Source organism: Escherichia sp. E2562, from assembly GCF_005781075.1.
Classification (GTDB): Bacteria; Pseudomonadota; Gammaproteobacteria; order Enterobacterales; family Enterobacteriaceae; genus Escherichia.
In genome coordinates, this window is sequence record NZ_VATM01000001.1 from 1 (window position 1) to 115,343 (window position 115,343).

General features: G+C 50.4%; 92 protein-coding genes, 1 tRNA gene and 1 other RNA gene (1 of these 94 running past the window's edge). 43 read left to right on the forward strand and 51 right to left on the reverse strand.

What is annotated here, in order from left to right; genetic code table 11:
• Positions 1 to 92: 92 nt before the first annotated feature.
• Positions 93 to 1,346, reverse strand: coding sequence for an N-acetylmuramoyl-L-alanine amidase AmiC (amiC, locus tag FEK43_RS00005; RefSeq protein ID WP_044189882.1), 1,254 nt, complete (start codon positions 1,344 to 1,346; stop codon positions 93 to 95).
• A 231-nt stretch (positions 1,347 to 1,577) separates the two neighbouring features.
• Between amiC and argA the strand changes: the two genes are divergently transcribed.
• The gene (argA, locus tag FEK43_RS00010) at positions 1,578 to 2,909 is read left to right on the forward strand and encodes an amino-acid N-acetyltransferase (RefSeq protein ID WP_130207716.1); all 1,332 of its coding nucleotides are present in this window, start codon (positions 1,578 to 1,580) and stop codon (positions 2,907 to 2,909) included.
• An 81-nt stretch (positions 2,910 to 2,990) separates the two neighbouring features.
• Here argA and recD read toward each other — a convergent pair whose 3' ends face one another.
• From recD to FEK43_RS23285, 13 genes are all read right to left on the reverse strand, one after another.
• Positions 2,991 to 4,817: an exodeoxyribonuclease V subunit alpha gene (gene recD / locus FEK43_RS00015; protein WP_135407715.1), complete on the reverse strand. Its 1,827-nt coding sequence runs from the start codon at positions 4,815 to 4,817 to the stop codon at positions 2,991 to 2,993.
• A complete protein-coding gene (gene recB / locus FEK43_RS00020) occupies positions 4,817 to 8,359 on the reverse strand; it encodes an exodeoxyribonuclease V subunit beta (protein WP_135407718.1) in 3,543 nt (1,180 codons plus the stop codon). Before recB ends, recD begins: the two co-directional genes overlap by 1 nt.
• Entirely contained in the window at positions 8,352 to 11,240 is a 2,889-nt protein-coding gene (gene ptrA / locus FEK43_RS00025) for a pitrilysin (RefSeq protein WP_138158377.1), read from the reverse strand. Before ptrA ends, recB begins: the two co-directional genes overlap by 8 nt.
• Positions 11,241 to 11,415: 175 nt before the next feature.
• Positions 11,416 to 14,784 carry an exodeoxyribonuclease V subunit gamma gene (recC, locus tag FEK43_RS00030; RefSeq protein WP_135407721.1) on the reverse strand — a complete coding sequence of 1,123 codons (3,369 nt, stop codon included), beginning with the start codon at positions 14,782 to 14,784 and terminating at the stop codon, positions 11,416 to 11,418.
• 12 nt (positions 14,785 to 14,796) lie between these two features.
• Positions 14,797 to 15,120: a prepilin-type N-terminal cleavage/methylation domain-containing protein gene (locus FEK43_RS00035; protein ID WP_130207726.1), complete on the reverse strand. Its 324-nt coding sequence runs from the start codon at positions 15,118 to 15,120 to the stop codon at positions 14,797 to 14,799.
• Positions 15,105 to 15,512, reverse strand: a complete 408-nt coding sequence (locus FEK43_RS00040) for a DUF2509 family protein (protein WP_130259369.1) — start codon at positions 15,510 to 15,512, stop codon at positions 15,105 to 15,107. Before FEK43_RS00040 ends, FEK43_RS00035 begins: the two co-directional genes overlap by 16 nt.
• Complete coding sequence (locus tag FEK43_RS00045) at positions 15,509 to 16,072, reverse strand: prepilin peptidase-dependent protein (protein ID WP_135407722.1); 564 nt, start codon at positions 16,070 to 16,072, stop codon at positions 15,509 to 15,511. Before FEK43_RS00045 ends, FEK43_RS00040 begins: the two co-directional genes overlap by 4 nt.
• On the reverse strand, positions 16,063 to 16,533 hold the full coding sequence (locus FEK43_RS00050) for a prepilin peptidase-dependent protein (RefSeq protein WP_138158379.1): 471 nt from the start codon (positions 16,531 to 16,533) through the stop codon (positions 16,063 to 16,065). Before FEK43_RS00050 ends, FEK43_RS00045 begins: the two co-directional genes overlap by 10 nt.
• A 184-nt stretch (positions 16,534 to 16,717) precedes the next feature.
• Positions 16,718 to 17,512 (reverse strand): thymidylate synthase, encoded by a 795-nt coding sequence (thyA, locus tag FEK43_RS00055; protein ID WP_000816232.1) that lies wholly within the window; start codon positions 17,510 to 17,512, stop codon positions 16,718 to 16,720.
• A gap of 6 nt (positions 17,513 to 17,518) precedes the next feature.
• Positions 17,519 to 18,394, reverse strand: coding sequence for a prolipoprotein diacylglyceryl transferase (gene lgt, locus FEK43_RS00060; protein WP_032239304.1), 876 nt, complete (start codon positions 18,392 to 18,394; stop codon positions 17,519 to 17,521).
• A gap of 150 nt (positions 18,395 to 18,544) precedes the next feature.
• A complete protein-coding gene (gene ptsP / locus FEK43_RS00065) occupies positions 18,545 to 20,791 on the reverse strand; it encodes a phosphoenolpyruvate--protein phosphotransferase (protein WP_135407727.1) in 2,247 nt (748 codons plus the stop codon).
• Positions 20,792 to 20,803: 12 nt separating this feature from the next.
• On the reverse strand, positions 20,804 to 21,334 hold the full coding sequence (gene rppH, locus FEK43_RS00070; RefSeq protein WP_130207736.1) for an RNA pyrophosphohydrolase: 531 nt from the start codon (positions 21,332 to 21,334) through the stop codon (positions 20,804 to 20,806).
• A 352-nt stretch (positions 21,335 to 21,686) separates the two neighbouring features.
• Positions 21,687 to 21,833, reverse strand: a complete 147-nt coding sequence (locus FEK43_RS23285; protein WP_276319965.1) for a hypothetical protein — start codon at positions 21,831 to 21,833, stop codon at positions 21,687 to 21,689.
• 185 nt (positions 21,834 to 22,018) lie between these two features.
• Here FEK43_RS23285 and mutH point away from each other — a divergent pair, with 185 nt between their 5' ends.
• The 5 genes from mutH to FEK43_RS00100 all read left to right on the forward strand — a co-directional run bounded on the left by mutH (position 22,019) and on the right by FEK43_RS00100 (position 26,804).
• Positions 22,019 to 22,720 carry a DNA mismatch repair endonuclease MutH gene (gene mutH / locus FEK43_RS00080; protein ID WP_130207740.1) on the forward strand — a complete coding sequence of 234 codons (702 nt, stop codon included), beginning with the start codon at positions 22,019 to 22,021 and terminating at the stop codon, positions 22,718 to 22,720.
• A gap of 57 nt (positions 22,721 to 22,777) precedes the next feature.
• Positions 22,778 to 23,491: a TerC family protein gene (locus FEK43_RS00085; RefSeq protein WP_064529833.1), complete on the forward strand. Its 714-nt coding sequence runs from the start codon at positions 22,778 to 22,780 to the stop codon at positions 23,489 to 23,491.
• A 141-nt stretch (positions 23,492 to 23,632) separates the two neighbouring features.
• Positions 23,633 to 23,851: a lipoprotein YgdR gene (gene ygdR / locus FEK43_RS00090; protein WP_000758660.1), complete on the forward strand. Its 219-nt coding sequence runs from the start codon at positions 23,633 to 23,635 to the stop codon at positions 23,849 to 23,851.
• Between the two features lie 107 nt (positions 23,852 to 23,958).
• On the forward strand, positions 23,959 to 24,999 hold the full coding sequence (locus tag FEK43_RS00095; protein WP_135407729.1) for an NADP(H)-dependent aldo-keto reductase: 1,041 nt from the start codon (positions 23,959 to 23,961) through the stop codon (positions 24,997 to 24,999).
• Between the two features lie 149 nt (positions 25,000 to 25,148).
• The gene (locus FEK43_RS00100; protein ID WP_135407731.1) at positions 25,149 to 26,804 is read left to right on the forward strand and encodes a DUF4139 domain-containing protein; all 1,656 of its coding nucleotides are present in this window, start codon (positions 25,149 to 25,151) and stop codon (positions 26,802 to 26,804) included.
• A gap of 38 nt (positions 26,805 to 26,842) precedes the next feature.
• Here the strand turns inward: FEK43_RS00100 and lplT are convergent, their stop codons facing one another.
• Complete coding sequence (gene lplT / locus FEK43_RS00105; RefSeq protein ID WP_130221486.1) at positions 26,843 to 28,036, reverse strand: lysophospholipid transporter LplT; 1,194 nt, start codon at positions 28,034 to 28,036, stop codon at positions 26,843 to 26,845.
• The gene (gene aas, locus FEK43_RS00110) at positions 28,029 to 30,188 is read right to left on the reverse strand and encodes a bifunctional acyl-ACP--phospholipid O-acyltransferase/long-chain-fatty-acid--ACP ligase (RefSeq protein ID WP_135407733.1); all 2,160 of its coding nucleotides are present in this window, start codon (positions 30,186 to 30,188) and stop codon (positions 28,029 to 28,031) included. The genes lplT and aas overlap by 8 nt, the downstream gene beginning before the upstream one ends.
• A gap of 585 nt (positions 30,189 to 30,773) precedes the next feature.
• On the opposite strand from aas, the gene galR reads away from it, so the two are divergent.
• Positions 30,774 to 31,805 carry an HTH-type transcriptional regulator GalR gene (galR, locus tag FEK43_RS00115; protein ID WP_130207752.1) on the forward strand — a complete coding sequence of 344 codons (1,032 nt, stop codon included), beginning with the start codon at positions 30,774 to 30,776 and terminating at the stop codon, positions 31,803 to 31,805.
• 6 nt (positions 31,806 to 31,811) lie between these two features.
• Here galR and lysA read toward each other — a convergent pair whose 3' ends face one another.
• Positions 31,812 to 33,074, reverse strand: a complete 1,263-nt coding sequence (gene lysA, locus FEK43_RS00120; RefSeq protein ID WP_135407737.1) for a diaminopimelate decarboxylase — start codon at positions 33,072 to 33,074, stop codon at positions 31,812 to 31,814.
• A gap of 121 nt (positions 33,075 to 33,195) precedes the next feature.
• Between lysA and lysR the strand changes: the two genes are divergently transcribed.
• A complete protein-coding gene (lysR, locus tag FEK43_RS00125; RefSeq protein WP_130217894.1) occupies positions 33,196 to 34,113 on the forward strand; it encodes a DNA-binding transcriptional regulator LysR in 918 nt (305 codons plus the stop codon).
• A 4-nt stretch (positions 34,114 to 34,117) separates the two neighbouring features.
• Here lysR and FEK43_RS00130 read toward each other — a convergent pair whose 3' ends face one another.
• From FEK43_RS00130 to FEK43_RS00155, 5 genes are all read right to left on the reverse strand, one after another.
• Positions 34,118 to 34,810 carry an aspartate/glutamate racemase gene (locus FEK43_RS00130; RefSeq protein WP_135407739.1) on the reverse strand — a complete coding sequence of 231 codons (693 nt, stop codon included), beginning with the start codon at positions 34,808 to 34,810 and terminating at the stop codon, positions 34,118 to 34,120.
• A gap of 118 nt (positions 34,811 to 34,928) precedes the next feature.
• Positions 34,929 to 36,347, reverse strand: coding sequence for an arabinose-proton symporter AraE (araE, locus tag FEK43_RS00135; protein WP_130207760.1), 1,419 nt, complete (start codon positions 36,345 to 36,347; stop codon positions 34,929 to 34,931).
• A gap of 314 nt (positions 36,348 to 36,661) precedes the next feature.
• Entirely contained in the window at positions 36,662 to 37,423 is a 762-nt protein-coding gene (gene kduD, locus FEK43_RS00140; RefSeq protein ID WP_130258075.1) for a 2-dehydro-3-deoxy-D-gluconate 5-dehydrogenase KduD, read from the reverse strand.
• Positions 37,424 to 37,451: 28 nt separating this feature from the next.
• Positions 37,452 to 38,288, reverse strand: a complete 837-nt coding sequence (gene kduI / locus FEK43_RS00145; RefSeq protein WP_130207764.1) for a 5-dehydro-4-deoxy-D-glucuronate isomerase — start codon at positions 38,286 to 38,288, stop codon at positions 37,452 to 37,454.
• A gap of 278 nt (positions 38,289 to 38,566) precedes the next feature.
• On the reverse strand, positions 38,567 to 39,754 hold the full coding sequence (locus tag FEK43_RS00155; protein WP_130207766.1) for an acetyl-CoA C-acetyltransferase: 1,188 nt from the start codon (positions 39,752 to 39,754) through the stop codon (positions 38,567 to 38,569).
• Between the two features lie 254 nt (positions 39,755 to 40,008).
• Here FEK43_RS00155 and FEK43_RS00160 point away from each other — a divergent pair, with 254 nt between their 5' ends.
• The 5 genes from FEK43_RS00160 (at position 40,009) to FEK43_RS00180 (ending at position 45,967) form a co-directional block, all read left to right on the forward strand.
• On the forward strand, positions 40,009 to 41,238 hold the full coding sequence (locus FEK43_RS00160) for an amino acid permease (protein WP_135490292.1): 1,230 nt from the start codon (positions 40,009 to 40,011) through the stop codon (positions 41,236 to 41,238).
• A gap of 460 nt (positions 41,239 to 41,698) precedes the next feature.
• The gene (locus FEK43_RS00165; RefSeq protein WP_130207770.1) at positions 41,699 to 42,331 is read left to right on the forward strand and encodes a helix-turn-helix transcriptional regulator; all 633 of its coding nucleotides are present in this window, start codon (positions 41,699 to 41,701) and stop codon (positions 42,329 to 42,331) included.
• A gap of 342 nt (positions 42,332 to 42,673) precedes the next feature.
• On the forward strand, positions 42,674 to 43,489 hold the full coding sequence (locus tag FEK43_RS00170; RefSeq protein WP_130207772.1) for a transcriptional regulator: 816 nt from the start codon (positions 42,674 to 42,676) through the stop codon (positions 43,487 to 43,489).
• Positions 43,476 to 43,958 carry a hypothetical protein gene (locus FEK43_RS00175; protein ID WP_130207774.1) on the forward strand — a complete coding sequence of 161 codons (483 nt, stop codon included), beginning with the start codon at positions 43,476 to 43,478 and terminating at the stop codon, positions 43,956 to 43,958. Before FEK43_RS00170 ends, FEK43_RS00175 begins: the two co-directional genes overlap by 14 nt.
• A 602-nt stretch (positions 43,959 to 44,560) precedes the next feature.
• Entirely contained in the window at positions 44,561 to 45,967 is a 1,407-nt protein-coding gene (locus FEK43_RS00180) for a winged helix-turn-helix domain-containing protein (RefSeq protein ID WP_138158381.1), read from the forward strand.
• A 164-nt stretch (positions 45,968 to 46,131) separates the two neighbouring features.
• On the opposite strand, the gene FEK43_RS00185 is transcribed toward FEK43_RS00180, so the two are convergent.
• Both FEK43_RS00185 and actS read right to left on the reverse strand, forming a co-directional pair.
• Positions 46,132 to 46,205: transfer RNA gene (locus FEK43_RS00185), tRNA-Gly, on the reverse strand.
• 78 nt (positions 46,206 to 46,283) lie between these two features.
• Complete coding sequence (actS, locus tag FEK43_RS00190; RefSeq protein WP_130217906.1) at positions 46,284 to 47,042, reverse strand: amidase activator ActS; 759 nt, start codon at positions 47,040 to 47,042, stop codon at positions 46,284 to 46,286.
• A 367-nt stretch (positions 47,043 to 47,409) separates the two neighbouring features.
• Here actS and xdhA point away from each other — a divergent pair, with 367 nt between their 5' ends.
• The 3 genes from xdhA to xdhC are packed head-to-tail and all read left to right on the forward strand — an operon-like array spanning position 47,410 to position 51,072.
• The gene (xdhA, locus tag FEK43_RS00195; RefSeq protein ID WP_131161996.1) at positions 47,410 to 49,707 is read left to right on the forward strand and encodes a xanthine dehydrogenase molybdenum-binding subunit XdhA; all 2,298 of its coding nucleotides are present in this window, start codon (positions 47,410 to 47,412) and stop codon (positions 49,705 to 49,707) included.
• Between the two features lie 10 nt (positions 49,708 to 49,717).
• Positions 49,718 to 50,596: a xanthine dehydrogenase FAD-binding subunit XdhB gene (xdhB, locus tag FEK43_RS00200; RefSeq protein WP_130207782.1), complete on the forward strand. Its 879-nt coding sequence runs from the start codon at positions 49,718 to 49,720 to the stop codon at positions 50,594 to 50,596.
• On the forward strand, positions 50,593 to 51,072 hold the full coding sequence (gene xdhC, locus FEK43_RS00205; RefSeq protein ID WP_130207784.1) for a xanthine dehydrogenase iron sulfur-binding subunit XdhC: 480 nt from the start codon (positions 50,593 to 50,595) through the stop codon (positions 51,070 to 51,072). The genes xdhB and xdhC overlap by 4 nt, the downstream gene beginning before the upstream one ends.
• Before the next feature lie 40 nt (positions 51,073 to 51,112).
• On the opposite strand, the gene FEK43_RS00210 is transcribed toward xdhC, so the two are convergent.
• The gene (locus FEK43_RS00210; protein ID WP_130258073.1) at positions 51,113 to 52,891 is read right to left on the reverse strand and encodes a sigma-54-dependent Fis family transcriptional regulator; all 1,779 of its coding nucleotides are present in this window, start codon (positions 52,889 to 52,891) and stop codon (positions 51,113 to 51,115) included.
• Between the two features lie 478 nt (positions 52,892 to 53,369).
• On the opposite strand from FEK43_RS00210, the gene ygeW reads away from it, so the two are divergent.
• Genes ygeW through arcC form a run of 5 tightly spaced genes read left to right on the forward strand, consistent with a single transcriptional unit; the run spans position 53,370 to position 59,501 of the window.
• Positions 53,370 to 54,557 carry a knotted carbamoyltransferase YgeW gene (gene ygeW, locus FEK43_RS00215; RefSeq protein ID WP_001360948.1) on the forward strand — a complete coding sequence of 396 codons (1,188 nt, stop codon included), beginning with the start codon at positions 53,370 to 53,372 and terminating at the stop codon, positions 54,555 to 54,557.
• 59 nt (positions 54,558 to 54,616) lie between these two features.
• Complete coding sequence (gene dpaL, locus FEK43_RS00220) at positions 54,617 to 55,813, forward strand: diaminopropionate ammonia-lyase (RefSeq protein WP_135407742.1); 1,197 nt, start codon at positions 54,617 to 54,619, stop codon at positions 55,811 to 55,813.
• 57 nt (positions 55,814 to 55,870) lie between these two features.
• Entirely contained in the window at positions 55,871 to 57,082 is a 1,212-nt protein-coding gene (locus tag FEK43_RS00225) for a YgeY family selenium metabolism-linked hydrolase (protein ID WP_135407744.1), read from the forward strand.
• Positions 57,083 to 57,135: 53 nt separating this feature from the next.
• Positions 57,136 to 58,521, forward strand: a complete 1,386-nt coding sequence (hyuA, locus tag FEK43_RS00230; RefSeq protein WP_135407745.1) for a D-phenylhydantoinase — start codon at positions 57,136 to 57,138, stop codon at positions 58,519 to 58,521.
• A gap of 47 nt (positions 58,522 to 58,568) precedes the next feature.
• Positions 58,569 to 59,501, forward strand: a complete 933-nt coding sequence (arcC, locus tag FEK43_RS00235; protein ID WP_130207792.1) for a carbamate kinase — start codon at positions 58,569 to 58,571, stop codon at positions 59,499 to 59,501.
• Between the two features lie 219 nt (positions 59,502 to 59,720).
• Here arcC and yqeB read toward each other — a convergent pair whose 3' ends face one another.
• A complete protein-coding gene (gene yqeB / locus FEK43_RS00240) occupies positions 59,721 to 61,346 on the reverse strand; it encodes a selenium-dependent molybdenum cofactor biosynthesis protein YqeB (protein ID WP_130207794.1) in 1,626 nt (541 codons plus the stop codon).
• 47 nt (positions 61,347 to 61,393) lie between these two features.
• Positions 61,394 to 62,164, reverse strand: a complete 771-nt coding sequence (yqeC, locus tag FEK43_RS00245) for a selenium cofactor biosynthesis protein YqeC (RefSeq protein WP_131161991.1) — start codon at positions 62,162 to 62,164, stop codon at positions 61,394 to 61,396.
• A 92-nt stretch (positions 62,165 to 62,256) separates the two neighbouring features.
• Here yqeC and mocA point away from each other — a divergent pair, with 92 nt between their 5' ends.
• The 8 genes from mocA (at position 62,257) to ghxQ (ending at position 75,588) form a co-directional block, all read left to right on the forward strand.
• A complete protein-coding gene (gene mocA / locus FEK43_RS00250; RefSeq protein WP_135407747.1) occupies positions 62,257 to 62,835 on the forward strand; it encodes a molybdenum cofactor cytidylyltransferase in 579 nt (192 codons plus the stop codon).
• A gap of 322 nt (positions 62,836 to 63,157) precedes the next feature.
• Positions 63,158 to 66,256 (forward strand): putative selenate reductase subunit YgfK, encoded by a 3,099-nt coding sequence (gene ygfK, locus FEK43_RS00255; protein ID WP_135407748.1) that lies wholly within the window; start codon positions 63,158 to 63,160, stop codon positions 66,254 to 66,256.
• A gap of 2 nt (positions 66,257 to 66,258) precedes the next feature.
• Entirely contained in the window at positions 66,259 to 67,587 is a 1,329-nt protein-coding gene (gene ssnA / locus FEK43_RS00260; RefSeq protein WP_135407750.1) for a putative aminohydrolase SsnA, read from the forward strand.
• A gap of 50 nt (positions 67,588 to 67,637) precedes the next feature.
• Positions 67,638 to 68,417, forward strand: a complete 780-nt coding sequence (gene ygfM, locus FEK43_RS00265) for a molybdopterin-dependent oxidoreductase FAD-binding subunit (protein WP_130259390.1) — start codon at positions 67,638 to 67,640, stop codon at positions 68,415 to 68,417.
• On the forward strand, positions 68,414 to 71,284 hold the full coding sequence (locus FEK43_RS00270) for a molybdopterin-dependent oxidoreductase Mo/Fe-S-binding subunit (protein WP_135407752.1): 2,871 nt from the start codon (positions 68,414 to 68,416) through the stop codon (positions 71,282 to 71,284). The genes ygfM and FEK43_RS00270 overlap by 4 nt, the downstream gene beginning before the upstream one ends.
• Positions 71,285 to 71,450: 166 nt before the next feature.
• A complete protein-coding gene (gene xanQ, locus FEK43_RS00275) occupies positions 71,451 to 72,851 on the forward strand; it encodes a xanthine/proton symporter XanQ (RefSeq protein ID WP_138158383.1) in 1,401 nt (466 codons plus the stop codon).
• Positions 72,852 to 72,868: 17 nt separating this feature from the next.
• Positions 72,869 to 74,185 carry a guanine deaminase gene (guaD, locus tag FEK43_RS00280; protein ID WP_130208049.1) on the forward strand — a complete coding sequence of 439 codons (1,317 nt, stop codon included), beginning with the start codon at positions 72,869 to 72,871 and terminating at the stop codon, positions 74,183 to 74,185.
• A 35-nt stretch (positions 74,186 to 74,220) separates the two neighbouring features.
• Entirely contained in the window at positions 74,221 to 75,588 is a 1,368-nt protein-coding gene (gene ghxQ / locus FEK43_RS00285; protein ID WP_130207810.1) for a guanine/hypoxanthine transporter GhxQ, read from the forward strand.
• A gap of 33 nt (positions 75,589 to 75,621) precedes the next feature.
• Here the strand turns inward: ghxQ and FEK43_RS00290 are convergent, their stop codons facing one another.
• Positions 75,622 to 76,110, reverse strand: coding sequence for a 4Fe-4S dicluster domain-containing protein (locus FEK43_RS00290; RefSeq protein ID WP_130259394.1), 489 nt, complete (start codon positions 76,108 to 76,110; stop codon positions 75,622 to 75,624).
• Complete coding sequence (gene ygfT / locus FEK43_RS00295) at positions 76,110 to 78,029, reverse strand: formate-dependent uric acid utilization protein YgfT (protein WP_131161983.1); 1,920 nt, start codon at positions 78,027 to 78,029, stop codon at positions 76,110 to 76,112. Before ygfT ends, FEK43_RS00290 begins: the two co-directional genes overlap by 1 nt.
• Positions 78,030 to 78,465: 436 nt before the next feature.
• On the opposite strand from ygfT, the gene uacT reads away from it, so the two are divergent.
• From uacT to idi, 3 genes are all read left to right on the forward strand, one after another.
• Positions 78,466 to 79,914 (forward strand): urate/proton symporter UacT, encoded by a 1,449-nt coding sequence (gene uacT / locus FEK43_RS00300; RefSeq protein ID WP_130207816.1) that lies wholly within the window; start codon positions 78,466 to 78,468, stop codon positions 79,912 to 79,914.
• Between the two features lies 1 nt (position 79,915).
• Entirely contained in the window at positions 79,916 to 80,041 is a 126-nt protein-coding gene (locus FEK43_RS00305; RefSeq protein WP_130207818.1) for a hypothetical protein, read from the forward strand.
• A 122-nt stretch (positions 80,042 to 80,163) separates the two neighbouring features.
• Positions 80,164 to 80,712 (forward strand): isopentenyl-diphosphate Delta-isomerase, encoded by a 549-nt coding sequence (idi, locus tag FEK43_RS00315; RefSeq protein ID WP_135405583.1) that lies wholly within the window; start codon positions 80,164 to 80,166, stop codon positions 80,710 to 80,712.
• 43 nt (positions 80,713 to 80,755) lie between these two features.
• Here the strand turns inward: idi and lysS are convergent, their stop codons facing one another.
• The 5 genes from lysS to xerD all read right to left on the reverse strand — a co-directional run bounded on the left by lysS (position 80,756) and on the right by xerD (position 86,843).
• Positions 80,756 to 82,273: a lysine--tRNA ligase gene (gene lysS / locus FEK43_RS00320; RefSeq protein WP_135407754.1), complete on the reverse strand. Its 1,518-nt coding sequence runs from the start codon at positions 82,271 to 82,273 to the stop codon at positions 80,756 to 80,758.
• A 9-nt stretch (positions 82,274 to 82,282) separates the two neighbouring features.
• A protein-coding gene (gene prfB / locus FEK43_RS00325) for a peptide chain release factor 2 (RefSeq protein WP_096179399.1) occupies positions 82,283 to 83,381 on the reverse strand; the annotation gives its coding sequence in 2 pieces (ribosomal slippage) (positions 82,283 to 83,305 and positions 83,307 to 83,381; 1,098 coding nt in all).
• A 91-nt stretch (positions 83,382 to 83,472) separates the two neighbouring features.
• Positions 83,473 to 85,206, reverse strand: a complete 1,734-nt coding sequence (recJ, locus tag FEK43_RS00330) for a single-stranded-DNA-specific exonuclease RecJ (protein ID WP_135407757.1) — start codon at positions 85,204 to 85,206, stop codon at positions 83,473 to 83,475.
• A gap of 5 nt (positions 85,207 to 85,211) precedes the next feature.
• A complete protein-coding gene (gene dsbC, locus FEK43_RS00335) occupies positions 85,212 to 85,922 on the reverse strand; it encodes a bifunctional protein-disulfide isomerase/oxidoreductase DsbC (RefSeq protein WP_130207826.1) in 711 nt (236 codons plus the stop codon).
• Between the two features lie 24 nt (positions 85,923 to 85,946).
• Positions 85,947 to 86,843: a site-specific tyrosine recombinase XerD gene (gene xerD / locus FEK43_RS00340; protein ID WP_064529792.1), complete on the reverse strand. Its 897-nt coding sequence runs from the start codon at positions 86,841 to 86,843 to the stop codon at positions 85,947 to 85,949.
• Positions 86,844 to 86,954: 111 nt separating this feature from the next.
• Here xerD and fldB point away from each other — a divergent pair, with 111 nt between their 5' ends.
• On the forward strand, positions 86,955 to 87,476 hold the full coding sequence (gene fldB / locus FEK43_RS00345; protein ID WP_130207828.1) for a flavodoxin FldB: 522 nt from the start codon (positions 86,955 to 86,957) through the stop codon (positions 87,474 to 87,476).
• A gap of 39 nt (positions 87,477 to 87,515) precedes the next feature.
• Here fldB and FEK43_RS00350 read toward each other — a convergent pair whose 3' ends face one another.
• Both FEK43_RS00350 and sdhE read right to left on the reverse strand, forming a co-directional pair.
• Positions 87,516 to 87,923 (reverse strand): protein YgfX, encoded by a 408-nt coding sequence (locus FEK43_RS00350; RefSeq protein ID WP_000244781.1) that lies wholly within the window; start codon positions 87,921 to 87,923, stop codon positions 87,516 to 87,518.
• Entirely contained in the window at positions 87,904 to 88,170 is a 267-nt protein-coding gene (gene sdhE, locus FEK43_RS00355) for an FAD assembly factor SdhE (protein WP_135407758.1), read from the reverse strand. The genes FEK43_RS00350 and sdhE overlap by 20 nt, the downstream gene beginning before the upstream one ends.
• Before the next feature lie 251 nt (positions 88,171 to 88,421).
• Between sdhE and ygfZ the strand changes: the two genes are divergently transcribed.
• Positions 88,422 to 89,402, forward strand: a complete 981-nt coding sequence (gene ygfZ, locus FEK43_RS00360; protein ID WP_130207830.1) for a tRNA-modifying protein YgfZ — start codon at positions 88,422 to 88,424, stop codon at positions 89,400 to 89,402.
• Positions 89,403 to 89,716: 314 nt separating this feature from the next.
• Here the strand turns inward: ygfZ and FEK43_RS00365 are convergent, their stop codons facing one another.
• Both FEK43_RS00365 and yqfB read right to left on the reverse strand, forming a co-directional pair.
• Complete coding sequence (locus tag FEK43_RS00365; RefSeq protein WP_135407760.1) at positions 89,717 to 90,376, reverse strand: hemolysin III family protein; 660 nt, start codon at positions 90,374 to 90,376, stop codon at positions 89,717 to 89,719.
• A gap of 163 nt (positions 90,377 to 90,539) precedes the next feature.
• On the reverse strand, positions 90,540 to 90,851 hold the full coding sequence (yqfB, locus tag FEK43_RS00370) for a N(4)-acetylcytidine aminohydrolase (RefSeq protein ID WP_130259399.1): 312 nt from the start codon (positions 90,849 to 90,851) through the stop codon (positions 90,540 to 90,542).
• A 44-nt stretch (positions 90,852 to 90,895) separates the two neighbouring features.
• Between yqfB and bglA the strand changes: the two genes are divergently transcribed.
• Complete coding sequence (gene bglA, locus FEK43_RS00375) at positions 90,896 to 92,329, forward strand: 6-phospho-beta-glucosidase BglA (protein WP_138158385.1); 1,434 nt, start codon at positions 90,896 to 90,898, stop codon at positions 92,327 to 92,329.
• 47 nt (positions 92,330 to 92,376) lie between these two features.
• On the opposite strand, the gene FEK43_RS00380 is transcribed toward bglA, so the two are convergent.
• The 8 genes from FEK43_RS00380 to ygfB all read right to left on the reverse strand — a co-directional run bounded on the left by FEK43_RS00380 (position 92,377) and on the right by ygfB (position 103,002).
• Complete coding sequence (locus tag FEK43_RS00380; protein WP_138158412.1) at positions 92,377 to 93,270, reverse strand: transporter; 894 nt, start codon at positions 93,268 to 93,270, stop codon at positions 92,377 to 92,379.
• A gap of 458 nt (positions 93,271 to 93,728) precedes the next feature.
• The gene (gene gcvP, locus FEK43_RS00390; protein WP_135407764.1) at positions 93,729 to 96,602 is read right to left on the reverse strand and encodes an aminomethyl-transferring glycine dehydrogenase; all 2,874 of its coding nucleotides are present in this window, start codon (positions 96,600 to 96,602) and stop codon (positions 93,729 to 93,731) included.
• Between the two features lie 118 nt (positions 96,603 to 96,720).
• Entirely contained in the window at positions 96,721 to 97,110 is a 390-nt protein-coding gene (gcvH, locus tag FEK43_RS00395; RefSeq protein WP_001295377.1) for a glycine cleavage system protein GcvH, read from the reverse strand.
• 23 nt (positions 97,111 to 97,133) lie between these two features.
• Complete coding sequence (gcvT, locus tag FEK43_RS00400) at positions 97,134 to 98,228, reverse strand: glycine cleavage system aminomethyltransferase GcvT (protein ID WP_130259402.1); 1,095 nt, start codon at positions 98,226 to 98,228, stop codon at positions 97,134 to 97,136.
• 444 nt (positions 98,229 to 98,672) lie between these two features.
• Complete coding sequence (gene ubiI, locus FEK43_RS00410; protein WP_135407766.1) at positions 98,673 to 99,875, reverse strand: FAD-dependent 2-octaprenylphenol hydroxylase; 1,203 nt, start codon at positions 99,873 to 99,875, stop codon at positions 98,673 to 98,675.
• Between the two features lie 22 nt (positions 99,876 to 99,897).
• On the reverse strand, positions 99,898 to 101,076 hold the full coding sequence (gene ubiH, locus FEK43_RS00415; protein ID WP_135407768.1) for a 2-octaprenyl-6-methoxyphenyl hydroxylase: 1,179 nt from the start codon (positions 101,074 to 101,076) through the stop codon (positions 99,898 to 99,900).
• Entirely contained in the window at positions 101,073 to 102,398 is a 1,326-nt protein-coding gene (gene pepP / locus FEK43_RS00420) for a Xaa-Pro aminopeptidase (protein WP_138158387.1), read from the reverse strand. Before pepP ends, ubiH begins: the two co-directional genes overlap by 4 nt.
• A 25-nt stretch (positions 102,399 to 102,423) precedes the next feature.
• Positions 102,424 to 103,002 carry a UPF0149 family protein YgfB gene (ygfB, locus tag FEK43_RS00425; RefSeq protein ID WP_135383206.1) on the reverse strand — a complete coding sequence of 193 codons (579 nt, stop codon included), beginning with the start codon at positions 103,000 to 103,002 and terminating at the stop codon, positions 102,424 to 102,426.
• A 167-nt stretch (positions 103,003 to 103,169) separates the two neighbouring features.
• On the opposite strand from ygfB, the gene zapA reads away from it, so the two are divergent.
• The 3 genes from zapA to FEK43_RS00440 all read left to right on the forward strand — a co-directional run bounded on the left by zapA (position 103,170) and on the right by FEK43_RS00440 (position 104,347).
• Positions 103,170 to 103,499, forward strand: coding sequence for a cell division protein ZapA (gene zapA / locus FEK43_RS00430; RefSeq protein WP_001276008.1), 330 nt, complete (start codon positions 103,170 to 103,172; stop codon positions 103,497 to 103,499).
• A gap of 41 nt (positions 103,500 to 103,540) precedes the next feature.
• A non-coding RNA gene (gene ssrS, locus FEK43_RS00435) (6S RNA) lies at positions 103,541 to 103,724 on the forward strand.
• 20 nt (positions 103,725 to 103,744) lie between these two features.
• Positions 103,745 to 104,347 (forward strand): 5-formyltetrahydrofolate cyclo-ligase, encoded by a 603-nt coding sequence (locus tag FEK43_RS00440; protein ID WP_135407770.1) that lies wholly within the window; start codon positions 103,745 to 103,747, stop codon positions 104,345 to 104,347.
• Positions 104,348 to 104,447: 100 nt separating this feature from the next.
• Here the strand turns inward: FEK43_RS00440 and ibsC are convergent, their stop codons facing one another.
• The 3 genes from ibsC to rpiA all read right to left on the reverse strand — a co-directional run bounded on the left by ibsC (position 104,448) and on the right by rpiA (position 106,893).
• Positions 104,448 to 104,507 (reverse strand): type I toxin-antitoxin system toxin IbsC, encoded by a 60-nt coding sequence (gene ibsC / locus FEK43_RS00445; RefSeq protein WP_071525914.1) that lies wholly within the window; start codon positions 104,505 to 104,507, stop codon positions 104,448 to 104,450.
• Positions 104,508 to 104,746: 239 nt separating this feature from the next.
• Positions 104,747 to 105,979: a phosphoglycerate dehydrogenase gene (serA, locus tag FEK43_RS00450; protein ID WP_064529774.1), complete on the reverse strand. Its 1,233-nt coding sequence runs from the start codon at positions 105,977 to 105,979 to the stop codon at positions 104,747 to 104,749.
• 254 nt (positions 105,980 to 106,233) lie between these two features.
• Positions 106,234 to 106,893 carry a ribose-5-phosphate isomerase RpiA gene (gene rpiA, locus FEK43_RS00455; protein WP_130207853.1) on the reverse strand — a complete coding sequence of 220 codons (660 nt, stop codon included), beginning with the start codon at positions 106,891 to 106,893 and terminating at the stop codon, positions 106,234 to 106,236.
• A gap of 329 nt (positions 106,894 to 107,222) precedes the next feature.
• Here rpiA and argP point away from each other — a divergent pair, with 329 nt between their 5' ends.
• From argP to scpC, 5 genes are all read left to right on the forward strand, one after another.
• Positions 107,223 to 108,116 carry a DNA-binding transcriptional regulator ArgP gene (argP, locus tag FEK43_RS00460; protein ID WP_000828349.1) on the forward strand — a complete coding sequence of 298 codons (894 nt, stop codon included), beginning with the start codon at positions 107,223 to 107,225 and terminating at the stop codon, positions 108,114 to 108,116.
• A 203-nt stretch (positions 108,117 to 108,319) separates the two neighbouring features.
• Entirely contained in the window at positions 108,320 to 110,464 is a 2,145-nt protein-coding gene (gene scpA, locus FEK43_RS00465) for a methylmalonyl-CoA mutase (RefSeq protein ID WP_135407772.1), read from the forward strand.
• The gene (meaB, locus tag FEK43_RS00470) at positions 110,457 to 111,452 is read left to right on the forward strand and encodes a methylmalonyl Co-A mutase-associated GTPase MeaB (RefSeq protein ID WP_138158389.1); all 996 of its coding nucleotides are present in this window, start codon (positions 110,457 to 110,459) and stop codon (positions 111,450 to 111,452) included. Before scpA ends, meaB begins: the two co-directional genes overlap by 8 nt.
• Positions 111,453 to 111,462: 10 nt before the next feature.
• Entirely contained in the window at positions 111,463 to 112,248 is a 786-nt protein-coding gene (gene scpB / locus FEK43_RS00475; RefSeq protein WP_130207859.1) for a methylmalonyl-CoA decarboxylase, read from the forward strand.
• A 25-nt stretch (positions 112,249 to 112,273) separates the two neighbouring features.
• Positions 112,274 to 113,752: a propionyl-CoA:succinate CoA transferase gene (scpC, locus tag FEK43_RS00480; RefSeq protein ID WP_135407775.1), complete on the forward strand. Its 1,479-nt coding sequence runs from the start codon at positions 112,274 to 112,276 to the stop codon at positions 113,750 to 113,752.
• Here the strand turns inward: scpC and FEK43_RS00485 are convergent.
• Together FEK43_RS00485 and FEK43_RS00490 are read right to left on the reverse strand one after the other, a co-directional pair.
• The gene (locus FEK43_RS00485; protein WP_130207863.1) at positions 113,749 to 114,645 is read right to left on the reverse strand and encodes a LysR family transcriptional regulator; all 897 of its coding nucleotides are present in this window, start codon (positions 114,643 to 114,645) and stop codon (positions 113,749 to 113,751) included. The two genes, scpC and FEK43_RS00485, sit on opposite strands and share 4 nt — an antisense overlap.
• A gap of 170 nt (positions 114,646 to 114,815) precedes the next feature.
• Positions 114,816 to 115,343: the 3' portion of an oxidative stress defense protein gene (locus tag FEK43_RS00490; protein WP_064529765.1), read on the reverse strand. It continues 213 nt past the right edge of the window; only the last 528 of its 741 coding nucleotides appear in the window; its start codon lies off the right edge, out of view; it ends in the stop codon at positions 114,816 to 114,818.

A 115,343-nucleotide genomic window follows, 5' to 3' on the forward strand; every position in this document is an offset into this window, starting at 1 on the left:
ATCCGGCCCCCGCAACCAATTATTGAACACCCTAACGGGTGTTTTTTTGTTTCTATTCTCCCATAAAAAAAGCGCCATTCAGCGCCTTTTTATCATCCTCTTCTCGCCAGCGTCGCCCCATCGGCAAAATACGCTTTAATTCCCGCAAGAATAGACTCCGCAACTTCCTGCTGGAAAGTCGCCGTTTTCAATTTGCGTTCTTCCTCAACGTTACTGATAAACGCCGTTTCGACCAGAATGGAAGGAATATCTGGCGCTTTCAGCACAGCAAACCCGGCCTGCTCAACCTGATTCTTATGCAGTTTGTTGATTTTCCCCAGCTTATTTAGCACGGCCTTACCAAACTTCAGGCTGTCGGCAATGGTCAACGACTGCACCATATCGAACATGGTGTGGTCGACATAGCGGTCGCCGCTTTTGCTCACACCACCAATCAAGTCCGAGGCGTTCTGGGTTTGTGCCAGATATTTTGCCGCAGTACTGGTTGCGCCTTTGGTAGAGAGCGCAAACACCGAGGAACCGCTCGGCTGGCGACTGGTAAAGGCGTCGGCATGAATAGAGACAAACAAATCAGCACGCTGTTTCTGTGCTTTTGCTACGCGCACTTGCAACGGAATGAAGATGTCTTCATTACGCGTCATGTAAACCTTCATATTGCCCTCTTTCTCGATCAGAGAGCGCAGACGGCGAGCTATTTGCAATACCACGTCTTTTTCGCGCGTTTTGTATTTCCCCACCGCGCCGGAGTCTTCGCCGCCGTGGCCAGGGTCGAGCATAATGACAATCGGACGATCGCGCCCGGCCTTGCCTGGCTGTGGGCCACTCTGCGCTGGCGGCACCTGCTTTTCGAGGTCGCCTTTGTTGTAATCTTCCAGCAGCGCCAGCAATGGGTCTTGCATGTCCTGAGCATTGGCCGGATAAAGGTCCATCACCAGACGTTCTTTAAACCCGGCGACCGGCGCGAGGGCAAACATCTGCGGTTTTACATTTTGCTTTAACTCAAAAACCATCCGCACGGTTTGCGGATCAAATTGGCCGACGCGTGCCGACTTGATGAACGGGTCGTCAGCGCGGATTTGCGCAGCCATCCCCTTGAGCACCGAGTTCAGGTTTACATCTTCGATATCCACCACCACGCGTTCAGGGTTACTCAACGCGAACTGCTTATATTTCAGCTGACGATTTGATTCTACCGTCACGCGGGTGTAGCTGGACGCAGGCCAGACGCGCACCGCCACGACCTGGCTGACCGCAGCCAGACTCACCTGGCTTACGCTCAATAGCCACATGGCGCCCGCGCCTTGCAGTAAACGACGACGGCTGATTGCAGTGTTGGATCCTGACATGCCTCTCCCGAGCAAAAGAAATCTAAGCTGTGTAACAAGTAAACGACCAATTTGACCGGAAACTTTAGCGAAAGACGCATAATCTGTCATCTATAAAACGGTAAACATTCTATTTATATTCACGGTATTACTGATAAAAAAGTCGCACTCGCATAAAATTTGCACTTGCGCACGGCGAAAAAACAGAATAAAAATACAATAATTTCGAATAATCATGCAAAGAGGTGTGCCGTGGTAAAGGAACGTAAAACCGAGCTGGTCGAGGGATTCCGCCATTCGGTTCCCTATATCAATACCCACCGGGGAAAAACGTTTGTCATCATGCTCGGCGGAGAAGCCATTGAGCATGAAAATTTCTCCAGTATTGTCAATGATATTGGGTTGTTGCACAGCCTCGGCATCCGTCTGGTGGTGGTTTATGGCGCACGTCCCCAGATCGACGCAAATCTTGCGGCACATCACCACGAGCCGCTATATCACAAGAATACGCGCGTGACCGACGCCAAAACGCTGGAGCTGGTGAAGCAGGCTGCGGGTACGTTACAACTGGATATTACCGCTCGCCTGTCAATGAGCCTCAACAACACGCCGTTGCAAGGCGCGCATATCAACGTCGTCAGTGGCAATTTTATTATTGCCCAGCCGCTGGGCGTGGATGATGGTGTGGATTACTGCCATAGCGGGCGCATCCGGCGGATTGATGAAGAAGCGATTCATCGCCAACTGGACAGCGGTGCGATTGTGCTGATGGGGCCGGTGGCGGTTTCGGTCACTGGCGAGAGCTTTAACCTGACCTCGGAAGAGATTGCCACTCAACTGGCCATCAAACTGAAAGCTGAGAAGATGATTGGTTTTTGCTCTTCACAGGGCGTCACTAATGACGACGGTGATATTGTCTCCGAACTTTTCCCTAACGAAGCGCAAGCGCGGGTAGAAGTCCAGGAAGAGAAAGGCGATTACAACTCCGGTACGGTGCGCTTTTTGCGTGGCGCAGTGAAAGCCTGCCGCAGCGGCGTGCGTCGCTGTCATTTAATCAGTTATCAGGAAGATGGCGCGCTGTTGCAAGAGTTGTTCTCACGCGACGGTATCGGTACGCAGATTGTGATGGAAAGCGCCGAGCAGATTCGTCGCGCAACAATCAACGATATTGGCGGTATTCTGGAGTTGATTCGCCCACTGGAGCAGCAAGGTATTCTGGTGCGTCGTTCTCGCGAGCAACTGGAGATGGAAATCGACAAATTCACTATTATTCAGCGCGATAACACGACTATTGCCTGCGCCGCGCTCTATCCATTCCCGGAAGAGAAGATAGGTGAAATGGCCTGTGTGGCAGTTCACCCGGATTACCGCAGTTCATCAAGGGGCGAGGTTTTGCTGGAACGCATTGCAGCCCAGGCGAAGCAGAGCGGCTTAAGCAAATTGTTTGTACTGACTACGCGCAGTATTCACTGGTTCCAGGAACGCGGATTTACCCCGGTGGATATTGATTTGCTGCCGGAGAGCAAAAAGCAGTTGTACAACTACCAGCGTAAATCAAAGGTGTTGATGGCGGATTTAGGGTAAGCGATGGAAATCGCCAGATGCGACATGCGTAACACTCGTAGGCATGATAAGACGCACATGCGTCGCATCAGGCAATCACATTTATCCCCGCGAACCAAACAACGCTGCCAGCCCGCTACGCCGCTCGGTGCGCGTAGCGATTGCCGCACTTAAAATGCGTTCATCGGCATACAATGACAAACGCCGACGCGCGCGGGTCACCGCGGTGTAAACCAGCTCTCGCGTTACTACCGGCGTGCGTTGGCTCGGTAAAATCAACGCCGCATGGTCGAACTCCGATCCCTGCGATTTATGTACTGTCATCGCCCACGTGGTTTCGTGCTCCGGCAGGCGACTCGGTTGCACCGACTTGATATTGCCATCCGGCATTGCAAACCAGACGCGCGTCCCCTGCCCGCGATCCAGAGCGACACCGATATCACCATTAAACAACCCAAGCGCACTGTCATTACGGGCAATCATCACCGGCCGGCCTTCGTACCAGCGCGAGTGCGGATGACGATGAATTTTGCGCTTCTGTTGCATAAACTGTTCAATTCGCTCATTCAGTCCTGCCACGCCAAACGGCCCTTCCCGCAGGGCGCACAAAAGCTGATACTCATTGAACGCCTGAATGATTAAATCCGGCTCGGCACGTGCCTGAAGCAGATCCAGGTAGCGTCCGTAACCCGCAAGAGCTTCCTCAAGCATCGCAATATAATCTTCGCCGCTCTGTAAAAGTCGTTTTTCGATATCAGTAAAATCCTGCTGAAAAACGGTTTTCACTGCCGTTTTATCGCCGCGATTAATAGCCGCCGCAAGCTGACCAATGCCAGAGTTGCTGCCGAAACGGTAACTCTTTTGCAGCAGGCAGAGACTATCGCGCAGTGATGCCGCTTCTGTGCCGCTTCCCGCCGGAACATGGCTTCCCGTCAGGCGGCTCAACTGCCCGGCACGCTCTGCGGTAAAGCCCGCATTGGCATAAGCACAGATATCGCCCAGCACAGCTCCAGCCTCAACGGAGGCCAGTTGATCGCGATCGCCGAGGAAGATCACTCGCGCATGATCGGGCAAGGCATCGATCAGCCGAGACATCATAGGCAGATCGATCATTGACGCTTCATCCACCACCAGCACATCAAGATGCAGCGGGTTACCCGCATGATGGCGTAAACGCTGGCTACCTGGCTGCGCGCCCAGGAGGCGGTGCAAGGTGCTGGCGTCTTCTGGTATGCGTTTCTTTTGTTCATCGGTCAGCGGTAACTGGCGCAGAGCCTTGCCGAGAGATTCTGTTAAGCGTGCGGCAGCTTTCCCCGTTGGCGCAGCCAGGCGGATACGACAGCGTTCACCGTCGGCCATCTGAATTAACGCAGCCAACAACTTCGCCACGGTCGTCGTTTTACCTGTGCCGGGGCCGCCGGAAATTACCGAAATGCGCCGCGTCAGTGCCACTGCTGCCGCCACTTTTTGCCAGTTAACTTCATCACCAGGCGGAAAGAGTTTATCCAGCGTTTGCGCCAGCAACGCTTCATCCACCTCGATGGCATGATTCACCTCATTGAAGAAGCGCGCCACCGTACGCTCGTTACACCACATGCGATTCAGATAAAGGCGATCGCCACAGAGGATCATCGGCGTTGGTTCATCTCCCCGGCTGACCGCTTGTGAAGCCAGCAAGCATTCTTCCCAATTTTGTAGCTCACCGATTTCACTGACACAGGTCGCCAACAGCAGATGCGACACCTCGTTATTTTCCAGTCGTGAAAGCGGCAAACAGACGTGTCCCTCTCCGGCATCATGACTTAGCAGTGCCGCCGCAAGGGTGACGGCAGGATGTTCATTTCCCGCCACGGTCAGGGCAAATTGCACATCCAGCGGGCGTAGCTGTTTGTGCTCCACAGCTTCCAGTAATTGCTTTTGCAATTTCATTACGCCTCCTCCAGGGTCATACCGGCAAACATCTCATCCATCAGGTCAATCAACTCGGCGTTGGGTCGGGTCGCGTAGATCCCTTGTTGCGGATGTTCTTTATCAACGCCACGCAGGAACAGATAGATAACGCCGCCAAAGTGACGATCATAGTCGTAATCAGCAATGCGATGGCGCAGATAACGGTGCAGCGCCAGGGTATAAAGCTGATATTGCAGATCATAGCGGTGTGCCTGCATCGCCGCTGCCATAGCCTGTTGGGTGTAAGCCGAACTGTCTTCACCCAACCAGTTGGATTTATAGTCGAGCAGGTAATAACGCCCTTCGTGGCGAAACACCAGGTCAATAAAACCTTTTAACATGCCACGCACCTGCATGAACTCCAACGGCGGGCAGCCTGCGGATAGCGGGTCAAACTGGCGGATTAACGTATCAAGCTGACTGGCGACAAGCGGTTTACTAATCGGAAGATAAAACTCCATCTCCACCTGTTTATTGCGGGCGGAAAGCTGACTCAGGCTTACACCAGTTTCATTGAGCGGCGCCTGAAGAATAGCGGTGATCCACTCAGTTAACACAGGTTCCCAGTGCGCTTCAAAACCGCCAAGCTCCAGTTTTTCTCGCACCCAGTTCGGGTCAACCGGCTGGGTAAAATCCAGGTCTTCAAACAAACTGTGCAAGAACGTCCCCGGTGACGCACCGCGCGGAAACTGATGTGGTGTTAACGTCGGTTCTTCAACGACGCTGGCAACGCCTGCAGCATCGACATCCAGCCGAGGCATCAGATCCTGAGCGATACCGTGACCACGCTGCTGCAAACCAGAGTAGCTGGTGACGCGCCAGTTATCGCCGGGCAATCGTTGTAACGTTCTGGCATTCAGTTCTGCAGTTAAAGCATCATTAACCTGCCAGGGTTGGTTATCACCAGTTTGTGCCGTTTGCCAGGCTATATCATCATCGCACAATGCTTCAATACAGGCGCGAAGCCCTGCCGCATCTTGCGGTTCACCTTTTTGCAGCAAGCGCCCGAGCGCACTTTGATGAACGTCGGTGTCACCTTTTTTATCGCCACGACGGCGCACCAGCGGCGCAACACCGAGACTGCAATGCCAGACCGAACGCGTGAGCGCCACGTAAAGCAAACGCAGATCTTCAGCCAGACGTTCGGCTTCAGCAAGATCTACGCTTTCTGGCGCAGCGTTAAGATCCAGAACTGCTTCAAACGAGCCTCGATCGTGATAGAACGCCTGATCCTGTACACGGAAATTGGTGATAAACGGCAGCCAGACCAGCGGATATTCCAGCCCTTTCGATTTGTGGATCGTGACGATCTGCACCAAATGTTTGTCGCTTTCGAGGCGCATTTGTTGGCTGGAGGCATTACTGTCTGGCTCAAGGATATGTTGCGATAACCAACGTACCAAAGCATGTTCACTTTCCAGCTGCGTTCCCGCTTCTTGTAGCAGTTCGCTGATATGCAAGATGTCAGTAAGACGCCGCTCGCCACCGGCCGTTGCCAGCAGGTTTTCTGCAATGTTGCGCGCCGACATCAGCGCTCGCAGCATTGGCATGACGCCGCGTTTGCGCCAGATTTGCCGATAACCATCGAACTCTTCAACCACCGCGTCCCACGCATTTTCGTCATTGTTCAGCGTTTCGATATCCAGCGCATTCAGCCCCATCATTGACGTTGCCAGCGCACTGCGCAGGGTATTCTCACGTTCGGGCGTCATCACCGCCTGCAACAACCAAAGCATTTCCTGCGCTTCCAGAGTTTCAAAAACACTGTCGCGGTTCGAAAGGTAAACGGAAGGGATTTCCAGCAACGTTAAGGCATCGCGCACCTGGGCGGCCTCCTGGCGGCTGCGCACCAGCACACTGATGTCCGAGGCACGTACCGGACGTGCATCATCGCCGTTCATCAGCAACGCTTCCCCGCGCTGCCCGGCCTGTAACCAGTCGCGGATTTGCGCGGCACATACCTGCGCCATCGTACTTTGATAATCGCCAACGCCGCAGCTTTCGCCTTCCATCAACCACATTTTCATCGCTGGCTGCGTTTCACCTTTAAATACAAAACGCAGTGCCTGATTTTTCCCGGCAGATTTCACAGGAATAAACGGTATTTCGCGAAACATGAACGCGTCATCAGTCTGGCTGAAAAGCTTGTTTACGCTGTTCACCATTCCTGGTGCGGAACGCCAGTTGGTATCTAAGGTGTAGTGCGCGTGAACTTCGCTACGCGCCTTCATATAAGTGAAGATATCCGCACCACGGAACGCATAAATGGCCTGTTTCGGATCACCAATCAGCAGCAATGCGGTTTCCGGCTGATGGTGCCAGATACGGCGAAAAATCCGGTACTGCTGCGGGTCCGTGTCCTGAAATTCGTCGATCATTGCCACCGGGAATCGCGTACGGATCGCTGTCGCCAGAGCCTCACCGCTTTCGCTACGCAGCGCGGAATCGAGCCGACTTAACATATCGTCAAAACCCAGTTCGCCACGGCGACGTTTTTCACGCGCTACCGTTTCGCGGATCTCAGCCAATGCGCGGGTGATCACCAGATCGCGGATCGACAATGGTTCTGCAATCAGTTGATCGATCGCCTCAAACAGCGGATGTCGCGGGATTTCCCCCCCGGCTTTCGTGCGATCTTCTAAGAAACGCTGAGAGAATTTTTCCAGCGACTCTGGCAACTGATAACTGTTTGTCTCTTCTTCTGCCCAGGCACTGATCTTGTCTATCCATTTAGCCTGATTGCTACGGTTAAACTTGCGTCGATCAATGCCAGAAGATTCGATCAGCGTATCCAGTTCACCCACTGCGTCGCGCCACTGCTGTTTTACCGTATCAATACGCGCCACAATTTGCGCGTGGCGGGAAGCCAGCGTTTCATCATCGGGCGGCGGTGCTTTGATAACCGGCGCTTCGCCTTGCAAATAACGATTAATATCGCGCAGTAACGCCTGCGGCCCTTTCCAGGTTTCAAAGACGACCTGAGCAATTTCACGCGGTAACGGGTAGCAATGGCGACGCCAGAAATCGGCGCAGGCCTGGTAGCGCAGTAACGATTCATCTTCAATCAGTTGCTGCTCAAACAACATGCCGGATTCAAAGGCATTCAGGTTGAGCATACGCTGGCAAAAACCGTGAATGGTAAAGACTGCCGCTTCATCCATCTGCCGTTCGGCTAACAGCAACCACTGCGCGGCCTGTGCTTTATCGTCGATCTCTTCCAGAAGGCGTGCATAAAGAGGATTGTCGGTGGTTTCACGCAAACAGGCGATGCGCAACTCGTGGATATTGCTACGGATACGACCGCGCAATTCTGCAGTGGCAGCCTCGGTAAAGGTCACCACCAGCAGTTCTTCAACGGTCAGCGGGCGGGGAAAGGCGGCAGAACCGCCTAGTCCAAGTAACAGGCGCAAATAGAGCGCCGCAATCGTAAAGGTTTTGCCTGTGCCGGCAGAGGCTTCAATCAGGCGCTCGCCCTGTAAGGGCAAGCGCAAAGGATCTAGAGTCTCGGCGACATCACTCATTCTTTTCACTCATCAGTGGCATTGTTTGCTGCAACGCGCTGACGTTCTCCCACACTTTCCAGCCTTCAGGGTGTACATATTCTGCTTTCCCATTCTGGCTGCCGGAAATCTGCGACAGGATAGCCATGCCTTGCGGCTCGACTACCGCCTGATGGAAGAAATCGGCCAGTTTTTGCGGCGTCAGCAGTTTAATCTGGGCTACGATTTTATCACGCGAATCGAAGCGCATATTGCCGCGATCGAAATCTTTACTTAACTTCGATGCTTCTTCGCCGAGCGTTTGCGGTGCCTGCAGCATCTGGGTAATTACCGCCTGCTGGATTTGCGCAAACTCTTCTGGCTTCATCGCCCGCAATTTCGCTTCTGCTATCGGGAAAAACGCCTTGTAACGCTCCCACAGGTACGATGGCTGTTTTTCGTTGCTTTGAAGCAGGAAGCCCATGCCCCACTGACGCCCTACGCTCATTGGGAACGCGAACACGGCATAGCCCAACTGTTCTTCGGTACGCAACTGATTGTAGAACCACGGCTGTACAATCTGCCCCAGCAGAGAACTATATGCTGAACTGGTGTATTCATCGTAGCCAGTCGGTACAAATACCGCTGCCAGCGCAGAGTCGGTGCTGTTACCGGCTTTTTCAAAGATGACGGATTGTTTTTTATCAACCAGTACATCTTTGTTACGACACCACTCTGAGCCATCCGCGCCCAACTGTTTTTGCACATCGCGCGCCAGCGTTGTTGCCTGAGCTTCGGTCATGTTGCCAATAACCATAAACTCTGGTCGAGCCCCTGATTTTAAGGCGTCGCGATAGGCCAGCACCTCTTTCAAGGTAATGGAAGGCAAAATTTTGCGCCTTTCATCACGCGAGAAGTAAGGCACCTGGGAGAGCATCTGCGCAGGCATAATCGCCTGCTCAAACGCTTTGCCCTTTTCTGCGGAATCCATCATCTGGTTATACCAGGATTTTGCCTGCTCAAGCTGATCTTCCGTAGCGGTATAGCTAAAGTACCCCTCGAGCAATGCCTGGAACAGCTGCGGCAGACGCTGGGTGTAACCATTGGCATTAACCATAAGGCCGTTGTTAGCATTGGTGGAAAAACTAATGCCGCCAACCGACGCCTGGTTGCTTAACTGATCAAGCGCCAGCCCTGCGAGATAATCATTGAGCGCAAACATCACCTGATTGCGGGCGCTGTCCATGGCTTTCGGATTACGCAAAATCAGGCTGACATCGGCTTTTGGCTCGCTGGCAAAATAACGGCTCGGCGCATACACCACACGCAGGTTCGATTCATCCACGATCAACTCTGGATGGTCGTATTTCTTCTCTGACTTAATCAGCGAGAAATCGTGAGGAATATAGGGGTTAAGCTCCGGTAAGGAGAGCGCAATATTGGCGGCTTTTTGCTGCCAGTCAGCGAAAGTTTGTTCGCTGATTTTATCGACCTGATAAGGCGCATCGACAAAATAAGCCGTTTTATTGTGCGGCTCTTTCGGGCTGATATACCAGATACGCGCATTCTGTGGCGTCATCATCGCCAGACGTTCTTTTACTGCTTTAGCATCATACCGATCGGCAATATTGACCGCGTCCAACGTATGCGCCACAGGAACGCGAATCATGGTGTCCGCCAGCCATTCGACGTAATCCATATCACGGGTGATTGACGGATAACGGAAGTCGATATCCAGCACATTCGCCAGTTCATCGAAGTATTGTTTATCAATGCCTTTTTCACGTAACAGATTGAGATAGCTAAAAATTGCCGCCACAACCTGATCGCGATTCGCCAGGCCTTTATCGGTTAAAGACGCAGAGATCGCTAAAACGCCGCTGTTGCCGTTGACGATAGGATCGGAGTTGGCGCTAATGCCCTCAACTAATCCCTGTTTTTGCAGCCAGTCAGAAAGTGTACCTGGGCTGCGATTGCCAATCAGATAGGTAATCAATTCATCGGTTTTACTACGGAATTTCGCCGAGTTGTTATCAATACGAAACTCGACGCGCAGCACTTTACGCGGCAACGCCGGAACATAATGAATGATAATGCCCTTTTGCGCGTCGGTGACTACCGGTACGGTGATTTCCGGTTTTTTGCTCTCTTTGTCCGGCACGCGACCAAAAGTGTCCGCCGCCATTTTTGCCAACTCCGGCAACGGTTTATTACTGTAAATAACCGCCTTCATCAGATTGGCGGAATAGTACTTCTCGTGGAAATCTTTCAGCGCCTGCTGCACCGGATTACCGGGTTTGTCGCTTAAGGTTTCCAGGTTACCGCCAGAAAACTTTGAACCAGGGTGCGCCGGGTTGATCGTTTCTGCGCTGACCTGCGCCATGCGCATCCCGTCACGTGTGCGTGCCATAGTCAGTTCGGCGTTCACCGCATTACGCTCACGTTCGGCATATTTCTTGTCGAGCAAGGGTTCAGCGATAGCATCGGCCAGGCGGTCTACCGCACCAGGCAAGGCGTCGTTCTCAACTTCCAGATAGAAAGCCGTGCGATACGGCGCGGTGCTGGCATTGTGACTGCCGCCGTGCATTTTGAGGTATTCAGCCAGACTGTCAGCCTGCGGGTACTTTTTCGATCCCATCAGACTCATATGTTCAAGGTAATGCGCCAGCCCCTGATAAGCCTCAGGATCTTCCAGCGACCCAACGGGCACTACCAGCGCCGAAAGCGATTTAATCGCTTGCGGGTCAGAAACCAGCAATACCACCATACCGTTATCCAGACGTATAGCCTGATACTGGCGGTTATCTTTATCGCTTTTACGGATGGTTTCCTGAATCGGCTGCCATCCAGTTTCTGCCTGACTTAAGGGTGCCCAAAGGGCAACAAACAACAATAATGCTTTGAACCAGGTGCTGCGGGGCATTCACGGACCTCATTATCAACTTTATTTTCCACCCAGATTCAACACGTTAATGAAAATCATCTGGCAGGACTTAATCTTGTGCTGCACGAGTCAGCCTATGTCTATATAACCATCAGTCCGTGACTGATGCGCATCATAAAGTAAGCAAATGAATTGCGCAATTTTTATACAACACTCATGACTGATTAAAGCGAAACAGCGGTAACAGGAAACGTTGCGACTGTTCAATGATGGCTTCCATTGTCTCTGGCGTTAATTGCCGCCATAGCCGTTGATACCAGATATCATCACCTTCGCCACGCACCATCATGTTGCCTTCGTAAGCCTGAAGGAATTTCGAACGAGCTTTTTGCAACGTGGATTCGTCGTCCAGCATGGCATCGTTTTCTGCGTCATAACAGGTTTTTAGCCATGCACCGCCACTTTCAGGTAACACCAGCAATGGCGCGGACATACCTTCACGATACCCTTCAATCAGCTGTGAGAGGTAATGCAAAGCCTGTTCGGCAGCAAGCGGCGGAAAACGCCACTCGCCGTCTTTGCGTAGAAAAAGGCGACTTTCACCATTACCACCGCTGGCACAGTAGACAAGGTGTTCCAGCCAAAGTTGCATTCCCTGCGCCACACTTAATAAAGAGGGACGCCAGCGCAACAGGCCATCTGACTGGACCTGCGGCAACCAGCCCGTTATTTGCACGCCGTTACAGGCGAGATCGATTTCCATGCTCTGACCCGGCTGACGGCAGGCAATGACTCTGTCTGCAAGCTGCTGCATCTCCTGGCACTGTGTTTCCCAGAAAATTTCACCAAAGGCACCATACGGCAAATCACCTGCCGCCCGGAATCGGCGGAACAAGCGTTCGGCATCATCCTGCTCAACCAGTGCATTTAATAACTGCTGGTTGATTTGATAACGACTAAGCCCTTCAAGAATAAAAGGTTCGGTGTCGGGAATTTCGCTGTCTTCGGTACGGAAGTTCACCTGCAAACGCATCTGGAAAAACGCCCGCACCGGATGCGCCCAGAATCGTTGTAGCGTTTCCAACGGCACGGTTTCCGGCAAGGTAAACGGTAGCGGCTGAACAAATTCAGAATGTGCCTTACCTGCCTGGCTGGCCGCGGGTAGCCACTCGCGCGCATAGCTTTGTAAGTTACCGGGCTGGTAGTTTTGCGGGTCAAACGGCATCCGGGTATGGTGGCAAGTAAGATGCGCTTTTACCCTTGCCTCGCTTTCATCACAGTTAAGCGCTTCATCGCCCGGTAGATAATGGCTTTGCCCGATGTAGTCGATCAGTTCCTGCACCAGAACTGACGGGAATCGTTCACTGTTATCCTGAATAGAGCGGCCGATATAGCTGATATAGAGTTTTTGTTGCGCGGAAATTAACGCTTCCAGGAACAGATAGCGGTCATCATCGCGACGGCTACGGTCACCGCGCTTCGGTTTCTGACTCATCAGGTCAAAGCCTAATGGTGCAAGCTGGCGCGGGTAAACGCCGTCGTTCATTCCCAGCAGGCAAACCACTTTGAACGGAATTGAACGCATCGGCATCAGAGTACAAATGTTAACTGGCCCCGCGAGAAAACGCTGGCTGATACGTTCCTGATCCAGGCGTTGTGCCAGTTCATCACGCAATAAAGATAGCGGCACTGCGTCGCCATACTGCGCACCTAAACCTTCAGCGATAATCGCCTGCCATTGTTGCTCAATAAGCGTCATCGCCGCTTCGGTTTCCGCATCCGGCAGGAAGAAGGCATTGAGCATATCGCGGCAAACCGGCAGCCACTCCTCAAGCGGGCGCTCCTGCGCCAGCCCGCGACGCCAGATGTTTAGCTGCATTAGCAGTGACGCCAGGTGTCCTACCAGCTCTGCAATCAGGCCGCTCGATTCATCGTAAGGTAGAACCGATTGCCATTCCCCCTGAGCACTTTCCATCGCGTAGCCCAGCAACATGCGCGTCAGGCCAAATCGCCAGGTGTGTTGTCCGGTGGCGGGGAGTTCCAGCTCACGAACGTTATCGTCATCTATGCCCCAACGAATGCCGGATTCGTTGACCCACTGGCGCAAGTAACGCAGCCCTTCTTCGGTAATGTCAAACCGCGCCGCCAGCACCGGCACATCCAGTAATGCCAGCACATCCTCCGACACAAAGCGGCTGTCCGGCAACGATAACAGGCTGATAAACGCTTCCAGTACCGGATGCGACTGCCGCGCCCGACGGTCGGAAATGGCATATGGCAGATACCGATCCGCTGGCGCACTGCCAAACACGGCCTGAATAAACGGACTGTAGCTGTCGATGTCGGCCACCATCACGATGATATCTCGCGGAGTAAGTGTCGGATCTTCCTCCAGCATCGCCAGTAAGCGATCGTGCAAAACTTCAACTTCACGCTGCGGGCTATGGCAAACGTGGAAGGTGATACTGCTATCCTGCGGGTCAAGCGGGCGTTTGTTATCGCTACGGGAAAACTCTTCGATGTTCACACCAGCAACGGCGTGGTTTTCCAGTTCCAGAATGTCGGACTGTATGTTATGCAGCAGGTTATCTGGCGTAACATCGACAAAAGCGTCCAGCTCCTGGCTGCTCTCCAGGTCAGAAAGGAGATAGATGTAGTCGCGCCCCAACTTACCCCAGGAGGCCAGTAGCGGGTTGCCGACATCCTGTTCACCGTCGCTGTTAAAGAGCTGTCCGGCATTTTCGCTATCGCGAAATAGCGGCAATTCGCAATCTTCAAAACTGTGTCGACGCTGGCGGGTCAGCAGTTTCGCCAGATAAGCAGGATCTTTAATATCGCCCCAGTAATAACGGCAAGGGTTGGTAAACAGGAGATGGATTTCAATATGTTTACCCAGCGCCTGTAGCGCCTGGAGATAAACAGGCGGTAACGCGGAAATACCGCATATAAAGACGCGCGAAGGTAAGCCGGGTGGGCAGGTCGTCGCAGACTCCAGTGTTTCGATAAAGCGTTGATAGAGATTGGCACGGTGCCAGCGCGGTTGCCCGAGTTCATGGGTATATTCCACCAGCACCTTCCACAACGGCGCTTGCCAGGCCTGCGCTTCTCCCAGCCCTTCAACCAGATGCCCGGCTTCCCACTGCGCCAGCCAGTCCGGGCGATAGACCAGATATTGGTCAAACAGGTCCGCCGCTTTTGAGGAAAGCTGAAACAGTTTTCGCTTGTCGCTATCGTCAGTCAGGTAATGACGCAATAGTGTAAAATCTTCGCGATCCAGCAGTTGCGGCAGCAGAGTCATCAGTTTCCAGCTCATACTCCGCTTGTTAAAGGCGCTCTCTTTGGGGATCTCTGGTAATACCCGAACAAACATATCCCAGATAAAGCTCGCAGGCAGCGGAAAATCAATGTTTGCCGCAATGCCGAATTTCTGCGACAGGGTCATTTGCAGCCACTGCGCCATACCGGTACTTTGCACCAGAATCATTTCTGGCTCGAAAGGATCGTCCAGCCGTTCGCGTTCGACAATAAACTCCATCAACGCTTCCAGTACGTCCAGACGATTGGAATGGTAGACCCTTAACATAGCGGCTCCTGACTACTGACGATTCGGGCAATGCAGGCGGGTCATCTCGCCTTCTCTGCCCCCGGGTGAAAATAGCGTAACGCTGATGCTGACACATCCCGCCTGCGATGTCTGCATTCGGTTGACCTGCCAGTTTGCAGGTGGCGAAATCGCGCGCAGTTGTGCTTGCTGCCAGGCGTGCCGCCAGAGCTGCTGGTACTGGTTTCTGCTGGCAAGACTGGTGCTTAATGTTCGCTGGTAACCAGATAACGCAGTGACAATCATCACCATCAGTACCATCGCCAACATCACCTCCGGCAGGCTAAAACCTTGCTGATTCTTCAGGGAAGCTGACATAACGCCTCCTCTTTCAGCGGACAAAAATCACTCCAGCCATGTGGCGAAAATACGATATTCCCATCGATGGCTTCCCCCATTCGCCATAATGAAACGTCTTCATAACCGGCTATTAGCAAGGCTTTATTATCCGCAAGTCTTCGCAGGCAAGCTCGAGCACCCGTTGCGGCATATTGCGAACACTGAACAGCTTGCTGTACCTGCCAGGCATGCATTTTCCCCCACTCAAGCGCCGACTGCACAATGGCCTGACGGCGTAATGACTGGCTTTCCATAGTCACGCGAGAGGCAAAACTACGATCCTGCTGGCTCATTCCTTGTAGCAGCAAGCTGCCCAAAACCAGCAGCATCAGGACCAGTGCCAGCGATGAAACACCCTTTTCGCGGTTCACAGGTTGAATCCTGTCACGCTATAGCTGGCAAGTACCACGGTTTGTGGATCAGCCTTGCTGGCAGCGTGCATATTAACCGTCAGCACCGGCGGGAAACCGCTGTTATCCTGTCGGGTAACCTGAAAAGTGTCGATAACGACGGCATCTGGATTGGTCAATTTATCCCAGCCCTTACCTTCACAGGATGTCGTGCCGCGTAGCGTTTCCAGGACATTGTCTTTTAGCCGAAATCCAATCTGGTCGGATTCTTTTCCCGGCTCATGCTCCCAGATACCGTTACTGTTCGCATCCCACTGCACAATGATGCAGTCACCCTGCCCAACAATTTTCAGACCTTCACCGGGACAGGTTCCATGACAATAACCTGCTCTCTGGAGATGCTTCGCGACTGTAAATACCCGCAGCCAGATTTCATCTTCCAGCGCCAGCTTGCGAGTAGCAATCAAACTTTCACGCTGTAATGCGGGCAGAAATCGCGCAGCTCCCAGCAGCAGTACGCTGCTGATTGCCATAGCAATCAGCACTTCCAGCAGAGAAAAACCTTGCTCTTTTATAAGCATCCTTCTGTTTCTCCTTGCTGACAAAGCCGGAGCCTTCCCCACGGCGAAACCACCAACCACCACTCGCCCGCTGAATTTTTGAAGCGAATATGTCCGGCCCATGCTGTATTGCGTAGGCCAAAGAAAGTGAGCGAAGGTGTCAGGTCGCTCATTTCGACTTCGGGCCAGCGAGGCACAAAGACCAGCGGTGAACTGCCATGACAGGTATTCGCCCCAGCGGCGGCACTCGCAAGACACCATGACGTTCCCTCCCTGATGACACTGATACTGTGGTCGCGGTTATGCCAGTTGGCATCCTCACGTAAATAGAGCAAATAGTCTCGCGCCAGGCTGGCGGTTTGCCATAACCGTTGCGACTGCTGCCAGTACTGCCAGCCATAGAGTCCACTTGCACTTAGCATGACCAAAATCAGCATCGCGACCAGCGTTTCAATCAGCGTATAACCACGTTGTTTTTTCATGCCGGCAGTATGCGGCGCGGAGAAAAAAAGACGAGTGCCAGTTTCTATTTCTTCGGCCCGTCTTCCGGACTATTTACCCTGTTGCAGGGCGTTGCAAAATTTCGGGAAGGCGTCTCGAAGAATTTAACGGAGGGTAAAAAAAACCGACGCACACTGGCGTCGGCTCTGGCAGGATGTTTCGTAATTAGATAGCCACCGGCGCTTTAATGCCCGGATGCGGATCGTAGCCTTCAATCTCAAAGTCTTCGAAACGGTAGTCGAAGATGGATTCGGGTTTACGTTTGATAATCAACTTCGGCAGCGGACGCGGTTCGCGGCTTAATTGCAGATGGGTTTGATCCATATGGTTGCTGTACAGGTGCGTGTCGCCACCGGTCCAGACAAAATCACCCACTTCAAGATCGCACTGCTGCGCCATCATATGCACCAGTAACGCATAGCTGGCGATGTTAAACGGCAGCCCCAGGAAGACGTCACAGGAGCGTTGATAAAGCTGGCAAGAGAGTTTGCCGTCTGCGACATAGAACTGGAAGAACGCATGGCATGGAGCCAGTGCCATTTTATCCAGTTCCCCCACGTTCCACGCCGAAACAATAATGCGGCGGGAATCCGGGTCGTTTTTCAGCTGGTTCAGCACTGTGGTTATCTGGTCAATATGACGTCCATCCGGCGTTGGCCAGGCGCGCCACTGTTTGCCATATACCGGGCCGAGGTCACCGTTTTCATCAGCCCATTCGTCCCAGATGGTGACATTGTTTTCGTGCAGATAAGCAATGTTGGTGTCGCCCTGCAGGAACCACAGTAGTTCGTGGATGATGGAACGCAGGTGGCAACGTTTGGTTGTCACCAGCGGGAATCCATCCTGCAGGTTAAAACGCATCTGATGACCAAAAATGGAAAGCGTTCCGGTTCCGGTACGGTCGTTTTTCTGTGTGCCTTCGTCGAGCACTTTTTGCATCAGTTCTAAATACTGTTTCATGGTTCCTCAGGAAACGTGTTGCTGTGGGCTGCGACGATATGCCCAGACCATCATGATCACACCCGCGACGATCATCGGGATGGAAAGAATTTGCCCCATGCTGATGTACTGCACCCAGGCACCGGTAAACTGCGCGTCGGGCTGGCGGAAAAACTCAACAATGATGCGAAACGCGCCGTAGCCAATCAGAAACAAGCCAGACACGGCCCCCATCGGGCGCGGTTTACGAATATACAGGTTGAGGATAATAAACAGCACCACACCTTCCAGCAGCAGTTCGTACAACTGTGACGGGTGGCGAGGCAGCACGCCGTAAGTATCAAAAATGGACTGCCACTGCGGATTGTTTTGCAGCAACAGAATATCTTCGGTACGGGAACCCGGGAACAGCATGGCAAACGGGAAGTTCGGGTCAACGCGGCCCCACAATTCACCGTTAATAAAGTTGCCCAGACGCCCGGCGCCAAGACCAAACGGAATAAGCGGTGCGATAAAATCAGAGACCTGGAAGAAGGAACGTTTGGTGCGGCGGGCGAAGATAATCATCACCACAATCACGCCAATCAGGCCGCCGTGGAAGGACATGCCGCCGTCCCAGACACGGAACAGATACAGCGGATCGGCCATAAACTGCGGGAAATTGTAGAACAGAACATACCCAATACGTCCGCCAAGGAAAACGCCAAGGAAACCCGCATAGAGTAAGTTTTCAACTTCATTTTTGGTCCAGCCGCTCCCCGGACGGTTCGCCCGACGTGTTGCCAGCCACATCGCAAAAATGAAACCTACCAGATACATCAGGCCGTACCAGTGAAGCGCAACGGGTCCTATTGAGAAAATGACCGGATCGAATTCCGGAAAATGCAGATAGCTACTGGTCATCTGTCACCACAAGTTCTTGTTATTTCGCTGAAAGAAAACAGCGATTGAAATGCGCGCCGCAGGTTCCAGGCGCTCCAAAGGTGCGAATAATAGCACAAGGGGACCAGGCTGGTTGCCGGATACCGTTAAAAGATATGTATACGATCCGCGCTATAGCCCCCCGCGAATCAGCCCGCCCATGCCGCGACGCTCCATAAATGCCGCAACCTGATGACGAACTTCAGTCGCCAGTTGTGCTTCCAGGCTGCGCTGCGCAAGGTTTTCCGCTTCGGCAAAATCAATGCGCCGCAGCAAATATTTTACGCGCGCGACAGAACGCCCGTTCATAGACAGATGGCGATACCCAAGTCCAATGAGGATTGCTACGCACATAGGATCTCCCGCCATTTCGCCACACAAACGGAGATCTATCCCTTGCGTTTCCGCTTCCCGGGCGATCATTGCCAGCGCACGTAACATCGCAGGATGCAGGCTGTCATAAATGTTCGCAACTCGCGTGTTGTTACGATCAACAGCCAGAATGTATTGAGTCAGATCGTTGGTGCCAACAGAGATAAAATCGACCCGGTTTACCAGGTGAGGCAACATAAACACCATCGATGGCACTTCCAGCATGATACCGATGCGCGGTTTCGGGATCGCATAGCCGATCATCTCCTCGACTTCACGTCCGGCACGTTCAATCAGGCGGCGTGCTTCGTCAACTTCATCGAGGCTTGTGACCATCGGCAATAAGATGTTCAGGTTGCCCGTTGCTGCATTAGCACGCAGCATCGCCCGCACCTGGATCAAAAAGATCTCCGGCTGATCGAGCGTAATGCGGATCCCACGCCAACCCAGACATGGATTCTCTTCGCTGATAGGCATGTAAGGAAGTTGCTTATCAGCACCAACATCCAGCGTGCGCAGCGTGACAGGCTTATCATTGAACATTTGCAACATGCCCTGATATTGCGCCACCTGCTCTTCTTCCGACGGGAAACCGCTTTGCAACATGAAAGGAATTTCAGTGCGATAAAGGCCGATACCATCAATGCGACTGCCCAGTTTTTCTTCATGTTCCGGGCTTAAACCCGCATTAAGCATGACTTTAATGCGCTCACCGCTTTTTAACTGTGCGGGTAAATTGACGTCATCTTCCGCCAGCCGGCTTAGCTCATTTTCTTCGCTAATTAGCCGTTGGTATTCTTGTAGCAACACCGGTTCCGGGTCGACCAGTAATTCCCCGCGATAACCATCAACAATCAGCATCCGATGATGCAGCACTGAAGGTTGAATGTCCGCCCCCATCACGGTAGGAATACCCAGCGCGCGCACCATAATCGCCGCATGGGAGTTGGCCGCACCATCGCGTACGACGACGCCGACTAAGCGATCCTGGGGCAACTCCGCAAGGGTCGTCGCCGACAATTCATCTGCCACCAGAATGAAACGTTCCGGCCAGGCGTTCGGCCCCTGATTTGCATCATCAAGGTGAAACAGCAACCGCTGGCCCAGCGCGCGTAAATCGCCAGCGCGCTCTTTGAGATAGTTATCACTTAGCGCGGCAAACTGTTCAGCAAATTTTTCAATGACCGTTTTCACAGCCCACTCTGCGACCGAGCCTTTATCCACCTCGGCAAACAGTTCGCGACGCAAACGGGTGTCGGAAAGCAGGTGCGAGTAAAGATCGAAAATGGCCGCAGTTTCTTTCTGCGCCCCGGCAGCAAAGCGTTTGCTGTAACGACGAAATTCGTTAGCTGCCTCTTCCAGCGCTCCGGTCAGGCGCTCACGTTCCAGCGCTGGATCCAGCGTTGATGCCTGATACACCTGTTCCATTAAGGGTAAAGTGGCATCCTGCCAACCTTCGGCAATCGCCACGCCGGGTGCAGCCGGTAATGCGCGGATTCGCGTCTGGCGATATTGTCCGAATAAGGCAGTCAACTGCGACTGGGAAAGAATGGCCGCCATCTGGGTAGCGAGCGTCACCAGAAAGGATTCTTCGCTTTCATCGTACTGGCGTAGCTCTCGTTGCTGCACCACCAGCACGCCAAGCAATTGGCGACGCTGAATAATCGGAACGCCTAAGAAAGCACGGAAACGCTCTTCTTTTACGGAGGGGACATATTTGAAGCTGGGGTGTTTTTGCGCATCCGCAAGGTTTATCGGTTCCGCCAGCCTGCCAACCAGGCCGACGATCCCTTCATCAAACGCGAGCGTTACGGTGCGACCTCGCGGTTTTTTCAGCCCCCGAGTCGCCATCAGGTAGTAACAACGTCGGTCGTGATCGGCCAGGTAGACCGAACAGACTTCGGTATCCATCGCAAGACAGATGTCGGTAACCAGAATATTCAACGCCTCGTTAAGGCGGGGAGCACTGGCTACCTTTTCGACTATTTCGCGCAGGCGAGTGAGCATAATTGGCGTGACTTAACCTCTTTTACGTCGATAAGTAGATGCGTTTTGTGGTTTAGGCGTATTGTCCTGTAGCGCCATCACAACACTCGCAAACTCTTTCATTACCCTGCGGTAGACATCACGTTTAAATGACACCACCTGTCTGACCGGATACCAGTAACTTACCCAACGCCAGCCGTCAAACTCTGGTGTACTGCTGGTTTGCATATTGATTTCCGCATCGCCGCTCACCAGCTGCAAGAGAAACCATTTTTGTTTTTGGCCGATACACACCGGCTTCGTGTCCCAACGCACCAAACGTTTTGGTAATTTGTAGCGCAACCAGTTACGCGTTGAAGCAAGGATTCGAACGTCTTTGCGGCTTAATCCTACTTCTTCAAACAATTCACGGTACATCGCCTGTTCTGCGGATTCTCCGGGGTTAATTCCGCCTTGCGGAAATTGCCAGGAGTGCTGACCAAATCGACGGGCCCACATTACTTGCCCCTGACGATTACAAATCACGATACCTACGTTTGGGCGGTAGCCATCGTCATCAATCACCGGACTACCTCAAAATAAAACTTTATATGCGAATGATTGTTTCATACTCCTGGAAGGCGGTAAACCACTCTCTGCAAGGCATTACACACTAATAACAATTGAATAACTCACAGTTAAGTGCAGAGTTATAAACAGCAGAGGGGGAACATCACCGTTTTTATTCACCTTTTCTGTGGATAGAGTTGTGAAGAAGTACGGAATTACTGCGGGAAAACCCAGAGCATTCTGAACAACCCTGATTCAGGCATTACAAAATAATAGTTACTAATCAATGAACTAGGTGCTTAAATCGCTACCAAACAGGTAAAATCGTGACCTGTATCACACTCACTGTATACGAGGTGGTGAAAGATCAACCAATGTCGTATTTATCCACAGAATGTGCCAATAAGTTAAGCACCGCATCACTAAAAATTGGAGTTTCGTCGCACGTCAAGGCTGTAAATGGAAACAGTAGTGAGGGTTTTTCACAGTTATCCCAGCTTTCTGTGGATAACATGGTGTAAGATCCTGTTTATTTTCAGTGACCAGATTTGGAAAACCTCCCCATACGTTGCGCAACGTGGTTATCTGAAACCTAAAAAGCAATATAAATCATGTAATTGAATAACACGCGTGGAAAAAGTTACACTTGGTATATCCGGTATAAAATTACTGCTCAATTTTTAATCAAGGTATAACACCATGCTCCAGCCTCGCCCATTGCTCTCTCCACCAGAAACTGAAGCGCAGTTATTTGCGCAAGCACAGCAACTTTCCGGTTACACATTGGGTGAGCTGGCGGCACTTGCCGGGCTGGTTGCACCGGAGAATTTAAAGCGCGATAAAGGCTGGATAGGCGTGTTGCTGGAAATTTGGCTTGGCGCCAGCGCGGGCAGTAAACCTGAACAAGATTTTGCGGCCCTGGGCGTAGAGCTAAAAACGATTCCTGTGGATAGCCTTGGCCGTCCTCTGGAAACCACTTTCGTTTGCGTGGCGCCTTTAACCGGCAATAGCGGCGTCACCTGGGAAACCAGCCATGTACGTCACAAGTTAAAACGCGTGCTGTGGATACCTGTAGAAGGCGAGCGCAGTATTCCTCTGGCGCAGCGGCGCGTAGGGTCACCATTACTGTGGAGTCCAAATGACGAAGAGGAACGGCAGTTACGCGAAGACTGGGAAGAATTGATGGATATGATTGTTCTTGGTCAGGTTGAAAGAATTACCGCTCGTCACGGGGAATATTTACAGATAAGACCTAAAGCGGCGAATGCGAAAGCGCTCACCGAAGCCATTGGCGCCCAGGGTGAACCGATTCTGACACTGCCACGCGGCTTTTATTTAAAGAAGAATTTCACCAGTGCGCTATTGGCTCGTCATTTTTTGATCCAGCACCCATCGCTTTGACCTGCCGCATTCCGGGCATATAATTACCGCTTCATTTTTTTGGCAGGGCTTTGTTTGATGTTATTTGCATGGGTAACCGATCCTAACGCCTGGCTTGCGCTCGGTACGCTGACGCTGCTGGAGATCGTTCTTGGGATCGATAATATTATTTTCCTCTCGCTGGTGGTGGCAAAACTACCTACAGCACAACGTGGCCACGCGCGGCGTCTGGGTTTGGCAGCGGCGATGGTCATGCGTCTGGCGCTGCTGGCGTCTATTGCCTGGGTCACACGTCTGACGAATCCGCTTTTTACAATATTCAGTCAGGAAATTTCCGCTCGCGATTTAATTTTGTTACTCGGCGGTCTGTTCCTTATCTGGAAAGCCAGCAAGGAAATCCACGAATCCATTGAAGGCGAAGAAGAAGGGTTGAAAACTCGCGTTTCATCATTCCTCGGCGCTATCGTGCAGATTATGCTGCTGGATATTATTTTCAGCCTCGACTCGGTGATTACCGCTGTGGGCCTGTCAGATCACTTATTCATAATGATGGCAGCAGTGGTAATTGCCGTAGGCGTGATGATGTTCGCCGCGCGCTCGATTGGTGATTTTGTCGAACGCCACCCTTCGGTAAAAATGCTGGCGCTCTCTTTCCTGATTCTGGTGGGCTTTACCCTGATTCTGGAAAGTTTCGATATCCACGTACCGAAAGGTTACATCTACTTCGCGATGTTCTTCTCTATTGCGGTTGAAAGCCTCAACCTGATTCGCAACAAAAAGAATCCGCTCTGATATTCCGTTCGCTCTCCTGCGGGAGAGCGTTCGGCCAGCTCTCCTCCTCACAGTTTAAGATTTTCCTGCTTTCATGATGTATAACGTCAGATTATAAACAGTCTATTATCATTAATGGGCAAAATAGGTGAGGATGACCGGATGAAAAAATGGGCAGTATTAATTTCTGCAGTCGGACTGGCATTTGCCGTTTCCGGCTGTTCCAGTGATTACGTCATGGCGACCAAAGATGGCCGTATGATTTTGACAGATGGAAAACCGGAAATTGATGATGACACCGGGCTGGTGAGTTATCACGATCAGCAAGGTAACGCGATGCAAATAAACCGTGATGATGTTTCGCAAATTATTGAACGTTAAAAAATAAGGTCAGCATCCGGCTGGCCTTAAGATTTTTCTCTTTCCCTTTTCCCTTGCCTCTGCCATTTTTATATTCCTTATGTCGTGATTATAAAAAGGAAACGGCTATGCAATATCACCGTATACCCCACAGCTCGCTGGAAGTCAGCACGCTGGGGCTTGGCACGATGACGTTTGGTGAACAGAACAGCGAAGCCGACGCCCATGCACAACTCGACTATGCTGTTGCTCAGGGCATTAACCTTATCGACGTTGCCGAGATGTACCCGGTACCGCCACGCCCCGAAACTCAGGGGTTAACCGAGACCTATGTCGGTAACTGGCTGGCAAAACATGGCAACCGCGAAAAGTTAATTATCGCCTCCAAAGTGAGCGGACCGTCGCGTAATAATGACAAGGGGATCCGCCCGGATCAGGCGCTGGACAGGAAGAATATCCGCGAAGCTCTGCATGACAGCCTCAAGCGTCTGCAGACTGATTATCTCGATCTCTATCAGGTGCACTGGCCACAGCGCCCGACCAATTGCTTTGGCAAGCTCGGTTATAGCTGGACTGATTCCGCACCCGCGGTCTCTCTGCTGGATACGCTGGACGCACTGGCAGAGTACCAACGCGCGGGGAAAATTCGTTATATCGGCGTGTCGAATGAAACCGCATTTGGCGTAATGCGCTATTTACATCTCGCGGATAAACACGACCTGCCGCGTATCGTCACCATTCAAAACCCCTACAGCTTGTTAAATCGCAGCTTTGAAGTGGGTCTGGCGGAAGTCAGCCAATATGAAGGCGTCGAGTTACTGGCTTATTCGTGTCTTGGTTTTGGCACGTTGAGCGGGAAATATCTCAACGGCGCAAAACCGGCTGGCGCGCGCAATACACTCTTTAGCCGCTTCACTCGCTACAGCGGTGAGCAAACGCAAAAAGCCGTCGCGGCGTATGTTGATATCGCCAACCGTCATGGTCTGGATCCTGCTCAGATGGCGCTGGCCTTTGTGCGTCGTCAACCGTTTGTTGCCAGCACTCTGCTGGGCGCAACAACGATGGAACAGCTGAAAACTAACGTCGAAAGTTTGCATCTGGAGTTAAGCGAAGACGTGTTGTCAGAAATTGAAGCAGTGCATCAGGTTTATACTTATCCGGCACCTTAAATCTTCCGCCTGGCGTTCTGCGCCAGGCATCTCTTGTCACAACTTTTTCAGAATATATTCACTACTTTTCGCCGCCTCTCTCCTGACAAAGCGCAATAGACTCTTTCGGTCAACGCCAGCGCGCGTTTCAATGCTTGTTAAGGATAACCATGTTGATTCTAAGACCACTTCCTCTCGCTATGCTGTTTGTCGGTTGCGTTTCTTCCGTTTGGGGTGCGCAATTACCCCAACCGTTAACGCTGAAAGACGTCACGATTTATCTGCATGGTGCCAGCCTGCAAGGTGAAGAGACACTTAATTTACCAGCCGGAGAAAGCGAAATTATCTTCACTAATATCGCCAATTCGGTAACCGACGACAGCATCGCCATCTCTATCGATAACGGAGTGACTGTGCTTTCCTCACGTATTGAGTTACAGGGAACACAACCGAATACGCTGCCGTCAGATATTCAGCAACAGTTAAAAGCTGCCAGACAGGAACAGGCAAAACTGACCGCCGAGAAAGACAATATCGCGGCTCAAATTAAGGTATTAGAGGCAAATAGCACATTAACAAATAAAAGTGCCGCCGAAGTTGGCAAGTATCTGCAGATGGTGAAAGAGAAAAATGGTGAGCTATTACGTGTTGACAATGAACTGACGCAGAAACTTGCTGATAACCAGCTGGAAATTGAAAAGCTGGAGCAACGCGAGAGCATGAGTAACGGCGATTCAGAAGCTGCCAATGATCCGCAGGTTATCATCGCTAAGGTATATGTCCCAAAAGCCGTCACTGCGAAAGCGGTGGTGCGTTATATGACCCCTGATGCTACATGGACGCCGCTCTATGATATTCACGCCACGGCCATAAACCAGCCGCTGCGTCTGGTTTACAAGGCTAATATTCGCCAGTACACCGGGCTTACATGGAAAAACGTTAATCTCGTGCTCTCGACCAATGAACCTGATACTCACCTCACCTTGCCGCAACTGGAACCCCAGTATGTGGATGTTCCGGAGTATGGAGGTGTAAACGGCTCGCTTTCAGAATCACCTGTGATGAAACAGCGTTCGGAAAATTCGTCTGACCAGGATGCCTCAGAATTGCAGAAAGCCCTGGGGGCAGAGATGCAAAAAACAAGGGAGCAACGAGCCGGGCGCATGTATGCGGCATCGGCAGCGCCCGTTTCACCGCAACCAGAAAGTTTTACCGCGCAAAATGTTCGCTATGCACTTTCGCTACCGTGGCAAATCGACAGCGATAATACCGCGCGCACGGTGGTCATTAAGGAAGAGTCGGTCAACGGTAAATATCGCTTCTTTGCTATTCCAAAGATCAGTAATGACGCCTGGCTCCAGGTACAAATTAAAGAGTGGGAACAGTTAAATTTAATCCCCGGCGAAAGTCAGATCTTCTTTGGCAACAACCGTACCGGCGTGGGCTATTTGCAGCCGCCGGAAGATGGCAGGTCGCTGGATATTCAGCTTAACCGCGATCCTAAGTTGATTATTCAGCGTAAAGCCGCACTCAAAAAAGAGAATGCGTTATCTATCTTTAACGACAGCGCAATACGTAACTTCAGTTACACCCTCAATGTGAAGAATAGCTACGGCGAAGCGGTGGATATCACTCTGCTCGACCAGATCCCAGTCAGTGCTAATAGTGATATTACGGTAGAAAAAATGCAGTACGGGCAGGCGCAGTTTGATGCAAAAACGGGTGAACTGACCTGGACGCTGAAACTGTCAGGCAAAGAGAACGTGAGTCTGCCATTCTCTTACAGCGTGAAGTATCCGAAAGGTATGCACCCTTCGGGAATGTGACCTTCGCCAGATGGCTGAATGTGCCATCTGGCAAAAGATTAATGACGGCGTTGCCAGATCCACAGCGCCGTTATTGCCAGCGCAAACAGCGCACCAAAGCCAATGCCTATGGGCACGACTGGGATGCCTACCATTACTGCCAGCGAGTAAATTCCCAACATCAGCAGCATGGCGCTGTTTTCGCCGAGATTCTGTACTGCAATCGCATTCCCCGCCCCGACGCTTTTTTTGCCTCGCTCCTGTAATAATGCATTGAGCGGTACCACAAAAAAGCCTCCAAGTACGCCAATCAACATCAACAAGGCATAGGCTGGCAGAAGTTCGTGTTGCAGGGAGAAAATCAGCACCACCACGCCAATCAAAATGCCGGCTGGCATGCAGCGTGATACGGTTTCCAGGGTGACCAGTTTTGCTGCCGCCCCCGCACCAACCACGATGCCAATCGCTACCATCGCGTTGAGGTAGGTCGGGGTCGCGTTATCGGTAATGCCCAGCGCCACCGGCACCCACAGCACCAACAGAAAACGCAACGTGACACCCGCGCCCCAGAATAAACTGGTTCCCACCAGCGAAAATCGTGTTTCACCGTTGTGCCATAATACGGCGCAAGCAGAGATAAAGCTGCGGGCCATGTTGATAAGATTCCACGACTGTCCCGGACGCGCCGCCGCCAGTTTTGGAATGTAGAGATTTGCCGCTACCGCGCCAGCATAAGCCAGCGCACAGGCCGCCAGCGCGGCAAGAACATGCCAGTCCGCCAGCACGCCACCGGCTACGGAGCCGAGCAAAATCGCCGCAATAGTGGAGGCTTCCATCAAGCCGTTAGCCTTCACTAACTGATTACCGGTTGTTAACTCGCCAAGAATACCGTATTTCGCCGGAGAATAAGCCGCTGCACCGACGCCCACCAGCGTATAACCGAGAAACGGATTAATGCCAAAACAGATACTGGCAGCCCCCAGCAACTTAAGGCCGTTGGCAAACATCATTACCCGGCCTTTCGCAAAGCTATCCGCCACCTGACCGACAAATGGCGCAAAAAGAATGTAAGCGCCCACAAACACCATTTGCAGGATTGGCTGACTCCAATCCGGGTAGAACTGAGCTTTCAGTAGCGCCAGAGTGGCAAACAGCAGCGCGTTATCGCCAAACGCAGAGAGAAACTGCGCGGCAATAACTGCTTTCATTCCCTTCGACCATAGCGAAGTGTTAGTGTGCACTGACTCACTCATCGTGTTTTTCCGCTTCGTCTACCCAACTTTTCAACGTGACAAAGTCAGGCTTGCCGCTGCCCAGTAATGGCATCTGCTTCAGATAGCGAATGTCACGCGGTACGGCAAGTTCCGGTACGCCGTGCTCACGGGCGTATTGCTGTAGTTTATCGCGCGTCAGTTCGCTGTCTGTGGTGAACAATACCAGCGCCTCGCCTTTACTGGCGTCGCTCTTAATCGCGGTGGCATGGACTTTATCTGGAGAAACACCAAGTGCCAGTTGTTCCACCATTTCCAGTGAAACCATCTCTCCGGCAATTTTGGCGAAGCGTTTTGCCCGCCCCTGAATCTGCACAAATCCCTGTTCATCAAAACGCACGATATCGCCAGTGTCATACCAGCCGCGCTCCATCTCACCGAGTATGTTCTCAGCCGTTGGCACTTCCAGCACGCCTGGTTTATCCACCCGCAGGTAGCCGTTCATTATGTTCGGCCCTTTTAGTTGCAGGCGACCACCTTCTTCAATACCCGGAACCGCCAGCAGACGTGCATCCATACCCGGCAAAATACGCCCGACGGTGCCAGGTTTCGCTGCCATCGGTACGTTGATGGACACCACTGGCGCGCATTCAGTCACGCCGTAGCCTTCAAGAATACGCAGGCCAAATTTATCCTGCCAAAGTCGTTTGGTGCTTTCTTGTAGTTTCTCCGCGCCAGCCACCACATAGCGTAGACGATAGAAGTCATACGGGTTGGCGAAGCGCGCGTAATGACCAAGGAAGGTCGAAGTACCGAAAAGCACCGTACAACTGCGGTCGTACACCAGTTCAGGCACAATGCGGTAATGCAATGGACTGGGGTAAAGGAAGACTTCAGCGCCCGTCAGCAGGGGCGTAAACAAGCCAACAGTTAAACCAAAGGAGTGAAACAACGGTAACGCCGACATAAAGCGATCGTTGGTGGTGAAATCGGCAATCGTTTTAATCTGCTCGACGTTCGCCAGAATGCTTTTATGGCTATGGACGACGCCTTTCGGATGGCCTTCAGAACCGGAGGTAAAGAGGATCAGAGCCTCTTCTTCTGGTTGCTGTTTTACCTGTGCCAGACGCGGCATCAACAGATGGGCGAAGATCCACACTTTGTCGGCAGTGGTGACATCCGCTTTTAAATCTTCCAGATACACCCAGCGTACCTGAGTCAGCTGCTCCGGCAGATACCAGAGTTTGCCTTTATCGAGGAACTGACGAGAAGTGAAGATAGTTTTGATTTCAGCCGCCGTAATGGCGCTGGTCAGCCCTTTTACCCCGGCGGTGTAGTTCATCATTGCCGGAATACGGCGACGGGCGATGGCCCCAAAAATCACTGCCGCACTGATGCCTGCATTGGGCAGCATTAAGCCGATTCTTTCCCCTTCAACGCTATATTTTTCGAGGATGCGACCAACAAACAGTGTTTTAGTGAGCAACTTGCGATAGGTATCTGGGGTAAAGTTGACGTCTTCGACACACTTTTTCCTGGCCCCAAAACGGTACATTGCGCTCAGTAGTGATTCGTACAGCGTTTCACGTGGGCGTACCGCCATACGCGCTTCCATCATAATTTGGTGCAGCATTTCCCCCGCGATTTTACGGCGGTCACGGGCGCGCGGCGCATCTGGCATCGGCACCTGCGTGGGAGGCAAAATATGCAGATGAATTTGCGGGAACAAGCGCCGTTTAACCAGACCTTTCAGGCGACTGAAATGCGTAAGCTCCGCCCCTTCAATTCGCACCGGAATAACCGTCGCGCCTGACTTCGCCGCCACAAAACCGGCGCCATCGTAAATTTTCATCAGCGAACCGGTGGTCGTGATGCGCCCCTCCGGGAAAATCACGACCGGACGGCCTTGTTCCACCAAACGAACCAGATGTTTGATTGCCATCGGCTGTGTCGGATCGAGAGGAACGAAGTCGATAAATGATTTCAACCAACGCATATACCACTGCTGGCTGATAGAGGTGTAAACAGCAAACACCGGGCGAACGGGTAAAAATAGCGCCAGCAGAATGCCATCAATAAAAGAGACGTGATTGGGCGTGATAAGAACGCGCTCTCCCTTCAGCGCCTGGGTGTCACCTGTCACGCGAACGCGGTACAGAGCAAGGCACAAATTTCGAAAAAAGCTAAAAAGCATTTCAACTCCCTTTGCTCATTATTCATTAAATGCGAATGCGGTGAGATTACACGAGATGAAGAGCTCGAGCGACAGTAAAGTCGGTGCGAAAAAAAACCTGCGCATCCGCGCAGGTTGGTGCAAGAGACAGGGTACGAAGAGCGTACCGAATAATCTCACCAATCAATACCTCTGGGATCTTGATTGTGGTCCGCACGACGACGCTTCGCCAGCGAGAAAAAGCAAAGGAATGAAGGGAAATGCAACGAGGTGTGTAAATTGTCGGTTACTGTTACAGATTTGCGACAGGCAAAAAAAACCTGCGCATCTGCGCAGGCTGGTGTAATTCATGTGCTCAACCCGAAGTTGACTTCACCTATCAATACCTCTGGGATCACCACTTTATCAACCTGTAGACAAATGCCACCAGCAGTCAATCGCAACAGCGTTTCGCAAAGTGTAACCAAAGGTTTGCAATCTCTTTTTTTCCTTACGTATTCTCGCTTCGCGCACACTTCCCACGCTGAAATCACAACGCCCCTTGAACCAACGGGCGTTTTCCGTAACACTGGCAGAATGTAAGCGTTTACCCACAAAGGTATTTTCATGGCGACCATTAAGGATGTAGCCCGACTGGCAGGCGTTTCAGTCGCCACCGTTTCCCGCGTCATTAATAACTCTCCAAAAGCCAGCGAAGCTTCTCGTCTGGCTGTGCATAGCGCAATGGAATCTCTGAGTTATCACCCGAACGCTAACGCCCGCGCGTTGGCGCAACAGACCACTGAAACGGTTGGCCTGGTCGTTGGTGATGTTTCCGATCCGTTTTTCGGTGCAATGGTGAAAGCGGTCGAACAGGTGGCTTACCATACCGGTAATTTCTTATTAATTGGCAACGGTTACCACAACGAACAAAAAGAGCGCCAGGCCATTGAGCAGTTGATTCGCCATCGCTGCGCCGCGCTGGTCGTCCATGCCAAAATGATCCCGGATGCCGATTTGTCCTCATTGATGAAGCAAATACCCGGCATGGTGTTAATCAACCGGATCCTTCCGGGTTTTGAGAGTCGTTGTATCGCTCTGGACGATCGCTACGGTGCCTGGCTGGCGACGCGCCATTTAATTCAGCAGGGTCATACACGCATTGGTTATCTCTGCTCTAACCACTCTATTTCTGATGCCGAAGATCGTCTGCGAGGGTATTACGATGCCCTTGCCGAAAGCGGTATTCCGGCTAATGATCGGCTGGTGACTTTCGGCGAACCGGACGAAAGCGGTGGCGAACAGGCGATGACAGAACTGTTGGGAAGAGGCAGAAATTTCACCGCCGTGGCTTGTTATAACGACTCAATGGCGGCAGGCGCGATGGGCGTGCTCAATGACAATGGGATTGATGTACCAGGTGAAATTTCGCTGATTGGTTTTGATGATGTGCTGGTGTCACGTTATGTACGCCCACGGCTGACCACGGTCCGTTACCCAATAGTGACAATGGCGACCCAGGCTGCAGAACTGGCATTGGCGCTGGCGGATAATCGCCCACTGCCAGAAATCACCAACGTTTTTAGTCCTACGCTGGTACGTCGCCATTCAGTTTCAACACCGTCGCTGGATGCAAGTCATAACGCAGCCAGCGACTAGCCGCGATTAAAGCAACTCGAGCGCCAGTAATTCCTCAATGGTCTGGCGGCGGCGAATCAACCGCGCCTGACCATTATCAAACAGAACTTCTGGCAACAGTGGGCGACTATTGTAGTTAGATGACATTGACGCACCATATGCACCGGTATCATGCAGCACCAGATAATCGCCAGCCTTCACTTCCGGTAAGGCACGGGTTTCGACATTCCCCCCTTCCTGCTGGGTAAAGACATCGCCCGATTCACATAATGGCCCTGCGACAACGGTTTCCACCGTTGGCGCATGTTCAAGAGAGCGACCATCAGCCGCCAGCGCGCTAATATGGTGATAACTGCCATACATTGCCGGGCGCATCAGATCGTTAAATCCAGCGTCAACCAGCACAAAGTGGCGACTCCCCATTTGTTTGACGCTCCGCACCTGGGTAATTAACACACCAGACTGCGCTACCAGGAAGCGGCCCGGTTCGATTTCCAGTTTCACAGGGTGACCGAGATGGCGGGCGATTTGCTCACGCGCAGCATGCCACAGACCATAATAATGTTCAGTATCAACCGCCTCTTCTCCCTGCTGATACGGAACAGAAAGCCCGCCCCCCGCAGAAATAGCCTGTAAATCCTGACCGAATTCGATGACCTGATGCACCATCGCGCCACACACCTGCTCCAGATGCGCATAATCAACACCAGAACCGATGTGCATGTGAATGCCAACCAGTTGCAGATGATGACGTTGTATGACTTCCAGCGCAGCCGGAAGATCGGTATACCAGATGCCGTGCTTGCTGTTTTCACCACCGGTATTGGTTTTTTGGCTGTGTCCGTGACCAAACCCCGGGTTAACGCGCAGCCATACCCGATGTCCTGGCGAAACCTGACCCAGTTGATCGAGCATATCAACAGACCCCGCATTCACCGGAATTTGCAATTCACTGACGCGCTCAAGCGTTGCCTGATCGATAACATCCGCGGTAAAGACGATGTCATCGGGATGCGTTTGCGGATTATATCCCGCCGCCAGCGCACGCTCGATTTCACCCAATGAGACGGAATCTACTTTCACACCCTGCTCACGCATTAAGCGCAAAATATGAATATTGGAACAGGCTTTCTGCGCGAATCGCACCACATCAAACTGTTTCAGCGCTGCAATCTGCCGACGAATAATTTGCGCATCGTAAACCCACACCGGGCAGCCAAATTCTGAGGGCAAACGTAGTAGATTTTCGGCGGTGAGATCGGTATCGGTGCTGAACAGTGAATGTGGCATAACAAACTCCAGATAAGTGCTTTTTTATGATTACGCCACATCATAAAAAGAATAAAAAATATCGATTTATGTCGAGTCTATGCAAAAATGATATGGATTACCGGATTGCGAGAGAATGCTAATGGCCGCCGTTAACTTACGTCATATTGAAATTTTTCATGCGGTTATGACCGCCGGAAGCCTGACTGAGGCGGCACAACTGCTGCACACTTCACAGCCAACCGTCAGCCGCGAACTGGCGCGCTTTGAAAAGGTGATCGGGTTGAAACTGTTTGAACGCGTACGCGGTCGATTACACCCTACCGTTCAAGGGCTGCGTCTGTTTGAAGAGGTGCAGCGCTCCTGGTACGGGCTGGATCGCATCGTCAGTGCCGCCGAAAGTCTGCGCGAGTTTCGCCAGGGAGAACTGTCTATTGCCTGCCTGCCGGTCTTTTCGCAGTCTTTTTTGCCGCCGCTGCTACAACCGTTTCTGGCCCGTTATCCTGAAGTCAGCTTAAACATTGTCCCGCAGGAATCACCGCTACTTGAAGAGTGGCTTTCGGCACAGCGTCATGATCTAGGGCTCACCGAAACGCTGCATACGCCTGCGGGTACGGAACGCACCGAATTACTGTCTTTAGACGAAGTGTGTGTTTTACCGCCGGGCCATCCGCTGGCGGCAAAAAAGGTATTAACACCGGAAGATTTTCACGGTGAGAACTACATCAGCCTTTCCCGCACTGACAGCTATCGCCAGCTGTTGGATCAGTTGTTTAGTGAGAATCAGGTTAAACGACGCATGATAGTAGAAACCCATAGCGCCGCGTCAGTTTGCGCGATGGTACGGGCGGGAGCGGGAGTTTCGGTAGTTAACCCACTCACCGCTCTGGATTATGCGGCAAGTGGGTTAGTGGTGCGGCGATTTAGTATTGCGGTTCCCTTCACCGTCAGCCTGATTCGCCCTCTACATCGTCCGTCATCAGCACTGGTGCAGGCATTCAGCAAGCATTTACAAACCGGTTTACCAAAACTGGTTGCCGCTCTTGAGGCTATTTTGTAGTGAATTACGACAGCATAAAGGCTACTGCATCCTCGGCATGAATAGCCGCAGTATCAAACACAGGCAGAACACTGCGCTCTTCTGGCACCAGTAAACCAATTTCCGTACAGCCAAAAATGACGCCCTGCGCGCCCTGTTCTGCGAGGCGAGCAATCACTTGCGCATAATAAGTGCGTGATGTTTTGCTAAAATGCCCCAGACACAGTTCTTCAAAAATAATCTGGTTAATTTTCGCCCGTTCATCCGCTTCAGGGATCAGACAGTCGATGGAAAATTGCGCCGCCAGTCGCCCACGATAAAAATCCTGTTCCATGGTGTAGCGTGTCCCCAGCAGCGCCACACGAGTTATTCCGGCACGGGTAATTGCACGTCCAGTGGCATCCGCAATATGTAAGAAAGGCAGTGAACAACGGGATTCGATAGCATCCGCTACTTTGTGCATCGTATTGGTACATAACACAATGCCTTCAGCCCCCGCCCGCTGTAAGCCAAGTGCCGCTTCAGCCAGAATTTCTCCTGCTTTATCCCACTCCCCGCGACGTTGACACTCTTCTATTTCATGAAAATCAACGCTATGTAGCAGCACTTGCGCAGAGTGAAGCCCACCAAGTCGCTGTTTAATGACTTCATTTATCAGACGATAGTAAGGAATAGTGGATTCCCAGCTCATCCCCCCTAGCAGACCAATTGTTTTCATTCCTTTCTCCTGACTTGTGAGTTAATGCAGCAAGGCTGAATAAGGAACTCAACGGCCTGGCGCCCGATCTCTATTAGCGAAAAAAAGGCCGGATGTACAGCACATCCGGCCAGAGACATCAGATGCCGATATTTCTCAATTTCTCGCCTGCCATCAGTTTGCGTTCGATATGCTCCAGCGTGACATTTTTGGTTTCCGGAATGAGCCAGAAGGTAATACCCACAAACGCAATATTCAGCGCGGTGTAGAGCCAGAACGTACCGGCAGCACCAATGCTGTCGAGCAGCGTCAGGAAGGTCGCGCCGATAATCATGTTCGACACCCAGTTCGTGGTGGTCGAACAGGTAATACCAAAATCGCGGCATTTCAGCGGCTGAATTTCAGAGCACAGGATCCACACCACTGGCGCGGCGCTCATCGCATAACCGGCAATACACATCATCGTCATGCCAACAGAGAGCCAGGACAGGCCACTGGAAGCCGTACCGTTATCAAACTGCATCAGGCAATAGCCCAGCACCAGGGTGCCTAGCGCCATCACGCTGAAACCAATTTTCAGTGCCGGCTTACGCCCGGCTTTATCTACCGTAAACACCGCAATAAAAGTAGCAAACATAAAGGTTAGCCCTACGACCAGAGTCGCAATCATCTGCTGTTCGGTCGTCGTAAAGCCCGCCATTTTGAAGATACGCGGCGCGTAGTACATGATGATGTTCATACCGGTAAATTGCTGCATCGCCTGCAACAACATACCGAGGAACACCGCGCGACGGACGTTACGGTTGATCTTAAACAGCGCCCAACCGCCCTGTTTTAATTTCAGGCTTTCACGAATTTCGTTAAGTTCTTCTCGCGCTTTTTCTGATGTATCGCGCAGCATACGCAGCACTTCTTCCGCCTCGATATGACGCCCTTTCTCCGCCAGCCAGCGCGGGCTATTTGGCAGGAAAACAACCAGAATAATCAGCAGGACTGCCGGTAAGGCAAGAACACCTAACATTGCACGCCAGTTACCGCTATAGCTGAATGCCGTGTCGGATAAAAACGCCAGCACGATGCCCAGTGTTACCATCAACTGGTACATACTGATCATCTTGCCACGTACGTTTTCACTCGCCATTTCAGAGAGGTACAGTGGAGCTGTATAAGAGGCAATCCCCACGGCAATACCAAGCACCACACGAGCGGCGATTAACATTTCTACGCTGGTCGCAAAAGCCGACCCTATCGAACCGAGCACAAACAGGATGGCCCCTGCCATCAAACTGTATTTACGCCCCAGGCGGAACGACAGCCAACCATTGAACAGTGCACCAATTGCCGCGCCGAGCATCATGCTACTGACCACCCATTCCTGTAATCGACTGGTTAGCACAAAGTGATCGGTAATGAACGGCAACGCTCCGGCGATAACCCCGATATCAAGACCAAATAACAATCCTGCAACCGCAGCAGCTACCGAAACAAACATATTCATACGACGCGTATCTCGCAGAGGACGCGGCGTTAAAGCAGATTCCGTATTGATAGTCACCATTTTTTCCTGCCAGCAGAGAATAAGACATAGTGAAAAAATACGTGAACAACTCATACAGGTGTCAGGTCGGAATTAGCATAAATATGGATTAAATTGCTACGACATGCGGTTATGTGATGGATATTCCAATTTTCAAATTAAGTAAAATTATTGACGTTATTATTAACTACATAATTTTAAAGCAGATAAAACTCATAAAATTTATTAATTGATAATTGATATGGATTATTTCATAACCGAGATATGGATTATGATGATCTGCAGGTATAAAAAACCCTGCCATACGGCAGGGCCATAAAAGTGAATTGAATAACTTAACGCGCCAGCCAGCCGCCATCTACGGCGATGGTATAACCATTCACATAGTCTGAAGCACTCGAGGCAAGGAATACCACCGGCCCCATCAGATCGCTCGGCAATCCCCAACGCCCTGCCGGGATGCGGTCAAGAATTTCCGCACTACGCTGTTCATCAGCCCGCAGTTGTTGGGTATTGTTGGTCGCCATATAGCCCGGAGCAATCGCATTAACGTTGATGTTATGTTTTGCCCATTCGTTCGCCATCAGACGGGTTACGCCCATCACGCCGCTTTTTGATGCGGTATACGAAGGTACGCGGATCCCGCCCTGGAATGAGAGCATGGACGCGATATTGATAATCTTGCCACCGTTGCCCTGTGCGATGAAGTGTTTCGCCGCCGCCTGAGACATGAAGAATACACTTTTGATGTTCAGGTTCATCACATCGTCCCAGTCTTTTTCACTGAAATCGAGTGCATCTTCACGGCGAATCAATCCGGCGTTATTGACCAGGATATCAATATGACCGAACTCTGCTACTGCACGATCCAGCAGTGCAGGAATGCCATCAATCTGACGTAGATCGGCGGTCAGGCTTAAAAAACGACGCCCCAGCGCCGTGACCTGTTCAATGGTTTCTGTCGGTTCAACGATATTAATGCCGACGATATCACAGCCCGCTTGCGCCAGTCCCAGCGCCATCCCCTGCCCCAGTCCAGTGTCACAGCCAGTGACTACCGCGACTTTACCATCAAGAGAAAATTCTTTTAAAATCATGATAATACCTTATTCATTTTGCCCGCAACTAGCGCAGGTCTTTAACGGCAACGTGGTCCATATCATCGAAGACCTGGTTTTCACCGACCATGCCCCAGATAAAGGTATAAGCTTTGGTCCCTACGCCGGAGTGGATAGACCAACTCGGGGAAATGACTGCCTGCTCGTTATGCATCACAATGTGACGCGTTTCTTGCGGTTGCCCCATCATGTGGAAAACGCAGGCGTCATCATCCATGTTGAAATAGAAGTAAACTTCCATCCGACGCTCGTGGGTGTGGCATGGCATGGTATTCCACAGGTTTCCCGGAGCCAGCTCCGTTAGCCCCATGCTCAACTGGCAGGTTTCCAGCACATCTGGCACAAAATATTTATTAATTGTACGACGATTACTGGTGATGTTATCGCCCAGCGTAACCGGAGCGACTTCAGCCGGGGTCACTTTTTTAGTGGGATACGTCGTATGAGCAGGTGCGCAGTTGTAATAAAACTTCGCCGGAGTGGCACTATCAATGCTGGCAAAGACCACTTCTTTTGCACCTTTGCCAACATAGAGAGCGTCGCGGTGACCGATTTCGTAGCATTGACCATCGACGGTAATCGTACCAGCGCCGCCAATATTAATAACGCCCAACTCGCGACGCTCCAGGAAGTAGCTCACGCCCAGTTGTTTTCCAACTTCCCCGCCAACAGAAACCGTTTTTGCTACCGGCATAATGCCGCCAACAATAATGCGGTCAATGTGGCTGTAAACCATCGTGTACTCATCCGCGACGAATACCTTTTCAACCAAAAATTCATTGCGCAGCCCCTGTGTATCCAGCGTTTTTGCATGCGCACTGTGGATGCTCTGTCTTACGTCCACATCAACCTCCGATAATCATTGAACTGTAAAATTACAACGATTGTGAAACATCGTTTCGTTTTATTCTTTAAAGGATGATATGCCTGCACAGTGCGCTTTTCAATCAAAAATAAAACATTGTTTCATTTTTCGATAAGGGATTGAGAAAAGTGTCGCGTCGATCACGAATAAGTCAGGTGAAGGCAAAACTCAGCGTCTATGGGGTATGTGCGCAGACGTGCCAACCATCATCATGAAATGGCTTGATGGCGGCAGATGTTTAACGAATAGAAAGGAATTTAGATCGGGTCGTCACGTTCAATAGTTAACGCCACGCCCTGACCACCGCCAATACAAAGTGTAGCCAGCCCTTTACGCGCGTTGCGTTTTACCATTTCATGGACCAAAGAAACCAGAATACGGCAACCGGATGCGCCAATCGGGTGACCCAACGCAATTGCGCCACCGTTAACATTGACCCTACGTTCATCCCATTCGAGCATTTTGCCAACAGAAAGCGCCTGCGCGGCAAACGCTTCATTAGCCTCAATAAGATCGACATCAGAAAGCTGCCAGCCCACACGCTCAAGGCAACGGCGAGTCGCATATACCGGAGCAATCCCCATCAGCGCAGGATCGACACCAACACTGGCAAAGGCGCGAATACGTGCCAGCACGGGTAAATTCAATGCTCGCGCTTTGGCTTCGCTCATCATCATTACCGCAGCAGCACCATCATTAATAGATGAAGCATTACCCGCAGTAACAGAACCGTGGCTATCAAATGATGGGTTTAAGCTAGCCAGCCCTTCTGCACTGGCATCCGTACGCGGCTGTTCATCGGTATCAACAATCAGCAGCTGCCCATTGTTTTGCGTTCTTACCGGGACAATCTCATCGTTGAATCGTCCAGCGTCAATGGCCGCCCGCGCTTTTTGTTGTGAACTAAGTGCATAGGCATCTTGTAATTGACGGCTGATGCCATATTCACGCGCCAGATTTTCGGCAGTGACACCAATATGGTAATCATTGAACGCGTCCCATAAGCCATCATGCACCAGACTATCAACCAGTTGGCTATCGCCAAGCTGTGCTCCGGTGCGGCTATCAGTCAGGACATGTGGTGCGCGACTCATGTTTTCCTGACCACCGGCGATGACAATATCAGCCTCGCCACACTGGATCGCTTGTGTGGCAAGATGCAGTGCTTTTAACCCGGAACCACAAACATCATTAATCGTAATTGCCGAAACACTGTTGGGTAGACCACCTTTAATGGCCGATTGCCGTGCTGGATTCTGCCCAGCCCCTGCGGTCAGAACCTGCCCCAGAATCACTTCATCCACCGCATGTGCAGCAACGCCAGTGCGTTCTAATAACGCTTTCACGACCAGGCTACCAAGTTCTACGGCAGAATGGCCAGCCAACGCCCCACGAAAGCAGCCGATAGGTGTTCGTAACGCACCGACAATCACAACGTCTTTCATCACAACCTCGCACAGATTAACAGCGCAATAGTAAATGATTGTTAATAAAAATTATTTTAAATGTTTAAGAATAGTGATTTTTATCACAAAGGAAATTCACCGGAATGAGGGATGGATACCCAACTGGCACGCAATGTTTGCATCTACTAACCCATGAATCCATGAGCTGATATAGCGTTAATCTCCCATGTTTGTCCTGGTTTATGGTAAATTGCCCTCCATTTTTCTTAATTTGTAGATGATACGTTCAAATAATGTCTAAAATTTGGTCAAAAGAAGAAACTCTCTGGAGCTTCGCACTTTACGGCACAGCCGTTGGCGCAGGCACGCTCTTTCTCCCTATTCAGCTAGGTTCAGCGGGAGCGGTAGTCCTGTTTATTACAGCACTGGTCGCATGGCCTTTAACATATTGGCCACATAAGGCCCTGTGCCAGTTCATCCTTTCTTCAAAAACATCCGCAGGCGAAGGGATTACTGGCGCAGTAACTCATTACTATGGCAAGAAGATCGGCAATCTGATTACCACTCTTTACTTCATTGCTTTTTTTGTCGTCGTGTTGATATATGCAGTGGCGATCACCAATTCGCTGACAGAACAGCTGGCAAAGCATATGGTCATCGACCTGCGCATTCGTATGCTGGTGAGTCTGGGTGTTGTGTTAATTCTGAATCTCATTTTTCTGATGGGGCGCCATGCCACAATTCGGGTAATGGGATTTTTGGTGTTTCCACTAATTGCCTATTTCTTATTTCTTTCTTTCTACCTCGTCGGTAGCTGGCAACCAGCTCTATTAACTACCCAAGTAGAGTTCAATCAGAATACCCTTCACCAGATATGGATATCGATTCCCGTGATGGTTTTCGCCTTTAGCCATACGCCCATTATTTCTACGTTTGCTATTGATAGACGTGAAAAATATGGCGAACACGCTATGGATAAATGCAAAAAAATTATGAAAATCGCTTATCTCATCATTTGTGTGAGCGTGCTTTTCTTCGTCTTTAGCTGCCTGTTATCAATACCACCATCTTATATTGAAACAGCTAAAGAAGAGGGTGTTACCATTTTATCGGCACTTTCTATGCTGCCAAATGCCCCTACATGGTTGTCGATTTCGGGAATAATTGTCGCGGTTGTAGCAATGTCTAAATCATTTTTAGGTACCTACTTTGGTGTTATTGAAGGTGCAACGGAATTAGTCAAAACAACGCTACAGCAGGCAGGGGTTAAAAAAAGCCGTGCATTTAACCGCGCGCTGTCAATTATGTTAGTATCACTGATTACTTTCATCGTTTGCTGCATCAACCCTAATGCAATTTCGATGATTTATGCGATCAGTGGTCCACTTATTGCCATGATTCTTTTTATCATGCCAACGCTGTCAACATATCTCATCCCGGCACTTAAGCCCTGGCGTTCCATCGGAAATCTAATTACGTTGATCGTCGGTATCCTGTGCGTATCGGTAATGTTCTTTAGCTAATCACTGATGTGAATGGTTCAAAATAACCACTATTTTGAACCATTCCAATTCTTACAATGCACATCTTGCTTTGTTCACACTCCCCAAACGCTCCATAACTTAAACGAGCATTATCAAGCTGTTATCCTAAATAAAAATCTGAACATCTTAATTAAGACTATTTAAGATGCATCACTTAGATTTACAAGATATCTTCTGGTCATTCGAAAACAATTTGCAGTATAGATATTCTTAATACATTAGGCACTTGTCTGATTTGCAATAAGGGCAATATGATTAACTGAGTGAAATCCAATCACATTTAAAGCTTAATGATGCACGCTTAAATATACCATTAAGAATAATGACAAATACGGATTAAACACAATTTTTCATAAAAAGCTTACTAAATCAGAGTGTATTGACATCATCAATAACCAATGAAATTATGCAATTATCTATGAATAGGGAGGTTATTAACATGAGGCTTTGTAGTCGCTATAAAAGTCTTACATGCAATAGTTGCTCAATGCATTGCCAAATAATGCCAGAAAAATCACCACGTTTGCAGTATTGTGCAAATGCATGTTTTTGTATGTGGCCCGAAGAGAGTTCGTATTTTAATCGTGGCGTGGTTGAAGGTATATTAAGTAAAAACCACAACGCTCGATTAAGCGGATATATTTTTGTAGATTTTTCAGTAAGCTTTTTACGCCTTTTTTTAGAGAGTGACTGGATCGACTATCTTACGAGTACTGAGATGGGAATAGTGTTAGTAAGCGATCGAAATATGCAATCTCTTGCTAATTACTGGAGGAAACACAACTCCGCGATATCAGCCATTATATATAATGATGATGGCCTGGATATTGCCAACGAAAAGATCAGGCAACTATTCATTGGTCGTTATTTGTCATTTACCAGAGGCAATACGTTAACTCAAATGGAATTCACCATTATGGGACATATGGTTTCTGGTTATAATCCATATCAGATTGCAGAGGTTCTTGATATGGATATCCGTAGCATCTACGCCTACAAGCAAAGAATTGAAAAAAGGATGGGTGGTAAAATAAACGAATTATTTATCCGTTCACACTCCGTTCAGCACTGAAACATAACTGTCGATAATAATAAGCATTGTATATACGGGCACTTATAAAGATGCCCGTATTTTATCACATGAACTTTTAATTCAGTTTATTTGAGCGCTTATTTAATTATGTCACCTTACGCGCTACCGCAAAAATGAAAAGATATTGCGAGAAGAAGGCATAAAGACAACGGTTAAGAGTGTTAAATTTGTTAATTCACATGGAACTTTAAGTTACATTGATATGCTATAACTATAGTTTGCATGATAAATATAAAATTAATATATATTTATTCCATGAATACTAATATACTTATCAAACTATATAATTTCAATTTACTTAATTTTATGTTTCATTGACGTATGTACTGGATTATTAACGATAATATTGAGTTCTGGCCAGAGCACAGAAAATTAATTTCGGTACATGACGCCGAGCTTAACGCCGTTCTGACAACGCCAGCAAGCAGGTGCTTATCGCTGCTACTTGAAGCCTTTCCTGATGTGGTTGCACAACAGGATTTTTTCTCCAGAGTCTGGGAAGAAGAAGGCATGCGAGTACCGGTCAACACGTTATATCAAAATATATCGATTATCAGACGCGGGTTTCGCACGGTTGGTGAAACCAACCATTCGCTTATTGCAACCGTGCCGAGAAAAGGTTTTAAGCTCAGTAATGATATAAACATAGAAAACCATGTAATAATCCCTTCTGCAGATGCACAAAAGACCATATCTCCCCAATGCTTGAACGTTAAAGATGAGTTTAAAGAGACAAGTGCTCATCCAGATAATTATCTCAGAAATATAGTCAGGCTATCTAAAAATTATTTACCCATGCTAAGTGCATTTGCCGTAGGTTTGCTTACCGCATTTTTTCTCTGGCACAATAGTCAACCCAAATCATTCTTTAAAGATTACAAAACTGTTGCACAAATAAATGGTTGTCATTTCAATGTTACAGAAGATAGCATTGATGGGCTGAAAGATCTCGATAAATATAAGAACCGTATATTAGGATCTGGAATTGATTGTAAAAAATACCCCTGGCTATATTTCCCTCTCGATAAGTCATCTCCCGGATTGATTGTTATGGCATGCAAAAAGAACCATAGTAATAACACAGTTGCAGACTGTTTAACTCTATCGTATCGCGGAGTTAACCATGATTCGTTATAAAAAAATGCTGTTTATTATTTTATGCTTTCTCAGTGGCTTCATTTTTTTTATTGCCTATCATTATTCCAAAGAACAAATAGTATACAATGAGAAATGCACGGCCAATTGGATTATATTTAATGACCAAGGGAGGGCTAATCTCACTATTGACTTTATGTATAATAAAAATAAAAAGACAGGAACTGTTGCACTTAGCGGTACCTGGAAACAAAACACGAACACTTATAAATCATTTCGCCGAGATATTGAATATACGTGGATCGAAAATTATGACACTTTGCATCTTACCTCTACCAAAATAAATAAATTTGATATTATCGATCAAATTTCAGACGATAATCTTGCACAACTCCTGCCTGATTTTTATATATTTCCGGGAAAAATGATAAGCTATAATGTTCAAAAACAGAACAATCATGATTTTCTTTTAAGCATTGGCAATAGAGCAATTATGTATTGCGCAAGGTAACAAAACAACTTGATGATGCATCTGTAATTAAAAGTCCAAACAACAAATGTAACATTTCAGGCATTGGAATATAATCTTTATATATTCTTATATCCATCTTCATCCCTGACAGTTTATGCGGTAATCCCCTCCCCCATTCAAATTACATCCGTCATTAAAAAACCCTTCCGCACTCCACTATGACAATAATGGTGTAAAAATAAACGCTGGTTCGCACAGAGATATTTAATAGAGCACATAAACATAATAGTTGCTAATAAATAAAATTACTCTTGCAATAATTCTTTCACACCAGATTGTAAGTCGACGCATAGCTATTCCTCACAGCCTATCATTTTATCTTAAATGAACAATCACATTAAATTAAGAAATGTGATAATCATAACTTTATCGATTATTTTCAATTGGTTATATACTTACATGATTAACAAATCATTAATTAAGAATATTTCAGATTACAATCACATCAAGCTAATATAAATTAACTTAAACAATCATGATGAATTTAGTAAAAAGAAATATTAAATGAAATATATGAATATCAGTTATATCTGTTACTCATGCAGGATGCCAAAAACCACAAACTTAATAGAGGTGAGCTAATGGATTTAGAAAATAAGTTCTCATATCATTTCCCTGATGGAATCATACTTACAGAAGATGGCATTCTTACAAAAGGGAATGAGGAATTTTACATCCCGCCGAAAGAACTCGGTGTATTATTTGTATTGCTTGAATCGGCGGGAAATGTTGTATCCAAAGATGCGATCATCGAATCTGTATGGAAAAATGTAATTGTAAGTGACGAATCCCTTACACGATGCATCTATTCATTAAGATGTATTTTTGAAAGAATTGGCTACAACCGTTGCATTGAAACCATATATAGAAAAGGTTATCGATTCAGTGGGCAAGTATTCAAGATAAAAGAAAATCAAGATAATGTTCCAGGCAGCACTATTGCTTTATTTCCATTTACAATATCTCACAGCAGTCAGGATCCATTAGCACTTAATCAGGAACTTGTACAACTAATCTCAAATAAAAAAACCGATGATCTATATATATATCCAATGGCTGCAACCCAGTATTGCATAGATAATAAATCTCAGACAGCCTTCCTGGCCAGGTTCAAACCCGATTATTTTGTCACAGGAAGAATCAGCAAATATGATGCTTCAAATAGTTTATATATTGAAGTAATCGATGCAAAAAGTTTTTATCTTATTGCCAGCACACATCTTGAGGCAGATGACATACAAAAAATCTCACACTTTATAATTAGTAACTTATATCTGGCAATGAAGAAAACTAAAGTAGAACCAGGTTTTATGTCCCGACACGTACCTTCTGATGAAAATATTTTATCAGCCGAAATGTCTGCCGGGAAAAATGAACTGAATGAATTCACGCCTGAAAGCATTGCCAATGCAATAACTATATTTGAAAGTGTTAAAAATAAAACTAATGCTCAGTCAATAACCAATGAATGCTACTGCCTGTTGGCTGAGTGTCATATGTCTATGGCACTTCATGGTCTATACGAACTTAAACATGCAACTCAAAAAGCATTGGCCTTTATAGATAAGGTATCTGATAAAAATATTTTCGATGGAAATATTTTAGGAATTATGGGACTGATAACCGGTCTTTCCGGACAAACAACTGCATCACGCATTTTTTTTGACCATGCACAGACACAAGTATTAGATGTAGCCTCCTTGTATTACTATAAGACACTGGTAAATATATATAATGAAAGAATTGAAGATGCTATCGCTTGTATAGACCAGTCACTGCTACTTGAACCAAAAAGACATAAAGCCGCTATAATAAAAAAATGCATTGATGTATATGTTTCTACAACACACAATGAAAGAAATGCGTTCTCTTATCACGGAACAGAGAAAGAATATCATTTAGTTATTATCAATAACATTCAAAAATTGAAGCAATTGACAGAAGTTAACAGCATTATTGATTTTAATGCTCAATATGAGGTCGCTTGATCTGCAATAAATATCATAAGCAGAATAGCGCTCTATATTTTGAGCTATACACTCTATTTTTATAGGGGATATTGGATTTATCTACATCTGACGTGAACGTATCAACAATAACGGAAGAATTCGATGACTAAGGAAAAAACTGAAAAAGAGAAAAAGTAAGAAACTGGAGCGGGCGAAGGGAATCGAACCCTCGTATAGAGCTTGGGAAGCTCTCGTTCTACCATTGAACTACGCCCGCTTCGAGATGCGTAAGGCATTATAAACCTTACGCTCTCCTAAGCAAGTGCCTTGCTACTGACTGCTGATTAATTCGCCATCAGCACTTTGGCTTGCTACCCTGTGGCGGCAAGTAGCGCAAAGGATCTATTGCCGTAGCACGGTAGCGAATCTGGAAATGTAGCCGCACGGATTCCGCATCAGTACTTCCCATAGTTGCTATCTTTTGCCCAGCCTTAACACTTTGCCCATTGTTCACCAACATCGTGTCGTTATGGGCATAAGCAGTAATGTAATCTTCACTGTGTTTAATCATTATAAGATTACCGTAACCACGCAGCTGATTACCCACATATACCACTTTCCCGGCACCTGCAGCGTATATTGGCGTCCCGCGTGCCGCCGCAATATCAATCCCTTTATTGCCGCCATCTGCCATTGAGTAAGGCATAATAACCTTTCCGCTCGTTGGCCATAACCAGCAACGTTGCCCAACCGGCGGCCATGAAGATTTCGAAACGGCCGAAGACGGTGTCACTGACGCTGTTTTTGTCGTCGATTTGCCGGTGGATTTGCGCGTGCCGTTACTACTTTTTTTCGCCCCACCCAGTTTCAGCTTTTGGCCGATTTCTATGGTATAGGGGGGGGAGATGTCGTTGAGTCGGGCTAGCTCTTTTACGCTGGTTCCCGTGGTGCGTGAAATACGATAAAGCGTATCCCCCCGTTTCACGGTGTAAACGGAGCCGGAATACGTTCCTGTATCTGATGATTTGCTACCCGAGCAGCCAGCCAGAAGCAGCCCTACCGATAACAGCATCACGATACCCAGAGTTTTTTTATTCAGGCGTCCTGCGCTCAAAATCTTTCCTCGCTAAAAAACAAGACGCTATATCATAGCAGCCCCCCGTCAGATCCCCAATCCATTGCGTGGGAACAGGCATGTACGAATCAATAACTGTTAAAGAATCAATTAGCACCGTTGGCAAACATCGGAACCATCCTGATTGACCTCTAATACTCATTTATCACAATGATTTTTATCACGCTCATATTGATAAACTGCACTCACTTTCTTTGCTGATAAAGATGCATCATCCGTAGCGTTTTTTTAACGACATCACACTTCCCCTCTCCCCTCGTGTTTATAGTCGTTTCTGGCGTAATTCTTGCCTGCAAAGACTTAATCATTGCCATAAGAACCAAATGTTCAAATCAAGGGGATTTCTATGGAAGCGCGGGAAGCAACCGCTACAGGTGAATCATGCATGCGCGTCGATGCCATTGCGAAGGTCACCGGGCGGGCACGATATACTGACGATTATGTTATGGCGGGCATGTGTTACGCGAAATATGTACGTAGCCCAATAGCACATGGTTATGCGGTGAGCATTAACGATGAACAAGCCAGAAGTTTACCAGGCGTACTGGCTGTATTTACCTGGGAAGATGTTCCTGATATTTCCTTTGCCACGGCGGGCCATGCCTGGACTCTGGATGAGAATAAACGCGATACCGCCGATCGCGCCCTGTTAACACGCCACGTCCGCCATCATGGCGATGCGGTTGCTATTGTCGTGGCCCGTGATGAACTCACAGCGGAAAAAGCAGCGCAACTTGTTCACATCGAATGGCAAGAATTACCCGTCATTACCACGCCAGAAGCGGCACTGGCAGAAGACGCAGCGCCAATCCATAGCGGTGGCAATTTACTGAAACAAAGCACAATGTCGACAGGTAATGTCCAGCAAGCAATCGACGCTGCCGATTACCAGGTGCAGGGGCATTATCAGACGCCGGTCATTCAACATTGTCATATGGAAAGTGTGACCTCATTGGCGTGGATGGAAGACGATTCACGAATTACCATCGTTTCCAGCACCCAAATCCCGCACATTGTCCGCCGCGTTGTCGGTCAGGCTCTGGATATTCCCTGGTCGTGCGTGCGGGTTATCAAGCCCTTTGTCGGCGGTGGTTTTGGTAATAAACAAGATGTACTGGAAGAGCCGATGGCGGCATTTCTGACCAGTAAACTCGGCGGCATTCCGGTTAAAGTTTCCCTAAGCCGCGAAGAATGTTTTCTGGCGACCCGCACTCGCCACGCTTTTACCATTGACGGACAAATGGGCGTCAACCGCGATGGTACGCTAAAAGGCTATAGCCTGGATGTTCTGTCTAACACCGGCGCTTACGCTTCACACGGTCATTCCATCGCTTCTGCAGGCGGCAATAAAGTTGCTTATCTCTACCCGCGCTGTGCCTATTCTTATAGCTCAAAGACTTGCTATACCAATCTACCCTCAGCGGGTGCGATGCGTGGCTATGGCGCACCGCAGGTGGTTTTTGCTGTTGAATCTATGCTGGATGACGCTGCTGAAGCGCTGGGCATTGACCCGGTTGAAATTCGTTTACGCAATGCCGCCCGCGAAGGCGATACAAATCCACTCACAGGCAAACGCATCTACAGTGCCGGATTGCCAGAGTGCCTGGAAAAAGGGCGGGAAATCTTTGAATGGGAAAAACGCCGTGCAGAGTGCCAGAACCCGCAGGGCAATCTGCGCCGCGGCATTGGCGTCGCCTGTTTTAGCTACACCTCTAACACCTGGCCTGTCGGTGTAGAAATCGCTGGCGCGCGCCTGTTGATGAATCAGGATGGAACCATCAACGTGCAGAGCGGCGCGACGGAAATCGGTCAGGGTGCCGACACGGTGTTCTCGCAAATGGTAGCTGAAACCGTGGGCGTTCCGGTCAGTGATGTACGCGTAATTTCGACGCAAGATACCGATATTACGCCATTCGATCCAGGCGCATTTGCCTCACGTCAGAGCTATGTTGCCGCACCTGCGCTGCGCAGTGCGGCACTGTTATTAAAAGAGAAAATCATCGCTCACGCCGCAGTAATGCTGCATCTGTCGGCGATGAATCTAACCCTGATAAAAGGCCATATCGTACTGGTTGAAAGACCGGAAGAGGCGTTACTGTCGTTAAAAGACCTGGCAATGGATGCGTTTTATCATCCTGAACGTGGCGGGCAACTTTCTGCCGAAAGCTCGATCAAAACCACCACGAACCCACCTGCGTTTGGCTGTACCTTTGTTGATCTGACAGTCGATATCGCGCTGTGTAAGGTCACCATCAACCGCATCCTCAACGTTCATGATTCGGGCCATATTCTTAATCCGCTGCTGGCTGAAGGTCAGGTACACGGCGGGATGGGGATGGGCATCGGCTGGGCGCTTTTTGAAGAGATGATCATCGACGCGAAAAGTGGCGTGGTGCGTAACCCAAATTTACTGGATTACAAAATGCCGACCATGCCGGATCTGCCACAACTGGAAAGTGCGTTTGTCGAAATTAATGAACCACAATCTGCATACGGACATAAGTCACTGGGTGAGCCGCCAATTATTCCTGTTGCCGCTGCAATTCGTAATGCGGTGAAGATGGCTACCGGTGTCGCAATCAATACGCTGCCGCTGACACCAAAACGGTTATATGAAGAGTTCCATCTGGCAGGATTGATTTGAGGATAACATCATGTTTGATTTTGCTTCTTATCATCGCGCAACGACCGTTGCCGATGCAACCAACCTGCTGGCTCAAAATCCGCAGGCCAAACTGCTCGCCGGTGGCACTGACGTACTGATTCAACTCCACCACCACAATGATCGCTATCGCCATATTGTTGATATCCACAATCTGGCGGAGCTTCGGGGTATTACGTTGGCGGAAGATGGTGCACTACGCATCGGCTCTGCGACGACCTTTACTCAGTTAATAGAAAATCAGTTAACGCAACATCATCTCCCGGCATTATGCGCTGCGGCTTCGTCTATTGCCGGCCCGCAAATCCGTAACGTCGCGACCTACGGCGGAAATATTTGCAACGGCGCCACCAGCGCAGATTCAGCAACACCAACACTGATTTATGACGCGAAGCTGGAAATCCATTCACCGCGTGGGGTTCGTTTCGTCTCGATTAATGGTTTTCATACCGGACCAGGCAAAGTTTCCCTTGAGCATGATGAAATTCTGGTCGCGTTTCATTTTCCTCCGCAGCCAAAAGAACACGCAGGTAGCGCACATTATAAATATGCCATGCGCGATGCGATGGATATTTCAACAATCGGGTGTGCCGCTCACTGTCGATTGAACAACGGCTACTTCAGCGAGTTGCGTCTGGCATTTGGTGTTGCCGCACCAACGCCGATTCGCTGCCAACATGCCGAACAGGCTGCACAAAATGCGCCATTAAACCAGCAAACACTGGAGGCCATCTGCGAATCTGTCCTACAGGATGTCGCACCGCGTTCTTCATGGCGAGCAAGTAAAGAGTTCCGTCTGCATCTCATTCAGACGATGACCAAAAAAGTGATTAGCGAAGCCGTCGCTGCGGCGGGGGGAAAATTGCAATGAATCACAGCGAAAGTATTACTATTGAATGCATCATTAACGATATGCCTTTTCAGCTTCACGCCGCGCCAGGTATGCCGCTTTCGGAACTGCTCCGCGAACAAGGGCTGCTTAGTGTCAAACAAGGATGCTGCGTTGGTGAATGCGGTGCCTGTACGGTGCTGGTTGACGGAACCGCGATAGACAGCTGCTTATACCTGGCCGCATGGGCTGAAGGAAAACAGATCCGCACGCTGGAAGGCGAAGCGAAAGGCGGCAAACTTTCTCATGTACAACAGGCTTATGCGAAATCTGGCGCTGTACAGTGTGGTTTTTGTACGCCGGGGCTGATTATGGCCACTACGGCAATGCTGGCAAAACCTCGAGAGAAACCGTTAACCATTACGGAAATTCGCCGTGGCTTGGCCGGGAATCTGTGTCGCTGTACCGGATATCAAATGATTGTGAATACTGTTCTGGACTGTGAAGAAACGAAGTAAAACGCAATCCGGCCTGAATTCAGGCCGGATTTTTTGATGACTATGCGCTTAACAATTCATATTTCTTAATTTTACGATAAAGCGTGGCGATGCCAATACCAAGCTCATCAGCGACTTGCTTCTTACTGTTATGCCGTGAGAGCGCTTCGCGAATCATCTGCTTTTCCATCTCCTCCAGCGCTGTGCCGCCAGCATCATCAAGAGCCAAATGTGCCTCGCTGGCTTCTGGCATCTCACTTTGCTCCGCCGTACCGTTATTAACCAGATTTGGTGGTAGTAGCGTACTGTCGATGACTTCGCCCGAAGGAACGACGTTGACCAGATACTCCATCAAATTACTTAACTCTCGCAGGTTTCCTGGCCAACGATGCTTACGCAGTAACTCAACAACATCGGGAGCAATACCCGGGTAAACCGATCCCAGACGACGGGTATGGAGATGTAAAAAGTAATGCACCAGCAGTTCAATATCTTCCTGACGCTCACGTAGCGGTGGCAGAGTGATAGGAATAACGTTAAGTCGGTAGAAAAGATCTTCGCGGAATTTACCTTCGGCTATGAACTGAGCCAGATTCTGGTTTGTTGCAGAAATGATGCGGATGTCGACCTGTATTGGGCTACTGGCGCCAATAGGCAGGATCTCACGCGCTTCAATCGCCCGCAGCAGTTTTGCCTGAAGCATTAAAGGCATATCGCCAATTTCATCAAGAAACAGCGTTCCCGTGTTTGCTGCCTGAATCAGCCCTGTTTTACCGTTGGCAGAAGCGCCAGTAAATGCGCCTTTAACATAACCGAACAGCTCACTCTCCAGAAGCTGCTCCGGAATTGCCGCGCAGTTGATAGCGATAAAGGGTTTGTTCCGTCGCCCACTCAACTTATGAATAGCACGGGCCACCACTTCTTTTCCGGTCCCGCTTTCACCAACGACCATGACGCTGGAGGGGCTAGGTGCGATGCGGCTAATCAGCCGTTTTAATTGCCGCATAACACGGCACTCGCCAACCAATTGTTCAATATGCGGTTCATCAGATGCATTTGCCACGGAAAAACTGGTATGGGATTGGTGAAACGCCATTAAAAATAGCTGTCGTCCCTGAATGTTATGCAACTGACCAATTATCAATTCACTTTTATCATCCCACGAGACAATATGTTGCATATGTCCATGAGTAAAATTACTCTCAAATGTTAATGGCCTGAAACGGATAAGTTTCCCAACCATATTATTTTGCACAACGCCAAGTGTTTTTAATGCAGTCTGATTAACGAACTGAACACGATTTTCCTCATCAATAACTAATACACCTTGATCCATATTATCGATCATGGTAGCAAATATTTTACTGATGTTATCTCCCGGCCCCTGATCTTCCAGGAGTTTCGAGACAAAAATAGTCGATATATGGCGAACGTAATCTGAAAATTCGCGTAAATTATCACTGATATGTTCTTGTTGCTCATGAGTAACAGCAATCAAACTTATCACTCCGACACAACGATCCTGCAGAATAACGGGCGTCCCCAGGAACGCCTTCTCACGACAACTCTCTTTACTGTCGCAGCCTTCACAAAGGGGATCGAAGCGAGAATGTGTCACGACCTTTTCGGTTTTCGTTTCGAGGACATAGCGGAGCAAGCGTGAGTTGCCACTCAACTGGCGACCAAGAAATTTCCCATATGCGCCGGTTCCAGCGACGCGACACAAGTTTTCATCAACGATCTCAACCTCAAGCTGCAAAACGCTGGCTAGCATTCTGGCAAAACGCTGAATTGTTGGTTGAATTTGCATCAAAACTGACTGCGTATTAGCAAGCTCCATAGCTTTACCTTCCAGAATCACTTAAAAGTCGATCATTGAAGACGTTGATGGTTCACAGATCATAACGATATTAACTCAGGCAAAAATCGCTTTGCTAAAAACATAAGATTTTTATCACTTTCTAATGAAATTATGGAAGTGATATCACATTTCTATATCAATATGAGAATTACGGGAGTGAGTTTATCAAACTGACGAGCTTTCACCTGTCCCTTTATCTTATTTCTGATACTTAGCAGCAAATAAATAACTGCGTTAAAAAAGCCAAACGTTTCCGTATATTTTAAACTTCCGTAGTGTGGCGATAATTTGTGATCAATCCCACATATCCCCTGTCAGATTAGCGTTTCGTGACCGCGTAGATAATTCTGGCATGTTTATTGTTAGTCCCTGGTATAGCTGTGAAAACACCAATCACTTTGGCAAGTCACAGTGAAATAAACCACTTTGCCTGTCATTCCACTACCGGGACTTTATGATGAAAACTGTTAATGAGCTGATTAAGGATATCAATTCGCTGACCTCTCACCTGCACGAGAAAGATTTTTTGTTAACGTGGGAACAGACGCCAGATGAACTGAAACAAGTACTGGACGTTGCCGCAGCATTAAAAGCACTGCGTGCTGAAAACATCTCTACCAAAGTCTTTAATAGTGGATTAGGTATTTCCGTATTCCGCGACAACTCCACTCGTACCCGCTTCTCTTATGCTTCTGCGCTTAACCTGCTCGGCCTTGCACAGCAGGATCTTGATGAAGGTAAATCACAGATTGCGCACGGCGAAACTGTCCGTGAAACCGCTAATATGATCTCCTTCTGCGCTGACGCTATCGGTATTCGTGACGATATGTATCTGGGCGCGGGTAACGCCTATATGCGTGAAGTTGGCGCGGCACTCGACGATGGCTACAAGCAAGGCGTACTGCCGCAGCGCCCGGCTTTAGTTAACCTGCAATGCGATATTGACCATCCGACTCAATCAATGGCTGACCTGGCATGGTTACGTGAACACTTTGGTTCACTGGAAAACCTGAAAGGTAAAAAAATCGCCATGACCTGGGCCTACTCCCCAAGCTATGGCAAACCGCTGTCTGTACCACAAGGCATCATCGGTCTGATGACCCGCTTCGGTATGGATGTCACCCTTGCCCATCCAGAAGGTTATGACCTGATCCCGGATGTCGTTGAAGTCGCTAAAAACAATGCTAAAGCATCCGGCGGCAGCTTCCGTCAGGTAACAAGCATGGAAGAAGCATTCAAAGACGCTGACATCGTTTATCCGAAGTCCTGGGCACCTTACAAAGTGATGGAAGAGCGTACTGAACTGCTGCGCGCTAATGATCACGAAGGACTGAAAGCGCTGGAAAAACAGTGTCTGGCACAGAACGCACAGCACAAAGACTGGCATTGTACTGAAGAGATGATGGAGCTGACCCGCGACGGCGAAGCCCTGTATATGCACTGCCTGCCAGCCGATATCAGCGGCGTATCCTGCAAAGAAGGTGAAGTTACTGAAGGTGTATTCGAAAAATACCGTATCGCAACCTACAAAGAAGCCAGCTGGAAGCCATACATCATCGCAGCGATGATCCTGTCCCGTAAATATTCCAAACCAGGCGCACTGCTCGAACAACTGCTGAAAGAAGCACAAGAACGCGTGAAATAACCCCCCTCGGGCCGATCGACAGGTCGGCTCTCTATTTTCAGAGGCCAAAAGGATAGGATATGTCCGTTTTCTCATTGAAGATTGATATCGCCGATAACAAATTTTTCAACGGCGAAACATCACCGCTCTTTTCGCAAAGCCAGGCAAAACTGGCGCGCCAGTTCCACCAGAAAATTGCTGGCTATCGCCCAACACCGCTTTGTGCGCTGGACGATCTCGCAAACCTTTTTGGTGTGAAGAAAATTCTCGTTAAGGACGAATCAAAACGATTCGGTCTGAACGCCTTCAAAATGCTCGGCGGTGCGTACGCCATCGCTCAATTATTGTGCGAAAAATATCATCTTGATATCGAAATGCTGTCATTCGAGCATCTGAAAAATGCCATCGGCGAAAAAATGACATTTGCTACAACGACCGACGGCAACCACGGGCGCGGTGTTGCCTGGGCAGCACAGCAACTCGGTCAGAACGCGGTAATTTACATGCCGAAAGGTTCCGCTCAAGAACGCGTTGACGCCATTCTGAACCTCGGAGCCGAGTGCATCGTCACTGATATGAACTATGACGATACCGTTCGCCTGACCATGCAACACGCGCAGCAACACGGCTGGGAAGTGGTGCAAGATACCGCCTGGGAAGGTTACACCAAAATTCCAACCTGGATCATGCAGGGCTACGCCACTCTGGCAGATGAAGCCGTCGAGCAAATGCGTGAAATGGGCGTAACACCAACTCACGTTCTGCTGCAAGCCGGTGTCGGCGCTATGGCCGGCGGTGTACTAGGTTATTTGGTGGATGTTTACACCCCGCAAAATCTGCACAGCATCATTGTTGAACCTGACAAAGCTGACTGTATTTATCGCTCCGGCGTCAAAGGTGACATCGTCAACGTTGGCGGCGATATGGCCACGATTATGGCGGGCCTGGCTTGCGGCGAACCTAACCCTCTGGGCTGGGAAATCTTACGTAACTGTGCCACCCAATTTATCTCCTGTCAGGACAGCGTTGCCGCATTAGGTATGCGTGTGCTGGGTAATCCGTACGGCAACGATCCACGCATCATTTCTGGTGAATCTGGCGCTGTCGGTTTGGGCGTTCTCGCGGCTGTTCATTATCACCCGCAACGTCAAAGCCTGATGGAAAAACTGGCTCTGAACAAAGATGCCGTCGTCCTGGTTATCAGCACCGAAGGCGACACCGACGTGAAGCACTACCGCGAAGTTGTCTGGGAAGGCAAACACTCTGTAGCACCTTAATCACCCTATTGGAACAACTCCCCGCCAAATGGGGAGTAAAAAATCTGGAGAAAAATAATGGCTAAGAATATTCCATTCAAACTGATTCTTGAAAAAGCAAAAGATTACCAGGCAGACATGACTCGCTTCCTGCGCGATATGGTTGCTATTCCCAGTGAAAGCTGCGACGAAAAACGTGTAGTACATCGTATTAAAGAAGAGATGGAAAAAGTCGGCTTCGATAAAGTTGAAATCGATCCGATGGGTAACGTTCTCGGCTATATCGGCCAGGGTCCGCGTCTGGTTGCAATGGACGCTCACATCGACACCGTTGGCATTGGTAACATCAAAAACTGGGAATTCGACCCGTACGAAGGCATGGAAACCGACGAGCTGATCGGTGGCCGTGGTACTTCCGACCAGGAAGGCGGCATGGCATCAATGGTTTATGCCGGTAAGATCATTAAAGACCTCGGTCTGGAAGATGAATATACCCTGCTGGTCACCGGTACTGTGCAAGAAGAAGACTGCGACGGTCTGTGCTGGCAGTACATTATTGAACAATCCGGCATTCGCCCGGAATTTGTGGTCAGTACCGAACCAACCGACTGCCAGGTATATCGTGGTCAGCGCGGTCGTATGGAAATTCGCATTGATGTTCAGGGCGTTAGCTGCCATGGTTCAGCACCAGAACGCGGTGATAACGCCATTTTCAAAATGGGCCCGATTCTTGGCGAATTACAAGAACTGTCCCAACGTCTGGGCTATGACGAATTCCTCGGCAAAGGAACTCTGACTGTTTCCGAAATTTTCTTCACCTCACCAAGTCGTTGCGCAGTAGCAGACAGCTGTGCCGTTTCCATCGACCGTCGCCTGACCTGGGGCGAAACCTGGGAAGGCGCGCTGGATGAAATCCGCGCCCTGCCTGCGGTACAGAAAGCCAATGCTGTCGTTTCTATGTACAACTACGACCGTCCGTCCTGGACTGGCCTGGTTTACCCAACCGAATGCTACTTCCCGACCTGGAAAGTGGAAGAAGATCATTTCACCGTTAAAACGCTGGTGAATGCCTACGAAGGTCTGTTTGGCAAAGCACCGGTCGTTGATAAGTGGACGTTCTCAACTAACGGCGTATCCATTATGGGCCGTCACGGCATTCCGGTCATCGGCTTTGGACCGGGTAAAGAACCTGAAGCGCACGCGCCAAACGAAAAAACCTGGAAATCTCACCTGGTGACCTGTGCCGCTATGTACGCTGCAATCCCGTTAAGCTGGCTGGCAACAGAATAATTACTCTTCACCTATTTCCCTCCGGTTCGCCGGAGGGTTTTTTGGAGTTTGCTATGCGCGTATTGATCAAAAACGGCACTGTCGTTAACGCAGATGGACAAGCCAAACAGGACTTGCTGATTGAAAGCGGTATTGTCCGCCAGTTAGGCAAAGATATTTCGCCGCAACTCCCCTGTGAAGAAATTGATGCCACTGGCTGTCATGTTTTCCCTGGCGGCGTAGATGTCCATACACATTTCAATATTGATGTCGGCATCGCGCGCAGTTGTGATGATTTTTTTACCGGTACCCGCGCAGCCGCGTGTGGCGGTACAACAACCATTATTGATCATATGGGATTTGGCCCGAATGGCTGCCGATTACGCCATCAACTGGAAGTTTATCGTGGTTATGCCGCCCATAAAGCGGTCATCGACTACAGCTTTCACGGTGTTATCCAGCATATTAATCACGCCATACTCGACGAAATTCCGATGATGGTAGAAGAAGGGCTGAGCAGTTTTAAACTCTATTTAACCTATCAATACAAACTCAACGATGATGAAGTCCTACAGGCATTACGCCGCCTGCATGAATCCGGCGCGCTGACCACTGTACACCCAGAAAATGACGCCGCAATCGCCAGTAAGCGAGCGGAGTTTATCGCCGCTGGGTTAACCGCGCCGTGCTACCACGCCTTGAGCCGACCTCTGGAATGCGAAGCCGAAGCCATCGCCAGAATGATTAACCTGGCACAAATTGCCGGTAACGCCCCGCTCTATATCGTGCACCTGTCTAACGGCTTAGGTCTGGATTATCTGCGCCTTGCTCGCGCGAATCACCAGCCAGTCTGGGTTGAAACCTGCCCGCAATATCTCCTGCTGGACGAACGCAGTTACGATACAGAAGATGGCATGAAGTTCATTCTTAGCCCACCGCTGCGCAACGTTCGCGAGCAGGACAAGCTGTGGTGTGGCATCAGCGATGGTGCGATTGACGTGGTGGCGACCGATCACTGCACCTTCTCGATGGCCCAGCGCCAACAAATTTCTAAAGGCGATTTCAGCCGCTGTCCAAATGGCTTGCCCGGTGTGGAAAATCGCATGCAGTTGCTGTTCTCCAGTGGCGTAATGACGGGACGTATCACACCGGAGCGTTTTGTTGAATTAACCAGTGCGATGCCCGCAAGGCTGTTTGGCCTGTGGCCACAAAAAGGATTATTAGCACCCGGTTCCGATGGCGACGTGGTGATTATCGACCCACGCCAGAGCCAACAAATTCAGCATCGCCATCTCCACGACAACGCCGACTACTCTCCCTGGGAGGGCTTTACCTGTCAGGGTGCGATTGTCAGAACCTTATCCCGTGGTGAAACGATTTTCTGTGACGGCACCTTTACAGGCAAAGCCGGACGAGGACGTTTCCTGCGACGCAAACCGTTTGTCCCTCCCGTGCTCTAACCACTGCCAGGGATCTATACACAATCAAGAATGATGAGTGAGGAAAAATGAGTAAGAAAATTGTTCTCGCCCTCGGCGGGAATGCGCTGGGCGACGATCTGGCTGGACAAATGAAAGCGGTAAAAATTACGTCTCAGGCAATTGTTGATTTAATTGCCCAGGGACATGAAGTTATCGTCACTCATGGTAATGGACCACAGGTAGGCATGATTAACCAGGCATTCGAAGCCGCTGCAAAAACTGAAGCGCATTCACCGATGCTGCCAATGTCTGTCTGTGTTGCGTTGAGTCAGGGATATATTGGTTACGATCTGCAAAACGCCTTAAGAGAAGAACTGCTTTCTCGTGGCATTAATAAACCCGTTGCAACGCTGGTTACCCAGGTCGAAGTCGACGCTAACGATCCGGCCTTCCTCAACCCAACCAAACCGATCGGTTCGTTCTTTACCGAGCAGGAAGCAGAGCAACTGACAAAACAGGGCTATACCCTGAAAGAAGATGCGGGTCGCGGCTATCGTCGTGTCGTTGCTTCGCCTAAGCCGGTAGATATTGTTGAAAAAGAGACAGTTAAAGCGCTGGTAGATGCAGGACAGGTTGTGATCACCGTTGGCGGTGGCGGTATTCCTGTGATTCGAGAAGGTAACCATCTGCGCGGTGCCAGTGCGGTTATCGATAAAGACTGGGCCAGCGCCCGTTTAGCAGAAATGATCGATGCCGATATGCTGATCATTCTGACTGCTGTAGAAAAAGTGGCGATTAACTTCGGTAAAGAGAATGAGCAGTGGCTCGATCGCCTGTCATTGGCCGATGCAGAACGCTTTATCGAAGAAGGGCATTTTGCAAAAGGTTCTATGCTGCCGAAAGTGGAAGCCGCCGCATCATTTGCCCGCTCTCGCGCAGGTCGCGAAGCACTGATTACCGTGTTGAGCAAAGCGAAAGAAGGGATTGAAGGAAAAACCGGAACGGTGATTTCTCAGTAATTTATTGGCCGGGTGGCGATGCCATTCGGCCAAAGATTGTTAACAAAGTGCGCGTTATTGATGCCGGATGCGGCGTGAACGCCTTACCCACTCTACAAAACATCTAATATTCAATGGTTTGCAAAGCATTTGTAGGCCTGATAAGCACAGCGCATCAGGCAATTTGGCGTTTGTCATCAGTCTCAGGCCGGGTGGGTAATACCATCCGGCCATTTGCATTTAAGCCACTTCCAGTACTTCTTTCGTCGCTTTAACGCCCTGATGCATCAACATCATTAACGCCTCAAGTACGCCACCACCAATCGCTCGGGCTTTGTCAGAAACGCTGGTGAAATCAGCCGTTTCACCACGAGGATCGATATCACCGATTTTAAAGCCACCGACCACCGCCAGCCCGTCATTAAGTAAACCACGCACCATTCCCGTCAGTGGCGCTTTTATTTCATGCTCGCCAATCCAGGCAATAACATCGCCCTCTTGTACCAGATCGCCTAACTTCACGTTGGACCGCATGATACCTGCCGCCGGAGCGCGAATAACTCGCCGGGTGGTATGCCCCATAATATTACCGGGAACGCCAGTGTTCTCCTGTGCGCAACCAGAGTAAATAACCTGTCCCAACCAATGCCCACGATTTGTTTCAATCACCGCATGACAATCTTTACCTGCGGTAAAGCCCGGCCCAAGCGCGATCGTCACTGGAGCCATGTCTGCACGCGTACCCAAATTCTGTTTCGCCAGAATAGCATCCACCACACAAAGTGGTTTCAGCTCATCAAGCAGTAAACAGTCGGGGTCAACTATCACGGGAATAAACCCACGCTCAGTCAGTTTCATCGCCTCTACAGCGCTGGTTGCCAGTCGGGCGGTGACGCCTTCAACCGTCATTTCGTCATCGAACACGGCCTGGGCAAACGCCACGGTACAACGAATCACCGTCGGTTTTTCCACTTCCAGCATGATCACTTTAAAACCCGCATGATACAGACGTAGCGCCACACCACTGGCGATATCCCCCGCACCGCGAATCACCACCAGCTGGTGTCCGGAAGGATGAGAAGGTTTCATCATCAGCCCACCCGGCGCGTTATTTTTCACCTGTAATATTTCTGCCAGAACGCTGATAGCGATCTCCTGCGGCGTTTCAGCACCTATGTTGTAGCCCACCGGTGCGTGCAAACGGGCAATATGTTCTTCAGCCACGCCTTTCTCACGCAATTGACGCAGGAAAAGCTGAACCTTGCGGCGACTTGCCAGCAACCCCAACCATGCAATGGGTTGTTCAATGAGTTTATCGAGGGCTTCACGATCCTGATTATTCGTGGCAATCAGGACAAAATTATCAGGGCGAATATCCAGTGCTTCCACGGCCGCGCCAAACGACTCAGCATGAACAAGCGCAGTTGATGGCGGGAAAAGTTCAGGATTCAGGCTTTCGCGATAAATATCGGCAACAGCAATATCAAACCCCAGAAGTGCTGCGCTTTGGGCTATCGCCCGGTTAACATGCCCCGCGCCGATCAACACCAGCCGGGGTCGCATACCATGTACGCTGATAAACACTGACATTGCGCCTCCGCAATCTGAGCCGACGGCATCCGTGCCGTTACGCGCCATGCGTCCATGGAATAATCGTGGCTTACGTTCCTGCAATGCCTGAAGCGACTCTTCAATCACCTTTCGCTCAACCATTCCCCCGCCAATTGTACCGACGATAGAACCATCGGCGCGCACTAACATTTGTGCAGAATGGCGGGGAGTAGAGCCTCGGCTATCTACAATTTGCGCTATTGCAAAAGGACAATTTTGCTCTTCGAGTTTTGCAGCCTCTGTGAAAATATTCATACCAACCTCAATCGATATCCATTCAGTAACCCGGAAGGCCCGGGCCGCTAATTCACAAATCTGCGCGCGATTGCAGGATGTTCTTGTATATCGCCCAGCCAGATTGCCTCTACGTCATGTTGTTGCAGCGGCTGAAGTAGCTCGCTTTGCGCAATCGCATTCTCACATTGAGAAAAACGGTTAATGAACCAGATTCGTCGACAGCCTTGTGGTACGTTTTTAAACGCGCCCTGAGGGTGACGAACCAGCGCAACGAGATCGCTCAGTTGCAAGGTTGCATCAGGTGTTAACCCGGTAATATCAGCAAACTGCGACCAGCGATGGACATTTTCCGTGCCAACTTGCGCGCCCAAAATATGCCCTCCCATCACAGCAATCACGCAGCAACTGCTTTTGGGTATGCAAGGTTCGTGCTCATCAGGCGCTTTTAACGGCATTCCACGCGAGCCATCTGCCTCAATGAGAATTACGTCACACTCTGGTCGTTGCACCAGTGCATCAATCACTTCTGGCGTAAATCCCTGCACTTTTCCCTGGTTCGCTTTCCAGCGGTGAAAACAAAATGAAATGGGGAATTTGAGAGACGAGTGAGGAAGCATTGCGGGATCACGACAGAAAACCACGGGCCAGTGAGAATCTGGCATAAACATATGTGTGGTCGTAGTAATTAACACGCGCCTGCCTATGGACTGAAATAACTGCGCCAGCCAAAAAAGCAGACTGGTTTTCCCCCCAGCGCCAACAACAGAAATCACAGTGGGGTGTTTCTGCGCGCCTAAATCAATGAATAACGCCGATGGGTCAATTATACTTTTCACGAGTCTTCATGGACCTCTCTGAGGTAAATACGCATTAATCAGGGAGTAACACATTTTCAGGCGTTATTAGCCCATATAATAATGGAACCACTATGTCAGCCATCGACTGTATAATTACCGCGGCCGGATTATCATCAAGAATGGGGCAATGGAAAATGATGTTACCCTGGCAACAGGGAACAATTCTTGACGCGAGTATCAAAAATGCGTTGCAGTTTTGTAGCCGAATTATTTTGGTCACTGGTTATCGCGGCAATGAACTGCATAATCGCTACGCTAGCCATAGCAACATTACTATTATTTACAATCCAGATTATGCGCAGGGGTTACTGACTTCGGTAAAAGCCGCAGCGCCAGCGGTACAAACAGAACATTGTTTTCTCACTCATGGTGATATGCCAACCATCAACAGAGATATCTTTCTAAAAATCTGGAAGTTACGAAACAACGGAGCCATACTCCCGCTCCATAATGGTACGCCTGGCCATCCGATTTTAGTGTCAAAATCCTGCCTGATGCAGGCGGTCAAACAACCTAATGTTACCCATATGCGCCAGGCATTACTCATGGGCGAACATTATTTCGTCGAAATGGAAAATGAAGAAATAATTTTAGATATTGATACTCCAAATGACTTTATTGATGCGCAAAAAAAGTATACTAAAATTTAGAAAAGCCAGTTAAACGATTGCGTTCAAATATTAAATCCACTCAGTACATCTTTATCATAATGATACAGAATCACTGATTTTGAGAAATGAGAAAAAGTGATAAAACTCCTGACAACAATAATACCCAGGAGTGATTTTAATTCTCATTTAACTCCTGTGAGATCATTCACAAAAGCCCCTTAAGTTTCGAGGCGCTTCACATTTTTTTATATTTCCTGGCGAACATGGCAAGAGTGGTGTGATTGTTGCTCTATCCCCCTAAACCACCGGATTTCTCAATACCGGTCACTCAATGATATCTGTGTAAGCTAAGGAGAGGGTTATGGGGGATATTATGCGTCCCATTCCGTTTGAGGAACTTTTGACGCGCATATTTGATGAATACCAACAACAACGCTCAATCTTTGGTATTCCCGAGCAACAGTTTTACTCACCCGCAAAAGGTAAATCTGTCGGTGTTTTCGGTGAAACCTGTGCGACACCAGTCGGCCCCGCCGCAGGTCCGCACACGCAACTCGCACAAAACATCGTCACTTCCTGGCTGACTGGCGGACGCTTCATCGAACTTAAAACAGTACAAATCCTCGATCGTCTGGAGCTGGAAAAGCCCTGTATCGACGCCGAAGACGAGTGTTTTAACACCGAATGGTCCACCGAATTTACCCTGCTTAAAGCGTGGGATGAATACCTCAAAGCCTGGTTCGCCCTGCATCTTCTCGAAGCTATGTTCCAGCCGTCCGAGTCCGGTAAATCATTCATCTTTAATATGAGCGTCGGTTACAACCTCGAAGGCATTAAACAACCACCCATGCAGCAGTTCATCGATAATATGATGGACGCGTCTGCACATCCGAAGTTCGCACAATACCGCGATACGCTTCATAAACTACTCCAGGATGACGCATTTTTAGCCCGCCACGGTTTGCAGGAAAAACGTGAAAGCTTGCAGGCCTTATCGGCACGTATCCCCACCAGCATGGTACAAGGCGTTACCCTCTCCACGATGCACGGCTGCCCTCCACATGAAATCGAAGCCATTTGCCGTTACATGCTGGAAGAAAAAGAGCTCAATACCTTCGTGAAACTCAACCCGACTTTATTGGGTTACGCGCGAGTGCGCGAGATTCTCGATAGCTGTGGTTTCGATTACATTGGCTTAAAAGAAGAGTCATTTGATCACGATCTCAAGCTAACCCAGGCGCTGGAAATGCTGGAACGCCTGATGGCGCTGGCGAAAGAAAAATCGCTCGGATTTGGCGTCAAACTGACTAATACCCTCGGCACCATCAACAATAAAGGCGCACTGCCTGGCGAAGAGATGTATATGTCCGGGCGTGCGCTGTTCCCGCTCTCCATCAATGTCGCAGCAGTTCTTTCCCGCGCCTTTGACGGCAAACTGCCTATCTCTTATTCCGGTGGCGCCAGCCAGTTAACTATCCGCGATATTTTCGATACCGGTATTCGCCCGATAACCATGGCAACTGACCTGCTGAAACCTGGTGGCTATCTGCGCTTAAGCGCTTGCATGCGCGAACTGGAAGGGTCAGACGCCTGGGAGCTTAACCGTGTTGACGTCGAACGGCTAAACAGGCTGGCAGCAGATGCGCTAACTATGGAATACACCCAGAAACACTGGAAGCCAGAAGAGCGTATTGAAGTGGCAGAAGACCTGCCACTGACCGACTGCTACGTTGCCCCCTGTGTTACTGCTTGTGCCATCAAACAGGATATTCCGGAATATATTCGCCTGCTGGGCGAACATCGCTATGCCGACGCGCTGGAACTTATCTACCAACGCAACGCCCTGCCCGCGATTACCGGCCATATTTGCGATCACCAGTGCCAGTACAACTGTACTCGTCTGGATTACGACAGTGCGTTGAATATCCGCGAACTGAAAAAAGTCGCCCTGGAAAAAGGCTGGGATGAATATAAGCAACGCTGGCACAAACCAGCCGGTTCTGGTTCTCGTCATCCGGTTGCTGTAATTGGCGCCGGTCCGGCGGGCCTGGCTGCAGGTTACTTCCTTGCCAGAGCAGGTCATCCGGTCACGCTGTTTGAACGCGAAGCTAACGCGGGCGGCGTGGTGAAAAATATCATTCCTCAGTTCCGTATCCCGGCTGAGTTAATTCAGCACGATATCGATTTTGTTGCCGATCACGGCGTGAAATTTGAGTACGGTTGCTCGCCGGACCTGACCGTCGAACAGTTAAAAAATCAGGGCTTCCACTACGTTCTGATTGCCACAGGTACTGATAAAAATAGCGGTGTGAAACTGGCGGGCGACAACCAGAATGTCTGGAAATCTCTCCCCTTCCTGCGCGAGTACAACAAGGGTACTGCGCTCAAGCTGGGTAAACATGTGGTGGTTGTCGGGGCGGGTAACACCGCAATGGACTGCGCCCGTGCGGCATTACGCGTGCCTGGCGTTGAAAAAGCAACCGTCGTTTACCGTCGTTCACTGCAAGAGATGCCAGCATGGCGCGAAGAGTATGAAGAAGCACTGCACGATGGCGTGGAGTTCCGTTTCCTGAACAATCCTGAACGCTTCGATGCTGATGGCACCTTAACGTTGCGCGTCATGTCACTTGGCGAACCTGATGAGAAAGGTCGTCGCCGCCCGGTAGAAACCAACGAAACGGTAACACTGCACGTAGACAGTTTGATTACCGCCATTGGCGAACAACAGGATACTGAAGCCCTGAATACGATGGGCGTGCCGCTGGACAACAACGGCTGGCCAGACGTCGACCATAACGGTGAAACCCGCCTGACTAATGTCTTTATGATCGGTGACGTACAGCGCGGACCGTCCTCCATTGTCGCGGCTGTCGGCACAGCTCGTCGGGCATCGGATGCCATTCTTAGCCGGGAAAATATCCGTTCACACCAAAGCGATAAATACTGGAACAACGTCAACCCGACGGAAATCTACCAACGCAAAGGCGATATCTCTGTCACCCTGGTGAACAGCGATGATCGTGACGCGTTTGTCGCTCAGGAAGCCGCACGTTGCCTTGAATGTAACTACGTTTGCAGCAAGTGTGTGGATGTCTGCCCGAACCGCGCCAACGTGTCAATTGCGGTCCCTGGATTCCAGAACCGTTTCCAGACACTGCACCTGGACGCCTACTGCAACGAATGCGGCAACTGCGCCCAGTTCTGCCCGTGGAACGGTAAACCGTACAAAGACAAAATCACCGTCTTTAGCCTGTCGCAAGATTTTGATAACAGCAGCAACCCAGGCTTCCTGGTGGAAGATTGCCGAGTACGCGTGCGTCTGAATAACCAAAGCTGGGTGTTAAACATCGACAGCGAAGGCCAGTTCAACAACGTACCGCCAGAGCTGAACGATATGTGCCGCATCATTAGCCATGTCCACCAGCATCATCATTATCTGCTGGGCCGCGTGGAGGTGTAATCATGTTGATTCTGAAGAATGTCACCGCAGTACAGCTACACCCGGCGAAAGTGCAGGAAGGCGTCGATATCGCCATCGAAAATGATGTGATTATCGCTATCGGCAACGCCCTGACACACCGCTACCCTGAAGCCAACTACAAAGAGATGCATGGTCGGATTGTAATGCCGGGGATTGTCTGCTCGCACAACCATTTTTACTCGGGGCTTTCCCGCGGAATTATGGCAAACATCGCCCCCTGCCCGGACTTCATCTCGACGCTGAAAAACCTGTGGTGGCGGCTCGATCGCGCCCTTGATGAAGAATCTCTCTACTACAGCGGACTGATTTGTTCACTGGAAGCAATCAAGAGCGGATGTACATCGGTTATCGATCACCATGCTTCTCCGGCGTATATCGGCGGGTCGCTCTCAACGCTGCGCAACGCATTTTTAAAAGTTGGCCTGCGCGCGATGACCTGTTTTGAAACCACTGACCGTAACAACGGCATTAAAGAGTTACAGGAAGGGGTAGAAGAAAATATCCGCTTCGCCCGTCAGATTGATGATGCGAAGAAAGCGGCAACCGAGCCGTATCTGGTAGAAGCGCATATCGGCGCTCACGCCCCGTTTACCGTGCCGGATGCTGGACTGGAAATGCTGCGCGAAGCAGTGAAAGCTACCGGGCGTGGTTTACACATTCACGCCGCTGAAGACCTTTACGACGTTTCTCACAGTCACCACTGGTACGGCAAAGACCTGCTGGTACGGCTGGCAGAATACGATCTCATCGACAGCAAAACGCTGGTTGCTCACGGTCTGTATTTGTCAAAAGAAGATATTGCTCTGCTCAATCAGCGCGATGCGTTCCTGGTGCATAACGCTCGTTCCAACATGAACAACCACGTCGGCTACAACCATCACCTTAGCGATATTCGCAATCTGGCGTTGGGAACCGACGGCATTGGTTCAGATATGTTTGAAGAGATGAAATTCGCCTTCTTTAAACATCGCGATGCGGGTGGTCCGCTATGGCCAGACAGTTTTGCCAAAGCCCTGACTAACGGCAACGAACTGATAAGCCGCAACTTTGGCGCGAAATTTGGCCTCCTGGAAGCCGGTTATAAAGCAGATTTAACCATTTGCGATTACAACTCGCCGACGCCGCTGCTGGCAGACAATATCGCTGGACATATCGCCTTTGGTATGGGGTCAGGCAGCGTTCACAGCGTGATGGTCAACGGCGTGATGGTCTATGAAGAGCGTCAGTTTAACTTCGATTGCGATTCCATTTATGCGCAAGCCAGAAAAGCCGCTGCCAGTATGTGGCGTCGTATGGATGCATTGGCATAAATGACAAAAACCCTTTTCCTTCAGGGAAGAGGGTTAAATAAGGAAAGAAGATGATTGAACAATTTTTCAGGCCCGACTCTGTCGAACAGGCGCTGGAACTGAAGCGCCGCTACCAGGATGAAGCCGTCTGGTTTGCCGGCGGCAGCAAACTCAACGCCACGCCAACCCGCACCGATAAAAAGATTGCCATTTCCTTACAAGATCTGGAACTGGACTGGGTTGACTGGGATAACGGCGCACTGCGTATTGGTGCAATGTCTCGCTTACAGCCACTGCGTGATGCGCGCTTTATTCCTGCGGCACTGCGCGAAGCACTCGGTTTTGTTTACTCTCGCCATGTTCGTAATCAGTCGACTATTGGTGGCGAAATCGCCGCCCAGCAGGAAGAATCGGTGTTGCTTCCCGTTCTGCTGGCTCTGGATGCTGAACTGGTTTTTGGCAATGGTGAAACACTGTCAATCGAAGAGTACCTGGCCTGCCCATGCGATCGCCTGCTAACCGAAATCATCATTAAAGATCCGTACCGCACCTGTGCGACTCGCAAAATTAGCCGTTCCCAGGCTGGATTAACGGTAGTGACAGCAGCCGTAGCGTTAACCGACCACGACGGTATGCGAATTGCGCTGGATGGCGTCACCAGTAAAGCACTGCGTCTGCACGATGTCGAAAAACAAAATTTGGAAGGCTATGCACTTGAACAGGCTGTCGCCAACGCCATTTTCCCGCAGGAAGATTTGCGGGGCAGCGTGGCCTATAAACGCTATATCACGGGAGTTCTGGTAGCCGACCTGTATGCCGACTGCCAACAGGCTGGGGAGGAAGCCGTATGAATATCCACTTTACTTTAAATGGCGCGCCCCAGGAGCTAAAGGCCAATCCTGGTGAGAACGTGCAAAAGCTGTTGTTTGGCATGGGTATGCACTCTGTGCGCAACAGTGATGATGGCTTCGGTTTTGCCGGTTCTGACGCGATTCTTTTTAACGGTAATATCCTTAACGCCTCCCTGTTGATAGCAGCACAGTTAGAAAACGCAGACATTCTCACCACTGAATCCTTAGGCAAATGGAATGAATTAAGTCTGGTTCAACAGGCAATGGTTGATGTCGGCGTGGTTCAGTCCGGTTATAACGATCCGGCTGCGGCTCTGATTATCACCGATCTTCTCGATCGCATCGCCACACCAACCCGCGAAGAGATCGACGACGCGCTTTCTGGTCTGTTCAGCCGCGATGCTGGCTGGCAGCAATACTACCAGGTCATTGAACTGGCGGTTGCACGTAAAAATAACCCACAGGCTACGATTGATATCGCCCCAACTTTCCGCGATGACCTTGAAGTTATTGGTAAACATTACCCGAAAACCGACGCTGCCAAAATGGTGCAGGCGAAACCCTGCTATGTTGAAGACCGCGTAACCGCTGACGCCTGCGTCATTAAAATGTTACGTAGCCCACACGCTCACGCACTGATTACCCATCTGGATGTCAGTAAAGCCGAGGCTTTACCGGGCGTTGTTCACGTTATTACTCACCTGAATTGCCCGGATATCTACTACACACCTGGTGGTCAGAGCGCACCGGAACCGTCACCGCTTGACCGCCGTATGTTCGGCAAGAAAATGCGCCACGTCGGCGATCGCGTGGCTGCGGTCGTAGCTGAAAATGAAGAAATTGCGCTCGAAGCACTGAAGCTCATCGACGTTGAATATGAGGTGCTTAAGCCAGTAATGTCGATTGACGAGGCAATGGCGGAAGATGCGCCTGTCGTACACGATGAACCGGTGGTGTATGTTGCTGGTGCGCCAGATACTCTGGAAGACGATAACAGCCATGCAGCCCAGCGCGGCGAGCATATGATCATCAACTTCCCTATCGGTTCTCGCCCTCGCAAAAATATCGCCGCCAGTATTCATGGTCATATTGGTGATATGGACAAAGGCTTTGCCGACGCCGATGTGATCATTGAACGAACCTATAATTCAACTCAGGCACAACAGTGCCCGACTGAAACACACATCTGCTTTACCCGCATGGACGGCGATCGTCTGGTTATCCACGCGTCCACTCAAGTACCGTGGCACCTGCGTCGCCAGGTTGCGCGTCTCGTGTGCATGAAACAGCATAAAGTTCATGTCATTAAAGAACGCGTAGGCGGCGGTTTTGGGTCTAAACAGGACATCCTGCTGGAAGAAGTGTGCGCCTGGGCAACCTGCGTGACCGGGCGTCCGGTACTGTTCCGCTACACCCGTGAAGAAGAGTTTATTGCTAACACCTCTCGTCACGTCGCGAAAGTTACCGTAAAACTGGGGGCCAAAAAAGATGGTCGCCTGACGGCAGTGAAGATGGATTTCCGCGCCAACACAGGACCTTACGGCAACCACTCACTCACCGTACCGTGTAACGGACCGGCGCTATCACTGCCGTTATATCCGTGCGATAACGTCGATTTCCAGGTCACCACCTACTACAGCAACATCTGCCCAAATGGTGCTTATCAGGGTTATGGCGCACCGAAAGGTAACTTCGCTATCACTATGGCATTAGCAGAACTGGCTGAACAGTTGCAGATCGACCAGCTGGAAATTATCGAACGTAACCGGGTACACGAAGGGCAAGAGCTGAAGATTCTCGGCGCAATTGGCGAAGGTAAAGCGCCAACCTCCGTTCCTTCTGCTGCCAGCTGCGCACTGGAAGAGATCCTGCGTCAGGGGCGTGAGATGATCCAATGGTCTTCACCTAAAGCGCAGGAAGGTGACTGGTGCGTGGGTCGTGGCGTCGCCATTATTATGCAGAAATCAGGTATCCCTGATATCGATCAGGCTAACTGCATGATCAAACTGGAATCAGACGGTACATTTATCGTCCATTCTGGTGGTGCTGACATCGGTACGGGTCTGGATACTGTAGTCACTAAACTGGCGGCCGAAGTGCTGCATTGTCCACCGCAGGACGTGCATGTTATCTCCGGTGATACCGATCATGCGTTGTTTGATAAAGGCGCGTATGCCTCGTCCGGCACTTGCTTCTCAGGCAACGCCGCACGTATGGCAGCGGAAAATTTACGCGACAAAATCCTTTTCCACGGCGCGCAAATGTTGGGTGAGCCACTGGAAGATGTTCAACTGGCAACGCCGGGTGTCGTTCGCGGCAAGAAAGGCGAAGTCAGTTTCGGGGATATTGCCCATAAAGGCGAAACTGGTACTGGCTTTGGTTCACTGGTGGGAACAGCCAGTTACATCACGCCTGATTTCGCCTTCCCGTATGGGGCAAACTTCGCTGAAGTGGCCGTCAATACACGTACCGGTGAAATCCGCCTGGATAAATTCTACGCCTTGCTGGATTGCGGTACTCCGGTCAACCCGGAGTTAGCGTTGGGGCAGATCTACGGCGCTACCCTCCGAGCTATCGGCCACAGCATGAGCGAAGAGATCATTTATGACGCCAAAGGACACCCATTAACGCGTGATTTACGCAGCTACGGCGCGCCGAAAATTGGCGACATTCCGCGTGATTTCCGCGCTGTGCTGGTGCCGAGTGACGATAAAGTCGGCCCATTCGGGGCGAAATCAATCTCGGAGATCGGCGTGAACGGTGCAGCACCGGCAATTGCTACCGCAATTCACGATGCTTGCGGCATTTGGTTACGCGAATGGCATTTCACACCGGAGAAAATACTCACCGCACTGAAAAAAATATAAATAATAAATGGCCGCTTCGGCGGCCAGTTTCCCTTGTATTAAAGATAACTAATTAGTAACTGCGAAAATGAGATAAGCCGTTCTCAAGGCGTCCTGCGCCCCAAATTCGTGGGAATTTATTTTACTGATTCAGATGATCAAATTTACTTTATAAAGGAGTGAAGGGATGTCTGATATAAACCATGCAGGTTCTGACCTTATATTTGAACTGGAGGATCGCCCTCCTTTTCATCAGGCTGTCGTTGGTGCCATTACCCATCTATTGGCAATTTTCGTCCCAATGGTAACACCCGCGCTAATTGTGGGGGCGGCCTTACAACTTTCCGCAGAAACCACTGCCTACCTGGTTTCCATGGCGATGATCGCTTCTGGTATTGGTACCTGGTTGCAGGTAAATCGTTATGGCATCGTCGGTTCTGGTCTACTCTCAATTCAGTCAGTCAATTTTTCATTTGTGACAGTCATGATTGCGCTGGGTAGCAGCATGAAAAGCGACGGTTTTCATGAAGAATTAATCATGTCGTCACTCCTCGGCGTCTCCTTCGTTGGTGCCTTTCTGGTGGTCGGAGCCTCTTTTATTCTTCCTTATTTACGCAGAGTAATTACTCCCACTGTCAGTGGTATTGTTGTACTGATGATCGGCTTAAGCCTGATTAAAGTTGGCATTATTGATTTTGGCGGTGGTTTTGCCGCCAAGAGCAGTGGCACGTTCGGCAACTACGAGCATCTTGGTGTTGGTTTACTGGTGCTGATTGTGGTTATTGGCTTTAACTGTTGTCGCAGTCCGCTACTACGTATGGGCGGAATCGCCATTGGTCTGTGCGTGGGTTATGCGGTTTCATTATGCCTTGGCATGGTGGACTTCAGCAGTTTACGCAATCTCCCCCTCATTACTATTCCCCATCCTTTCAAATACGGATTTAATTTCAACCTCCATCAGTTCCTGGTGGTCGGCACCATTTATCTGCTTAGTGTGCTGGAAGCGGTAGGGGATATCACCGCCACAGCAATGGTTTCCCGCCGCCCTATCCAGGGAGAAGAATATCAGTCACGCCTGAAAGGCGGCGTGCTGGCAGATGGTCTGGTTTCGGTTATCGACTCCGCCGTCGGTTCATTACCATTAACCACTTTTGCACAAAATAATGGCGTAATACAGATGACTGGCGTCGCTTCACGTTATATCGGGCGCACCATTGCGGTAATGCTAGTTATCCTTGGATTATTTCCGATGATCGGCGGCTTCTTCACCACTATTCCCTCGGCAGTTCTGGGTGGTGCAATGACGTTGATGTTTTCCATGATTGCCATTGCGGGTATCCGCATCATTATTACCAACGGATTAAAGCGCCGTGAAACACTTATTGTCGCCACTTCTTTAGGTTTAGGACTTGGTGTTTCTTATGACCCCGAAATTTTTAAAATATTGCCCGCCTCAATATATGTATTAGTTGAAAATCCTATTTGTGCCGGAGGCCTAACTGCGATTTTATTAAATATTATCCTCCCTGGTGGCTACCGACAGGAAAACGTTCTGCCGGGTATTACCTCTGCGGAAGAGATGGATTAACAGTAAAGGAGTCAATGATGTCAGGGGAACACACGTTAAAAGCAGTACGAGGCAGTTTTATTGATGTCATCCGTACGGTCGATAATCCAGAAGAGATCGCTTCTGCGCTGCGATTTATTGAGGATGGTTTATTACTCATTAAACAGGGGAAAGTGGAATGGTTTGGTGAATGGGAACAGGGCAAGCATCAAATCCCGGACACCATTCGCGTCCGTGATTATCGCGGCAAATTGATTGTACCGGGCTTTGTCGATACGCATATTCATTATCCGCAAAGTGAAATGGTCGGTGCCTATGGCGAGCAGTTACTGGAATGGCTGAATAAACACACCTTCCCTACTGAGCGCCGTTATGAGGATTTAGAGTACGCCCGCGAAATGTCGGCGTTCTTCATCAAGCAGCTTTTACGTAACGGAACCACCACGGCGCTGGTGTTTGGTACCGTCCATCCGCAATCCGTTGATGCGCTGTTTGAAGCCGCCAGTCATATCAATATGCGCATGATTGCCGGTAAGGTGATGATGGACCGCAACGCACCGGATTATCTGCTCGATACTGCCGAAAGCAGCTATCACCAAAGCAAAGAACTGATCGAACGCTGGCACAAAAATGGTCGTCTGTTATATGCCATTACACCACGCTTCGCCCCAACATCTTCACCTGAACAGATGGCGATGGCGCAACGCCTGAAAGAAGAGTATCCAGATACGTGGGTACATACCCATCTCTGTGAAAACAAAGATGAAATTGCCTGGGTGAAATCACTCTATCCTGAACATGATGGTTATCTGGATGTTTACCACCAGTACGGGCTGACAGGGAAAAACTGCGTCTTTGCTCACTGCGTCCATCTCGAAGAAAAAGAGTGGGATCGTCTCAGCGAAACCAAATCCAGCATCGCTTTCTGCCCAACTTCAAACCTCTACCTGGGCAGTGGTCTATTCAACCTACAAAAAGCCTGGAAGAAAAAAGTCAAAGTGGGCATGGGAACTGACATTGGTGCCGGAACCACCTTCAACATGCTGCAAACGTTGAATGAAGCCTACAAAGTATTGCAGTTACAGGGATACCGCCTCTCCGCGTATGAAGCGTTTTACCTTGCCACCCTTGGTGGCGCGAAATCTCTGGGCCTTGATGACCTTATCGGCAACTTTTTACCCGGCAAAGAGGCTGATTTTGTGGTGATGGAACCCACTGCCACACCACTACAGCAGCTGCGCTATGACAACTCTGTTTCTTTAGTCGACAAATTGTTCGTGATGATGACGTTGGGCGATGACCGTTCGATCTACCGCACCTACGTTGATGGTCGTCTGGTGTACGAACGCAACTAATAATAAAACCTTAACATCCTCGTGAGGACATCATTATGTCTGGAGACATCCTACAAACACCGGTCGCACCAAAGCCACAGGGCGCGCTGGATAGTTATTTTAAAATAACCGCTCGTGGCAGTACCGTTCGCCAGGAAGTACTGGCAGGCTTAACCACCTTTCTGGCCATGGTTTATTCTGTAATCGTGGTTCCCGGCATGTTGGGCAAAGCTGGTTTTCCCCCTGCTGCAGTCTTTGTTGCTACTTGTCTGGTCGCGGGCTTCGGTTCGCTGCTAATGGGGCTGTGGGCCAATTTGCCAATGGCGATCGGCTGCGCCATCTCCTTGACGGCATTTACCGCATTCAGTCTGGTACTCGGGCAACAAATTAGCGTTCCCGTCGCGCTGGGCGCGGTCTTCCTGATGGGCCTCATCTTCACCGCCATCTCCGTAACCGGTATACGAACCTGGATCTTACGCAATTTACCGATGGGTATTGCCCACGGAACAGGCATTGGTATCGGCCTGTTCCTGCTGCTGATTGCAGCTAACGGCGTTGGTATGGTTATCAAAAACCCGATTGAAGGTTTACCGGTAGCGCTCGGGGCATTTACCTCTTTCCCTGTGATGATGAGCTTGCTGGGATTAGCGGTAATTTTTGGTCTGGAGAAGTGCCGCGTACCAGGAGGGATCTTACTGGTAATTATCGCCATCTCGATAATCGGCTTAATCTTTGACCCCGCGGTGGAATACCACGGTCTGGTGGCGATGCCGAGCCTGACAGGAGAAGATGGTAAGTCGCTAATTTTCAGCCTCGACATTATGGGTGCACTCCAGCCAACCGTTCTCCCGAGTGTACTGGCACTGGTGATGACCGCCGTATTTGATGCCACCGGCACCATCCGCGCAGTAGCCGGTCAGGCGAATCTCCTGGATAAAGACAACCAGATAATCAACGGTGGTAAAGCCCTGACCAGCGATTCCGTCAGCTCGATATTTTCTGGGCTGGTGGGCGCTGCGCCTGCGGCGGTCTATATCGAATCTGCGGCAGGAACCGCAGCGGGTGGCAAAACAGGTCTGACAGCGACGATTGTTGGCTTACTGTTCCTGTTGATTCTGTTTTTATCACCGTTATCGTTTCTGATCCCCGGTTATGCCACAGCGCCCGCACTGATGTACGTGGGTCTGCTGATGCTAAGTAACGTCTCAAAACTGGACTTCAATGACTTTATTGATGCGATGGCGGGCTTGGTTTGCGCTGTCTTTATCGTCCTGACCTGTAATATCGTCACCGGCATTATGCTGGGCTTTGTAACTCTCGTAGTGGGTCGTGTTTTTGCTCGCGAATGGAACAAACTCAATATTGGTACTGTCATCATAACTGTCGCCCTGGTCGCATTTTACGCGGGTGGCTGGGCTATCTAGAAGAACCTCCGCGCCATACAGCGCGGAGTTTTGTCAGAGTGGATTCTTGCCGCTGGCAGCAATACGCTGCTGGCGGACTCGCCTGAGTTCTCCTTCGGTTAACAACTGCAACGCCTGCGTCGGGCAAGATGCAACGCAAGCCGGTCCCTCTTCCCGCTGTTCGCAAAGGTCACATTTCACGATTTCTGGCCGAACATTTCCCGGCAACATTTGAATTGTGATCATCCCAAACGGACACGCGCTGACGCAACTCTGGCAGCCGATACAACGGGCAGAATTTGCCTGCACCACCTGCTCACCCATCGTCAGCGCCTGCACGGGGCAGGCCCCAACGCAAGGCGCATTTTCGCACTGGTGACACATCACCGGAGCACTAATTCGATCCAAACGCTGCACCTTTAAGCGAGGCAAAAAGAAGCTGGCATTTAAAGTCTGCTCTGACGGATGGGCGACAACACAGGCTACTTCACAAGTGCGACAGCCAATACAGTCAGCCGGATTAACGATAATTAACGATTTCATCACGATGCCTTCGTATCAAACATAGTTAACATATCGCGCGCCGCCTGCCGTCCTGCCGCCATTGCAGTGACAACGAGATCCGCACCATGAACCGCGTCCCCCCCGGCAAAGACCTTTTTCAGATGCGTCTGAGTAGCGAAATATCCCGCGTCACCGGTTTTAATCAGTCCCCATTTATCGAGTTTTATTCCACTCCCCTGTAACCACGGCATTGCATGTGCCTGAAAACCAAACGCCATAATCAGAACATCGGCGGGCAGTTCAAACTCAGAGCCCGCCACCGGACGTGGACGACGGCGCCCATCTGGTCCCGGCTCGCCCATTGCGGTACGAATCAGGCCCACCGCAGTTAAACGCCCATCATCGTCACAAGCAATATATTGCGGCTGAACATTGAACTGAAACTCAACGCCTTCCTCGCGCGCGTTGACTACCTCTTTACGCGAACCGGGCATACTGACTTCATCACGGCGATACGCGCAGGTCACACTGGCAGCATTGAGGCGGATGGAAGTACGCAAACAATCCATTGTCGTATCGCCGCCACCCAAAACCACGACGCGTTTACCTTCAACATCCGTCAGCGGATACTCTTCAGACTCCGGCAGTCCCATAAGCTGGCGGGTATGGGCAGTCAGGAACGGTAGCGCCTGAATGACGCCCGGCGCATCTTCATGCGGCAGATCTGCACGCATCATGCCGTAAGTCCCCACGCCGAGGAAAACAGCATCATATTCCGCCGTTAATTCGTTGAAAGAGATATCGCGGCCAATTTCACAATTGAGATGAAAGTCGATTCCCATTGCGGTGAATATCTCCCGCCGCTGGCTTAATACCATTTTATCGAGCTTGAACGGAGGAATGCCAAAAGTCAGCATACCGCCAATTTCTGGATGGCGATCAAAGACATCAACATGAACACCCGCCCTCGCCAGAATGTCGGCACATCCCAGCCCCGCGGGTCCTGCGCCAATCACCGCCACTTTTTCTATGCGGGGAACAACCTGGCTGACATCAGGACGCCAGCCCATCGCCAGCGCAGTATCAGTAATATAGCGTTCCAGATTACCGATAGAGACTGCGCCAGAGTGATCTTTTAAAGTACATGCGCCTTCACAAAGCCGGTCCTGCGGACACACCCTACCGCAAATTTCCGGTAATGAACTGGTCTGGTGGCAGAGTTCTGCCGCTTCAATAATCTTCCCTTCCTGCACCAGGCGGACGTAATCAGGGATAGCGTTATGCAGCGGGCAATGCCAGTTACAGTTGGCTTTTTCGGCGCAATAGACACAACGGTCGCTTTCATACGCCGCTTGTTTTTGATCAAGGCCGCAATAAATTTCGCCAAAGTGGGTCTTCCGCTCGCTTGCTGTAACTTTATCTGCCCCTTTGCGTGGAGTGACAGGGAGCAATGCCTCGCGACGCGATGATTGTGGTTTTTCCGATGCTTTTCCCTCCGCCGTCCTGCGCTGTCGCAGCGTTTTCATCTGCTGCAAGCCGCTCTCATCCATCAGCCGCAGCGCCTGGGTTGGGCAGACTTCAATACAGGCTTGCGCGCCGGAATTGCGCTGGTTACAAAGGTCACATTTCTGCGCAATAGCATCGACCATCTCAATTACCCCAAAGGGGCAAGCGATTGCGCATCTTTTACAACCAATGCATTTTTGTTCGTCCAGTTGTACGCTATCGGGCTGGAAAGTCAGGGCATTTACCGGGCAAGCCGTAACGCAGGGGGCATTGTTGCAATGATGGCAAGCCACTGGATTTGCAGCCAGACCTTTCCCAACAACGTGGATACGGGGTCGAAAATCACCATGACTCTGCGGCCAGTTTTCTTGATTATGAGCCACCGCACAGGCAATTTCACAGGCATGACAGCCTATACATTCCGCAGCATCAGCTGCGATAAACTTGTTCATTTGCATCCCTTTCATTTGATGAGTTATGTCTTCTCAAATGTCGCAATGCAATAAACGGGCATATATGAGGAAACGAGTCAGTTTTAATTATAATTTTGTGAGAGATATCAAATTATCGCCCCTCAATCTGTGCCGTTTTCAATATTTAAACATCGCCGTTCAAAAAAATGCCATCCGGATAAAAAGTATTAAATACGAGAGTGCGACATGCCAGAATGATTAATGAAATATCAATATGAGAAAATTAAAGATAATTTCATTGTCTATTTTTATTCTCATTTTCTCGGTTTAACCCCGATTATGTGATTGCCCCCGCATTTCCATCTTGTAACGTCCCCTCCTTGTGAAAACTGGCATCCCACGAGCATGTCATTAAAGAGTTTTAGTGAACGTAAACGGTTGCTTTTTACTCTGGCGAGCGAAAGGAGAAAGACTGATGAGCGCCATAGATTCTCAAATTCCCTCATCTTCAGGGCAAGACCGCCCAACGGATGAGGTGGACCGCATATTATCACCAGGAAAGCTGATCATACTCGGTCTGCAACACGTCCTTGTTATGTACGCAGGCGCAGTCGCCGTCCCACTGATGATTGGTGACAGACTCGGACTCTCGAAAGAAGCTATCGCAATGCTGATTAGCTCCGATCTCTTTTGCTGCGGTATCGTCACATTATTGCAATGTATCGGCATTGGTCGCTTTATGGGAATTCGCCTGCCGGTGATTATGTCGGTGACCTTTGCGGCTGTAACGCCAATGATTGCCATTGGGATGAACCCGGATATCGGTCTGCTGGGGATTTTTGGCGCGACCATTGCGGCCGGTTTTATCACCACGCTATTAGCACCACTTATTGGTCGCTTAATGCCTTTATTCCCACCGTTAGTTACCGGTGTGGTTATTACCTCTATCGGCCTGAGTATTATTCAGGTAGGCATTGACTGGGCTGCTGGCGGTAAAGGAAATCCACAATATGGCAATCCGGTTTATTTAACCATTTCCTTCGCCGTCTTAATTTTCATCTTGCTTATCACCCGTTACGCCAAAGGATTTATGTCCAATGTCGCCGTATTACTGGGGATTGTATTTGGCTTCTTGTTGTCGTGGATGATGAATGAAGTGAATCTGTCTGGGCTGAATGATGCTTCGTGGTTCGCCATTGTCACGCCAATGTCGTTTGGTACGCCAGTTTTCGATCCGGTTTCCATTCTGACCATGACCGCAGTGTTAATCATCGTATTTATTGAATCGATGGGGATGTTCCTGGCCTTGGGGGAAATTGTCGGTAGAAAACTTTCTTCACAAGACATTATTCGCGGGCTACGCGTAGATGGCATAGGGACAATGATCGGCGGCACGTTTAACAGCTTCCCGCATACTTCCTTTTCGCAAAACGTTGGCCTGGTCAGCGTGACGCGCGTTCACAGTCGCTGGGTGTGTATCTCTTCCGGGATTATATTAATCATGTTCGGGATGGTACCCAAAATGGCGGTGCTGGTGGCTTCCATTCCGCAATTTGTACTAGGCGGTGCAGGATTAGTAATGTTCGGTATGGTGCTGGCGACGGGGATCCGCATTCTGTCGCGCTGTAACTACACCACCAACCGCTACAACCTTTATATCGTGGCTATTAGCCTTGGCGTGGGTATGACCCCGACGCTTTCTCATGATTTCTTTTCTAAGTTACCGGCTGTACTGCAACCGTTGTTACATAGCGGCATTATGTTGGCGACTATCAGTGCGGTGGTGCTGAACGTCTTTTTCAATGGTTATCAGCATCATGCCGATCTGGTGAAGGAATCTGTTTCTGATAAAGATTTAAAAGTCAGAACAGTGCGTATGTGGCTTTTGATGCGCAAGCTAAAGAAAAATGAGCATGGTGAATGATATGAACCTATTAATACGCACTATATTCAGTCTGTTATTACTCTTAATGATCTCCATTCCTGTCATTTCTGACTGCGTGGCAATGGCTATTGAAAGTCGCTTCAACTATATGATGCTGCTTTTTTAAATGACCTTTCTCTGTCAGCATCCGCTCAAAACGCGCGGATGCCGATAAACACTCACTTGGTTAATCATTTGACTCTTCAGTTATTTATAATGACGAGTGATTAGAATTACATGTGAGAAATTATGCAAACGGAACACGTCATTTTACTGAATGCACAGGGAGTCCCCTCGGGTACGCTGGAAAAATATGCCGCACACACGGCAGACACCCCCTTACATCTCGCGTTCTCCTGCTGGCTGTTTAATGCTAAGGGACAACTGCTGGTTACCCGCCGCGCACTTAGCAAAAAAGCGTGGCCAGGCGTGTGGACTAACTCGGTGTGCGGTCATCCACAACTGGGCGAAAGCAATGAAGAGGCGGTAATCCGCCGTTGCCGCTATGAACTGGGCGTGGAAATAACGTCACCCGAATCGGTTTATCCAGACTTCCACTATCGCGCCACTGACCCGAATGGCATTGTCGAAAATGAAATGTGTCCAGTCTTTGCCGCACGAATTACCAGCGCGTTACAGCCCAACGGTGATGAAGTGATGGATTATCAATGGTGTGATTTATCAGATGTTTTGCGCGCTATTGATGCTACGCCGTGGGCGTTTAGTCCGTGGATGGTGATGCAGGCAGCCAATAGCAAAGCCAGAAATGTATTATCTGTTTTCGCAAAGAGAGAATAAAAAACCCCGACAAATGCCGGGGTTAAGTGCATACGCGTAACGCTTATTTTACCGGACGCATTGCCGGGAACAGAATAACGTCGCGGATGGTATGGCTGTTGGTGAACAGCATTACCATACGGTCGATACCAATACCCAGACCAGCTGTCGGCGGCAAACCATGTTCCAGTGCGGTGACGTAATCTTCGTCGTAGAACATTGCTTCGTCGTCGCCTGCATCTTTCGCTGCAACCTGATCCAGGAAGCGCTGCGCCTGATCTTCGGCATCGTTCAGCTCGCTAAAGCCGTTACCGATTTCACGACCGCCAATGAAGAACTCAAAGCGGTCAGTGATTTCCGGGTTAACGTCGTTACGACGCGCCAGCGGGGAAACTTCTGCCGGATATTCAGTAATGAAGGTCGGCTGAATCAGATGTGCTTCTGCCACTTCTTCGAAGATCTCGGTAACGATACGGCCCAGACCCCAGCTCTTCTCAACGTGGATGCCGATAGATTCAGCAATCGCTTTCGCAGAGTCGAAGTTGTCCAGATCTGCCATGTCGGTTTCCGGGCGATATTTCTTGATCGCTTCACGCATGGTCAGTTTTTCGAACGGTTTACCGAAGTCCAGCGTTACGTCGCCGTAGGTCACTTCCGTCTTACCGAGAATATTCTGTGCCAGAGTACGGAACAGCGATTCAGTCAGTTCGATCAGATCTTTGTAATCTGCGTAAGCCATGTAGAGTTCCATCATGGTGAACTCTGGGTTATGACGCACGGAAATACCTTCGTTACGGAAGTTACGGTTGATTTCGAACACACGTTCAAAGCCGCCAACCACCAGACGCTTGAGGTACAGTTCCGGCGCAATACGCAGGTACATGTCGAGATCCAGCGCGTTATGGTGGGTGATAAACGGACGTGCAGCTGCACCACCCGGGATCACCTGCATCATCGGGGTTTCAACTTCCATAAAGCCGCGATTCACCATGAACTGGCGAATACCGGACAGAATTTGCGAACGCACTTTAAAGGTGTTACGGGATTCATCGTTAGAGATGAGATCCAGATAACGCTGACGATAGCGCGCTTCCTGATCCTGCAAGCCGTGGAATTTATCCGGCAGCGGACGCAGTGCTTTGGTCAGCAGACGCAGCTCGGTACAGTGGATAGACAGTTCGCCGGTTTTGGTTTTGAACAGTTTACCTTTCGCGCCGAGGATATCGCCGAGGTCCCATTTTTTGAACTGCTCGTTGTAAACGCCTTCCGGCAGATCGTCACGGGCAACGTACAGCTGAATGCGGCCACCCACATCCTGCAGGGTAACGAAAGACGCTTTACCCATAATACGACGGGTCATCATGCGGCCAGCAACGGCAACTTCGATGTTCAGCGCTTCCAGTTCTTCGTTCTCTTTACCGTCGAATTCTGCGTGCAATTGGTCAGAGGTATGATCGCGACGGAAATCGTTCGGGAAGGCAATCCCCTGCTCGCGCAGGTTCGCCAGCTTCTCACGACGCGTTTTCAGTTCATTGTTAAGATCGACTACCGCGTCAGCGCCCTGTGCGTTTTGTTCAGACATGTTGATTCCTCATAACCCTGCTTTCAAACTTGCTTCGATAAATTGATCCAGGCTGCCGTCCAGCACGGCCTGCGTGTTGCGGGTTTCTACCCCGGTACGCAGATCTTTAATGCGGGAGTCATCAAGGACATAAGAACGAATCTGGCTGCCCCAGCCGATGTCGGACTTGGTGTCTTCCATCGCCTGTTTCTCGGCATTCTTCTTCTGCATCTCCAGTTCATAAAGCTTCGCTTTCATCTGCTTCATGGCCTGGTCTTTGTTCTTGTGCTGGGAACGGTCGTTCTGGCACTGGGTCACGATCCCGGTTGGGATGTGAGTAATACGCACCGCAGATTCGGTACGGTTAACGTGCTGACCGCCCGCGCCGGACGCGCGATAAACGTCAATGCGCAGATCCGCCGGATTGATTTCGATATCAATATCATCATCAACTTCCGGGTAAACAAACGCGGAGCTGAACGACGTGTGGCGGCGACCGCCGGAGTCAAACGGACTCTTACGCACCAGGCGGTGAACACCTGTTTCTGTACGCAGCCAGCCGTAAGCGTAATCGCCGGAGATTTTGATCGTCACGGATTTAATACCCGCCACTTCACCTTCCGACTCTTCGATGATTTCAGTTTTGAAACCACGTGATTCTGCCCAGCGCAGATACATACGCTCAAGCATGCTCGCCCAGTCCTGTGCTTCCGTACCGCCAGACCCCGCCTGAATATCGAGGTAGCAGTCGGCGCTGTCATATTCGCCAGAGAACATGCGGCGGAACTCAAGCTGCGCCAGTTTTTCTTCCAGGGCGTCGAGTTCAGCAACGGCTTCGTTAAAGGTTTCTTCGTCGTCAGCTTCTACAGCCAGTTCCAGCAGACCAGAAACATCTTCCAGCCCCTGTTTCATTTGGTCGAGGGTGTCGACAACGGCTTCGAGGGAGGAACGCTCTTTACCCAGCGCCTGTGCGCGTTCGGGTTCGTTCCAGACATCCGGCTGTTCCAGCTCGGCGTTTACTTCTTCCAGACGCTCTTTCTTGGCGTCGTAGTCAAAGATACCCCCTAAGAACGTCGGAGCGTTCCGTGAGGTCCTGAATGCGATTATTTACCGGATTAATTTCAAACATGGTCTGATTTCTTTTATTGAGCTAGTCAAAATGCGGTGATAAGAGCGGGATTGTACCGGATCCCGGCTCAATTTTATACATACTAAATTCGTCAGACAGGCCAGATATTGTCGATGATAATTTGCAGGCTGCGGTTGCCGCGAAACTCGTTGATATCCAGTTTATAGGCTAGTTGCACTTCACGCACACTGTTATCCGGCCAGAGGGCCGTATCAACGTTAAACGCAATACCATCCAGCAACGGGCCACCACCGACCGGTTCGACCATCACTTTCAGATGACGCTCGCCTACCAACCGCTGTTGCAGCAGGCGGAAATGGCCATCAAACAGTGGTTCCGGGAACATCTGCCCCCACGGGCCAGCATCACGTAGCAGCTGCGCCACTTCCATGGTCATCTCTTCAGCGCTTAACGGGCCGTCGGAGACGACTTCACCCTGTAATAATGCGGGGTCCAGCCACTCGGTAACCAGTTCGCCAAAGCGTTGCTGAAAAAGTTCGAATTTATCCTCTTCCAGCGACAGGCCTGCCGCCATCGCATGGCCGCCAAACTTGAGCATCATGCCCGGATAGAGCGTGTCTAAGCGCTCCAGCGCATCGCGCATATGCAGCCCCTGAATGGAGCGTCCAGAACCTTTTAACGTACCGTCTCCCGCTGGCGCAAACGCAATAACCGGACGGTGAAAACGCTCTTTAATACGCGAAGCCAGAATACCGACAACCCCCTGATGCCATTCAGGATGATACATTGCCAGCCCGCCGGGCAGCGTATCGCGACTTCGCTCCAGTTTCTCGCACAGAGTCAGCGCCTCAACCTGCATTCCCTGTTCAATCTCTTTGCGCGTCTGGTTTAGGGCGTCGAGTTCATTTGCCAGCACACGCGCTTCGCCGATGTTGTCGCACAGTAACAGCGCCACTCCGACGGACATATCATCCAGTCGCCCGGCAGCATTGAGACGTGGCCCCAGCGCAAAACCTAAATCGCTGGCGGCGAGTTTTTGCGGATCGCGGTTTGCCACTTCCAGCAGCGCTTTAATCCCTGGGCGGCACTTCCCGGCGCGGATTCGGCTCATGCCCTGCCAGGTCAGGATACGGTTATTCGCATCCAGCGGCACCACGTCCGCCACCGTCCCGAGCGCCACCAGATCCAGCAATTCCGCCAGATTAGGGATTGCAATGCCACGGTCATCAAACCAGCCCTGATCGCGCAAAAAGGTGCGCAGCGCCAGCATCAGATAAAATGCGACGCCTACGCCTGCCAGTGACTTCGATGGAAAGTCGCAGTCACGCAAGTTAGGGTTAATAATGGCTTCCGCCGCGGGTAACGTATCGCCCGGCAAATGGTGATCGGTAACAATAACCGGAATGCCCAGCGTGCGAGCGTGTTCAACGCCCGCGTGAGAGGAAATGCCGTTATCCACCGTCACAATCAACTGCGCGCCACGGGCATGCGCCTGCTCAACCACTTCCGGGCTTAAGCCGTAACCGTCTTCAAAACGGTTCGGCACCAGGAAGTCGATGTTGGCGCAGCCAAGCGAACGCATCGCCAGCACGCTAAGGGCGGTACTGGTGGCGCCGTCGGCGTCGAAATCTCCGACCACAATTATCCGCGTTCCTTCGCGAAAAGCGTTGTAAAGGATCTCAACGGCCTTTTCGACGCCGCTCAGTTGCTGCCAGGGCAGCATCCCTTTAACACCGCGTTCCAGTTCCTGCGCGCTACGCACGCCCCGGCTGGCGTATAAACGACGCAGCAAGGGCGGCAGATCAGCAGGCAGGTCTGCCGTTTCATCGATTTCACGGCGACGAAGTTTTATCTGTTGTTTCACGCGAATTATTTACCGCTGGTCATTTTTTGGTGTTCGTCGAGGAATTCTTTCATGTCTTTCGGCGGCTGGTAGCCTGGCACCAGAGTACCGTTGCTCAGCACAATCGCCGGAGTACCGCTGACGCCAAGCTGGACGCCAAGCGCGTAATGGTTGGCAATATCCACGTCGCAACTGGCTGGCGCGACGCTTTTACCCGCCATCACATCATCAAACGCTTTGTTTTTATCTTTCGCACACCAGATGGCTTTCATTTGTTGCTCAGCCTGGCTCTCCAACCCCTGGCGCGGGAAAGCGAGATAACGCACGGTGATCCCCAGCGCGTTGTAGTCTGCCATCTGCTCATGCAGCTTGTGGCAGTAGCCACAAGTAATATCGGTGAACACGGTGATGACGTGTTTTTCCTGCGGCGCTTTATAAACAATCATATCTTTTTCAAGCGCGTTCAGTTGCTTTAACAGCATCTTATTGGTGACATTGACCGGAGCCGTGCCGCTAACGTCATACATTGGCCCCTGAATGATATGTTTACCATCATCGGTGATGTACAACACACCGCTGTTAGTCAGAACTGTCTTCATGCCAGCCACGGGCGCGGGCTGAATATCGCTGCTTTTGATGCCCATTTTGGCTAACGTTTGTTGAATTGCCGCGTCATCCGCTTGAACAAAGCCTGAAAACGCCGCCAACAAAGTAAATAACATAAAACCTTTCTTCATAAATCTTCCCGTTCTTTTCAGACATCACGCCCGTGGGTGATGCTGTTGATGAAGTTGCCGCAGACGCTCGGTAGCGACATGCGTATAAATTTGCGTGGTGGAGAGATCGCTATGGCCCAACAACATCTGCACCACGCGTAAGTCCGCACCATGATTTAACAAATGAGTGGCAAAGGCATGACGCAACACATGCGGTGACAGCTTTTCGCTATCGATACCCGCCAGCACGGCATAATGTTTAATGCGGTGCCAAAAGGTCTGGCGCGTCATCTGCTGCGCGCGCTGGCTGGGAAACAGCACATCAATCGACACACCGTTCAATAGCCATGGCCGCCCGTGTTCCAGATAGTTTTCCAGCCAGTAGACCGCCTCTTCACCTAACGGCACCAGGCGTTCTTTGTTGCCTTTACCAATGACCCGTACCACGCCCTGGCGCAGGCTGATATCACTCATTGTCAGCCCGACCAGTTCCGAGACACGCAGCCCGGTAGCATACAACACTTCAAGCATGGCTTTGTCGCGAAGCTCCAGAGGCTGATCGACTAAAGGTGCCTGTAATAATCTTTCAACCTGCGCTTCGCTTAAATCTTTCGGCAAACGCTGGGGCAATTTCGGCGAAGCCAGATGTGCACTGGGATCGTCTTCACGAAACTTTTCGCGATAAAGATACTGGAACAATCGGCGCACCGCACTCAGCAAACGTGCTGAACTGGTGGCTTTATACCCGCCCTCCAGCCGTTCTGCCAGTAATGCCTGCAAATCGTCACTTTGTGCCGTTGCCAGCGTCAGCCCACGATGATGCAACCACTCCACCATCATTGACAGATCGCGACGGTATGCGTTCAACGTATTTTCGGCGAGATTTTTTTCCAGCCACAGGGCATCCAGAAACTGCTCGATGCGTGCCAGATCTTGTTTCACTTGCGCCCCTTATCGTTACTCGTTTGATCCATTATGCCTTATTGTGCCGTGACTAAAGCGATTCTGATACACTAGCCGCAAAAGCCACAGCAGAATCGAGAAGCTTACGTTATGAATATGGGTCTTTTTTACGGTTCCAGCACCTGTTACACCGAAATGGCGGCGGAAAAAATCCGCGATATTATCGGCCCAGAACTGGTGACCTTACATAACCTCAAGGACGACTCCCCGAAATTAATGGAGCAGTACGATGTGCTCATTCTGGGTATCCCGACCTGGGATTTTGGCGAAATCCAGGAAGACTGGGAAGCCGTCTGGGATCAGCTCGACGACCTGAACCTCGAAGGTAAAATTGTTGCGTTATATGGGCTTGGCGATCAGCTGGGATACGGCGAGTGGTTCCTTGATGCGCTCGGCATGCTGCATGACAAACTCTCGACCAAAGGCGTGAAGTTCGTCGGCTACTGGCCAACGGAAGGATATGAGTTTACCAGCCCGAAACCGGTGATTGCTGACGGACAGCTGTTCGTGGGTCTGGCGCTGGATGAAACTAACCAGTATGACCTTAGCGACGAGCGTATTCAGAGCTGGTGTGAGCAAATCCTTAACGAAATGGCAGAGTATTACGCCTGATGTGACTGACGGCTTTGCGCATTAGCGTTGCCGTCATGTTTACCTTTGCGTCTCTTGTTGCAACAAAATTCGCCGTAAATCCCGCCATTCGGCTTCGTCCATGCTGTCTGCTGCCAGCCATAAATGTTGCCGTTTACCGCTGTCAGAACGTAAACGCAGCATCATACCGCTTTTAATCATCCACGGCGCTTTGACGATGCTCCACTCTTGCCCTTGCCAACGCAAACGCCCGTCCATCAACAGGCGAATCTCCCCCTGACGAGCATTAATGCGCCGCTGGCTGCGAACGCAATCAAACACCACCAGCGAAAGCAACACCATCCATAACGGGGTGTAACTGAGCGGCCAGGGCATGAGTAAAATAACAGCGGCAACCAGCCCATGAATCAGCAAGGAAAGCCACTGTGCGCGCCAGGAGACGCGCAAATCAGATTGCCACAGGACCACGTTCCCGGTTCCGTGTCTGGACGAGTCGGACCATCATTTCCAGTTCTGCATCGGCCGGTTTACCGTGATTCATCAGCCAGTTGAACAGGTCCGGGTCGTCGCATTCCAGCAGACGAATAAAGATGCGTTTTTCGTCATCACTTAAGCTGTCGTACTCATGTTCGAAAAACGGCATGATTGAAATATCGAGTTCGCGCATACCACGGCGGCATGCCCAATGAATGCGGGCTTTGTTGTTAATGTCCATCTTCTTCCTGTCTCACGAAAATCCAGTACCTGGCTATTGTAACGTGTTTTTCGACTTCTTTTGCGGGAATATCGGTAAACACAATCGCGATCGCGAAATTAATCCGCAACAATTCAATGGCTTCATTTTTTTGGATGTCGCCTCGCAAAGCATATCAGAAGGCACAGATCGCGTAGTGAAAGCACTTGCATTGCCTCATAGCTCTTTTACCATTAGTCATTAATACGCCGTTTGTTACACAGGACTCCATTATGGCTTTTACACCTTTTCCTCCCCGTCAGCCTACGGCTTCTGCCCGTTTACCACTGACGCTGATGACGCTTGATGACTGGGCGCTTGCCACCATTACTGGCGCGGACAGCGAAAAATATATGCAGGGTCAGGTGACAGCAGACGTCAGCCAGATGTCAGAAGACCAGCATTTGCTCGCCGCGCATTGCGACGCTAAAGGTAAAATGTGGAGCAATTTACGTCTGTTCCGCGACGGCGATGGCTTTGCGTGGATTGAACGCCGCAGCGTGCGTGATTCGCAGCTGACTGAACTGAAAAAATATGCGGTGTTTTCTAAAGTGACCATCGTGCCGGACGATGAACGTGTGCTGCTCGGTGTTGCCGGTTTTCAGGCACGCGCCGCGCTGGAAAATCTCTTCAGCGAAATGCCTTCGAAGGAAAAACAGGTAGTTAGAGAAGGTGCGACCACACTGCTATGGTTTGAACATCCGGCAGAACGTTTTCTGATCGTAACCGATGAAGCTACCGCTAATACTTTGACCGATAAACTGCGCGGTGAAGCGGAACTGAACAATAGCCAACAGTGGCTGGCATTAAACATTGAAGCGGGTTTCCCTGTTATTGACGCTGCTAACAGTGGGCAGTTTATCCCGCAGGCGACTAACCTTCAGGCGCTGGGCGGTATCAGCTTTAAGAAAGGCTGCTATACCGGGCAAGAGATGGTGGCACGAGCTAAGTTCCGCGGAGCCAACAAACGCGCGCTCTGGTTGCTGGCGGGTAGCGCCAGCCGTTTGCCGGCAGCTGGTGAAGACTTAGAGCTGAAAATGGGCGAAAACTGGCGTCGTACCGGTACAGTGCTGGCTGCGGTAAAACTGGAAGATGGTCAGGTAGTGGTTCAGGTCGTCATGAATAACGATATGGAACCGGACAGCATCTTCCGCGTTCGTGATGATGCGAATACATTGCGTATCGAGCCGCTGCCGTATTCGCTGGAAGAGTAAATCGCTGTATCGCTTCGGGCATCTATTGCCTGATGCGACGCTCGCGTGTCTTATCAGGCCTTCAACTTGGTGCCTTTTTCACAAATGGAAAGCGGTCCGCAGGTCGGGTAAGGCGTTCACGCCGCATCCGGCAGTTGCGCTCCGATGCCTGATGCGACGCTAGTGCGTCTTATCAGGCCTTCAACTTGGTGCCTTTTTCACAAATGGAAAGCGGCCCGTAGGCCGGATAAGGCGTTCACGCCGCATCCGGCAGTTGCGCTCCGATGCCTGATGCGACGCTGGTGCGTCTTTTCATGCCAACAAAGACACAGCCATTACGGCTGTCCAATATACAAATAGATCGCCAGGAAATGGCACACACTGCCGCCGAGCACAAAGCCGTGCCAGATGGCGTGGTTGTAGGGGATGCGTTTGCAGACGTAGAAAATCACCCCAAGCGAGTAAACCACACCGCCTACTGCCAGTAAGGTAACGCTGCCCGCCGCAAGCTTAACTACCATTTCATAAATCACCACCAGTGACAGCCACCCCATCGCCAGATAAGTCACCAGAGATAAAATTTTGAATCGGTGCGCGATGGTCAGTTTGAACAGAATCCCCAGCAATGCCAGGCTCCAGATAACAATCATCAACCCGCGCGCTAACGGAGAATCCAGCCCCACCAGCAAAAACGGCGTGTAGGTTCCGGCAATCAACAGGTAAATGGCGCAATGGTCAAATTTCTTCAGCCACATTTTTGCCCGTTGATGGGGAATGGCGTGATAAAGCGTCGAAGCGAGGAACAGCAGGATCATACTGCCGCCATAAAGGCTGTAACTGGTTATCGCCGTGGCGCTGGCATTAAGATCCACCGCCTGAATCAGTAGCAATACCAACCCGACGATACCAAACACCAGCCCGATGCCGTGACTGATGCTGTTGGCAATTTCCTCTGCCAGCGAATATCCCTGCTTAATGAGAGGCTTCTGAACCATAACTTACTCCGGAGAAACGTACACGCACGTGAACACTTCTCCAGCGTAACTGAGAATAGTTCCAGTGAACACCTGTTAGCTAAAATAAATTCTGATTTGAGAGTAATCTCCGAAAAATCATGAAATTAAATGTTAAATTTCAACTAACAGGCGTGAGTTCAACTTAAAGGCATTTAAATTCAATTACATAAAACTGTGTCTGACCAGGATAGATGTCGGCAATGACTTTTTTCAGTTCAGGCAGGGTCATATTTTCCTGTTGTGCATGTTTTTCTGTGAGAGTATCCAGCGTTACGGTTGAAGTTGCGGTAACTTCAATGGTGCAAAAATAGCCGTCATCTTCAAAGCGCCCGACGCGGAGCACATCGCCCGGTTTAAAGTGCGATTCAGACTCGTCGCGAATAGTGATGGTTTTACGCCCAGCCAGAATGTCATCCTGGAAACGTTGAAAAAAAGTGATGTCGTTTGGCTGCATGGTACTATTTCCTGTAAGAATTGACTCATTTGGAGCCTATGATAGTGAAAAAACTCACCTTACCGAAAGATTTCTTATGGGGTGGCGCAGTTGCCGCTCATCAGGTCGAAGGCGGCTGGAACAAAGGCGGCAAAGGGCCGAGTATTTGCGACGTGCTAACCGGTGGCGCACACGGCGTGCCGCGCGAAATCACCAAAGAAGTTTTGCCCGGCAAATACTATCCGAACCATGAAGCCGTTGATTTTTATGGCCGCTACAAAGAAGACATCAAGCTGTTTGCCGAAATGGGCTTCAAATGTTTTCGTACATCCATCGCCTGGACGCGCATTTTTCCAAAAGGTGATGAAGCTCAGCCAAACGAAGAAGGGCTGAAGTTCTACGATGATATGTTCGATGAACTGCTGAAATACAACATCGAACCGGTGATTACCCTCTCCCACTTTGAAATGCCGCTGCATCTGGTGCAGCAATACGGCAGCTGGACCAACCGTAAAGTGGTTGACTTCTTTGTGCGTTTCGCGGAAGTGGTATTTGAACGCTATAAGCACAAAGTCAAATACTGGATGACCTTCAACGAAATTAACAACCAGCGTAACTGGCGTGCGCCGCTGTTCGGTTACTGCTGCTCCGGCGTGGTGTATACCGAGCATGAAAACCCGGAAGAGACGATGTATCAGGTGCTGCATCATCAGTTTGTCGCCAGCGCCCTGGCGGTGAAAGCCGCGCATCGCATCAACCCGGAGATGAAAGTCGGTTGTATGCTGGCGATGGTGCCGCTCTATCCTTACTCCTGTAACCCGGACGATGTGATGTTCGCTCAGGAGTCGATGCGCGAGCGCTACGTCTTTACCGATGTGCAGCTGCGTGGCTATTACCCGTCCTATGTGTTGAACGAGTGGGAGCGTCGCGGATTTAACATCAAGATGGAAGATGGCGATCTGGATATACTGCGCGAAGGCACCTGCGATTATCTTGGCTTCAGTTATTACATGACCAACGCGGTGAAGGCCGAAGGCGGCACCGGCGATGCGATCTCTGGTTTTGAAGGCAGTGTACCGAACCCATTTGTTAAAGCGTCGGACTGGGGATGGCAGATTGATCCGGTGGGTCTGCGCTATGCACTATGCGAATTGTATGAGCGTTATCAGAAGCCGCTGTTTATTGTCGAAAACGGTTTTGGCGCTTACGACAAAGTGGAAGAAGACGGCAGCATCAACGACGACTACCGTATTGATTACCTGCGCGCCCATATCGAAGAGATGAAAAAAGCGGTGACTTACGATGGCGTGGATCTGATGGGCTACACACCGTGGGGCTGCATCGACTGCGTGTCATTCACTACCGGGCAGTACAGCAAACGCTACGGCTTTATCTATGTGAATAAACATGACGACGGTACTGGCGATATGTCGCGTTCACGTAAGAAGAGCTTTGACTGGTACAAAGAAGTGATTGCCAGCAACGGCGAGAAACTGTAATTCCCGCATGTTACCCGCCAGCAGGCGGGTAACATTCTGCACCTGATTTACCAGGTCTTACCGATTTTAAATTCCCAGCGAACATCTTCCATCTTAGCTGGCGACTTCGCTTCCTGCATTACCGGAAAGAAAGCCCCGGCACCAAACCATAACTTCAGTGAATCAACGGCAACGTTAAATGACGGGCCAACAACCCATTCGGTAGTACCTGAGTGGTTATTAATGGTGCTGCCATTAGGCAATTTTTTTGTACCTGAAGCGTTATTGCTGTAGGCACTTTCCAGGCCAATATCCAGCGGTAAATCACTGAACATATAACGCACCTGGGTATTCCATTGAAATTCACTGCCGCGCTTCACATCCTGGTTTCCACGCTCAAATGGCCCTTGATAAACAAAATCCATATCTCCTTTAATATTGGGCGTGAATGATTTTGTTAAAGAGAGTGATACCCGCCCTCCCCAGGCGCTGTTCCCAGGCAAATGATTATCTCCATCTTGCCCGGTGGGTAGTAATAACGCCCCACCTACCGTAACCCAAAACGGATCCCCTCTTCGCTGGCTCATTAAAGCATAAGTTGCCCCCACCGATTGGTCGCCCATTCCCTCTATATGTTCAGGAGACAGATTGTCTCGTTTGTTATTGATATAAGAGCCCACAGTTGATAATTCCAGTCTGTCGGTCAGACCATAACGAATCTTCAATAACCATATCTGGGAGTAAACATCCGGACTCCCGTGTCCCTCGATTTGATGGTCTTTATCACGAAATGAGCTATTCACGGCGGTTAATAGCATTCCTTCTGGCAATACTGAACCTCCAGAAATAGCGGTATTAACTGGCGCACCTAACAGATTGCTGGGCCTGTTTTCTCCTTCAACTGCCACTGCATTCATTGATAAAAAGCATGGTATTAATGGTAGAAATATAAATCGTTTCATCATTCCCTCCAGGTATGAAAAACAAAGCGTTAAATTAAGAATCATTCTTGTTATTTATATTTGTTTTGCTTTTATTATTTAGGCAAATGACTTAATGGAGTTAATATACGGAAAGTTTTTCAATTATATTGAGATCCAAATAACGATTTCGGAGAGAAACTATTTGTAATTACATGTAAACATAGTGTGTTGTTTTTATTAAATAACAACACGATAAAAATAATTCTCGATAAATAATTAGCAAGAAGCGCAATAAAAACAGGAAAATTAAATTTAGGCTAACAGACTAATGAGAAACGAAAAGTTGCCTAATGCGTTGCGATTACCAGGCTTGTTTTTACTGCAATATATTTAATTTTAAAATGCTGTGGGGCGGGTAAGACACTCACGTCGCATCCGGCATAAACAAAGCACGAAAAGGCGCCGAAGCGCCTTTAGAAGATAGTCGAATCAGTGAATTACTGGTATTCGCTAATCGGTACGCAGGAGCAGAACAGGTTACGGTCGCCGTAAACATCATCCAGACGTTTCACCGTCGGCCAGTATTTGTCTGCCACGCCTGCCGGGAATACTGCAACTTCACGGCTGTACGGATGCGCCCACTCGGCGACCAGTTCGCTCTGAATGTGCGGCGCGTTCACCAGCGGGTTATCTTCCAGCGGCCAGACACCGGCTTTCACCTGGTCGATTTCTGCGCGGATAGCCAGCATCGCGTCGATAAAGCGATCCAGTTCCACTTTGCTTTCAGATTCAGTCGGTTCAACCATCAGCGTACCCGCCACCGGGAACGACATCGTCGGCGCGTGGAAACCGTAGTCGATCAGGCGCTTGGCAATATCCAGCTCGCTGATGCCGGTTTCTTCTTTCAGCGGGCGAATATCGAGAATACATTCGTGCGCCACGCGACCGTCGCGACCGGTATACAGCACCGGGAAGGCATCCTGCAGGCGGCTGGCAATATAGTTGGCGTTAAGAATTGCCACCTGGCTTGCTTTTTTCAGCCCTTCTGCGCCCATCATGCGGATGTACATCCAGCTGATTGGCAGAATAGATGCGCTACCGAACGGTGCCGCAGAAACCGCGCCCTGACGGGTTAACATGCCTTCGATTTGCACCACGCTATGGCCCGGCACAAACGGCGCCAGATGCGCTTTCACGCCGATCGGTCCCATACCCGGACCACCACCGCCGTGCGGGATGCAGAAAGTTTTATGTAGGTTAAGGTGCGAAACGTCCGCGCCAATAAAGCCCGGCGAGGTGATGCCAACCTGGGCGTTCATGTTCGCGCCATCAAGGTAAACCTGACCGCCGAACTGATGCACGACTTCACACACCTCACGGATCGTTTCTTCGTACACGCCGTGGGTGGAAGGATAGGTCACCATGATACAGGAGAGGTTATCGCCCGCCTGTTCCGCTTTCGCGCGCAGATCAGTCAGATCGATGTTGCCGTTTTTATCACACGCCACAACTACCACCTGCATTCCTGCCATATGTGCAGAAGCAGGGTTAGTTCCGTGCGCAGAAGCCGGGATCAGGCAGATATCGCGATGCCCTTCGTTGCGGCTTTCATGATAATGACGAATCGCCAGCAGGCCCGCGTATTCACCCTGTGCGCCAGAGTTCGGCTGCATACAGACGGCGTCGTAACCGGTCAGTTTCACCAGCCAGTCAGCCAGTTGCGCGATCATCTGCTGATAACCTTCGGCCTGTTCCGGCGGGCAGAACGGGTGCAGTTCGGCAAATTCCGGCCAGGTGATCGGGATCATCTCGGCGGCGGCGTTCAGTTTCATGGTGCAGGACCCCAGCGGGATCATCGCCTGATTCAGCGCCAGATCTTTACGCTCCAGCGAGTGCATATAGCGCATCATTTCGGTTTCGCTGTGGTAGCGATTAAACACCGGATGGGTGAGGATTTCGTCGTCGCGCAGCATCGCAGGTTGAATAGAGCGACTGTCGTGAGCCACGTCTTTGTCCAGCGTGTCGATCTCCAGTCCGTGGTTATCGCCCAACAGCACGCTGAAAAGCTGCATCACGTTTTCGCGCGTGGTTGTTTCATCAAGGGTGATCCCAACCGCGTTCAGAATATCGCTACGCAGGTTGATTTCAGCCGCTTCGGCACGCGCCAGTACACCCGCTTTATCGGTCACTTCCACACACAAAGTGTCGAAATAGTGCGCATGGCGCAGCTTCAGACCTTTTTGTTGCAGGCCCGCCGCCAGGATATCGGTCAGACGATGAATACGGTTAGCGATACGTTTCAGGCCAACCGGACCGTGATAAACGGCATACAGGCTGGCGATGTTTGCCAGCAGTACCTGGGAAGTACAAATGTTGGAGTTCGCTTTCTCACGGCGAATATGTTGCTCGCGAGTCTGCATCGCCATGCGTAGCGCAGTATTACCCGCGGCATCTTTCGATACACCGATAATGCGACCCGGCATTGAGCGTTTGTATTCATCTTTCGCCGCAAAGAATGCTGCGTGCGGGCCACCGTAGCCCATCGGTACGCCAAAGCGTTGCGCCGAACCAAAAACAATATCCGCGCCCTGTTTACCCGGCGCGGTTAACAGCACCAGCGCCATAATATCGGCGGCGACGCTGACCACAATTTTGCGTGATTTCAGTTCGCTGATAAGCGCAGTGTAGTCGTGAATTTTACCAGTAGTGCCGACCTGCTGTAACAGCACGCCGAACACATCCTGATGCTCGAGCACTTTTTGCGCGTCATCGACAATCACTTCAAAACCAAAGGTTTCGGCACGAGTACGTACCACATCCAGCGTTTGCGGATGAACGTCAGAAGCAACAAAGAAGCGGTTGGCATTTTTCAGTTTGCTGACGCGTTTCGCCATCGCCATTGCTTCGGCGGCAGCGGTGGCTTCGTCCAGAAGAGAAGCCGAAGCCATATCCAGCCCGGTTAAATCCAGCGTTACCTGCTGGAAGTTGAGCAGTGCTTCGAGGCGGCCCTGGGAGACTTCAGGTTGATACGGAGTATACGCGGTATACCAGCCCGGATTTTCCAGCATGTTACGCAGAATAACCGGCGGCAACTGCACGGCGGTGTAACCCATGCCAATGTAAGACGTGAAGCGTTTATTGCGACTGGCAATAGCCTTGAGTTCTGCCAGTGCGGCGTATTCGGTCGCCGGTGCGCCAACCTGCGGTGGTGTCGCAAGCTGAATATCTTTCGGCACAATCTGGCCGGTCAGCGCGTTTAACGATTGTGCGCCAACGGCATTCAGCATTTCTTGCTGTTGCGCGGCGTCCGGTCCGATATGGCGTTCAATAAAAGCGCCGCTGTTTTCAAGCTGGCTTAACGTCTGTGTCATGAGCGATGGTTCCTGAAACGTGCAGTGAATTGTGAACCTCTCTCCTTGCGAAGAGAGTGAGGGTGAGGCGTAAATTTTCCTCACCCTGATCCTCTCCCGCAGAAGAGGATTAAAGCCGTTACTCGTCTTCTAACAATGCTTCGTATGCGGTCGCATCCAGCAGTGATTCCAGTTCGCTTTCATCACTGGCTTTGATTTTAAAGATCCAGCCGCCTGCATACGGTTCGCTGTTCACCAGTTCCGGGGAATCGCTCAGTGCGTCGTTTACCGCCACAATTTCACCGCTTACTGGCGCATAAATGTCTGACGCTGCTTTTACTGATTCGGCAACCGCGCAGTCATCACCCGCGCTAACCGTTGCGCCGACTTCCGGCAGGTCAACAAACACCATATCGCCTAACAGCTCCTGAGCGTGTTCGGTGATGCCAACGGTGTAAGTGCCGTCGGCTTCTTTACGCAGCCATTCGTGTTCTTTGCTGTATTTCAGTTCTGCTGGTACGTTGCTCATCAATCAATCTCCAAAAAAGTAAATCACGCGACGGCTTTGCCGTTACGCACAAAAACAGGTTTCGTCACTTTTACCGGCATTTCACGGTTGCGAATTTGCACAATCGCTGTTTCACCAATACCTTCCGGCACACGCGCCAGCGCAATGCTGTAGCCCAGCGTCGGGGAAAAAGTACCGCTGGTGATAATGCCTTCTTGCTGGTTGCCCTGTGCGTCGGTAAAACGTACCGGCAGTTCATTACGCAGCACGCCTTTTTCGGTCATCACCAGGCCAACTAATTTTTCTGTGCCATGTTCACGCTGCACTTCCAGGGCTTCACGACCGATAAAGTCACGATCTGCCGGTTCCCAGGCGATAGTCCAGCCCATGTTGGCGGCTAAAGGAGAGATGGTTTCGTCCATCTCCTGACTATAAAGATTCATACCCGCTTCCAGACGCAGCGTGTCACGCGCTCCCAGGCCACATGGCTTAACGCCCGCTTCCACCAGCGCGCGCCAGAAATCGGCCGCTTTTTCATTGGGCAGCGCAATTTCGTAGCCCGCTTCACCGGTGTAACCGGTGGTGGCAATAAACAGATCGCCCGCCTGCACGCCAAAGAACGGTTTCATCCCTTCCACCGCCTGACGCTGGGCGTCATTAAACAGTGTGGCAGCTTTTGCCTGAGCATTCGGCCCTTGTACGGCAATCATGGAAAGGTCATCACGAACGGTAATTTCGATGCCGAAAGGTTCAGCGTGTTGGGTAATCCAGGAGAGGTCTTTTTCGCGGGTGGCGGAGTTAACAACGAGGCGGAAGAAATCTTCAGTAAAGTAGTAGACGATGAGGTCATCTATCACACCGCCAGAGGCATTCAACATCCCCGAGTAAAGGGCTTTGCCGCTTTTGGTGAGCTTCGCCACATCGTTCGCCAGCAGATAACGCAGAAACTCCCGGGTGCGGCTGCCGCGGAGATCGACGATGGTCATATGCGACACATCAAACATTCCGGCATCGGTACGTACCGCATGATGTTCGTCGATTTGCGAACCGTAATGCAGCGGCATCATCCAGCCGTGGAAATCCACCATGCGAGCGCCGCAAAGCGTGTGTTGTTCGTACAAAGGAGTCTGTTGTGCCATCTTGTCCTCATTGAATAAGCGGGGCTGACAACTTTTCGTGGTGAAATTGTCACCACGAAACCCAGCACTGGAGCCACTCCCGGTCCCCAACGCAATCGTTCTCTTTTCCCTGAACTTACCACCGAAACAGACGGTTAACCATAAGGAAAAATTGATCATCACATTAGCTTATGGTTAAAAATCTCAAAAATGACAACAGGACAAAAAACCAAATAACGCGATACACGCAAACAAACATAACGAGTTAATAAAACAGTTTTGAATAAAGCGATATTAAGAACTAAAAAATTGTCAAAAATCGCTAAATCAAAAATTCACGGCATTAGAAAATATAATGCGAAATTACGGGTGAAATTAGTTTATTTCAAATGAGGAAAATCTCCCGGCGAAAAACCGGGAGATGAAAGTGTGATGGGTATCAAATAAACAAAAGAGGAGAAATTTTTAACGCAGCCATTCAGGCAAATCGTTTAATCCCATTGCCTGACGAATAAGTTGCGGTTTAACGCCAGGAAGCGTATCGGCCAGTTTCAGACCAATATCACGCAGCAGTTTTTTCGCTGGATTAGCTCCAGAAAACAGATCGCGGAATCCTTGCATACCTGCCAGCATCAGCGCCGCGCTGTGCTTGCGGCTACGCTCATAGCGACGCAGGTAAATGTACTGCCCGATGTCTTTACCCTGACGATGCAGTCGTTTCAGTTCAGCAATCAGCTCTGCAGCATCCATAAAGCCGAGATTTACCCCCTGCCCCGCCAGCGGGTGGATGGTATGCGCGGCGTCGCCCACCAGCGCCAGACGGTGCGCGGCAAACTGGCGCGCATAACGCCCCGTCAGCGGGAACACCTGACGCTCGCTCTCAACCTTGCATAAGCCCAGTCGATTATCAAAAGCGATATTTAACGCGCGATTAAATTCGCCTTCCCCTGCCTGCTGCATCCGCTGCGCTTCCTCTGGCGACAGTGACCAGACAATCGAGCAAAGATGCGGATCGCTAAGCGGTAAAAAGGCCAGAATGCCTTCGCCATGGAAAACCTGCCGCGCCACTGCATCATGCGGTTCTTCCGTGCGAATGGTCGCCACCAGCGCGTGATGCTGATAATCCCAGAAAGTCAGCGGAATATCGGCCTTGTTGCGCAACCAGGAATTAGCGCCGTCCGCACCAATTACCAGACGCGCCGTTAACATGCTGCCATCTTTCAGCGTCAGGAAGGTTTCGTTTTCCCCCCAGGCGACCTGTTGTAATTCTGCGGGGGCCAGCAGGGTGATATCTGACGACTGCAGCGCTTTGTTCCACAGCGCGTAGTGAATCACTGAGTTTTCAACGATATGCCCAAGATGGCTATAACCCATGCTTTGATCGTCAAACGAGATGTGACCAAAACTGTCTTTATCCCACACTTCCATACCGTGATAACAGCTGGCTCTGCGAGAGAGGATGTCCTGCCAGACGCCAAGACGGGTGAGTAATTTTTCGCTGGCGGCATTGATAGCCGAAACGCGCAGTTGTGGTGGTGCATCCGCCGCCAGAGGTTCCGGTATGCGCTGCTCCAGTACGGCAACGCGTAAGCCGCTCCCCTGTAAGCCGCAGGCAACCGCCAGCCCCACCATGCCGCCGCCAACAATGGCTACATCAACACTTTGCATTGTTTATTCCTTAAAACCGCCTTCAACGCGCCACCCAACCGAGGGTGCGCTGCGCCAGCACATCGCGTGCCGGGGTGAATAATTCCATCGTCATCAGCCCGATGTTGCGCCCGACAACCAACGGCGCCCAACGGTTGGCAAAAAGATGTACCAGACTGTCCGTGACGCCGATGGTTGCTTCGCGATCGCTCTGTCGACGCTGCTGATAACGGCATAATACGCCGTAATCACCCATGTCTTCTGCGCGCTCCTGAGCCTGAGTCAGGGTTTCCGCAAGGCTCATGACATCACGCATACCGAGGTTAAATCCTTGCCCGGCAATCGGGTGCAGGGTTTGCGCCGCATTGCCCACCAGCACGGTGCGATGGGTAATCGGTCTGGCGGCGCGGGTTAACGCCAGCGGATAAGCACTGCGTTTACCGGCGTGGGTAATTTGCCCCAGTCGCCAGCCAAAGGCAGACTGGAGTTCACGGCAAAACTTCTCGTCGCTCCACGCCAACACTTCTTCGCGCCGTTCCAGTGGATGACACCAGACCAGCGAACAGCGTCCTTCAGACATCGGCAACATCGCCAGTGGACCATGTTGCGTAAAGCGTTCAAAAGCGCGGCCTTCGTGCGCAACGGAAGTCGCAACGTTCGCAATCACAGCCAGTTGTTCGTAGGGCTCCTGCTGCCAGTCAACGCCACAGGTAGTAGCTAACGCGGAATGCGTACCGTCAGCCGCCACCAGCACGCGGCCCGTCAGCGTCTCGCCACTCTCCAGCGTCACTTCAACGTTAGCTGGGGTACGAACAACATTAGCAATGCGATCCGGGCAATGCAGCGTTACGCCAGGCGCTTTGCGCAACAGCGCAAACAGCCGTTGCCCGACATTGTGCAATTCGACAACCTGCCCCAGCGCCGCCAGTTGGTAATCTTCTGCGGCGAGGGTGACGAATCCGGCATGACCACGATCGCTGACATGCACGGTGGTGATGGCGGTTGCGCAATCAGCCAGAGATTGCCAGACGCCGATGCGCGCCAGTTGCTGACAGGTGCCCGCCGCCAGCGCAATAGCCCGTCCATCAAAGCCCGGATGAGCATGAGACTCTGGCGCGGTCGCTTCAATTAAATGTACCGACAGCGTCCCGTGACTTAACCGGGAAATAGCCAGCGCCAGCGTCGCGCCAGCCATGCCGCCACCGACGATGATTACGCTCATTGCTTTCTCGCAGCTGCCATCAATGCTTCGATTTCTTCCGGCTTTTTCACCACGCTGGCGGTGAGGTTTTCGTTGCCGTTTTCGGTAATCACAATGTCGTCTTCAATACGAATGCCGATCCCGCGATATTGTTCTGGCACTTCTGCATCCGGCGCAATATACAGCCCTGGCTCTACGGTCAGTACCATGCCCGGTTCCAGAATGCGCGAGCGATCCTGGCCATAAACGCCAAAGTCATGGACATCCAGACCTAACCAGTGGCTCAGGCCATGCATAAAGAAAGGACGATGGGCGTTCTGAGCGATCAGTTCATCAACATCACCTTTCAGAATACCGAGTTTTACCAGGCCGCTAATCATGATGCGCACAACTTCACCGGTGACTTCCTGAATGGAAGTTCCCGGACGATACAGGCGCAGGCTGGTTTCAAGAGATTCCAGCACAATGTCGTAGATTTCACGCTGGGCCTGGGTGAATTTGCCATTGACCGGGAAGGTACGGGTGATGTCACCCGCGTAACCTTTATATTCACAACCTGCGTCAATCAACACCAGGTCGCCGTCGCGCAATTCACACTCGTTTTCGGTGTAATGAAGAATGCAGCCGTTTTCACCGCTGCCGACAATGGTGTTATAGGAAGGATAGCGCGCACCGTGGCGGTTGAATTCGTGGTGAATTTCGCCTTCCAGATGGTACTCGAACATCCCCGGACGACATTTTTCCATCGCCCGGGTATGCGCCAGTGCGCTGATTTCACCCGCGCGGCGAAGTACGGCAATCTCTTCCGGCGATTTGAACAGGCGCATTTCATGAACAATGGGACGCCAGTCGATCATCGTTGCTGGCGCGGTGAGATTTTGCCGCGAGCCTTTACGCAGTTTTTCCAGCGCACTATTCACGATTTCATCAGCATATGCATATTCGCCCTGGGCGTGGTAAACCACATCCAGACCATTAAGCAGTTGATAAAGTTGCTGATTAATTTCACTGAACGCCAGAGCGCGATCAACGCCCAGTTTCTCTGGCGCGGCATCCTGACCTAAACGACGGCCAAACCAGATCTCCGCCGTCAGGTCGCGCACGCGGTTAAACAAAACGCTGTGGTTATGAGTGTCATCGCTTTTAATCAGCACCAGCACCGCTTCCGGTTCATTAAAGCCGGTGAAGTACCAGAAGTCGCTGTTCTGACGATAGGGGTATTCGCTGTCGGCGCTTCGGGTCACTTCTGGTGCCGCAAAAATCAGCGCGGCGCTGCCGGGTTGCATTTGCTCCACCAGGGCCTGACGGCGGCGCTGAAATTCCTGCTGAGATATCTCACTCATAACACTCTCCTTACGTTTTTTGTTTTTAGTGTAGAGTCGGTTTTTGTACTTCTGGTGCGGTCGGTTGCGGATGAGTAAAGGTGTCATGGCATAACAGCGCGGCAACACGGACGTACTCGATGATCTCTTCAAGCGACATTTCCAGCTCTTCTTGATCTTCGTCTTCGTCGTAGCCCAGTTGCGCGATGTTACGCAGATCGTCAATGGCTTCACCAGTTTCGCCAGTCACTTTATCCAGCTTCGGCTGAGTGACGCCAAGACCGAGCAGGAAGTGATTTACCCAGCCTGCCAACGCATCAGCGCGATCGAAAACGCTGACGCCATCGCCATCAGGCAGATAAAGCTGAAAAAGGAAGCCGTCATCCTGCAAGGCATCACTGGTGGCAGAGTGCATTTTGCGCAATGCTTGGGCAAGTTCATGCCCGAAAGCCATACCTTCGTTCGTCAGGTCGTGAAGCAGCGGCAGCCAGGAGCTGTCATCATTACCGCCACATATCATCCCACTGATTAAACCATGCATCTCAGCAGGGGTCAGACCTGTCCCTTGTTGGTTCAGATACTGGTTCATTTCATTGTAACCAGGCATTTCGTTCTGTATTGACATAAGCATTCGGCATCAAAGGGAGGAAGATTCATGATATGCTATCACTTTGGACCCTGGTGGACCAGAAAAGGGCTTGTCTCATTGCACCAGGGTAGCTATAGTTTCGCCCCTTCGCAGACCAAAGGTCTGAAGGCGAAGGCAGCGCAGTCAATCAGCAGGAAGGTGGCATGTCTGCACAACCCGTCGATATCCAAATTTTTGGCCGTTCACTGCGTGTGAACTGCCCGCCTGACCAAAGGGATGCGTTGAATCAGGCTGCGGACGATCTGAACCAACGGTTGCAAGATCTGAAAGAACGCACTAGAGTCACAAATACTGAACAGTTGGTTTTCATTGCCGCATTGAATATCAGCTACGAGTTAGCGCAAGAAAAAGCGAAGACTCGTGACTACGCGGCAAGCATGGAACAGCGTATTCGGATGCTGCAACAGACCATCGAACAAGCGTTACTTGAACAAGGTCGCATCACCGAAAAAACGAACCAAAACTTTGAATGACACTTTCCGGTTTACTGTGGTAGAGTAACCGTGAAGACAAAATTTCTCTGAGATGTTCGCAAGCGGGCCAGTCCCCTGAGCCGATATTTCATACCACAAGAATGTGGCGCTCCGTGGTTGGTGAGCATGCTCGGTCCGTCCGAGAAGCCTTAAAACTGCGACGACACATTCACCTTGAACCAAGGGTTCAAGGGTTACAGCCTGCGGCGGCATCTCGGAGATTCCCTTCTTATCTGGCACCAGCCATGACGCAACTACCAGAGCTCCCACTGACATTATCCCGACAAGAAATCCGCAAAATGATTCGGCAACGTCGTCGTGCGTTAACGCCGGAACAACAACGTGAAATGGGCCAGCAGGCTGCCATGCGGATGATGAGTTATCCCCCTGTTGTGATGGCGCCTACGGTCGCTGTATTCCTCTCTTTTGATGGCGAACTCGACACCCAGCCGCTCATAGAGCAACTCTGGCGCGCAGGTAAGCGCGTGTATCTTCCCGTTTTGCATCCCTTTAGTGCCGGTAATTTACTGTTCCTGAATTACCATCCTAAGAGTGAACTGGTAATGAACAGGTTGAAGATCCACGAGCCAAAACTGGACGTGCGTGACGTGCTACCCCTTTCCCGATTAGACGTCCTGATAACGCCGCTGGTCGCCTTTGATGAGTTCGGTCAACGGCTGGGAATGGGCGGTGGATTTTATGATCGGACATTGCAAAACTGGCAGCACTACAACATGCAGCCAGTAGGTTATGCCCATGATTGCCAGTTGGTGGAAAAACTCCCCGTAGAAGAATGGGACGTCCCGCTGCCTGCGGTGGTTACGCCATCGAAAATCTGGGAGTGGTGAGAGCGACACACCTGCATCGCCCTGATTGACATCGTTGATTCTTTAACCTAATTTAGTGAGTAAGGGTAAGGGAGGATTGCTCCTCCCCTGAGACTAACTGTTAATAAGCTGGGAAACTTATGAGTAACAGTACAATCAGTATGATGACAAGTCGCATCATAACCCTTCTCCTTTAAGCCCTCGCTTCGGTGAGGGCTTTACCGTTACAGCCCTGTGCTGCCCCGCCATCGTAAATCCTCTTTGAATAAACACAACGCATTGATCTGGCTTTAATTTATTTCTTCGAGCAGGCTCGCAAAGGCGATTACACAGCGATGCAAATGCCGTAATTAGCGCGGTAAAAGAGATAAAAAAACGGGCAAGTCAGTGACCTGCCCGTTGATTGTCAAAGAAGGGGAATTAGTACAGCAGACGGGCGCGAATGGTACCCGGAATAGCTTTCATAGCCTGCAGAGCTTTTTCGGCAACGTCTTCGTCAGCTTCAATATCAATAACGACGTAACCCATTTGCGCAGAAGTTTGCAGATATTGCGCGGCAATGTTGACGCCCTGCTCGGCAAATATTTTGTTCAGCGCAGTCAGCACGCCCGGACGGTTTTCGTGGATGTGCATCAGACGACGCCCACCGTGCAGTGGCAGAGAGACTTCCGGGAAGTTCACCGCAGAGAGCGTTGAGCCATTGTCAGAGTACTTGATTAATTTGCCCGCAACTTCCAGGCCGATATTCTCCTGTGCTTCCTGAGTCGAACCGCCAATGTGTGGCGTCAGCAGAACATTGTCGAATTCGCACAGCGGAGAGGTAAATGGATCGCTGTTAGTCGCCGGTTCCGTCGGGAACACGTCGATTGCGGCCCCTGCCAGATGTTTGCTCGCCAGAGCGTCACACAGCGCCGGAATATCAACCACCGTTCCGCGCGAAGCGTTAATCAGTAGCGAGCCCGGCTTCATCAGCGAGATCTCTTTCGCGCCCATCATATTTTTGGTAGACGCATTCTCTGGCACATGCAGACTCACTACATCGCTCATATTCAGCAGGTCGGAAAGATGTTGCACCTGAGTGGCGTTGCCCAACGGCAGTTTGTTTTCAATATCATAGAAGTAAACATACATCCCCAGCGATTCCGCCAGAATGCCCAGTTGTGTACCAATATGACCATAACCAATAATGCCCAGCTTTTTGCCGCGCGCTTCAAAAGAACCTGCGGCCAGCTTGTTCCATACGCCACGGTGCGCTTTGGCGTTGGCTTCCGGCACTCCGCGTAATAGCAGCAGAAGTTCGCCAATCACCAGCTCAGCAACGGAACGCGTATTTGAAAACGGGGCATTAAATACCGGGATCCCGCGTTTTGCCGCAGCATTCAAATCAACCTGGTTGGTCCCAATGCAGAAACAGCCAATAGCGACCAGTTTTTCAGCAGCGTTGATCACGTCTTCGGTCAGATGGGTACGGGATCGCAAGCCGATGAAGTGGGCATCGCGGATGGATTCTTTTAATTGTTCATCATCCAGCGCGCCTTTGTGAAATTCGATGTTGGTATAACCTGCCGCACGAAGGCTTTCGAGCGCCTTTTGATGCACGCCTTCTACCAGCAGAAACTTAATCTTGTCTTTCTCCAGCGATACCTTTGCCATTTACCCAATCCTGTCTTTGAAATGTTGTGTGCGGATTTGCGTCCGCCTTTCAACATATCAAAAAATAATATTGCGGCAATATGAACGTTTGCGTCGCGATGTTGAGGAAATATCACGCAAAGGTATTTCTTGGATGAATATGCTGGATTAGAGGATTTATTTAGAGCAATCAGCAATAGCCAAGTAAAAACGTGATACATGTCACCAAATTTAACGAAGAGAATTTTTTTAACGGGGGAGGTTCCCCCGTCAGATCATTTCACAATGGTTTTGACACCGTCAGGTGTGCCAATCAGCGCAACGTCCGCGCCACGGTTAGCAAACAAGCCAACGGTCACCACGCCAGGAATCGCATTTATAGCGTTTTCCATCGCGATCGGGTCAAGGATTTCCATGCCATGGACGTCGAGGATCACGTTGCCATTATCGGTCACCACACCCTGACGGTATTCCGGACGACCGCCCAGTTTCACCAGCTGGCGCGCCACTGCACTACGTGCCATCGGGATAACTTCTACTGGCAGCGGGAATTTGCCCAGAATATCAACCTGCTTGGAAGCGTCTGCAATACAGATAAATTTTTCCGCAACCGAAGCAATGATTTTTTCACGGGTCAGCGCCGCGCCGCCGCCTTTGATCATTTGCATGTGGCCGTTGATTTCATCTGCGCCATCAACGTAGATGCCGAGGCTGTCTACTTCATTGAGATCAAAAACGTGAATGCCGAGGCTCTTCAGTTTTTCAGTGGATGCATCCGAGCTGGAAACTGCCCCTTCAATCTGATCTTTCATCGTGCCGAGCGCATCAATAAAGTGTGCGGCGGTGGAACCTGTACCTACGCCAACAATGGTACCGGGCTGAACATACTGAAGTGCCGCCCATCCTACTGCTTTTTTCAATTCATCCTGCGTCATGATCGTTTCGCCTGTGGTATGAAATTTCACACGCATTATATACAAAAAAAGCGACCCGGACCCCGTCAGCAAGTCGGCGACGCATTTATCCATGAAATAACAGGTAACACCGGACATCCTCTTTTGCCCTGGTAAGCCAGGGGCTTGATAATATGACGAATATGAATAATATCCATTGCGGGTTTCGCGCCTGACAAAGACTAAAAAAGCACGATAAAGCCAACCAAAATTTCCATTATGACTGCTTTTGCATACGTTAAATGCTCTGTACCCAAAGCAAAATTATGTCATAGTTCGGCATAAGAAAATTTGAGGAGCAGGTTAAAGCAATGAAACGCCCGGACTACAGGACATTACAGGCACTGGATGCGGTGATACGTGAACGAGGATTTGAGCGCGCGGCACAGAAATTGTGCATTACGCAATCAGCCGTCTCACAGCGCATTAAGCAGCTGGAAAATATGTTCGGGCAGCCGCTGTTGGTGCGAACGGTTCCCCCGCGCCCGACAGAACAAGGGCAAAAATTACTGGCACTGCTTCGCCAGGTCGAGCTGCTGGAAGAAGAGTGGCTGGGCGATGAACAAACCGGTTCCACCCCACTACTGCTCTCGCTGGCAGTCAACGCCGACAGTCTGGCAACCTGGTTGCTTCCGGCACTGGCTCCTGTACTGGCTGATTCGCCTATTCGCCTGAACTTACAGGTGGAAGATGAAACTCGCACCCAGGAGCGTCTGCGTCGAGGTGAAGTGGTCGGCGCGGTGAGTATTCAGCATCAGGCGCTGCCTAGTTGCCTGGTCGATAAACTTGGCGCGCTCGACTATCTGTTCGTCAGCTCCAAACCGTTTGCCGAGAAATACTTCCCCAACGGAGTAAGCCGTTCTGCGCTGCTCAAAGCACCAGTAGTCGCGTTTGACCATCTTGACGATATGCACCAGGCATTTTTGCAGCAAAACTTCGATCTGCCGCCAGGTAGCGTACCGTGCCATATCGTTAACTCGTCCGAAGCCTTCGTGCAGCTCGCTCGCCAGGGTACAACCTGCTGTATGATCCCACACCTGCAAATTGAAAAAGAATTGGCCAGCGGAGAGTTGATTGATCTGACGCCCGGGCTATTCCAACGGCGAATGCTCTACTGGCATCGCTTTGCCCCTGAAAGCCGCATGATGCGTAAAGTCACTGATGCTTTGCTCGACTATGGTCACAAAGTGCTTCGTCAGGATTAATCAATCAGTTAACGCCTGATAGCACATATCAGGCGTTTTTCTTTTTTTCTTTTTTATTCTTTGAATAACGTCGCAAAACAGACAAATCTCACACGGCAAAAAACGACGCCCCATTCCATTTTTTTTGCTGGCGACAAACCCGTATAAAAAGCTCACCGTAAGCGCAAACACCCTCATTTTTATTGCGTTTTATGGAGCAAATAATGTCAAACGTGCAAGAGTGGCAACAGCTTGCCAACAAGGAGTTGAGCCGTCGGGAGAAAACCGTCGACTCACTGGTTCAGCAAACGGCGGAAGGGATCGCCATCAAGCCACTGTATACCGAAGCCGATCTCGACAATCTGGAAGTGACCGGTACCCTTCCTGGCTTGCCGCCCTACGTTCGTGGTCCCCGCGCCACCATGTATACCGCCCAACCGTGGACCATCCGTCAGTATGCCGGTTTCTCGACCGCCAAAGAGTCCAACGCTTTTTATCGCCGTAACCTGGCTGCTGGGCAAAAAGGTCTTTCCGTGGCGTTTGACCTTGCCACCCACCGTGGCTACGACTCCGATAACCCGCGCGTGGCGGGCGATGTTGGCAAAGCGGGCGTCGCTATCGACACCGTAGAAGATATGAAAGTGCTCTTCGACCAAATCCCGCTGGATAAAATGTCGGTTTCGATGACCATGAACGGCGCAGTCCTGCCAGTGCTGGCCTTTTATATCGTGGCGGCAGAAGAGCAAGGCGTTCCCCCCGATAAACTGACGGGTACAATTCAGAACGATATCCTCAAAGAGTACCTCTGCCGCAATACCTATATTTACCCACCGAAACCTTCTATGCGCATTATCGCTGACATTATCGCCTGGTGTTCCGGCAATATGCCGCGCTTCAATACCATTAGCATCAGCGGCTACCACATGGGCGAAGCCGGTGCGAACTGTGTGCAACAGGTGGCGTTTACTCTCGCCGATGGGATTGAGTACATCAAAGCAGCTCTCTCTGCTGGCTTAAAAATTGATGACTTCGCCCCGCGCCTGTCGTTCTTCTTTGGTATCGGCATGGACCTGTTTATGAACGTCGCCATGCTGCGCGCCGCACGCTATCTCTGGAGCGAAGCAGTAAGCGGGTTTGGTGCTAAAGATCCGAAATCGCTGGCGCTACGCACCCACTGTCAAACCTCCGGCTGGAGTCTCACCGAACAGGATCCGTATAACAACGTTATCCGCACCACCATTGAAGCATTGGCAGCTACCCTTGGCGGAACCCAGTCGCTGCATACAAATGCCTTTGATGAAGCGCTTGGTTTGCCGACCGATTTTTCGGCACGTATTGCCCGTAACACCCAGATCATTATTCAGGAAGAGTCAGAACTCTGTCGCACCGTCGATCCGCTGGCCGGTTCTTATTACGTTGAGTCACTAACCGATCAGATCGTGAAACAGGCCAGAGCCATCATTGATCAGATCGACGAAGCCGGAGGCATGGCGAAGGCGATCGAAGCAGGTCTGCCAAAAAGGATGATCGAAGAAGCGTCTGCTCGTGAACAGTCGTTGATCGACCAGGGCAAACGCGTGATCGTCGGCGTCAACAAGTACAAACTGGATCACGAAGATGAAACTGATGTCCTTGAAATCGACAACGTGATGGTGCGTAACGAGCAAATTGCTTCGCTGGAACGCATTCGCGCCACCCGTGATGATGCCGCCGTAACCGCCGCGTTGAACGCTCTGACTCACGCTGCACAGCATAACGAAAACCTGCTGGCTGCCGCTGTTAATGCGGCTCGCGTTCGCGCGACGCTGGGTGAAATATCCGATGCGCTGGAAGCCGCTTTTGACCGTTATCTGGTACCGAGCCAGTGTGTTACCGGCGTCATTGCGCAAAGCTATCATCAGTCGGAAAAATCAGCCTTCGAGTTTGATGCAATTGTTGCGCAAACGGAGCTGTTCCTTGCCGACAATGGTCGTCGCCCGCGCATTCTGATCGCCAAAATGGGACAAGATGGACACGATCGCGGAGCGAAAGTCATTGCCAGCGCCTATTCCGATCTTGGTTTCGACGTTGATTTGAGTCCCATGTTCTCCACGCCGGAAGAGATCGCCCGCCTGGCAGTGGAAAACGACGTTCATGTGGTGGGCGCATCCTCGCTTGCAGCAGGACATAAAACGCTGATCCCGGAACTGGTTCAAGCCCTGAAAAAATGGGGGCGCGAAGATATTTGCGTGGTCGCCGGTGGCGTTATTCCGCCGCAAGATTATGCCTTTCTGCAAGAGCGTGGCGTGGCGGCGATTTACGGTCCTGGTACTCCCATGCTCGACAGCGTGCGTGATGTGCTCAACCGGATTAGCCAACATCATGATTAACGAAGCCACGCTGGCAGACAGCATTCTACGCCTACGTCTGGGTGAGCGAGCCACGCTCGCCCAGGCCATGACGCTGGTTGAGAGCCGTCACCCTCGCCATCAGGCACTCAGCACTCAACTGCTCGATGCCATCATGCCGTTTTGTGGTAACGCCCTACGACTGGGCGTTACCGGCACGCCAGGAGCAGGAAAAAGTACCTTTCTTGAAGCCTTCGGTATGTTGCTGATCCGCCAGGGGCTGAAAGTCGCGGTGATTGCCGTCGATCCCAGCAGCCCAGTGACCGGTGGCAGCATCCTTGGGGATAAGACTCGCATGACCGAACTGGCGCGTGCCGATGCAGCGTTTATTCGCCCGGTTCCGTCATCTGGTCACCTTGGCGGCGCCAGCCAGCGGGCGCGGGAGTTAATGCTGTTATGTGAAGCGGCGGGTTATGACGTGGTGATCGTTGAAACCGTCGGCGTCGGGCAGTCAGAAACGGAAGTCGCCCGCATGGTGGACTGCTTTATCTCGCTGCAAATTGCCGGTGGTGGCGATGATCTCCAGGGCATTAAAAAGGGTTTGATGGAGATGGCGGATCTGATTGTCATCAACAAAGATGATGGTGATAACCACACCAATGTTGCCATTGCCCGCCATATGTACGAAAGCGCTCTGCATATTTTGCGCCGCAAATATGACGAATGGCAGCCACAGGTCCTCACCTGTAGCGCACTGGAAAAATGCGGCATTGATGAAATTTGGCGCGCAATTATCGATTTCAAAACCGCACTGACTACCAGCGGTCGTTTACAACAGGTGCGGCAACAACAATCGGTGGAATGGCTGCGTAAACAGACCGAAGAAGAAGTGCTACGCCACCTGTTCACTAATGAAGATTTCGATCGCTATTACAGCCAAACGCTACTAGCGGTCAAAAATAATATGCTCTCGCCGCGCACAGGTTTGCGGCAGCTCAGTGATTTTATCCAGACTCAATATTTTAATTAAGGGAATTTTTATGTCTTATCAGTATGTTAATGTAGCCATCATCAACAAAGTGGCGGTCATTGAGTTTAACTATGCCCGCAAACTCAATGCGTTAAGTAAAGTCTTTATTGATGACCTGATTCAGGCATTAAACGATCTCAATCGTCCAGAAATCCGCTGCATCATTCTGCGTGCCCCAAGTGGTTCCAAAGTCTTTTCCGCAGGTCACGACATTCATGAGTTGCCGTCAGGAGGTCGCGATCCGCTCTCTTACGATGATCCGCTACGTCAAATTACCCGCGTGATCCAAAAATGCCCTAAACCAGTAATTTCGATGGTCGAAGGTAGCGTCTGGGGTGGCGCATTTGAAATGATCATGAGCTCTGATCTGATCATCGCCGCCAGTACCTCTACCTTCTCAATGACGCCAGTCAACCTGGGCGTACCGTATAACCTGGTGGGGATCCACAACCTGACTCGCGACGCGGGCTTCCACATTGTCAAAGAGCTGATTTTTACCGCTTCGCCAATCACCGCCCAACGCGCGCTGGCTGTTGGCATTCTTAACCACGTTGTTGAGGCCGATGAACTTGAAGATTTCACCTTACAAACGGCTCACCACATTTCCGAAAAAGCACCGTTAGCCATTGCAGTAATCAAGGAAGAGCTGCGCGTGTTGGGTGAAGCGCACACTATGAATTCAGATGAATTTGAGCGTATTCAAGGGATGCGCCGGGCGGTTTATGACAGCGAAGATTATCAGGAAGGTATGAACGCCTTCCTGGAAAAACGTAAACCTAATTTCGTCGGTCATTAATGATCCACGAACTAAGGAGCAAAGGATGAATATTACCCGGACAAGGATGACCGCCGATGAAGCGGCGGAAATTATCCAGCACAACGATATGGTGGCATTCAGTGGTTTTACCCCTGCGGGTTCGCCCAAGGCTCTTCCTGTTGCCATTGCCCGTCGCGCCAATGAACAACATGAGGCGAAAAAACCGTATCAAATTCGCCTGCTGACCGGAGCGTCGATTAGCGCCGCCGCCGATGACATACTCTCTGAAGCTGACGCCGTTTCATGGCGCGCGCCATACCAGACATCATTGGGATTGCGTAAAAAGATCAATCAGGGATCGGTTAGTTTTGTTGATCTGCATTTGAGCGAAGTTGCGCAAATGGTCAACTACGGCTTTTTCGGCGACATCGATGTTGCGGTAATTGAAGCCTCAGCCCTCGCTCCGGATGGTCGTGTCTGGTTAACCAGTGGGATCGGTAATGCCCCGACCTGGTTGCTGCGCGCAAAGAAAGTGATCATTGAACTCAATCATTATCACGATCCGCGCGTTGCAGAACTGGCGGATATTGTGACTCCTGGCGCACCACCGCGGCGCAATAGCGTGTCGATCTTCCATGCGATGGATCGCGTCGGTACCCGCTATGTACAAATCGATCCGAAAAAAATTGTCGCCGTCGTGGAAACTAACTTACCTGATGCAGGTAACTCGCTGGATAAACAAAATCCTGTGTGCCAGCAAATCGCCGACAATGTGGTCACCTTCTTGTTGCGTGAAATGGCGCAGGGGCGCATTCCGCGGGAATTTCTGCCACTGCAAAGCGGGGTAGGCAACATCAATAATGCGGTAATGGCGCGTCTGGGGGAAAACCCGGAAATTCCTCCGTTTATGATGTATTCGGAAGTGCTACAGGAGTCTGTGGTTCATCTTCTGGAAACCGGCAAAATTACCGGGGCCAGCGCCTCCAGTCTGACAATTTCTGCCGATTCACTGCGCAAGATTTACGCCAATATGGATTACTTCGCCAGTCGCATTGTGCTACGTCCGCAAGAAATTTCCAATAACCCAGAAATTATCCGCCGCCTTGGTGTTATCGCTCTGAATGTCGGCCTCGAGTTTGATATTTACGGACACGCCAACTCCACGCACGTCGTCGGCGTTAATTTAATGAATGGTATCGGCGGTAGCGGTGATTTTGAACGCAACGCGTATCTGTCGATCTTTATGGCACCGTCGATTGCTAAAGAAGGCAAGATCTCAACCATCGTGCCTATGTGCAGCCATGTTGATCACAGCGAACACAGCGTGAAAGTGATCATCACAGAACAAGGGATCGCCGACTTACGTGGCCTCTCCCCACTTCAGCGCGCGCGCACTATCATCGATAACTGCGCACATCCGATGTACCGTGACTATCTGCATCGCTATCTGGAGAATGCACCCGGCGGGCATATTCACCACGATCTTAGCCACGTTTTCGATCTGCATCGCAATTTGATCGAAACGGGCTCAATGCTGGGTTAATCGCTCGTACCGTCACGATCTTCAGCAATTTGCTGTAGCAGCGTGGCGGTATAGCGATGATTTTTCAGTGAATAAAGGTATTCCTGCATATACATTGGCGTATGCGGTGCATCAAAATATTTCAACGTAGCTGGGTTCACCAGCCGCCATGCAAAATGTGGGATCACCGTAAGAAAATGTCCGTGCTCAACGGCGCTGATTTTGGCCATAAAACTGTATGGGCGATAAATAATTGTTGGATTGATCCCACAAGGGCGCATGTTCGCATCAATCATCGCTTCATAATTAGCACGGTTTTGAAAGCGCATCTGTAACCAGGGCAACTCCTGTAACAACTCCTGCTCCTGACGCTCTTCATAACGGCGAGAAACGAGAAACCCCAGTCGCAGCGGCGGCAGTTCACTCATTGTTAGATTATCCAACCCGTGTACACGAGCGGAAACATGCTGCGGAGAGATAATAAAATCAAGCTGACGATAGAAGAGATTGTCGATAACCTCATTTTCGCTGAATTCAACCGGCTGGGCCGTCACGCCTTCATACTTATCACCCAGACTAATTAACTGATCAAAAATAATCGTCGGATAGGTATTATCGATACCTATCACAATTTCACGAGAACGACGTCCAGAATTATGAATTTCATTATCGATCGCAGAAAGCCGTTGGTAAACCGGGAAGAGCTTTTGATAAAGCTCCTGCCCGGCTTTATTAAGGCTGATGTTATTATCTTTACGGGTAAATAATGTATAACCAATTTGCTCCTCTAGCGCGGCAATACTTTTGCCGAACGGTGAAGCAGTCATATGTAACTTTTCTGCCGCTCGGGCAATATTATTGGTTTGCGCTAATAAAATAAAATTGCGCATCTTTTTCGAAATAAAAATATCCATCGCCGCTTCCTCCAAACATCCCTGTCCGCTTAACCGTTTCAGTAAGTTAATCCTTAATGAAATCGCAAGCAAAGATAGGTGTTTACGTCATGGTTTTACAGAAAATTACAGAAAAAAGAGGCGATATCAGATAAAGACATTAGCCCGACAAATGAGTCGGGCTACAGGTATTATTGTGCGGCAGGTGTTTTAGCGGGTTGTTGATCCACTGGTTCTAACTGGAAGACCACATCGACCTGATCATCAAACTGAATAGCGGCCTGCTCGTAAGTTTCCTGGGCGGAAACCGGCGCGGCATCGGCTTTCATCATGCGTACCATTGGGCTGGGCTGATAATTGGAAACATGGTAGCGCACGCTATATACCGGCCCCAGTTTGCGATTAAAGCCGTTCGCCAGCTCCTGAGCCTGATGAATCGCGTTATCAATCGCTGCCTTACGCGCTTTGTCTTTATAGGCATCTGGCTGTGCCACGCCCAACGACACAGAACGAATTTCGTTGAGTCCGGCCTTCAGCGCGCCATCCAGCAAGGAATTCAGTTTGTCTAACTGACGAAGCGTGACTTCCACCGTTCTCACGGCACGATAGCCTTTCAGGATACTTTTACCATCCTGGTAATCGTAGTCTGGCTGGGTACGCAAATTCGCGGAACTGATATCTTTTTTCGCGATCTGATTGAGTTCAAGGAAAGAGATATA

Coding starts and splice junctions, on each gene's coding strand:
- amiC (WP_044189882.1), bottom strand. CDS start 1,346: ATGTCAGGATCCAACACTGCAATCAGCCGTCGTCGTTTACTGCAAGGC.
- recD (WP_135407715.1), bottom strand. CDS start 4,817: ATGAAATTGCAAAAGCAATTACTGGAAGCTGTGGAGCACAAACAGCTA.
- recB (WP_135407718.1), bottom strand. CDS start 8,359: ATGAGTGATGTCGCCGAGACTCTAGATCCTTTGCGCTTGCCCTTACAG.
- ptrA (WP_138158377.1), bottom strand. CDS start 11,240: ATGCCCCGCAGCACCTGGTTCAAAGCATTATTGTTGTTTGTTGCCCTT.
- recC (WP_135407721.1), bottom strand. CDS start 14,784: ATGTTAAGGGTCTACCATTCCAATCGTCTGGACGTACTGGAAGCGTTG.
- FEK43_RS00035 (WP_130207726.1), bottom strand. CDS start 15,120: ATGTCAGCTTCCCTGAAGAATCAGCAAGGTTTTAGCCTGCCGGAGGTG.
- FEK43_RS00045 (WP_135407722.1), bottom strand. CDS start 16,072: ATGCTTATAAAAGAGCAAGGTTTTTCTCTGCTGGAAGTGCTGATTGCT.
- FEK43_RS00050 (WP_138158379.1), bottom strand. CDS start 16,533: ATGAAAAAACAACGTGGTTATACGCTGATTGAAACGCTGGTCGCGATG.
- thyA (WP_000816232.1), bottom strand. CDS start 17,512: ATGAAACAGTATTTAGAACTGATGCAAAAAGTGCTCGACGAAGGCACA.
- lgt (WP_032239304.1), bottom strand. CDS start 18,394: ATGACCAGTAGCTATCTGCATTTTCCGGAATTCGATCCGGTCATTTTC.
- ptsP (WP_135407727.1), bottom strand. CDS start 20,791: ATGCTCACTCGCCTGCGCGAAATAGTCGAAAAGGTAGCCAGTGCTCCC.
- FEK43_RS23285 (WP_276319965.1), bottom strand. CDS start 21,833: ATGTTATCCACAGAAAGCTGGGATAACTGTGAAAAACCCTCACTACTG.
- mutH (WP_130207740.1), top strand. CDS start 22,019: ATGCTCCAGCCTCGCCCATTGCTCTCTCCACCAGAAACTGAAGCGCAG.
- FEK43_RS00085 (WP_064529833.1), top strand. CDS start 22,778: ATGTTATTTGCATGGGTAACCGATCCTAACGCCTGGCTTGCGCTCGGT.
- ygdR (WP_000758660.1), top strand. CDS start 23,633: ATGAAAAAATGGGCAGTATTAATTTCTGCAGTCGGACTGGCATTTGCC.
- FEK43_RS00095 (WP_135407729.1), top strand. CDS start 23,959: ATGCAATATCACCGTATACCCCACAGCTCGCTGGAAGTCAGCACGCTG.
- FEK43_RS00100 (WP_135407731.1), top strand. CDS start 25,149: ATGTTGATTCTAAGACCACTTCCTCTCGCTATGCTGTTTGTCGGTTGC.
- lplT (WP_130221486.1), bottom strand. CDS start 28,036: ATGAGTGAGTCAGTGCACACTAACACTTCGCTATGGTCGAAGGGAATG.
- aas (WP_135407733.1), bottom strand. CDS start 30,188: ATGCTTTTTAGCTTTTTTCGAAATTTGTGCCTTGCTCTGTACCGCGTT.
- galR (WP_130207752.1), top strand. CDS start 30,774: ATGGCGACCATTAAGGATGTAGCCCGACTGGCAGGCGTTTCAGTCGCC.
- lysA (WP_135407737.1), bottom strand. CDS start 33,074: ATGCCACATTCACTGTTCAGCACCGATACCGATCTCACCGCCGAAAAT.
- lysR (WP_130217894.1), top strand. CDS start 33,196: ATGGCCGCCGTTAACTTACGTCATATTGAAATTTTTCATGCGGTTATG.
- FEK43_RS00130 (WP_135407739.1), bottom strand. CDS start 34,810: ATGAAAACAATTGGTCTGCTAGGGGGGATGAGCTGGGAATCCACTATT.
- araE (WP_130207760.1), bottom strand. CDS start 36,347: ATGGTGACTATCAATACGGAATCTGCTTTAACGCCGCGTCCTCTGCGA.
- kduD (WP_130258075.1), bottom strand. CDS start 37,423: ATGATTTTAAAAGAATTTTCTCTTGATGGTAAAGTCGCGGTAGTCACT.
- FEK43_RS00155 (WP_130207766.1), bottom strand. CDS start 39,754: ATGAAAGACGTTGTGATTGTCGGTGCGTTACGAACACCTATCGGCTGC.
- FEK43_RS00160 (WP_135490292.1), top strand. CDS start 40,009: ATGTCTAAAATTTGGTCAAAAGAAGAAACTCTCTGGAGCTTCGCACTT.
- FEK43_RS00165 (WP_130207770.1), top strand. CDS start 41,699: ATGAGGCTTTGTAGTCGCTATAAAAGTCTTACATGCAATAGTTGCTCA.
- FEK43_RS00170 (WP_130207772.1), top strand. CDS start 42,674: ATGTACTGGATTATTAACGATAATATTGAGTTCTGGCCAGAGCACAGA.
- FEK43_RS00175 (WP_130207774.1), top strand. CDS start 43,476: ATGATTCGTTATAAAAAAATGCTGTTTATTATTTTATGCTTTCTCAGT.
- FEK43_RS00180 (WP_138158381.1), top strand. CDS start 44,561: ATGGATTTAGAAAATAAGTTCTCATATCATTTCCCTGATGGAATCATA.
- xdhA (WP_131161996.1), top strand. CDS start 47,410: ATGGAAGCGCGGGAAGCAACCGCTACAGGTGAATCATGCATGCGCGTC.
- xdhB (WP_130207782.1), top strand. CDS start 49,718: ATGTTTGATTTTGCTTCTTATCATCGCGCAACGACCGTTGCCGATGCA.
- xdhC (WP_130207784.1), top strand. CDS start 50,593: ATGAATCACAGCGAAAGTATTACTATTGAATGCATCATTAACGATATG.
- FEK43_RS00210 (WP_130258073.1), bottom strand. CDS start 52,891: ATGGAGCTTGCTAATACGCAGTCAGTTTTGATGCAAATTCAACCAACA.
- ygeW (WP_001360948.1), top strand. CDS start 53,370: ATGAAAACTGTTAATGAGCTGATTAAGGATATCAATTCGCTGACCTCT.
- dpaL (WP_135407742.1), top strand. CDS start 54,617: ATGTCCGTTTTCTCATTGAAGATTGATATCGCCGATAACAAATTTTTC.
- FEK43_RS00225 (WP_135407744.1), top strand. CDS start 55,871: ATGGCTAAGAATATTCCATTCAAACTGATTCTTGAAAAAGCAAAAGAT.
- hyuA (WP_135407745.1), top strand. CDS start 57,136: ATGCGCGTATTGATCAAAAACGGCACTGTCGTTAACGCAGATGGACAA.
- arcC (WP_130207792.1), top strand. CDS start 58,569: ATGAGTAAGAAAATTGTTCTCGCCCTCGGCGGGAATGCGCTGGGCGAC.
- yqeB (WP_130207794.1), bottom strand. CDS start 61,346: ATGAATATTTTCACAGAGGCTGCAAAACTCGAAGAGCAAAATTGTCCT.
- mocA (WP_135407747.1), top strand. CDS start 62,257: ATGTCAGCCATCGACTGTATAATTACCGCGGCCGGATTATCATCAAGA.
- ygfK (WP_135407748.1), top strand. CDS start 63,158: ATGGGGGATATTATGCGTCCCATTCCGTTTGAGGAACTTTTGACGCGC.
- ssnA (WP_135407750.1), top strand. CDS start 66,259: ATGTTGATTCTGAAGAATGTCACCGCAGTACAGCTACACCCGGCGAAA.
- ygfM (WP_130259390.1), top strand. CDS start 67,638: ATGATTGAACAATTTTTCAGGCCCGACTCTGTCGAACAGGCGCTGGAA.
- FEK43_RS00270 (WP_135407752.1), top strand. CDS start 68,414: ATGAATATCCACTTTACTTTAAATGGCGCGCCCCAGGAGCTAAAGGCC.
- xanQ (WP_138158383.1), top strand. CDS start 71,451: ATGTCTGATATAAACCATGCAGGTTCTGACCTTATATTTGAACTGGAG.
- guaD (WP_130208049.1), top strand. CDS start 72,869: ATGTCAGGGGAACACACGTTAAAAGCAGTACGAGGCAGTTTTATTGAT.
- ghxQ (WP_130207810.1), top strand. CDS start 74,221: ATGTCTGGAGACATCCTACAAACACCGGTCGCACCAAAGCCACAGGGC.
- FEK43_RS00290 (WP_130259394.1), bottom strand. CDS start 76,110: ATGAAATCGTTAATTATCGTTAATCCGGCTGACTGTATTGGCTGTCGC.
- ygfT (WP_131161983.1), bottom strand. CDS start 78,029: ATGAACAAGTTTATCGCAGCTGATGCTGCGGAATGTATAGGCTGTCAT.
- uacT (WP_130207816.1), top strand. CDS start 78,466: ATGAGCGCCATAGATTCTCAAATTCCCTCATCTTCAGGGCAAGACCGC.
- FEK43_RS00305 (WP_130207818.1), top strand. CDS start 79,916: ATGAACCTATTAATACGCACTATATTCAGTCTGTTATTACTCTTAATG.
- idi (WP_135405583.1), top strand. CDS start 80,164: ATGCAAACGGAACACGTCATTTTACTGAATGCACAGGGAGTCCCCTCG.
- lysS (WP_135407754.1), bottom strand. CDS start 82,273: ATGTCTGAACAAAACGCACAGGGCGCTGACGCGGTAGTCGATCTTAAC.
- dsbC (WP_130207826.1), bottom strand. CDS start 85,922: ATGAAGAAAGGTTTTATGTTATTTACTTTGTTGGCGGCGTTTTCAGGC.
- fldB (WP_130207828.1), top strand. CDS start 86,955: ATGAATATGGGTCTTTTTTACGGTTCCAGCACCTGTTACACCGAAATG.
- sdhE (WP_135407758.1), bottom strand. CDS start 88,170: ATGGACATTAACAACAAAGCCCGCATTCATTGGGCATGCCGCCGTGGT.
- ygfZ (WP_130207830.1), top strand. CDS start 88,422: ATGGCTTTTACACCTTTTCCTCCCCGTCAGCCTACGGCTTCTGCCCGT.
- FEK43_RS00365 (WP_135407760.1), bottom strand. CDS start 90,376: ATGGTTCAGAAGCCTCTCATTAAGCAGGGATATTCGCTGGCAGAGGAA.
- yqfB (WP_130259399.1), bottom strand. CDS start 90,851: ATGCAGCCAAACGACATCACTTTTTTTCAACGTTTCCAGGATGACATT.
- FEK43_RS00380 (WP_138158412.1), bottom strand. CDS start 93,270: ATGAAACGATTTATATTTCTACCATTAATACCATGCTTTTTATCAATG.
- gcvP (WP_135407764.1), bottom strand. CDS start 96,602: ATGACACAGACGTTAAGCCAGCTTGAAAACAGCGGCGCTTTTATTGAA.
- gcvH (WP_001295377.1), bottom strand. CDS start 97,110: ATGAGCAACGTACCAGCAGAACTGAAATACAGCAAAGAACACGAATGG.
- gcvT (WP_130259402.1), bottom strand. CDS start 98,228: ATGGCACAACAGACTCCTTTGTACGAACAACACACGCTTTGCGGCGCT.
- ubiI (WP_135407766.1), bottom strand. CDS start 99,875: ATGCAAAGTGTTGATGTAGCCATTGTTGGCGGCGGCATGGTGGGGCTG.
- ubiH (WP_135407768.1), bottom strand. CDS start 101,076: ATGAGCGTAATCATCGTCGGTGGCGGCATGGCTGGCGCGACGCTGGCG.
- pepP (WP_138158387.1), bottom strand. CDS start 102,398: ATGAGTGAGATATCTCAGCAGGAATTTCAGCGCCGCCGTCAGGCCCTG.
- ygfB (WP_135383206.1), bottom strand. CDS start 103,002: ATGTCAATACAGAACGAAATGCCTGGTTACAATGAAATGAACCAGTAT.
- zapA (WP_001276008.1), top strand. CDS start 103,170: ATGTCTGCACAACCCGTCGATATCCAAATTTTTGGCCGTTCACTGCGT.
- FEK43_RS00440 (WP_135407770.1), top strand. CDS start 103,745: ATGACGCAACTACCAGAGCTCCCACTGACATTATCCCGACAAGAAATC.
- serA (WP_064529774.1), bottom strand. CDS start 105,979: ATGGCAAAGGTATCGCTGGAGAAAGACAAGATTAAGTTTCTGCTGGTA.
- rpiA (WP_130207853.1), bottom strand. CDS start 106,893: ATGACGCAGGATGAATTGAAAAAAGCAGTAGGATGGGCGGCACTTCAG.
- argP (WP_000828349.1), top strand. CDS start 107,223: ATGAAACGCCCGGACTACAGGACATTACAGGCACTGGATGCGGTGATA.
- scpA (WP_135407772.1), top strand. CDS start 108,320: ATGTCAAACGTGCAAGAGTGGCAACAGCTTGCCAACAAGGAGTTGAGC.
- meaB (WP_138158389.1), top strand. CDS start 110,457: ATGATTAACGAAGCCACGCTGGCAGACAGCATTCTACGCCTACGTCTG.
- scpB (WP_130207859.1), top strand. CDS start 111,463: ATGTCTTATCAGTATGTTAATGTAGCCATCATCAACAAAGTGGCGGTC.
- scpC (WP_135407775.1), top strand. CDS start 112,274: ATGAATATTACCCGGACAAGGATGACCGCCGATGAAGCGGCGGAAATT.
- FEK43_RS00485 (WP_130207863.1), bottom strand. CDS start 114,645: ATGGATATTTTTATTTCGAAAAAGATGCGCAATTTTATTTTATTAGCG.